The organism is Burkholderia sp. AU15512 (assembly GCF_002223325.1).
In the GTDB taxonomy this organism is placed as follows: Bacteria; Pseudomonadota; Gammaproteobacteria; order Burkholderiales; family Burkholderiaceae; genus Burkholderia.
In genome coordinates, this window is record NZ_NKEX01000003.1 from 113,182 (window position 1) to 226,882 (window position 113,701).

At 67.8% G+C, this 113,701-nt stretch carries 96 protein-coding genes, 1 other RNA gene and 1 pseudogene (2 of these 98 running past the window's edge); 47 read left to right on the plus strand and 51 right to left on the minus strand.

Features of this window, described 5'->3' with window-relative positions:
• The 5 genes from leuS to CFB43_RS03095 form a co-directional block, all read left to right on the plus strand.
• Positions 1-2,189: the 3' portion of a leucine--tRNA ligase gene (leuS, locus tag CFB43_RS03075; protein WP_089494090.1), read on the plus strand. Its footprint begins 406 nt before the window's first position; 2,189 of the gene's 2,595 nt are visible here — the last part of the coding sequence; its start codon lies off the left edge, out of view; the stop codon is at positions 2,187-2,189.
• Between the two features lie 38 nt (positions 2,190-2,227).
• Entirely contained in the window at positions 2,228-2,782 is a 555-nt protein-coding gene (locus CFB43_RS03080) for an LPS-assembly lipoprotein LptE (protein WP_089494091.1), read from the plus strand.
• Positions 2,783-2,800: 18 nt separating this feature from the next.
• A complete protein-coding gene (gene holA, locus CFB43_RS03085) occupies positions 2,801-3,895 on the plus strand; it encodes a DNA polymerase III subunit delta (RefSeq protein WP_089494092.1) in 1,095 nt (364 codons plus the stop codon).
• A gap of 138 nt (positions 3,896-4,033) precedes the next feature.
• Positions 4,034-5,305 carry a glutamate-5-semialdehyde dehydrogenase gene (locus CFB43_RS03090; RefSeq protein WP_089472143.1) on the plus strand — a complete coding sequence of 424 codons (1,272 nt, stop codon included), beginning with the start codon at positions 4,034-4,036 and terminating at the stop codon, positions 5,303-5,305.
• A gap of 19 nt (positions 5,306-5,324) precedes the next feature.
• Positions 5,325-5,747: a CopD family protein gene (locus CFB43_RS03095; RefSeq protein ID WP_011350935.1), complete on the plus strand. Its 423-nt coding sequence runs from the start codon at positions 5,325-5,327 to the stop codon at positions 5,745-5,747.
• 105 nt (positions 5,748-5,852) lie between these two features.
• Here the strand turns inward: CFB43_RS03095 and CFB43_RS03100 are convergent, their stop codons facing one another.
• Positions 5,853-6,701 carry a MurR/RpiR family transcriptional regulator gene (locus CFB43_RS03100; RefSeq protein ID WP_089424485.1) on the minus strand — a complete coding sequence of 283 codons (849 nt, stop codon included), beginning with the start codon at positions 6,699-6,701 and terminating at the stop codon, positions 5,853-5,855.
• Between the two features lie 282 nt (positions 6,702-6,983).
• Here CFB43_RS03100 and edd point away from each other — a divergent pair, with 282 nt between their 5' ends.
• The 4 genes from edd to CFB43_RS03130 all read left to right on the plus strand — a co-directional run bounded on the left by edd (position 6,984) and on the right by CFB43_RS03130 (position 11,584).
• A complete protein-coding gene (gene edd, locus CFB43_RS03110; RefSeq protein ID WP_071333915.1) occupies positions 6,984-8,840 on the plus strand; it encodes a phosphogluconate dehydratase in 1,857 nt (618 codons plus the stop codon).
• A gap of 19 nt (positions 8,841-8,859) precedes the next feature.
• Positions 8,860-9,486: a bifunctional 4-hydroxy-2-oxoglutarate aldolase/2-dehydro-3-deoxy-phosphogluconate aldolase gene (gene eda, locus CFB43_RS03115; protein WP_011350938.1), complete on the plus strand. Its 627-nt coding sequence runs from the start codon at positions 8,860-8,862 to the stop codon at positions 9,484-9,486.
• Between the two features lie 219 nt (positions 9,487-9,705).
• Entirely contained in the window at positions 9,706-11,067 is a 1,362-nt protein-coding gene (locus tag CFB43_RS03125; protein ID WP_089472146.1) for a GntP family permease, read from the plus strand.
• 13 nt (positions 11,068-11,080) lie between these two features.
• On the plus strand, positions 11,081-11,584 hold the full coding sequence (locus CFB43_RS03130) for a gluconokinase (RefSeq protein WP_047851621.1): 504 nt from the start codon (positions 11,081-11,083) through the stop codon (positions 11,582-11,584).
• A gap of 77 nt (positions 11,585-11,661) precedes the next feature.
• Here the strand turns inward: CFB43_RS03130 and CFB43_RS03135 are convergent, their stop codons facing one another.
• Positions 11,662-12,309, minus strand: coding sequence for a TetR/AcrR family transcriptional regulator (locus CFB43_RS03135; protein ID WP_089424490.1), 648 nt, complete (start codon positions 12,307-12,309; stop codon positions 11,662-11,664).
• A 284-nt stretch (positions 12,310-12,593) separates the two neighbouring features.
• On the opposite strand from CFB43_RS03135, the gene CFB43_RS03140 reads away from it, so the two are divergent.
• Complete coding sequence (locus tag CFB43_RS03140; protein WP_089494093.1) at positions 12,594-14,015, plus strand: NAD(P)/FAD-dependent oxidoreductase; 1,422 nt, start codon at positions 12,594-12,596, stop codon at positions 14,013-14,015.
• Positions 14,016-14,091: 76 nt separating this feature from the next.
• Here CFB43_RS03140 and purB read toward each other — a convergent pair whose 3' ends face one another.
• Positions 14,092-15,480, minus strand: a complete 1,389-nt coding sequence (gene purB, locus CFB43_RS03145) for an adenylosuccinate lyase (protein WP_089439230.1) — start codon at positions 15,478-15,480, stop codon at positions 14,092-14,094.
• 231 nt (positions 15,481-15,711) lie between these two features.
• Between purB and CFB43_RS03150 the strand changes: the two genes are divergently transcribed.
• The 6 genes from CFB43_RS03150 to CFB43_RS03175 all read left to right on the plus strand — a co-directional run bounded on the left by CFB43_RS03150 (position 15,712) and on the right by CFB43_RS03175 (position 21,586).
• Entirely contained in the window at positions 15,712-16,665 is a 954-nt protein-coding gene (locus tag CFB43_RS03150; protein ID WP_089424492.1) for a LysR substrate-binding domain-containing protein, read from the plus strand.
• Positions 16,666-16,929: 264 nt separating this feature from the next.
• On the plus strand, positions 16,930-18,216 hold the full coding sequence (locus CFB43_RS03155) for a Glu/Leu/Phe/Val family dehydrogenase (RefSeq protein ID WP_011350945.1): 1,287 nt from the start codon (positions 16,930-16,932) through the stop codon (positions 18,214-18,216).
• Positions 18,217-18,468: 252 nt separating this feature from the next.
• Entirely contained in the window at positions 18,469-19,362 is an 894-nt protein-coding gene (locus CFB43_RS03160) for a glutamate/aspartate ABC transporter substrate-binding protein (protein ID WP_179243611.1), read from the plus strand.
• A gap of 84 nt (positions 19,363-19,446) precedes the next feature.
• Positions 19,447-20,187 carry an amino acid ABC transporter permease gene (locus tag CFB43_RS03165; protein ID WP_089494094.1) on the plus strand — a complete coding sequence of 247 codons (741 nt, stop codon included), beginning with the start codon at positions 19,447-19,449 and terminating at the stop codon, positions 20,185-20,187.
• Positions 20,187-20,864 (plus strand): glutamate/aspartate ABC transporter permease GltK, encoded by a 678-nt coding sequence (gene gltK / locus CFB43_RS03170; protein ID WP_089439233.1) that lies wholly within the window; start codon positions 20,187-20,189, stop codon positions 20,862-20,864. Before CFB43_RS03165 ends, gltK begins: the two co-directional genes overlap by 1 nt.
• Positions 20,861-21,586 carry an amino acid ABC transporter ATP-binding protein gene (locus CFB43_RS03175; RefSeq protein ID WP_011350949.1) on the plus strand — a complete coding sequence of 242 codons (726 nt, stop codon included), beginning with the start codon at positions 20,861-20,863 and terminating at the stop codon, positions 21,584-21,586. Before gltK ends, CFB43_RS03175 begins: the two co-directional genes overlap by 4 nt.
• A 100-nt stretch (positions 21,587-21,686) precedes the next feature.
• On the opposite strand, the gene CFB43_RS03180 is transcribed toward CFB43_RS03175, so the two are convergent.
• A complete protein-coding gene (locus CFB43_RS03180; protein WP_089494095.1) occupies positions 21,687-26,945 on the minus strand; it encodes an autotransporter outer membrane beta-barrel domain-containing protein in 5,259 nt (1,752 codons plus the stop codon).
• A gap of 636 nt (positions 26,946-27,581) precedes the next feature.
• Complete coding sequence (locus CFB43_RS03185; RefSeq protein WP_089494096.1) at positions 27,582-28,493, minus strand: class II glutamine amidotransferase; 912 nt, start codon at positions 28,491-28,493, stop codon at positions 27,582-27,584.
• Positions 28,494-28,698: 205 nt separating this feature from the next.
• Here CFB43_RS03185 and pyrC point away from each other — a divergent pair, with 205 nt between their 5' ends.
• Positions 28,699-29,763 carry a dihydroorotase gene (pyrC, locus tag CFB43_RS03190; protein ID WP_011350953.1) on the plus strand — a complete coding sequence of 355 codons (1,065 nt, stop codon included), beginning with the start codon at positions 28,699-28,701 and terminating at the stop codon, positions 29,761-29,763.
• 68 nt (positions 29,764-29,831) lie between these two features.
• An RNA gene (rnpB, locus tag CFB43_RS03195) (RNase P RNA component class A) lies at positions 29,832-30,243 on the plus strand.
• Positions 30,244-30,313: 70 nt separating this feature from the next.
• On the opposite strand, the gene CFB43_RS03200 is transcribed toward rnpB, so the two are convergent.
• Both CFB43_RS03200 and CFB43_RS03205 read right to left on the minus strand, forming a co-directional pair.
• Positions 30,314-30,778, minus strand: coding sequence for an OsmC family protein (locus CFB43_RS03200; protein WP_172625585.1), 465 nt, complete (start codon positions 30,776-30,778; stop codon positions 30,314-30,316).
• Between the two features lie 419 nt (positions 30,779-31,197).
• Positions 31,198-31,506 carry a DUF1090 family protein gene (locus tag CFB43_RS03205; RefSeq protein WP_089494097.1) on the minus strand — a complete coding sequence of 103 codons (309 nt, stop codon included), beginning with the start codon at positions 31,504-31,506 and terminating at the stop codon, positions 31,198-31,200.
• A 311-nt stretch (positions 31,507-31,817) separates the two neighbouring features.
• On the opposite strand from CFB43_RS03205, the gene rplM reads away from it, so the two are divergent.
• The 4 genes from rplM to erpA are packed head-to-tail and all read left to right on the plus strand — an operon-like array spanning position 31,818 to position 33,240.
• On the plus strand, positions 31,818-32,246 hold the full coding sequence (gene rplM, locus CFB43_RS03210; protein WP_009687896.1) for a 50S ribosomal protein L13: 429 nt from the start codon (positions 31,818-31,820) through the stop codon (positions 32,244-32,246).
• Positions 32,247-32,257: 11 nt separating this feature from the next.
• Positions 32,258-32,650: a 30S ribosomal protein S9 gene (rpsI, locus tag CFB43_RS03215; protein ID WP_011883283.1), complete on the plus strand. Its 393-nt coding sequence runs from the start codon at positions 32,258-32,260 to the stop codon at positions 32,648-32,650.
• Between the two features lie 9 nt (positions 32,651-32,659).
• Positions 32,660-32,848, plus strand: coding sequence for a hypothetical protein (locus tag CFB43_RS38290; protein WP_179254788.1), 189 nt, complete (start codon positions 32,660-32,662; stop codon positions 32,846-32,848).
• 20 nt (positions 32,849-32,868) lie between these two features.
• Positions 32,869-33,240, plus strand: coding sequence for an iron-sulfur cluster insertion protein ErpA (gene erpA / locus CFB43_RS03220; protein ID WP_011350956.1), 372 nt, complete (start codon positions 32,869-32,871; stop codon positions 33,238-33,240).
• A gap of 113 nt (positions 33,241-33,353) precedes the next feature.
• Here erpA and CFB43_RS03225 read toward each other — a convergent pair whose 3' ends face one another.
• Entirely contained in the window at positions 33,354-34,502 is a 1,149-nt protein-coding gene (locus tag CFB43_RS03225; protein WP_089494098.1) for an anhydro-N-acetylmuramic acid kinase, read from the minus strand.
• Positions 34,503-34,644: 142 nt separating this feature from the next.
• Here CFB43_RS03225 and tyrS point away from each other — a divergent pair, with 142 nt between their 5' ends.
• The 3 genes from tyrS to CFB43_RS03240 are packed head-to-tail and all read left to right on the plus strand — an operon-like array spanning position 34,645 to position 37,027.
• Complete coding sequence (gene tyrS, locus CFB43_RS03230; protein ID WP_089439239.1) at positions 34,645-35,886, plus strand: tyrosine--tRNA ligase; 1,242 nt, start codon at positions 34,645-34,647, stop codon at positions 35,884-35,886.
• Positions 35,883-36,341, plus strand: coding sequence for a D-aminoacyl-tRNA deacylase (gene dtd, locus CFB43_RS03235; protein WP_089494099.1), 459 nt, complete (start codon positions 35,883-35,885; stop codon positions 36,339-36,341). Before tyrS ends, dtd begins: the two co-directional genes overlap by 4 nt.
• Before the next feature lie 23 nt (positions 36,342-36,364).
• Positions 36,365-37,027: a histidine phosphatase family protein gene (locus CFB43_RS03240; protein ID WP_089494100.1), complete on the plus strand. Its 663-nt coding sequence runs from the start codon at positions 36,365-36,367 to the stop codon at positions 37,025-37,027.
• 59 nt (positions 37,028-37,086) lie between these two features.
• Here CFB43_RS03240 and CFB43_RS03245 read toward each other — a convergent pair whose 3' ends face one another.
• The 10 genes from CFB43_RS03245 to CFB43_RS03290 all read right to left on the minus strand — a co-directional run bounded on the left by CFB43_RS03245 (position 37,087) and on the right by CFB43_RS03290 (position 47,646).
• A complete protein-coding gene (locus CFB43_RS03245; protein ID WP_373452526.1) occupies positions 37,087-38,223 on the minus strand; it encodes a ParB/Srx family N-terminal domain-containing protein in 1,137 nt (378 codons plus the stop codon).
• Positions 38,224-38,365: 142 nt separating this feature from the next.
• Complete coding sequence (locus CFB43_RS03250) at positions 38,366-39,319, minus strand: oxygenase MpaB family protein (protein WP_089494101.1); 954 nt, start codon at positions 39,317-39,319, stop codon at positions 38,366-38,368.
• A 23-nt stretch (positions 39,320-39,342) separates the two neighbouring features.
• Positions 39,343-40,413: a Holliday junction branch migration DNA helicase RuvB gene (ruvB, locus tag CFB43_RS03255; protein WP_089494102.1), complete on the minus strand. Its 1,071-nt coding sequence runs from the start codon at positions 40,411-40,413 to the stop codon at positions 39,343-39,345.
• Between the two features lie 119 nt (positions 40,414-40,532).
• A complete protein-coding gene (gene ruvA, locus CFB43_RS03260; RefSeq protein ID WP_014898064.1) occupies positions 40,533-41,114 on the minus strand; it encodes a Holliday junction branch migration protein RuvA in 582 nt (193 codons plus the stop codon).
• Positions 41,115-41,306: 192 nt separating this feature from the next.
• Complete coding sequence (gene ruvC, locus CFB43_RS03265; protein WP_039361444.1) at positions 41,307-41,849, minus strand: crossover junction endodeoxyribonuclease RuvC; 543 nt, start codon at positions 41,847-41,849, stop codon at positions 41,307-41,309.
• Positions 41,850-42,000: 151 nt separating this feature from the next.
• Entirely contained in the window at positions 42,001-43,566 is a 1,566-nt protein-coding gene (purH, locus tag CFB43_RS03270) for a bifunctional phosphoribosylaminoimidazolecarboxamide formyltransferase/IMP cyclohydrolase (RefSeq protein WP_089460424.1), read from the minus strand.
• Positions 43,567-43,610: 44 nt separating this feature from the next.
• A complete protein-coding gene (locus tag CFB43_RS03275; protein ID WP_006476892.1) occupies positions 43,611-43,844 on the minus strand; it encodes a Fis family transcriptional regulator in 234 nt (77 codons plus the stop codon).
• Positions 43,841-44,908 (minus strand): tRNA dihydrouridine synthase DusB, encoded by a 1,068-nt coding sequence (gene dusB, locus CFB43_RS03280; protein WP_006497523.1) that lies wholly within the window; start codon positions 44,906-44,908, stop codon positions 43,841-43,843. Before dusB ends, CFB43_RS03275 begins: the two co-directional genes overlap by 4 nt.
• Positions 44,909-45,032: 124 nt before the next feature.
• Entirely contained in the window at positions 45,033-46,220 is a 1,188-nt protein-coding gene (locus CFB43_RS03285; RefSeq protein WP_089494103.1) for a UbiH/UbiF/VisC/COQ6 family ubiquinone biosynthesis hydroxylase, read from the minus strand.
• 40 nt (positions 46,221-46,260) lie between these two features.
• Positions 46,261-47,646: an aminopeptidase P N-terminal domain-containing protein gene (locus CFB43_RS03290; RefSeq protein WP_089494104.1), complete on the minus strand. Its 1,386-nt coding sequence runs from the start codon at positions 47,644-47,646 to the stop codon at positions 46,261-46,263.
• A gap of 184 nt (positions 47,647-47,830) precedes the next feature.
• Between CFB43_RS03290 and CFB43_RS03295 the strand changes: the two genes are divergently transcribed.
• Entirely contained in the window at positions 47,831-48,445 is a 615-nt protein-coding gene (locus CFB43_RS03295; RefSeq protein WP_089455593.1) for a glutathione S-transferase family protein, read from the plus strand.
• A gap of 103 nt (positions 48,446-48,548) precedes the next feature.
• Here the strand turns inward: CFB43_RS03295 and CFB43_RS03300 are convergent, their stop codons facing one another.
• Positions 48,549-50,168 (minus strand): FMN-binding glutamate synthase family protein, encoded by a 1,620-nt coding sequence (locus CFB43_RS03300; protein WP_089494105.1) that lies wholly within the window; start codon positions 50,166-50,168, stop codon positions 48,549-48,551.
• A gap of 190 nt (positions 50,169-50,358) precedes the next feature.
• Positions 50,359-51,129 (minus strand): NAD(P)H-dependent oxidoreductase, encoded by a 771-nt coding sequence (locus CFB43_RS03305; RefSeq protein WP_089494106.1) that lies wholly within the window; start codon positions 51,127-51,129, stop codon positions 50,359-50,361.
• Positions 51,130-51,203: 74 nt separating this feature from the next.
• Here CFB43_RS03305 and CFB43_RS03310 point away from each other — a divergent pair, with 74 nt between their 5' ends.
• Positions 51,204-51,578 carry a winged helix-turn-helix transcriptional regulator gene (locus CFB43_RS03310; RefSeq protein ID WP_089424511.1) on the plus strand — a complete coding sequence of 125 codons (375 nt, stop codon included), beginning with the start codon at positions 51,204-51,206 and terminating at the stop codon, positions 51,576-51,578.
• Positions 51,579-51,632: 54 nt separating this feature from the next.
• Here CFB43_RS03310 and mnmA read toward each other — a convergent pair whose 3' ends face one another.
• Together mnmA and CFB43_RS03320 are read right to left on the minus strand one after the other, a co-directional pair.
• Positions 51,633-52,781 carry a tRNA 2-thiouridine(34) synthase MnmA gene (mnmA, locus tag CFB43_RS03315; protein WP_089494107.1) on the minus strand — a complete coding sequence of 383 codons (1,149 nt, stop codon included), beginning with the start codon at positions 52,779-52,781 and terminating at the stop codon, positions 51,633-51,635.
• Entirely contained in the window at positions 52,778-53,287 is a 510-nt protein-coding gene (locus CFB43_RS03320; RefSeq protein WP_089439248.1) for an NUDIX hydrolase, read from the minus strand. Before CFB43_RS03320 ends, mnmA begins: the two co-directional genes overlap by 4 nt.
• A gap of 106 nt (positions 53,288-53,393) precedes the next feature.
• Here CFB43_RS03320 and CFB43_RS38750 point away from each other — a divergent pair.
• A pseudogene (locus tag CFB43_RS38750) lies at positions 53,394-53,549 on the plus strand (NAD(P)(+) transhydrogenase (Re/Si-specific) subunit beta); the annotation flags it as partial.
• Here the strand turns inward: CFB43_RS38750 and CFB43_RS03330 are convergent.
• Positions 53,540-54,460: a LysR family transcriptional regulator gene (locus tag CFB43_RS03330; RefSeq protein ID WP_089494109.1), complete on the minus strand. Its 921-nt coding sequence runs from the start codon at positions 54,458-54,460 to the stop codon at positions 53,540-53,542. The pseudogene CFB43_RS38750 and the gene CFB43_RS03330 overlap by 10 nt on opposite strands.
• 80 nt (positions 54,461-54,540) lie before the next feature.
• On the opposite strand from CFB43_RS03330, the gene CFB43_RS03335 reads away from it, so the two are divergent.
• Positions 54,541-55,464, plus strand: a complete 924-nt coding sequence (locus CFB43_RS03335) for a carbon-nitrogen hydrolase family protein (protein WP_046544957.1) — start codon at positions 54,541-54,543, stop codon at positions 55,462-55,464.
• Between the two features lie 78 nt (positions 55,465-55,542).
• Here CFB43_RS03335 and CFB43_RS03340 read toward each other — a convergent pair whose 3' ends face one another.
• Both CFB43_RS03340 and CFB43_RS03345 read right to left on the minus strand, forming a co-directional pair.
• A complete protein-coding gene (locus CFB43_RS03340; protein ID WP_089494110.1) occupies positions 55,543-56,229 on the minus strand; it encodes a helix-turn-helix transcriptional regulator in 687 nt (228 codons plus the stop codon).
• A gap of 73 nt (positions 56,230-56,302) precedes the next feature.
• Entirely contained in the window at positions 56,303-56,707 is a 405-nt protein-coding gene (locus tag CFB43_RS03345; protein WP_089494111.1) for a VOC family protein, read from the minus strand.
• Between the two features lie 173 nt (positions 56,708-56,880).
• On the opposite strand from CFB43_RS03345, the gene CFB43_RS03350 reads away from it, so the two are divergent.
• Both CFB43_RS03350 and CFB43_RS03355 read left to right on the plus strand, forming a co-directional pair.
• Positions 56,881-57,213, plus strand: a complete 333-nt coding sequence (locus tag CFB43_RS03350) for an ArsR/SmtB family transcription factor (RefSeq protein ID WP_089424519.1) — start codon at positions 56,881-56,883, stop codon at positions 57,211-57,213.
• Entirely contained in the window at positions 57,206-57,670 is a 465-nt protein-coding gene (locus CFB43_RS03355) for an SRPBCC family protein (protein WP_089494112.1), read from the plus strand. The genes CFB43_RS03350 and CFB43_RS03355 overlap by 8 nt, the downstream gene beginning before the upstream one ends.
• Before the next feature lie 96 nt (positions 57,671-57,766).
• On the opposite strand, the gene CFB43_RS03360 is transcribed toward CFB43_RS03355, so the two are convergent.
• The 6 genes from CFB43_RS03360 to CFB43_RS03385 all read right to left on the minus strand — a co-directional run bounded on the left by CFB43_RS03360 (position 57,767) and on the right by CFB43_RS03385 (position 65,458).
• Positions 57,767-59,068 carry a THUMP domain-containing class I SAM-dependent RNA methyltransferase gene (locus tag CFB43_RS03360; protein WP_089494113.1) on the minus strand — a complete coding sequence of 434 codons (1,302 nt, stop codon included), beginning with the start codon at positions 59,066-59,068 and terminating at the stop codon, positions 57,767-57,769.
• A gap of 165 nt (positions 59,069-59,233) precedes the next feature.
• Positions 59,234-61,357, minus strand: a complete 2,124-nt coding sequence (locus CFB43_RS03365; RefSeq protein WP_089494114.1) for a site-specific recombinase — start codon at positions 61,355-61,357, stop codon at positions 59,234-59,236.
• 472 nt (positions 61,358-61,829) lie between these two features.
• Positions 61,830-62,558 carry a PqiC family protein gene (locus CFB43_RS03370; RefSeq protein WP_089494115.1) on the minus strand — a complete coding sequence of 243 codons (729 nt, stop codon included), beginning with the start codon at positions 62,556-62,558 and terminating at the stop codon, positions 61,830-61,832.
• Positions 62,555-64,174: a PqiB family protein gene (locus CFB43_RS03375; protein ID WP_089455600.1), complete on the minus strand. Its 1,620-nt coding sequence runs from the start codon at positions 64,172-64,174 to the stop codon at positions 62,555-62,557. Before CFB43_RS03375 ends, CFB43_RS03370 begins: the two co-directional genes overlap by 4 nt.
• Positions 64,167-64,796: a paraquat-inducible protein A gene (locus CFB43_RS03380; RefSeq protein WP_089439255.1), complete on the minus strand. Its 630-nt coding sequence runs from the start codon at positions 64,794-64,796 to the stop codon at positions 64,167-64,169. Before CFB43_RS03380 ends, CFB43_RS03375 begins: the two co-directional genes overlap by 8 nt.
• On the minus strand, positions 64,793-65,458 hold the full coding sequence (locus tag CFB43_RS03385) for a paraquat-inducible protein A (protein WP_089494116.1): 666 nt from the start codon (positions 65,456-65,458) through the stop codon (positions 64,793-64,795). The genes CFB43_RS03380 and CFB43_RS03385 overlap by 4 nt, the downstream gene beginning before the upstream one ends.
• A gap of 258 nt (positions 65,459-65,716) precedes the next feature.
• Here CFB43_RS03385 and CFB43_RS03390 point away from each other — a divergent pair, with 258 nt between their 5' ends.
• The 4 genes from CFB43_RS03390 (at position 65,717) to CFB43_RS03405 (ending at position 68,956) form a co-directional block, all read left to right on the plus strand.
• Positions 65,717-66,277, plus strand: coding sequence for a cytochrome b (locus CFB43_RS03390; protein ID WP_089494117.1), 561 nt, complete (start codon positions 65,717-65,719; stop codon positions 66,275-66,277).
• An 8-nt stretch (positions 66,278-66,285) separates the two neighbouring features.
• A complete protein-coding gene (locus CFB43_RS03395; RefSeq protein ID WP_089439258.1) occupies positions 66,286-66,846 on the plus strand; it encodes a YceI family protein in 561 nt (186 codons plus the stop codon).
• Between the two features lie 65 nt (positions 66,847-66,911).
• Complete coding sequence (locus CFB43_RS03400; RefSeq protein ID WP_089439259.1) at positions 66,912-67,493, plus strand: YceI family protein; 582 nt, start codon at positions 66,912-66,914, stop codon at positions 67,491-67,493.
• Between the two features lie 185 nt (positions 67,494-67,678).
• The gene (locus tag CFB43_RS03405) at positions 67,679-68,956 is read left to right on the plus strand and encodes an MFS transporter (protein WP_089424530.1); all 1,278 of its coding nucleotides are present in this window, start codon (positions 67,679-67,681) and stop codon (positions 68,954-68,956) included.
• A gap of 18 nt (positions 68,957-68,974) precedes the next feature.
• Here the strand turns inward: CFB43_RS03405 and CFB43_RS03410 are convergent, their stop codons facing one another.
• The 6 genes from CFB43_RS03410 to queA form a co-directional block, all read right to left on the minus strand.
• Positions 68,975-70,522, minus strand: coding sequence for a S41 family peptidase (locus CFB43_RS03410; RefSeq protein ID WP_179254792.1), 1,548 nt, complete (start codon positions 70,520-70,522; stop codon positions 68,975-68,977).
• Positions 70,523-70,727: 205 nt separating this feature from the next.
• A complete protein-coding gene (gene secF / locus CFB43_RS03415) occupies positions 70,728-71,678 on the minus strand; it encodes a protein translocase subunit SecF (RefSeq protein ID WP_089424532.1) in 951 nt (316 codons plus the stop codon).
• Positions 71,679-71,694: 16 nt separating this feature from the next.
• Entirely contained in the window at positions 71,695-73,716 is a 2,022-nt protein-coding gene (gene secD, locus CFB43_RS03420; protein WP_089494118.1) for a protein translocase subunit SecD, read from the minus strand.
• Positions 73,717-73,822: 106 nt separating this feature from the next.
• Positions 73,823-74,146, minus strand: coding sequence for a preprotein translocase subunit YajC (gene yajC / locus CFB43_RS03425; RefSeq protein WP_006476868.1), 324 nt, complete (start codon positions 74,144-74,146; stop codon positions 73,823-73,825).
• A gap of 256 nt (positions 74,147-74,402) precedes the next feature.
• Positions 74,403-75,602 (minus strand): tRNA guanosine(34) transglycosylase Tgt, encoded by a 1,200-nt coding sequence (tgt, locus tag CFB43_RS03430; protein WP_089494119.1) that lies wholly within the window; start codon positions 75,600-75,602, stop codon positions 74,403-74,405.
• A gap of 204 nt (positions 75,603-75,806) precedes the next feature.
• Positions 75,807-76,874, minus strand: coding sequence for a tRNA preQ1(34) S-adenosylmethionine ribosyltransferase-isomerase QueA (gene queA, locus CFB43_RS03435; protein WP_089494120.1), 1,068 nt, complete (start codon positions 76,872-76,874; stop codon positions 75,807-75,809).
• Between the two features lie 167 nt (positions 76,875-77,041).
• Between queA and recG the strand changes: the two genes are divergently transcribed.
• From recG to ubiA, 6 genes are all read left to right on the plus strand, one after another.
• On the plus strand, positions 77,042-79,372 hold the full coding sequence (recG, locus tag CFB43_RS03440; protein WP_089494121.1) for an ATP-dependent DNA helicase RecG: 2,331 nt from the start codon (positions 77,042-77,044) through the stop codon (positions 79,370-79,372).
• A gap of 125 nt (positions 79,373-79,497) precedes the next feature.
• On the plus strand, positions 79,498-80,457 hold the full coding sequence (locus tag CFB43_RS03445) for a hydrogen peroxide-inducible genes activator (RefSeq protein ID WP_043189592.1): 960 nt from the start codon (positions 79,498-79,500) through the stop codon (positions 80,455-80,457).
• Between the two features lie 622 nt (positions 80,458-81,079).
• On the plus strand, positions 81,080-83,266 hold the full coding sequence (gene katG / locus CFB43_RS03450) for a catalase/peroxidase HPI (RefSeq protein WP_089494122.1): 2,187 nt from the start codon (positions 81,080-81,082) through the stop codon (positions 83,264-83,266).
• Positions 83,267-83,368: 102 nt separating this feature from the next.
• The gene (locus CFB43_RS38295; protein ID WP_174973271.1) at positions 83,369-83,509 is read left to right on the plus strand and encodes a hypothetical protein; all 141 of its coding nucleotides are present in this window, start codon (positions 83,369-83,371) and stop codon (positions 83,507-83,509) included.
• Between the two features lie 105 nt (positions 83,510-83,614).
• The gene (gene dpsA / locus CFB43_RS03455) at positions 83,615-84,103 is read left to right on the plus strand and encodes a non-specific DNA-binding protein DpsA (RefSeq protein WP_089424538.1); all 489 of its coding nucleotides are present in this window, start codon (positions 83,615-83,617) and stop codon (positions 84,101-84,103) included.
• Positions 84,104-84,378: 275 nt separating this feature from the next.
• A complete protein-coding gene (ubiA, locus tag CFB43_RS03460) occupies positions 84,379-85,242 on the plus strand; it encodes a 4-hydroxybenzoate octaprenyltransferase (RefSeq protein WP_089494123.1) in 864 nt (287 codons plus the stop codon).
• A 156-nt stretch (positions 85,243-85,398) separates the two neighbouring features.
• Here the strand turns inward: ubiA and proC are convergent, their stop codons facing one another.
• The 6 genes from proC to CFB43_RS03490 form a co-directional block, all read right to left on the minus strand.
• Entirely contained in the window at positions 85,399-86,211 is an 813-nt protein-coding gene (proC, locus tag CFB43_RS03465) for a pyrroline-5-carboxylate reductase (protein WP_089494124.1), read from the minus strand.
• Between the two features lie 52 nt (positions 86,212-86,263).
• Positions 86,264-86,962: a YggS family pyridoxal phosphate-dependent enzyme gene (locus CFB43_RS03470; RefSeq protein WP_089495234.1), complete on the minus strand. Its 699-nt coding sequence runs from the start codon at positions 86,960-86,962 to the stop codon at positions 86,264-86,266.
• A 143-nt stretch (positions 86,963-87,105) separates the two neighbouring features.
• Positions 87,106-88,332 carry a glycolate oxidase subunit GlcF gene (gene glcF / locus CFB43_RS03475; protein ID WP_089494125.1) on the minus strand — a complete coding sequence of 409 codons (1,227 nt, stop codon included), beginning with the start codon at positions 88,330-88,332 and terminating at the stop codon, positions 87,106-87,108.
• A gap of 7 nt (positions 88,333-88,339) precedes the next feature.
• Positions 88,340-89,428 (minus strand): glycolate oxidase subunit GlcE, encoded by a 1,089-nt coding sequence (gene glcE, locus CFB43_RS03480; RefSeq protein ID WP_089494126.1) that lies wholly within the window; start codon positions 89,426-89,428, stop codon positions 88,340-88,342.
• 185 nt (positions 89,429-89,613) lie between these two features.
• Complete coding sequence (locus CFB43_RS03485; RefSeq protein ID WP_089494127.1) at positions 89,614-91,107, minus strand: FAD-linked oxidase C-terminal domain-containing protein; 1,494 nt, start codon at positions 91,105-91,107, stop codon at positions 89,614-89,616.
• A gap of 41 nt (positions 91,108-91,148) precedes the next feature.
• On the minus strand, positions 91,149-92,558 hold the full coding sequence (locus CFB43_RS03490; RefSeq protein ID WP_089444963.1) for an FAD-binding oxidoreductase: 1,410 nt from the start codon (positions 92,556-92,558) through the stop codon (positions 91,149-91,151).
• A gap of 173 nt (positions 92,559-92,731) precedes the next feature.
• Here CFB43_RS03490 and CFB43_RS03495 point away from each other — a divergent pair, with 173 nt between their 5' ends.
• A complete protein-coding gene (locus CFB43_RS03495) occupies positions 92,732-93,283 on the plus strand; it encodes a cob(I)yrinic acid a,c-diamide adenosyltransferase (protein ID WP_039361370.1) in 552 nt (183 codons plus the stop codon).
• 92 nt (positions 93,284-93,375) lie between these two features.
• Positions 93,376-94,584 (plus strand): NO-inducible flavohemoprotein, encoded by a 1,209-nt coding sequence (hmpA, locus tag CFB43_RS03500; RefSeq protein ID WP_089494128.1) that lies wholly within the window; start codon positions 93,376-93,378, stop codon positions 94,582-94,584.
• A 74-nt stretch (positions 94,585-94,658) separates the two neighbouring features.
• Here hmpA and CFB43_RS03505 read toward each other — a convergent pair whose 3' ends face one another.
• The 6 genes from CFB43_RS03505 to CFB43_RS03535 all read right to left on the minus strand — a co-directional run bounded on the left by CFB43_RS03505 (position 94,659) and on the right by CFB43_RS03535 (position 103,556).
• Positions 94,659-95,048 (minus strand): type II toxin-antitoxin system VapC family toxin, encoded by a 390-nt coding sequence (locus CFB43_RS03505; protein ID WP_089494129.1) that lies wholly within the window; start codon positions 95,046-95,048, stop codon positions 94,659-94,661.
• Positions 95,045-95,314 (minus strand): type II toxin-antitoxin system Phd/YefM family antitoxin, encoded by a 270-nt coding sequence (locus CFB43_RS03510; RefSeq protein WP_089483465.1) that lies wholly within the window; start codon positions 95,312-95,314, stop codon positions 95,045-95,047. The genes CFB43_RS03505 and CFB43_RS03510 overlap by 4 nt, the downstream gene beginning before the upstream one ends.
• A 122-nt stretch (positions 95,315-95,436) precedes the next feature.
• Complete coding sequence (aroG, locus tag CFB43_RS03515; protein ID WP_089424547.1) at positions 95,437-96,510, minus strand: 3-deoxy-7-phosphoheptulonate synthase AroG; 1,074 nt, start codon at positions 96,508-96,510, stop codon at positions 95,437-95,439.
• A 403-nt stretch (positions 96,511-96,913) separates the two neighbouring features.
• On the minus strand, positions 96,914-98,380 hold the full coding sequence (gene tldD, locus CFB43_RS03525) for a metalloprotease TldD (protein WP_039361365.1): 1,467 nt from the start codon (positions 98,378-98,380) through the stop codon (positions 96,914-96,916).
• A gap of 85 nt (positions 98,381-98,465) precedes the next feature.
• Entirely contained in the window at positions 98,466-99,293 is an 828-nt protein-coding gene (locus CFB43_RS03530; RefSeq protein WP_089494130.1) for a carbon-nitrogen hydrolase family protein, read from the minus strand.
• Between the two features lie 63 nt (positions 99,294-99,356).
• Positions 99,357-103,556 carry a YhdP family protein gene (locus tag CFB43_RS03535; RefSeq protein ID WP_089494131.1) on the minus strand — a complete coding sequence of 1,400 codons (4,200 nt, stop codon included), beginning with the start codon at positions 103,554-103,556 and terminating at the stop codon, positions 99,357-99,359.
• Positions 103,557-103,782: 226 nt separating this feature from the next.
• On the opposite strand from CFB43_RS03535, the gene glnE reads away from it, so the two are divergent.
• Positions 103,783-106,572, plus strand: a complete 2,790-nt coding sequence (gene glnE, locus CFB43_RS03540) for a bifunctional [glutamate--ammonia ligase]-adenylyl-L-tyrosine phosphorylase/[glutamate--ammonia-ligase] adenylyltransferase (RefSeq protein WP_089495235.1) — start codon at positions 103,783-103,785, stop codon at positions 106,570-106,572.
• A gap of 137 nt (positions 106,573-106,709) precedes the next feature.
• Positions 106,710-108,953: a carbohydrate-binding protein gene (locus CFB43_RS03545; protein ID WP_256989905.1), complete on the plus strand. Its 2,244-nt coding sequence runs from the start codon at positions 106,710-106,712 to the stop codon at positions 108,951-108,953.
• Positions 108,954-109,151: 198 nt separating this feature from the next.
• On the opposite strand, the gene recN is transcribed toward CFB43_RS03545, so the two are convergent.
• A complete protein-coding gene (gene recN / locus CFB43_RS03550; RefSeq protein WP_089494132.1) occupies positions 109,152-110,801 on the minus strand; it encodes a DNA repair protein RecN in 1,650 nt (549 codons plus the stop codon).
• Positions 110,802-110,820: 19 nt separating this feature from the next.
• Positions 110,821-111,723, minus strand: coding sequence for an NAD kinase (locus tag CFB43_RS03555; RefSeq protein ID WP_039361361.1), 903 nt, complete (start codon positions 111,721-111,723; stop codon positions 110,821-110,823).
• Between the two features lie 131 nt (positions 111,724-111,854).
• Between CFB43_RS03555 and hrcA the strand changes: the two genes are divergently transcribed.
• Positions 111,855-112,877 carry a heat-inducible transcriptional repressor HrcA gene (gene hrcA, locus CFB43_RS03560; RefSeq protein ID WP_031399637.1) on the plus strand — a complete coding sequence of 341 codons (1,023 nt, stop codon included), beginning with the start codon at positions 111,855-111,857 and terminating at the stop codon, positions 112,875-112,877.
• Between the two features lie 147 nt (positions 112,878-113,024).
• Positions 113,025-113,701, plus strand: the 5' portion of a protein-coding gene (gene hemH / locus CFB43_RS03565; protein WP_089494133.1) for a ferrochelatase. Its footprint extends 388 nt past the window's final position; 677 of the gene's 1,065 nt are visible here — the first part of the coding sequence; the start codon lies at positions 113,025-113,027; its stop codon lies off the right edge, out of view.

Sequence of the window (113,701 nt, forward strand, 5' to 3'; positions counted from 1 at the left end):
ACCAGTGGCTGTTCCTGAAGATGCTCGAAAAGGGCATCGCGTACAAGAAGACGGGCACCGTGAACTGGGACCCGGTCGACCAGACCGTGCTCGCGAACGAGCAGGTGATCGACGGCCGCGGCTGGCGCTCGGGCGCGCTCGTCGAGAAGCGCGAGATCCCGATGTACTACCTGCGCATCACGCAGTACGCGGATGAGCTGCTGAACGACCTCGACGGCCTCGGCTGGCCCGAGCGCGTGAAGATCATGCAGCAGAACTGGATCGGCAAGAGCTTCGGCGTGAACTTCGGCTTCCCGTACGAACTCGACGGCGAGAAGAAGCTGCTGCGCGTGTTCACGACGCGCGCCGACACGATCATGGGCGTCACCTTCTGCGCGATCGCGGCCGAGCATCCGCTCGCCACGCGCCTCGCGCAGGACAAGCCCGAACTGCTCGCGTTCATCGACGAATGCAAGCGCGGCGGCGTCGCCGAGGCCGACGTCGCGACGATGGAGAAGAAGGGCGTCGCGACGGGCTTCTCGGTCACGCACCCGCTCACCGGCGAGCCGGTCGAGGTGTGGATCGGCAACTATGTGCTGATGAGCTATGGCGAAGGCGCGGTGATGGGCGTGCCGGGCCACGACGAGCGCGATTTTGCGTTCGCGAAGAAATACGACCTGCCGATCAAGCAGGTGATCTCGGCCGAAGGCCAGCAATACTCGCTCGACGCCTGGCAGGAGTGGTACGGCGACAAGGAAATCGCGGTCTGCGTGAACAGCGGCAAGTACGACGGCCTGCGCTACGCGGAAGCGGTCGACGCGGTCGCGGCCGACCTGAACGCCGGCGGCTTCGGCGACAAGCAGGTCACGTGGCGCCTGCGCGACTGGGGCGTGTCGCGCCAGCGCTACTGGGGCACGCCGATCCCGATCATCCACTGCCCGTCGTGCGGCGACGTGCCGGTGCCCGAGCAGGATCTCCCCGTCGTGCTGCCGGAAGACCTCGTGCCGGACGGCTCGGGCAACCCGCTCGCGAAGTCGGAAGCGTTCCTGAACTGCACGTGCCCGAAGTGCGGCGCGGCGGCCAAGCGCGAAACCGACACGATGGACACCTTCGTCGATTCGTCGTGGTACTTCTCGCGCTACACGGCGCCGGACGCCGAGACGATGGTCGACGCGCGCACCGACTACTGGATGCCGATGGACCAGTACATCGGCGGCATCGAGCACGCGATCCTGCACCTGCTGTACTCGCGCTTCTGGACCAAGGTGATGCGCGACCTCGGCCTCGTGAAGTTCGGCGAGCCGGCGAAGAACCTGCTCACGCAGGGCATGGTGCTGAACGAGACGTACTACCGCGAGGACGCATCGGGCAAGAAGACCTGGTACAACCCGCTCGACGTGACGGTCACGCACGACGACAAGGGCCGCCCGGTCGGCGCGACGCTGAACGCGGACGGCCAGCCGGTCGTGCTCGGCGGCATCGAGAAGATGTCGAAGTCGAAGAACAACGGTGTCGATCCGCAGCTGTTGATCGACCAGTACGGCGCGGATACCGCGCGCCTGTTCACGATGTTCGCCGCGCCGCCCGAGCAGCAGCTCGAGTGGTCGGGTGCGGGCGTCGAAGGCGCGAGCCGCTTCCTGCGCCGCGTGTGGAGCTTCGGTGCGACGAACCGCGAAGCGCTCGCCGCGCGCGCGGGCTTCGATGCGGCCGCGCTCGGCGAAGCCGACAAGGCGCTGCGCCGCGAGATCTACAGCGTGCTGAAGCAGGCCGATTTCGACTACCAGCGCCTGCAGTACAACACGGTCGTGTCGGCCGCGATGAAGATGCTGAACGCGATCGACGGTGCGAAGGGCGCGACGCCCGGCGTGCTGCGTGAAACGTACGGCGTGCTGCTGCGCGTGCTGTACCCGGTCGTGCCGCACGTCACGTTCGAGCTGTGGAAGGCGCTCGGCTACGCGGACGAATTCGGCCCGCTGCTCGACGCACCGTGGCCGAAGGTCGACGAGGCCGCGCTCGAGCAGGCCGAGATCGAACTCGTGCTGCAGGTAAACGGCAAGGTGCGCGGCGCGCTGAAGGTGGCGAAGGACGCGAGCCGCGAGGCGATCGAAGCCGCGGCAGTGGCCGACGACGCGTTCGCGAAGTTCAGCGACGGCAAGCCGGCGAAGAAGATCGTCGTCGTGCCGGGCCGCCTCGTGAACATCGTCGTTTGACGGCCGCCGGCCATCGGACGTACCCAGAAGGAGCGAAGGTGATCCGCAGATCGTTTTTGATGCTCGCTGTCGGCAGCGCGGTTGCGCTGTCGGCATGCGGCTTCCAGTTGCGCGGCCAGCAGGACTACGCGTTCAAGCACCTGCTGATCGCCGGCGCGCCGGCGCCGGTCGAGGCGCGCCTCGTGCGCCTCGTCGAGGCCGGCAGCGACACGAAGATCGTCAAGTCGGCGGACGACGCCGACGCCGTGTTGACCATGTGGGAATCGCGTGGCCAGAACACGCTGACGCTCAACAAGTACGGTTCGGCGCAGGAATACGCGCTCTTCTATACGTTGCGTTATCAGTTGACGAGCAAGGACGGCACCGTGCTGATCCCGCCGAGCGTGATCGCGCTGAACCGTGCGATGACGTACAGCGATCAGTACACGAACGCGAAGGCGCAGGAAGCGGACCTCCTGTACGCCGACATGCAGAGCGACGCGGTCGACCAACTGATGCGCCGTCTCGCGATCGTCCATTCGCTGACGCCGGCACCGGAAGACGTGGTACCGGGCGTCGCACCGCGCGCGCCGCTGCCGCCGCCGCCGCTCTGATCGACGGCGCACGTATCGATGCAACTGCGACTTGATGCGCTGGAGCCGCACCTCGCGAAGGGGGTGGCCGGGCTCTATACCGTCTACGGCGACGAGCCGCTGCTCGCGCAGGAAGCGTGCGACCGCATTCGTGCGGCCGCGCGCGCGGCCGGCTTCACCGAGCGCTCGGTGCATACGGTCGAGCGCGGCTTCGACTGGAGCGTGCTGCTCGGCGCGACCCAGGCGATGTCGCTGTTCGGCGAGCGCCAGCTGATCGAGCTGCGCATTCCGTCGGGCAAGCCCGGCAAGGAAGGCGCCGATGCGCTGAAGACGCTCGCTGCCACGCCGAACCCCGACGCGCTGATGCTCGTCACGCTGCCGCGTCTCGACGCGGCCACGCAGAAATCCGCGTGGTTCACCGCGCTGCAGAACGGCGGCGTCGCGCTGAAGATCGATCCGGTCGACCGCGCGCAGCTGCCGAACTGGATCGGCCAGCGCCTCGCGCTGCAGGGTCAACGCGCCGCGCCCGGCGAGGACGGGCGGCGCGCGCTGCAGTTCATCGCCGAGCGCGTCGAAGGCAACCTGCTCGCCGCGCACCAGGAAATCCAGAAGCTCGGGCTGTTGTATCCGCAGGGTGCGCTGTCGTTCGAGCAGGTGCACGACGCGGTGCTGAACGTTGCGCGTTACGACGTCTTCAAGCTGAACGAAGCCATGCTCGCCGGCGACGCCGCGCGGCTCGCGCGGATGATCGACGGGTTGAAGGGCGAGGGCGAGGCGATCGTGCTCGTGATGTGGGCCGTCGTCGAGGAATTGCGCACGCTGTTGCGGATCAAGCGCGGCACGACGGCCGGCAAGCCGCTGGCAACGCTGCTGCGCGAGAACCGCGTGTGGGGGCCGCGCGAGCGGCTGATCGGTCCCGCGCTGAATCGCGTGTCCGAAGCCGTGCTCGAGAAGGCGCTCGCGTTTGCCGCGAAGCTCGACCGTCAGGTCAAGGGGCTCACGGCCGTCGCGCCGGGCCGTCGTACGCAGGACGAACCGCCTCCCGATCCGTGGGACGGGCTGTTCCAGCTCGCGATGACGGTGGCCGGTGCCCGCGGCGAGCGACCGCCGACCGCGGGGCGCGTGCGACGCTAAGTCCCGTTCGGGCCTTCAGCGCGCGCTGCGCAACCCGCTTACAATGTCTCGATAGCTGGCGCGGCCCTCCGGCCGCCGCCGCTCACGCTTCCCCACGAATTCATGCCGCCCCGCGCGGCGCGCTTCTCGAGTCACACGATGGATATCGATCAGTACATGACCGACCTGGGCCGTCGCGCCCGGCACGCTTCCCGCGCGATGGCGCGCGCCAGCACGGCCGCGAAGAACGCGGCGCTCGACGCCGTGGCGCGCGCGATCGAACGCGACGCACAGGTGCTGAAGGACGCGAATGCCCGCGATGTCGCCCGTGCCCGTGAAAAGGGGCTCGATGCGGCGTTCGTCGATCGCCTGACGCTGTCGGACAAGGCGCTGAAGACGATGGTCGAAGGCTTGCGCCAGGTGGCGTCGCTGGCCGATCCGATCGGCGAGATCAGCAACCTCAAGTACCGCCCGAGCGGCATCCAGGTCGGCCAGATGCGGGTGCCGCTCGGCGTGATCGGCATCATCTACGAATCGCGCCCGAACGTGACGATCGACGCGGCCGCGCTGTGCCTGAAGTCGGGCAACGCGACGATCCTGCGCGGCGGCTCCGAAGCGCTCGAATCGAACGCGGCGCTCGCGAAGCTGATCGGCGAAGGGCTCGAGGCAGCCGGCCTGCCGCAGGACGCGGTACAGGTCGTCGCGACGGCCGATCGCGCGGCGGTCGGCAAGCTGATCACGATGACCGAATACGTCGACGTGATCGTGCCGCGCGGCGGCAAGAGCCTGATCGAGCGCCTGATCAACGAGGCGCGCGTGCCGATGATCAAGCACCTCGACGGCATCTGCCACGTGTACGTCGACGATCGCGCCGATCTCGCCAAGGCGCTGACCGTCTGCGACAACGCGAAGACGCACCGCTACGGCACCTGCAACACGATGGAGACGCTGCTCGTCGCGAGCGGTGTCGCGGCAACGCTGCTGCCGCCGCTCGGCAAGCTGTATCGCGACAAGCAGGTCGAGCTGCGCGTCGATGCGGCCGCGCGCGCGGTGCTCGCCGATGCGGGCGTCGGTCCGCTCGTCGACGCCACCGAGGAAGACTGGCACACCGAGTATCTCGCGCCGGTGCTCGCGATCAAGGTCGTCGACGGCCTCGACGCCGCGATCGAGCACATCAATCACTACGGCTCGCACCACACGGACGCGATCGTCACCGAGGATCACGACCGCGCGATGCGGTTCCTGCGCGAGGTCGATTCGGCGAGCGTGATGGTCAACGCATCGACGCGCTTCGCGGACGGCTTCGAATTCGGCCTCGGCGCGGAAATCGGCATCTCGAACGACAAGCTGCACGCACGCGGCCCCGTCGGCCTGGAAGGCTTGACGTCGCTGAAGTACGTCGTGCTCGGACACGGCGAAGGCCGCCAATAAACAGCGAGGCGCACAATCGATGGCGATGCTCTGGGTCAAGACGTTCCATATCGTTCTGATCGCCGCGTGGTTTGCAGGGTTGTTCTACCTGCCGCGCATCTACGTAAACCTGGCCATGGAAACCGATCCGGCCGCCGTGCGTCGCCTGCTGCTGATGGCGCGCAAGCTGTTCCGCTTCATGACGATGATCGCGGTGCCGGCGCTGGCCTGCGGGCTGTGGCTCTGGCTGTCGATCGGCATCGGGCAGGGGCAGGGCTGGATTCACGCGAAGGTGACGGTCGTGCTGCTGCTGATCGTCTATCACGCGTATTGCGGGCATCTACTGCGAGTGTTCGAGCGCGGCGAGAACCGCCGCACCGACAAGTGGTATCGCGTGTTCAACGAGCTGCCGGTGCTCGGCATGCTCGCGGCGGTCGCGCTGGTCGTGATCAAGCCGTTCTGAGCGGCATGGCCGGCGAGGTTGCCGGCGCTGTCTGACACGCAACGGCGCCCCGCGGGGCGCCGTTTGTCGTTTACGGTTCGTGCGCGCGGTCGGTGCGGCGTCTGCTCAATCCTTCGTGCCGTCGTCGATCCGGCGGCGCGTGATCGCCTCCTTCGCGCGGCCGACCCGTTCCATCAGTGCTGGGCCGCGCGACAGCGCGACGCCGACCGCGAGGATGTCGCCGATCGCGAGATGCGACATCCGCGACGTCATCGGCGAGAACACGTCGGTTTCCTCCGCGACGTTCGACGCGAGACTCACCGTCGCGAGCTTCGCGAGCGGCGAATGGCTCTGCGTGATCGCGACGACCTTCGCGCCGCACGCGAGCGCGGAGCGTGCGGCGTCGACGATGTCGCGCGTGCGGCCGGTGTTCGAGATCGCAACGACGACGTCGTGCGGGCCGAGCAGCGCCGACGACATCGAGAACGTGTGCGGATCCGAATACGCGACGCTCGGCACGCCGAGCCGGAAGAACTTGTGCTGGATGTCCTGCGCGGCGATACCCGAGCCGCCGGCGCCGTAGAACTCGATTCGCGACGCGTTCGACAACAGCCCGATCGCCTCGGCGACGCTGCCGGCGGACAGGCTGTTGCGCACCTCGATCAGTGCGCCGATCGTGCGGTCGAACACCTTGCCGATGATGCCGGGCGCCGGTTCGTCGGGCTCGACGTCGCGATAGACCGACGACACGCCCGGCGCGACGCTCTGCGCGAGCCGGATCTTGAATTCGCGAAAGCCGCTGCAGCCGAGCGCCTGGCAGAAACGGGCGATCGTCGGCTGGCTGACGCCCGCGCGCGTCGACAGCTCGGTCATCGCGAGGTCGAGCACCTCGCGCGGCGCGGCGAGGATGTAGTCGGCGAGCTTGCGCTCGGACGGGCGCAACTCGGCGCGGATCGCTTCAATGCGGGGCAGCATGGGACGGCAGGCAGAAATCGGGTTCGGATGAGCGAGTGTATCGCAATCGAATTGTAGAAAATCTACAAGAAAATACTAGCGCGGATACGGTGCTTTCAGTGAGGTGGATTAGGGTTTTCACTAAGTATCGCCTTGCTGGTAGCGGGAATGGGGGTTGCGGGTCGACGAATCCGCATTGCATGCTTGTAGTTTTTCTACTAGACTGGCTTCGTTCTGTCGACGCATTCGACCGTCCCCACGATTCCAACCGCCGGTGTCGGCCGGCATACAGGAGCGCCCAGCATGACGTCGCTGCACCCCACTCTGGCGAAGGTCACCGAACGCGTGATCGCCCGCAGCCAATCGACCCGTTCCGCCTATCTGCAGCGCATCGACGGCGCGCAGGGCAAGTTCCCGGCACGCGGCGCGCTATCGTGCGCGAACCTCGCGCACGGCTTCGCCGGCCTCGAGGGTAACGACAAGTTCTCGATCAAGGCGATCCGCGAGCCGAACATCGGCATCGTGTCCTCGTACAACGAGATGCTGTCCGCGCACGCGCCGTACAAGGATTTCCCCGAGATCATCAAGGCGGCCGCGCGCGAGAACGGCGGGGTCGCGCAGTTCGCGGGCGGCGTGCCGGCGATGTGCGACGGCGTCACGCAGGGCAACCCGGGGATGGAGCTGTCGCTGTTCTCGCGCGAGGCGATCGCGATGGGCACGGCGATCGCGCTCACGCACAACATGTTCGACGCCGCGCTCTGCCTCGGCATCTGCGACAAGATCGTGCCGGGCCTGCTGATCGGCGCGCTGCAGTTCGGCCACCTGCCGACGATCTTCGTGCCGGCCGGCCCGATGACGAGCGGCCTGTCGAACGACGACAAGGCGAAGATCCGCCAGCAGTTCGCGACCGGCCAGGTCGGCCGCGACGCGCTGCTCGAAGCCGAATCCGCCGCCTATCACGGCCACGGCACCTGCACGTTCTACGGCACCGCGAACAGCAACCAGATGCTGATGGAGCTGATGGGGCTGCACCTGCCGGGCTCGGCATTCGTCCACCCGCACACGCCGCTGCGCACCGCGCTCACCGCCGAGGCTGCGCGCCGCGTGCTCGACCTGACCGTCGAGCGGGGCCACTACACGCCGATCGGCCACGTGATCGACGAGAAGGCGATCGTCAACGGGATCGTCGCGCTGCTCGCGACGGGCGGCTCGACCAACCACACGCTGCACCTCGTCGCGATCGCGCGCGCGGCCGGCATCCTGATCGACTGGAACGATTTCGACGAACTGTCGGCCGTCGTGCCGCTGCTCGCGAAGATCTACCCGAACGGCAAGGCCGACGTGAACCATTTCCACGCGGCGGGCGGCGTGGCCTTCCTGGTCCGCAACCTGCTCGAAGGCGGGCTGCTGCACGAGGACGTGACGACGGTCGCCGGCAAGGGTCTCGCGCACTACACGAAGGAGCCGAAGCTGATCGACGGCAAGCTGACGTGGGTCGACGGCGCGGCCGAGAGCCACGACACGAAGGTGCTGCGCGGCATCCGCGACCCGTTCCAGCCGGACGGCGGCCTGCGCCTGATGCAGGGCCGCCTCGGCCGCGGCGTGATCAAGATTTCGGCGGTCGCGCCCGAGCACCGCAAGGTGACCGCGCCCGCGATCGTGTTCGATTCGCAGGAAGCCGTGCAGGAAGCATTCGATCGCGGCGAGCTGAAGCGCGATTTCGTCGCGGTGGTGCGCTTCCAGGGCGCGCGCGCGAACGGGATGCCCGAGCTGCACCGTTTGACGCCGCTGCTCGGCGTGCTGCAGGATCAGGGCTTCCACGTCGCGCTGGTCACCGACGGCCGCATGTCGGGCGCGTCGGGCAAGGTGCCGGCCGTGATCCACGTGTCGCCGGAAGCGCTGCTGGCTGGCCCGCTCGGCAAGGTGAAGACGGGCGATACGCTCGTGATCGACGCGGAAGCCGGTGTGCTCGACATCGAGGTCGACGCCGCCGAGTGGCAGGCGCGCCCGGTCGCGCAGCCGCTGCACCAGGCCGAGAACGAGGTCGGTTTCGGGCGTGAACTGTTCGGCGTGTTCCGTGCGGCCGCCGCGCCGGCCGAGCAGGGCGCATCGGTTTTCGGCGCGCTGGTCGGCGAAACGGCCGCCCACGTCGCCGCATGAATTTCAAGGAGCCAATTCAATGAAGACGATTGCTGAAATCGTGAAGCTGGGCCCGGTCATCCCGGTGCTCGCATTCGACTCGGTCGAGCAGGGCGAACACGTGTCGCGTGCACTGCACGCAGGCGGCGTGAAGGTGCTCGAGATCACACTGCGCACGCCGGCCGGCCTGGAGGCGATCCAGCGCGCCAGCCAGCTCGCGGACGACATCGTCGTCGGCGTCGGCACGATCACGAAGCCCGAGCATTGCGAGCAGGCCAAGCGCGCGGGGGCGAAGTTCGGCGTGTCGCCGGGCCTGACGAAGGAGCTGCACCTCGCGTCGCTCGACGCGGGCCTGCCGCTGCTGCCCGGCGTGATGACGCCGAGCGACATCATCCAGGCGCTCGAATTCGGCTACGAGATCGTGAAGTTCTTCCCCGCGCAGCAAGCGGGCGGCGTGCCGATGCTGCAGGCGTTCCACGGCCCGTTCCCGGCGCTGAAGTTCTGCCCGACCGGCGGCATCACCGTCGAAACCGCGCCGAATTTCCTGAAACTGCCGAACGTCGTGTGCGTCGGCGGCTCGTGGCTCACGCCGAAAGCCGCGCTCGCCGCGCAGGACTGGGCCGAAGTCACGCGCCTCGCGCAAGCCGCGAGCCAGCTTCCCCGATAAGACTTGTACGAGATGACGGTTCAGCCCTCGGAAAGCGAGCCTTAGTGCTTGTTTTACCGAGGGTTTTTGCTGATGGAACCGGTTCTATCCGTGGACCGTAAAGATAAGTAAAATTCAGCGTCCTGACGGGGTGGGTACCCCCCGTGTTTCGGAGACCTGCATAGCCGGGCATACTCGCAACAACTCGCCCGGTTCGAACAATTCTAGGAGGAGTGCCACATGGGGGCTGTCCAAGGCAGCATGCTGCTCGTATTCACGCTGATCGCGATTGCCGCGCTGATCCTGATGATCGCGCGCTACAAGATCTACCCGTTCCTGGTGCTGATCATCGTTTCGCTCGGCCTCGGCCTGGTCGTCGGCATGCCGATGGACAAGATCGTCAAGTCGTTCGAGACAGGCACCGGCGGTACGCTCGGCCACATCGCGATCGTCGTCGGCCTCGGCACGATGCTCGGCAAGATGATGGCCGAATCGGGCGGCGCCGAACGGATCGCGACCACGCTGATCGACTGGTTCGGTGAAAAGAACATCCACTGGGCGATGATGTTCGTCGCGATCATCGTCGGCCTGCCGGTGTTCTTCGAAGTCGGCTTCGTGCTGCTGATCCCGATCGCGTTCAACGTCGCGAAGCGCACCGGCAAGTCGCTGCTCGTCGTCGGCCTGCCGATGGTGGCCGGCCTGTCCGTCGTGCACGGCCTGATCCCGCCGCACCCGGCCGCGCTGCTGGCCGTTCAGCAATACGGCGCCGATATCGGCAAGACGATCGCGTTCGGCCTGATCGTCGGCGTGCCGACCGCGATCATCGCGGGCCCGCTGTTCGCGCTGACGATCTCGAAGTTCGTGAAGCTGCCTGAGAACAACCCGCTCGCCGCGCAGTTCGTCGACTCGCGCGCGAACGGTGAAAAGCGCGAACTGCCGAGCTTCGGCATCACGCTGTTCACGATCCTGCTGCCCGTCGTGCTGATGCTCGTCGGCAGCTGGGCCGACCTGGTGTTCACGCCGAAGTCGCTGCCGAACAACCTGCTGCGCTTTGCCGGCAACTCGGACGTCGCGCTGCTGATCGCCGTGCTCGTGAGCTTCTTCACGTTCGGCAAGCTGCAGGGCTTCAACCGCGACCAGATCCAGAAGTTCTGCGGCGAGTGCCTGGCACCGATCGCGGGCATCACGCTGATCGTCGGCGCGGGCGGCGGCTTCGGCGGCGTCCTGCGCGACAGCGGAATTTCGCAGCAGATCGTCGAGACCGCGAAGCACGCGCACCTGTCGCCGCTGCTGCTCGGCTGGTTCGTCGCCGCGCTGATGCGTCTCGCGACGGGTTCGGCGACGGTCGCGATGACGACGGCCTGCGGCATCGTCGCGCCGATCGCGGCGGCATCCGGCGCGGCGGTCAGCCCGGAACTGCTGGTGCTCGCCACCGGCTCGGGCTCGCTGATCTTCTCGCACGTGAACGACGGCGGCTTCTGGCTGATCAAGGAATACTTCGGGATGACGGTCGGTCAGACGTTCAAGACCTGGTCGTTGCTCGAAACGATCATCTCGGTGCTCGGCCTCGGCTTTACACTGCTGCTGAGCATGGTTCTGTAACAAGGGGTAGTCAATGATTCTGATCGCAATGGGCGTGTCGGGCGCCGGCAAGTCGCTGATCGGCGAAATGCTGGCGGAACGCCTGTCGTGCAGCTATACCGATGGCGACGCGTTTCACAGCGCGGCGAACAAGGAGAAGATGCACAACGGCATTCCGCTGACCGACGACGACCGCTGGCCGTGGCTGCGCACGATCCGCGCGGCCATCGAGGAAAAGCAGCGGGCCGGTGAGACGGCCGTGTTCACGTGCTCGTCGCTGAAGCGGTCGTACCGCGACGTGCTGCGCGGCACCGACACCGACGTGCGGTTCGTGTATCTGAAGGGTTCGTTCGAGGTGTTGCACGAGCGCCTGAAGAGCCGCACCGGCCATTTCTTCGATCCGTCGCTGCTGAAGAGCCAGCTCGACACGCTCGAGGAGCCGGGCCCGGACGAAGCGATCGAGGTCAGCATCGAGCTGACGCCCGAGCAGATCGTCGATCAGGTCATGCTGAAGATCGGTATCGCGCAGCAGCACTGAGCGCGGTTCGCGGCAATCGTCATGAAAAAGGCGCCTTCGGGCGCCTTTTTCGTTGGCGGCGCGTCGTCGCGGGCCGGTCAGGCCGCGGGCGCCTGCTTCGCGATGCCGTCGAGCAGCACGTCGAGCATCGTGTCGTGCACGGCTGCCGGATCGAGCTGCGCATAGAGCGGGGCGGCCGCCTTGACGAGCGGATGCGCGGCGTCGGACAGCGCTGCCATTTCCGCGAGCTCGACATCGTTCGCGGCGCGCGTGAGGCCGCCGGCTTCGGCCGCGGCCAGCCCGATCACGCTCGCATACCAGCCGACGCACACCGACGGCAGCGCCGCGCGCGGGATGCCGGCGTCGGCCAGCGCGCGATGCACGGCCTCGATGTGCGCGAGATCGGCCGGCCCGGTGCTCATGTGCCGCTGCAGCAGCGCGAACGCCGCCGGGTAGCGCAGCGCGAGCGCGCGGTACTGGCGTGCGAGGTCGCGCAGCCGTTCGCGCCACGGCAGCGCGGCGTCGACCGGCACGAGCGAGCGCGACAGCGCGTTCGCGATCGCGCGGCTCAGGCCTTCCTTCGACTTGAAGTGGTACAGCACGCTCATCGGGTCGCAGCCGACCGACTGCGCGAGCTTGCGCACGCTGAACGCGGCTTCGCCGACGTCTTCGAGCAGCGCGAGCGCGGCCGCGACGATCGCATCCTTGTCGAGGCCGCGCGGGCCCTGGGCGGGTTTGTCTTTCATCGATGCGGGCTGGCGGGCCGATATGGCACCGGCTGTAAACTTGACGAAAGCTTATTCTACACTGTAGAATTATTTCTGCGGTGTAGAAATTGGGTGTCCCGGCACCTTTCAATACGTGCTTTCGCACAGTCCGGGATCCAGGCGGCACGAGCGTGCTGCCGTCAACACGGGCCATCACGCCCCTTTATCTCGTTGACACCCATGTGGAACCGGCTGCCCCACCCGCGAAGCCTCGAAGCAACGAGGCCCTTCGACAGGCGGCCCAAGACCATGCAAGTGCAATCATGACTTCCAGCAACACCCCCCTGATCCAGGGCGAAGCGCGTTTCGAGCAAACGCAACTGAACATCGAAAAAGACAACTGGAACTGGTGCGACCCGGCCCGCTACGACGGCGAGCGCCCGGCGAACTGGTATGAAGCGTCGCTGTCGCGCCATGCGAACAGCGCGCCGCTCGCGCACGATGCCGTCTGCGACGTGCTCGTGATCGGCGCGGGCCTGCTCGGCGCATCGGCCGCGCTGCATCTCGCGGAAGCGGGCGTCGACACGATCCTCGTCGACAAGCATCACGTCGGCTCGGCCGCGTCGGGCCGCAACGGCGGGCAACTGACGCCCGGCCTCGCGCGCTGGGAAGCCGCCGACATGATCGACTACCTGTCGCACGACGACGCGAAGCGGCTGTGGCGCTTCGCATCGGCCGAATCGATGGACCTGATCGATGCGATCGGCGCACGTTACGCGCTCGAGCTCGACCGCAAGCGCGGCCACATCACCGCGGCGGTCCACCCGGGCCACATGAGCGCGCTGCTGGACGGCGCGGATGCGCGCCGTCACCTCGGCGACGCGGGCGTGACGCTCGTCGGCCGCCATCAGTTGCATGACGACTACGTGCGCTCGGGGCTGTATCACGGCGCGGCGATCGACGCGATAGGCGGGCAGATTCATCCGCTCGCGCTGGTGCGCGGCCTCGTGCACGGCTTCCGGCTGAACGGCGGCGCGCTGTTCGAGGGCACCGAGGTGCTCGAGCTCGACGAGACGCCGGAGGGCGTCGTCGCGACGACGCCGGGCGGCACGATCACCGCGCGCCGCGGCGTCGTGCTCGCGCTGCACAACACGACGTTCCGGCTGCTCGACGACGGCGCGGCGACCACGGTGCCGTTCTTTACGTACGTGAGCGTGACGGCGCCGCTCGAGGTCGACGTCGCGACGCTGATGCCGGCCGGCATGCCCGTGTACGACACGCAGTTCCAGATCGACTATTACCGGCCGGTCCGCGGCAACCGCCTGCTGTTCGGCGGGCAGGGCACCGGCAGTTGCTGGGCGCAGCCGGACGTGAACGCGTACCTGCTGACGCGGTTGAACACGGTGTTCCCGCAGCATGACGGCGGGTTCGCGCTCGACTACTGCTGGAGCGGTGTCAGCGACTTCACGCTGAACGGCGCGACCGACAGTCGCAAGACCGACGGCCGTGTGCCGATGTACATGGTGCAGGGCTGGAGCGGCCACGGCGTCGCGCAGACGGTGCGGATCGGCAAGGCGATCTGCGACGATTTCGTCGGACGCAACGACGATTTCTCGATGCTGACCGGCATCGACCATCGCGCGATTCCGCTCGGCCGCCAGTTGTCGCCGATCGCGATTCCCGCCGCGAAGGCCGCGATGAGCGTGATGAGCGCGCTCAACCCGGGGCGAATGATCTCGTTCTGATACTGCCGCGCAGGCAACGAAAAAGCCCGATGCGATTGCTCGCATCGGGCTTTTTTACGTGCGCAGACGGCGGCGCTTACGCGATCCGCTTCGCGAGTTCGACGGCCTTGCCGATATACGACGCCGGCGTCATCGCGAGCAGGAGATCCTTCGCCTCTTGCGGGATCGCGAGCGTGCCGACGAACTCCTGCAGCGCTTCGCGCGTGATGCCCTTGCCGCGCGTCAGTTCCTTCAGCTGCTCGTACGGGTTCTCGATGCCGTAGCGGCGCATCACCGTCTGCACCGGCTCGGCGAGCACTTCCCAGCAGTTGTCGAGGTCTTCGTTCAGGCGCTGCGGGTTCACTTCGAGCTTGTCGAGGCCGCGGATCAGAGAGTCGTACGCGAGCAGCGAGTAGCCGAGCGCGACGCCCATGTTGCGCAGCACCGTCGAGTCGGTCAGGTCGCGCTGCCAGCGCGACACCGGCAGCTTGTCGGCGAGGTGGCGCAGCGTCGCGTTCGCGAGGCCGAGGTTGCCTTCCGAGTTCTCGAAGTCGATCGGGTTGACCTTGTGCGGCATCGTCGACGAGCCGATTTCACCGGCCTTCGTCTTCTGCTTGAAGTAGCCGACCGAGATATAGCCCCACACGTCGCGGTCGAGGTCGAGCAGGATCGTGTTCGCGCGCGCCACGGCGTCGAACAGCTCGGCCATGTAGTCGTGCGGCTCGATCTGGATCGTGTACGGGTTGAACGTGAGCTTCAGGCGGTTCTCGATCACGTCGCGCGAGAACGCTTCCCAGTCGAATTCCGGATACGCCGACAGGTGCGCGTTGAAGTTGCCGACCGCGCCGTTCATCTTGCCGAGGATCTCGACCTTCTCGATGCGCGTGATCGCACGGGCGAGGCGGGCCGCGACGTTCGCGAGTTCCTTGCCGAGCGTCGTCGGGCTGGCCGGCTGGCCGTGCGTGCGCGACAGCATCGGCTGCTCGGCGTGCGCGTGCGCGAGTGCGACGAGGCGCTGGTAGACCGTGCGCAGCGCCGGCAGGATCACGTGTTCGCGCGCGCCGGCGAGCATCATGCCGTGCGACGTGTTGTTGATGTCTTCCGACGTGCACGCGAAGTGGATGAATTCGCTGGCCTTTTCGAGTTCTTCCTGGCCCTTCACCGATTCCTTCAGCCAGTATTCGACGGCCTTCACGTCGTGGTTCGTCACGCGCTCGATGTCCTTGATGCGGGCGGCGTCGTGCGCGGTGAAGCGCTCGGCGAGCTGCAGCAGGAACTGTTCGGACGCATCGGAGAAGCGCGGGACTTCCGCGAAGCCGGCGCGCGACAGCGCGATCAGCCAGTGCACCTCGACGGTGACGCGGTGGCGCATGAAGGCGGCTTCGGAGAGCCAGTCGCGCAGCGCTTCGGTCTTGCTGGCGTAGCGGCCGTCGATGGGCGAAAGCGCGGTGAGGGCAAAAAGCGTATCGGGACGAGTGTCGGACATGATCGGGCGGGCCTTGGGGCCGGGTCGAGCGAGGGGAGGGAGAATCCGGCATTTTACCATCGGCGCGGCACGATCCCGGCCGCGCGCGGCCGGCGGGCGCTGCCGCGTGCCGATACCGCGCCGGCGCCCGTGCGCGGCGGGGCGCCGGGCCGCTCGCCGCACCGCCGGCCGGGGCCGCCCGCCGGTAGAATGCAGGCTTCTTCCCGACCGCCGCCCGCCGCGCCCGCCTGCATGGAACTGAAATGGCTCGAAGACTTCGTCTCGCTCGCGGAAACGCGCAGCTTTAGCCGGTCCGCCGAGCTGCGGCACGTGTCGCAGCCGGCGTTTTCGCGGCGCATCCAGGCGCTCGAGGCATGGCTCGCGACCGAACTGATCGATCGTTCGGTCTATCCGACGCGGCTCACGCAGGCCGGGCAGATCTTCTACGAGCAGGCGCTGACGATGTTGTCGCAGGCGCACGAGGCGCGCACGCTGCTGCGCGGCCACGTCGGCGCGCCGGTGCCGACGATCGAGTTCGCGGTGCCGCATACGCTGTCGCTCACGTATTTCCCGCGCTGGCTGCAGCGGATCGAGGCGAAGATGGGCCAGGTCCACACGCGGCTGCGCGCGCTGAACGTGCACGACGCGGTGTTGTCGCTCGTCGAGGGCGGCTGCGATCTCGTGATGGGCTACCACCATCCGAGCCATCCGGTCGCGCTCGACCCGGCGCGCTACGACATGCTGATCCTCGGCAGCGAGCCGATCAGCCCGTTCTCGGCGCCGGGCCGCGCGGGGCGGCCGCGCTATACGCTGCCCGGCACCGCCGACGCGCGCGTGCCGTACCTGTCCTATACGCCGAACGCGTATCTCGGCCGGATGACGGAAGTCATCGTCGCGAATGCGACGACACCGCTGTTCCTCGATCGCGTTTACGAGACCGACATGGCCGAAGGGCTGAAGGCGATGGCGCTCGCGGGCCACGGGGTCGCGTTCCTGCCGCACAGTGCGGTCGAGGATGCGGTCGCGGGCGGCCGCCTGATCCGGCTCGACCGGTCGGTGCGCGGCGGCGCGCACCCGTTCACGCTGACGATGGAGATCCGGCTGTACTGCGACAAGCTCGCGCTGCAGGGCGACGATCCCCGCCAGAAGCTCGTGCGTGCGCTGTGGGACGTCGTGCGCGACGAATTGCGCGAAACCGCGGGTTAACCGTGGGCGGTTAACCGCCAGCCTGCTGTCGTCGAGCTTGCGAAGCCTGTCGGACGGCTGTCCGGCGGCCGTCCCGCCACCAGGAAACACGATTTTTCACGCACGCGATGCACGATCGATCGCGTGCGTTCTTGCGCAAATCGACCGCAGATTTGCGAATAATCGCGATCATGCAAGAAACGCATAATCGAATAAGCAAACGGCATTGGATAAAAAAAACGGGTTTTTCGACAATGTGCGCACCTGTTGACCGTTGGAGCATCCATGTCTTCGCAATTGCAGTCCATCCCGTCCTACCTGCACGCCGACGATCTCGGCCCGTGGGGCAACTATCTTCAGCAAGTCGATCGCGTCGCGCCGTACCTCGGCTCGCTGTCGCGCTGGCTCGAAACGCTGAAGCGCCCGAAGCGCATCCTGATCGTCGACTGCCCGATCGAGCTCGATAACGGTACCGTCGCGCACTTCGAAGGCTATCGCGTGCAGCACAACGTGTCGCGCGGCCCGGGCAAGGGCGGCGTGCGTTACCACCAGGACGTGACGCTGTCGGAAGTGATGGCACTGTCCGCATGGATGTCGGTCAAGAACGCGGCCGTGAACGTGCCGTACGGCGGCGCGAAGGGCGGTATCCGCGTCGACCCGCGCAAGCTGTCGCGTGGTGAGCTCGAGCGCGTGACGCGCCGCTACACCAGCGAAATCGGCATCATCATCGGCCCGAACACCGATATTCCGGCGCCGGACGTCAACACCAACGAACAGGTGATGGCGTGGATGATGGACACGTACTCGATGAACCAGGGCCAGACGTCGACCGGCGTCGTGACCGGCAAGCCGATCGCACTCGGCGGTTCGCTCGGCCGCAAGGAAGCAACGGGCCGCGGCGTGTTCGTCGTCGGCAGCGAAGCGGCGAAGAAGAAGGGCCTCGAGATCGAAGGCGCACGCATCGCGGTGCAGGGCTTCGGCAACGTCGGCGGCATCGCGGCGAAGCTGTTCCAGGAAGCCGGTGCGAAGGTGATCGCGGTGCAGGATCACACGGGCACGATCTACCAGCCGGCCGGTCTGGATTCGAACAAGCTGCTCGACCACGTCGCACGCACGGGCGGCGTCGCGGGCTTCGAAGGCGCCGAGCCGATGCCGAATGACGAGTTCTGGACCGTCGAAACCGACATCCTGATCCCGGCGGCACTGGAAAACCAGATCACCGAGAAGAACGCAGGGAAGATCCGCACGAAGATCATCGTCGAAGGCGCGAACGGCCCGACGACGACGGCGGCGGACGACATCCTGACCGCGAACGGCGTGCTGGTGATCCCGGACGTGATCGCGAACGCGGGTGGCGTGACCGTGTCGTACTTCGAATGGGTGCAGGATTTCTCGAGCTTCTTCTGGACGGAAGACGAGATCAACCACCGTCTCGAACGCGTGATGCGCGAAGCGTTCTCCGGCGTGTGGGCGGTCGCGGAAGAGCACAAGGTGTCGGTGCGTACCGCGGCGTTCATCGTTGCGTGCAAGCGCATCCTGATGGCGCGCGAAATGCGCGGCCTCTACCCCTGATCGGCGGTTGCCGATTTCAGATCGGTTGACTACGATCAATCCATGACGCAATCCATCCGGTTGCGTGCATGAACCCTCGCGGGCGGTGCCGAATCCGGCATCGCCCGCGCGCGCATTCGGGCGCCGGAAGGGGCGCGCGAAGCCGGGAGGAAGGCTTCGCGCGGCGCGATGCGCAGTGCGGTAAACAACCAGTACTTTCAAAAATATTACTTTGATACACTGGCGCGGGTTTTAGCCAAGGAGATGACCAAAATGAAATACCAAAAGGCAGTCCTGATGTTCGCGGCGCTTTGCGCGTTCGCAAGCGGCGCGCATGCTCAGGAGACGGGCACGCTGAAGAAGATCAAGGACACGGGCGTGATCGCGCTGGGGCACCGCGAATCGTCGATTCCGTTCTCCTACTACGACCAGAACCAGCAGGTGGTCGGCTATTCGCGCGAATTCCAGCTGAAGGTGGTCGATGCGGTGAAGAAGAAGCTGAACCTGCCGAACCTGCAGGTGAAGAACATTCCGGTCACGTCGCAGAACCGCATCCCGCTCGTGCAGAACGGCACGGTCGACATCGAGTGCGGCTCGACCACCAACAACGTCGAGCGCCAGCAACAGGCTGCGTTCTCCGACACGATCTTCGTGATCGGCACGCGCCTGATGACGAAGAAGGATTCGGGCGTCAAGGATTTCGCCGACCTGAAGGGCAAGACGGTCGTGACCACCGCCGGCACGACGTCGGAGCGCCTGCTGCGCAAGATGAACAACGACAAGCAGCTCGGCATGAACATCATCAGCGCGAAGGATCACGGCGATTCGTTCAATACGCTGGAATCGGGCCGCGCGGTCGCGTTCATGATGGATGACGCGCTGCTCGCGGGCGAACGCGCGAAGGCGAAGCAGCCGGGCGAGTGGGTGATCGTCGGCACGCCGCAATCGGAAGAGGCGTACGGCTGCATGATGCGCAAGGGCGATGCGGACTTCAAGAAGGTCGTCGACGACGCGATCTCGCAAGTCGAGAAGTCGGGCGAAGCCGCGAAGATCTACGCGAAGTGGTTCGAGAACCCGATCCCGCCGAAGGGGCTGAACCTGAACTTCCCGCTGTCCGATTCGATGAAGAAGCTGTACGCGAACCCGAACGACAAGGCGCTCGACTGACCGCACGGCCGTTGATGCAGAAATGACGCTAATGAGACGGAAGAGGCCCCGCTTCTTCCGTCTCTTTTTGCTGGAGTCTTGCCCATGTCTTACCACTGGAACTGGGGCATCTTCCTGAGCCCCGTATCGACCGGCGAGCCGACGACTTATTTCGGATGGCTGATGTCCGGCTTCTGGGTGACCATCGAAGTGTCGCTCGTCGCCTGGGTCATCGCGCTGATCGTCGGTTCGCTGTTCGGCGTGCTGCGCACCGTGCCGAACAAATGGCTGTCCGCGATCGGCACCCTGTACGTGTCGATCTTCCGGAACATTCCGCTGATCGTGCAGTTCTTCGTCTGGTATCTCGTGATACCGGAGCTGCTGCCCGCGTCGATCGGCACCTGGATCAAGCAGTTGCCGCCCGCCACGCAGTTCTTTACCGCGTCGATCATCTGTCTCGGCCTGTTCACGGGCGCGCGCGTGTGCGAACAGGTGCGCTCGGGGATCAACGCGCTGCCGAAGGGCCAGCGCGCCGCCGGTCTTGCGATGGGTTTCACGCAATGGCAGACGTACCGCTACGTGCTGCTGCCCGTTGCGTACCGGATCATCGTGCCGCCGCTCACGTCGGAATTCCTGAACATCTTCAAGAACTCCGCCGTCGCGTCGACGATCGGCCTGCTCGACCTGTCCGCGCAGGCGCGCCAGCTCGTCGACTACACCGCGCAGACGTATGAGTCGTTCATCGCGGTGACGCTCGCCTACGTGATCATCAACCTCGTCGTGATGGCGTTCATGCGCTGGATCGAAGGCCGTACGCGGCTGCCCGGCTATATCGGAGGCAAGTGATGCATCAGTTCGACTGGAGTAGTATTCCCGGCGCGCTGCCGACGCTGTGGACGGGGGCGGTCGTCACGTTCCAGATTACGCTGATCGCGATCGTGGTCGGGATCGTCTGGGGCACGCTGCTCGCGCTGATGCGGCTGTCGGGCGTGACGCCGCTCGCGTGGTTCGCGAAAGCGTACGTGACGGTGTTCCGCTCGATCCCGCTCGTGATGGTGCTGCTGTGGTTCTTCCTGATCGTGCCGCAGCTGCTGCAGGGCGTGCTCGGGTTGTCGCCGACGATCGACATCCGTCTCGCGTCGGCGATGGTCGCGTTCTCGCTGTTCGAAGCCGCGTATTATTCCGAGATCATCCGCGCCGGCATCCAGGCGGTGCCGCGCGGGCAGGTGAACGCCGCGTTCGCGCTCGGCATGAACTACGCGCAGGCGATGCGCCTCGTGATCCTGCCGCAGGCGTTCCGCGCGATGGTGCCGCTGCTGCTCACGCAGGCGATCGTCCTGTTCCAGGATACGTCGCTCGTGTACGTGATCAGTCTCGCGGACTTCTTCCGCACGGCGGCCAACATCGGCGATCGCGACGGCACGACCGTCGAGATGGTCCTGTTCGCCGGTGCATGCTATTTCGTGATTTGCTCGTTGGCGTCTGCTCTCGTCAAGGGTCTCCAGAAAAAGGTCACAAGATGATTTCCATCAAGAACGTTTCGAAGTGGTACGGCCAGTTTCAGGTCCTCACCGACTGCACGACCGAGGTCAAGAAGGGTGAAGTGGTTGTCGTGTGCGGCCCGTCGGGCTCGGGCAAGTCGACGCTGATCAAGACCGTCAACGGCCTGGAGCCGTTCCAGCAGGGCGAGATCCTCGTGAACGGCCAGTCGGTCGGCGACAAGAAAACCAACCTGTCGAAGCTGCGCTCGAAGGTCGGGATGGTGTTCCAGCATTTCGAGCTGTTCCCGCACCTGTCGATCACCGAGAACCTGACGCTCGCGCAGGTCAAGGTGCTTGGCCGCGGCAAGGACGAAGCGAACGAGAAGGGCATGAAGCTGCTCGACCGCGTCGGTCTGAAGGCGCACGCGCACAAGTTCCCGGGCCAGCTGTCGGGCGGCCAGCAGCAGCGTGTCGCGATCGCGCGTGCGTTGTCGATGGACCCGATCGCAATGCTGTTCGACGAGCCGACGTCCGCGCTCGATCCCGAGATGATCAACGAAGTGCTCGACGTGATGGTCGAACTCGCGCAGGAAGGGATGACGATGATGGTCGTCACGCACGAGATGGGCTTCGCGAAGAAGGTCGCGCATCGCGTGATCTTCATGGACAAGGGCGCAATCGTGGAAGACGACCGCAAGGACGATTTCTTCTCGAATCCGAAATCGGAGCGCGCGAAGGACTTCCTCGCGAAGATCCTGCACTGAGCGTTCGCGCGCGTCGGCGCTGCCGATGCGCCGATACGAAAACCGCCCGGCCGAGCGCCGGGCGGTTTTTTTTCGTCCGCCGTTGCGCGGGTGAGCGCCGTTACCAGCTGTAGCGGTAGCCGACCTGCCCGACGATGCCGCGCCGGTAGTCGCCGCCGATGTTGCGCGCGATCTTCGCGTTCGCGTACAGCTCGCCCGACTTGCCGAAGCCCGCGGTCACGCCGACGCCGAGTTCGTACCACGTGCGGCCGAGATGCGTCGCGAACGGCGTGCCGCCGACGACGGTCTGGCCCGGCGACACGAAGTCGTGCAGCACGTCGGCCGTGAAGTACGGCGTGGCGGCGCCGCCGCCCGAATCCGACTGGAGGTTCGGCCGGAAGATGCGCACGCCGATGCGGCCGCGCAGCGCGTTCGTCGTCGTACCCGATACCGCCGAGACGTTGTCGTTGAACCCGTTCAGCTTCAGGTACTGGTACATCAACTGCGCCTGCGGCTCGACCGCGACCGGCAGCGCGCCGATCGCGAACGGCTTGCCGACTTCCTGCGACAGTGCGATGCCGAAGCCGTTCTGCGACGCCTCGTTGCCATAGCTGTCGCGGTAGCGGTTGCCGTAGTGCGTGACCTGCCCGACGCTGTCGAAGTACGTGCCGTCGGACAGGTACCGGGTCCAGTAGCCGCCGATGCTCTGCGCGTGCATCTCGACCGAGCCCGTCGACGTCGACAGGTTGGCCGTATCGGCGCGCGCCATGTCGCTGAAGCTCGCGTTCGACACGCCGATGCTGGCCGTCACGCCCGCATGCGTGCTGCCGCCGTTCGGCGCCTGGTCGAGCGTCCAGTCCTTGCCGAACTGCGCGAAGAACGTACGCTCGTCGGCCGCGAAGCGCCCCGCGTTCGCGTCGAGGCTCTGGCCGCCGATGCGCCCCCACACGCCGTCGCGATTTCCCGGCTGCTGCTTTTCGAGGGTGTAGATGTCGCCGACGCGCTCGTGCAGCTTGCCGAGCGTGGAGAAGCCGTAGTCGGCGTTGAGCAGCGGCGTGAGGGCATAGCCCGACACGCCAGGGCGATACGCGAGCGTGCCACCGTTGCCATTCCCGTTGTTGCTGCCGTCACCGCCGCCGGACGGGTGGATCGGGTCGCCGGGGTCCGACGGATCGAGTTGCGACCGCAGGTACCAGCCGTTCGCGTCACCTTGGCCGCCGCGATAGAGCCGGTATTCGTACGCGCCCGCCTGCACGGGGCCCGCGAGCTGGAACGCCGACGCGGTGGTCGTACCGCCGTTGGCCGTGACGACCACCGGAATCCCGTCGCCCTTCGTCTGCGCGCCGGTGCCGGCCGTGTTGGCGATCTTCAGGCCCGTCGTGCCGCTCGCGGCGCCGCCGTTCACGATCACCCGATCGGTCGGCGAGGCGTCGGCGCCGAGGAACGTATTGAGCGCGATCGTGCCGCCGTTGCCGACGTAGCTGCCGGTCGTCAGCGTCTTGTAGCTGCCCGCGAGCGTCGGCGAACCGGTCGGTGCGGCGAATGCGACGAGGCCCGCGTTGTTCAGGCTGCTCAGCACCGAGCTGCCCGTCATGCGCCACGTGCTGGTGTTGTCGACGGTCAGTGCGACCGGATCGATCTTGCCGGTCAGCGTCGTGCCGTTCGCGAGGAACACGTTGCCGGTGCTCGACGTGTCGGAGACGATGTCGCCGGCCAGATTCACGGCCGATGCGGTGAAGGTGGCGTGGCTGCCGTTCGACAGGTCGAGCAGCGTGCCGTTGCCGGCCGTCACGACCGTGCCGTTGCGCACGGCGATGTCGGCCGTGCCGCCGCGCACGGCGAAGGCCGGCCCGGTGGCGGACGTGACGCTGCCGCCATCGACGAGCACCGAGCTCGTCGCGCCGTTTGCGAGCGTATCGGACGTCAGCACGCCGGCCGTCGCGCCTTTGAGCTTCGTGCCGGTCAACGCGAGCACGCCGCCGCTGTCGGCGGTGGCGCCGGTGCCGGCGGCGCTGGCGATCGTCGAGCCCGTATCGCCGATGCGGCCGCCGTTTTGCGCGACGAGGCCGTCGGACGTCGCGCCCGACGTGGTGATCTTCGCGCCCGACAGCAGCGCGGTCGCGCCGCCGGTCGTCACGATCGCGGCCGAACCCGCGCCGGTCGTCGCGACGGTCGTACCGTTGGCCGCCAGCGTCGAATCCGCCCCCGACACGAAGAAGCCACGCGCGTTGTCGCCGGTGGTCCGGACGACGGTCGCCGCATCGGTCGCGATGTGCGCGCCGGCCCCCGTCGACGACAGGCCGTCGGCGCCACTGCCGGTCGTGCCGATCTGCGTGCCGGCCAGCGCGACCGTCGCGTTCGTCCCCTGGTTGTCGATCCCCTTGCCCGAGCCGCCGACCGCGATCGATGTCGCGCCGGCCGCGAGCCCGCCGCCCGTGACGGTCGAGTCGATCAGCACGCCGTCGGCGCTGCCGTTCGAGATCACGGTGCCGGCGCCCGACAGCGCGACCGATGCGCCGGTGCCCGTCAGGTGGACGCCCGCGATGCCGTCGTCGGCTTCGATCGAACCGGCGTTGGCGAGCGTCGCCGATGCACCCTGCACGAGCGCGCCGGTGCCGTTGGATACGCGGATCGTCGACGCGTTGTTCACCGTGCCGAGCGCGCCGATCACGACGCCGGTCGAGCCGGCGCCCGTCAGCAGCACCGTGTCGCGGTTCTCGAGCGTGCCGAGGTTCTGCGCGACGAAGCCGGTCACGCCGGCCGTCGATGACGTGACGGCGGCGTGGTTGGTGAGCGTCGTCGCGACCGGTGCGCCGGCATTGGCGCCGGCGAGATCGTGTGCCTGGCCGTCGACGACGCCGGCGACCGCACCCGCCGCGTTCAGGTTGATCGTCGCGCCCGCGTCGATCGTGCCTTGCGCGCCGCCTTCGACCGCGATCGCGATGCCGTTCGCACCGTTGACGTTGTAGATCGCGTTGCCGGTCGACAGCACGGTGCCGGCGTCGGTCGCGAGCACGCCGTGCGCACGCTGGCCGTTGACGTCGGTCGTCAGCGCGCCGGCCGTCGACGTGCCCGTGTAGGCTGCGCCGCCCGCGACGCGGAACAGCGTCGAATCGTCGGTGTCGACGCTGAGGTGCTGCGCGGCGACGTTGATCTTCGAGCCCGCGCCATACGCGTAGAAGCCGATCTGGCTGGTGCCCGACATGAAGGCCGGCACGGCGTTTGCGCCGACGTTGATCGTCGCGCCCGAGCGTGCATGCACGCCGATCGCGCCGGCGCCCGTCAGGTTGAGCGCGCCGTTGAGCGTGGCCGTGGCGCTCGGCCCTTCGGCCCACACGCCGTAGTTGCGCGTGCCGGAGGCCGGATCGAGGCCGCCCGCGACGTCGATTGTGCCGCTCGACAGCGCGGACGTTGCCTGCGCACCGGTGCCGACCACCATGATGCCGATGCCGTTGACGCCGTTCAGCGTGATGGTGCCGGTGTTGGTCACGGTCGCCGCCGTGTCGGCCGCGAGCATGCCGACGTTGGCGAGCGGCGTGCCGGACGCCGCGCCGTTGACGACGATCGCGCCCGCGTTGGTCAGCGTGCCGGACGCCGAGCCGATGCTCGCCAGCGCGGCGCCGTTCTGCGTCTGCGAGCCGATCACGATCGTGCCGAGGTTGCTCGCGGTGCCGGAATTGCCGAGCAGGATGCCGTAAGCGTGCGCGGCGAGTGCGACGTCGCTTGCCGTTCCGCCGGGCGTGTACTGCGCCGAGCGGCCGAGGGTGATCGTGCCGCCCGCTTCGTTCGTGAAGCTGCCGCCATCGACGAGGCCGCCGATCACCTGGCTGTCGAGCGTCGTCGCATTGACGCCGACGTTGATCGTGCCGGCGTTCGATGCCGTCGCACCGCCTGTTACGGCGACCGCGTAGTTCTGCAGGTCCGGCCGGTTGCCGTCGAGCGTCCACGCGCCGACGTTCATCACGCCGTGGTTGACGAACGACGTGCCCGTGCCGTTCGCAAATACGCCGTTGCCTTCGGTGTACGCGTGGTAGTTGAAGTTGTTCGGCGGCGTGCTGCCGCTCGTGTCGAAGTCGTCGCCGGACGCGTACCCGGACGAGATCACGCCGTTGTTGACGCCGCTTGCGCCGCTCAGCAGGCGCACCAGCGTGAAGTCGCCCGACAGGCGCCCGTCGTTGATGAAGTGCGCGCCGTTTTCCGCGAGGACGGCCGAGCTCGAGTCGATCGTGTTGACGCCGCGGAAGTCGATCTGGCCGTCCTTGCCGATCTGCAGTGTCGCGTTCGCGCCCGTACCGTGCATCGCCGACAGGAAACCGATCGGCAGCGTGTTCTTGTCGCCCGGGGACACGTTGTTCTGATACTGGAAGGATTGCTGCGAGAACGTGACGGCCTGGCTGAACGCGCTGTCGTAGGCGGCCTGCGAACCGAGCGCGCCGCTTTGCACCGAGCGCACGAGAAAGTCGTTGTACGCGGCGAGCGATGTGGCGTCGGTGACCTTCCAGGTGCTGCCGTCGAATGCGGTGAAGGTGCCCGCGTAGGCCGGCACGTCGAGCTGGCGGCTGCCGATGGCGCCGCCGTCCGCCAGGTAGTCGCCGGTGGTGAACCGGATCTGGTTGCGTGAGTTCCAGGTGACGGTGCTTTTCGCGGCGCCCGTGCCGTCCGCGAAAGTCAGGTCGGTCTGCTTCGCGGCCATCTCGATCGCGTTGCCGGCTGCATCGGGCGCGTTCGCCGCATTGCCGATCGACACGTTGAGCGTGCCGCCGGTGGCGGCGACGGTGCCGATGCGCGTGTTCACGTACTGATCGCCGTTCACGTCGTGGTAGACGGGTACCGCGGTCGTGCCGGCCGTCGACGCGGCGACCGCGGACGAGTCGTAGGTCGCGACCGACGTGTGGGTGCCGGTGATCGAGTCGGGTGTGCTGACGCTGCGCGTCTTGCCGCCGAGCGACAGCAGCGGCTGGTTCGGGTTGCCCGACACGATGGTCGTGCTGCCGATCGGCGTAAGCGTGTAGCCCGGGTCGCCGCCGGCGCCGGTCCATGCGCCCGACACGCCGACGGTGTCGCCGCCCGAGACGGTGGCGGAGCCTGCCAGGTTGTCGTTGACGATCGGGCTGAAACTGCCGGGCGCGCAGGTGCCGCCGCTCGCGACGGCCGCACCGCTGCCGCACGTCGATGCATACGCGGAGCCGGCCGACAGCGCGGCCAGCGCGGCGCCGACTGCCGCGATGCGAAGCGATGCCCGGTGCGTCGCCGCGGGCGCGGCGCGGCGGCTCGTGCCGGATGCGCCGCCCGAACGCTTGCCGCGCGCCCGTGCGGTTTCCGCGGCCGCAATCCAGCAGCCGGTGGCCTCGTTCCATATCGATCGAAATGAATGATTCACGACAAGCCCCTATCTCTTGTTTTGATGTGGTTTTCACCATGGCGCAGTGAAATCGCAATCCGCGGTGGAGAATGGCGTGTAATGGGGGCGGCGGCCGTGGCCGTTTCTCCGCGAATCGCAATTCGTTACACCGAGGATGGGGCGGAGTCTATTGGCCGTGCGGGCGATGGATTGTCGGGAAGCTAACAAATGCGGCAATCATGTCGATTTCATCCGGTATTTCAGGATTGTGTGATGAATCGAACTGAAAGCCTTATCGGGTAAGGGGCGGGCGGATTCTGGCGATGTGAGTCAGCGATTGCCGGCTCGGTAAGGTAGCGCACGTTTTACGTCAGACCGGTGCGTTAAAATGCCTCCGCCCGGATTATATGCTTGCCCGAAGTATATTAGTTCTCGCCTTTTAATTTCTTTCGTTTGAAAATAAATTAAATCAAACGAATATGGTATGGCAGTGTTTCGATATGCCGGACTTTAGTCCCGATGAAGGGAGATCGATGCGGGGAGGGCCATTTACGCCGATAGCGAACGTCGCCGAATCGCCTGCGTACCAAGTCACCGCCGCGATCCGACGCGGCGCGCCGCCGACTTGCCGCACAGCGGCGAAAACGTGAAGGGAAGAGGGCGCGGGCGCCGGGCTCAGAAGTCGATCGCGTCGTCGGAATCGACTTCGGCGGCGGCGGCGAGCACCTCGCGCGTGTCGCGCGGCGCCGATGCCGACGCGTCGAGCGACGGATTGCGCAACTTCTCGAGCACGCGTTCCGGCACCGGGATCCGCATCCGCGCGGCGACGTCGCCGCACTGGAACATGATCAGCTCGCCCGGCTCGAACGCGGTCCAGACTTCGTTGTCGGTGAGCGGCTGCGTCGCGATCACCGCGACGCGATCCTCGGGCGTCGTGTATTTCGCGAAGTCGATCGACAGATCTTCGTCGACGAGGTGCGCGGTCGAGAACGGCCAGCGCCGTACGAGGTAGTGCAGCCGCGTCGAGCAATGCGCGAACAGCGCCTGGCCGTTCGACATCAGGAAGTTGAACACGCCGTGATCGGTGATGCCGCGCGTCAGCTCGCCGACGCGCTCGAACAGTTCGGGCAACGGCGGCTGCGCGCCGGGGAACGCTTCACGCAGCCCCTGCATCAGCACGCAGAACGCCTGTTCGCTGTCGGTCGTGCCGACCGGATGGTAGACGCTGCCGTCCATGTCCGGTGCGTAGTCCTGCAGGTCGCCGTTGTGCGCGAAGATCCAGTGCCGGCCCCACAGCTCGCGCATGAACGGATGGCTGTTCTCGAGCAGGATGTGGCCTTGCGTCGCCTTGCGGATGTGCGCGATCGTGTTCTTGGACTTGATCGGGTAGCGCTTCACCATTTCGGCGATCGGCGACGTGGCGGATGCCTGGTGATCGATGAACAGGCGGCAGGCCTTATCTTCGAAGAACGCGATGCCCCAGCCGTCGGCATGGTGATCGGTGAGCCCGCCCCGGGCCGCGAAACCTGTGAAGGAGAATGTGACGTCCGTCGGCGCGGCGCAGTTCATTCCTAAGAGTTGGCACATTTTACTTGGGGCGGCAGGCTGAGGCGGGGGGTAACGAACCGGGCGAACCCCGGTACAATGCGGCTTCTAGCATATCACCGAGCCCTGAGCGGTAAAAAGCGGATTCCGCCGGCCGAAGGCCCCGTGTTGCGGTTTGCCGTCAGTCGGCCCGCGCACGCGCGTTCCGGCCCCGCCGATGGCCAGCCCGTTCCTCACGACGCCTCCTATGACTGCCTCGAACGCTTCCTCCCCGGCGACGCTCTCGCTCGCCCGTCCCGACGACTGGCACCTTCACCTGCGCGACGGCGACATGCTGGCCGCCGTGCTGCCGCACACCGCGCGTCAGTTCGGCCGCGCGATCGTCATGCCGAACCTGAAGCCGCCGGTGACGACCACCGCACAGGCGCAGGCCTATCGCGAGCGCATCCTGGCCGCGCTGCCGGCCGGAATGACGTTCGAACCGCTGATGACGCTGTACCTGACCGACAACACGCCGCCCGACGAGATCCGCCGCGCACGCGAAAGCGGCTTCGTGCACGGCGTGAAGCTGTATCCGGCGGGCGCGACGACGAATTCCGACCACGGCGTCACCGATCTCGCGAAATGCGCGAAGACGCTCGAGGCGATGCAGGAAACCGGCATGCCGCTGCTCGTGCACGGCGAGGTGACCGATGCGTCGATCGACCTGTTCGACCGCGAGAAGGTCTTCATCGACCGCGTGATGACGCCGCTGCGCCGCGATTTCCCGGGCCTGAAGGTCGTGTTCGAGCACATCACGACGAAGGACGCGGCCGACTACGTGCGCGACGCCGACGCGGCGCCCGGCCTGCTCGGCGCGACGATCACCGCGCATCACCTGCTGTACAACCGCAACGCGCTGTTCGTCGGCGGGATTCGCCCGCATTACTACTGCCTGCCGGTGCTGAAACGCGAGACGCATCGCGTCGCGCTGGTCGAGGCCGCGACGTCGGGCAACCCGCGCTTCTTCCTGGGCACCGACAGCGCACCGCACGCGCGCGACGCGAAGGAAACCGCGTGCGGCTGCGCGGGCTGCTACACGGCGCTGCACGCGCTCGAACTGTATGCGGAAGCGTTCGACACCGCCGGCGCGCTCGACAAGCTAGAAGGCTTCGCGAGCTTCTTCGGCGCCGATTTCTACGGGCTGCCGCGCAGCGCCGAGACGGTCACGCTGCGTCGCGAGGCATGGGAACTGCCGCGCGAGATCTTCGCGGGCGATACGCCCGTCGTGCCGCTGCGCGGCGGCGAGACGATCGGCTGGAAGCTGGCGTAAGCTACCGCGCCGTCGCGCGAACCCGGCCCCATGCGCCCCGCGGCGCGCAGTGCTAGAATGCGCGTCGCAAAGCAGGCCAGGCAGTCGCGGCCTCGCCGCCTTCGGGCGCGCGGGGGCGAGGAAAGTCCGGACTCCACAGGGCAGGGTGATGGCTAACGGCCATCCGTGGCGACACGCGGAACAGGGCAACAGAAAGCAAACCGCCGATGGCCCGGCGCAAGTCGGGATCAGGTAAGGGTGAAACGGTGCGGTAAGAGCGCACCGCGGCGACGGCGACGTTCGCCGGCACGGTAACCTCCACCCGGAGCAATTCCAAGTAGGCAGGCGCGCATTTTCGGATGCAGGACGGGGCCCCCGTCTCGTCTGCGGGTAGGAAGCTTGAGCGCGTCAGCAATGGCGCGCCTAGAGGAATGGCTGCCACGCGTTGCGTGCTTCGGCGCGCAGCGTGCACAGAATCCGGCTTATCGGCCTGCTTTGCGGTTCGAATGCGAAAGGGCCGGCGTCTCCCCGCGGAGCGCCGGCCCTTTTTTCATGCGCGCTCGCCGTGCGTTCAGCCGGCGACGATGTCGAACGAATGCGTGAGTTCGGCCGTCTTCGCGATCATGATCGACGCGGAGCAATACTTGTCGTGCGACAGGTTGATCGCGCGTTCGACCGTGGACGGGTTCAGGTTGCGCCCGGTGACGGTGAAGTGGAAGTGCACCTTCGTGAACACCTTCGGATCTTCGCTCGCGCGCTCGGCCTTCAGCGTGACCGAGCAGCCGCTCACTTCCTGGCGGCTCTTCTTCAAGATCAGCACGACGTCATAGGCCGTGCAGCCGCCGGTGCCGAGCAGCACCATTTCCATCGGGCGCGGCGCGAGGTTGTGGCCGCCGCCTTCGGGCGCGCCATCCATCGTGACGAGGTGGCCGCTGCCGGTCTCTGCGGAAAACGCCATGCCGTCCTGGCCCATCCAGCTTACTTTGCATTCCATGCTTGCACTCCAGCGTTGCCTGATTCGGATTCGATCCGGCATTGTAGCCCGCTGCGCAACGGACGGCTGATGCGCTGCACGACGCGCAATGCCGGCGCCACGCGAGCGGCCCGCCCGACGGCCACTTCCCGCTCGGATTTAGGGGTTTCGCTCTAGAAGCGGGGCGTTTTCGAGCCTGCCAGACGGGATCAGGTGATTGATTTCAAAGGGGAAAATGGAATTTTCAAACGCGACATGAAATATTCCGCATTATGGTGTTTGATTTCGCAATGCAAATTTTCTTGTGAAGTCGGCGACGCGTTCGTATAATGAGCCTCATTGGTTGTCGCGCTGCGGCAACCTCCGAATGTCTCCTCCACCCTCCTCCTATGGTGGATTAAGCCCGAACCAGCCGTTCGGGCTTTTTTTCGTCCCATGCAAACATCGGCGCGCGGCTTGCGCGCCCCGGCATCCCGGCATCGTTACGCAGGCTGCTTTGCGTCCGACTGTGACGTCGCGCCGCCGGACGGCGTGCCGGGTGAGCGTGCATCAGGTGCCGGCACGTGGACGGCCGACGCGTGGCCGTGCCCGCGTGCGCAGAAGTGGCGGACGCGTTCGCGCACCGCGCGCAGGCGGGCGACGCGATCCTCGGCATGGGCGGCGCGGGCTTCGGTAATGCGGGTATCGAGTGCGTCGAGCTTGGCTTCGCAGTCGGTGCGGGCGGCGACGGCAGGCGCCGCGGCGGCCAGCAGTGCGGCCGCAAGGAAGGGCGTAAGTCGTTGATTCATCATGCTTGTTTGTTGTTTTCCAGATTCGGCCGGTCTGGCGCGGGAGGGTCATGTGCCGCGCGTCGATGGGTGCCTCCCCGGGCGCTCGGTTCGCCTGGCTTGTCGGGGCACGAACGGATTTTGGCCCATTTCGGCCGCCGTGGACACGGGGAGTGGATTCCCTTTGACCGCGTTGCCGTATTTCCTTTATAATTCAGGGCTTTTCCGCATTCATGCCCACGGAAAAAGAACAGGGAGAGCCTGCACCGCGCCTCGAAGCGCACACAGACAAGCAGGAAGAACACATCGGGCAAAGCAATTTTTTTGGATCGATCATGAAGACGTTTTCCGCAAAAGCCCATGAGGTGACGCGCGAATGGTACGTGATTGACGCGACGGATAAGGTTCTCGGCCGTGTTGCCAGCGAAGTGGCACGCCGTCTGCGCGGCAAGCACAAGCCTGAGTTCACCCCGCACGTCGACACTGGTGATTTCATCATCATCATCAACGCGAGCAAGTTGAAGGTCACGGGCAACAAGACTCTGGACAAGAAGTACTACCGTCACTCGGGCTACCCGGGCGGTATCTATGAAACGACGTTCGGCAAGATGCAAGAACGCTTCCCGGGCCGCGCGCTCGAGAAAGCGGTCAAGGGCATGCTGCCGAAGGGCCCGCTCGGCTACGCGATGATCAAGAAGCTGAAGGTCTACGCTGAAGCTACGCATCCGCATTCGGCGCAACAGCCGAAGGCGCTCGAGATCTAAGGGGAGCCCACATGATCGGTAACTGGAACTACGGTACGGGCCGCCGCAAGAGCGCAGTCGCACGTGTCTTCATCAAGGCTGGCAAGGGCGACATCATCGTCAACGGCAAGCCCATCGCTGACTACTTCTCGCGCGAAACGTCGCTGATGATCGTGCGTCAACCGCTGGAACTCACGAACCACGGCCAGACGTTCGACATCAAGGTCAACGTCAACGGCGGCGGCGAAACGGGTCAGGCAGGTGCAGTGCGCCACGGCATCACCCGTGCACTGATCGACTACGATGCGACGCTGAAGCCGTCGCTGTCGAACGCAGGCTTCGTCACGCGCGATGCACGTGAAGTCGAGCGTAAGAAGGTTGGTCTGCGCAAGGCACGTCGCGCAAAGCAGTTCTCGAAGCGTTAATTCCGCTTCATGGCCTCGCCGCTCCCGGGCGGCGTCCGCCGGAAAAACCGCCAGCGTTCGCGCTGGCGGTTTTTTTATGTCCGCTTCCAGGCGCGTGCTGCCGCGGCCCGCGCGGGCGAGTTTGATGAAATCGACAAGAACCTATTGATTTCATGGACTTCAGCACGATCTTCTGATCGGCCCTACAATAGCGGCTAAAGCTTTTTGGAGAGTTCGCAATGAACGCTGTTACCGAATCCGCAGCAACGACGGCCGAAATGCCGGTTCCGTTCGTCTTCACCGACGCCGCAGCCGACAAGGTCAAGCAACTGATCGACGAAGAGGGCAATCCCGACCTGAAGCTGCGCGTGTTCGTGCAGGGCGGCGGCTGCTCCGGCTTCCAGTATGGCTTCACGTTCGACGAGGAAGTCAACGAGGACGACACCGTGATGAACAAGAACGGCGTCCAGCTCCTGATCGACTCGATGAGCTACCAGTACCTGGTCGGCGCCGAGATCGACTACAAGGACGACCTCAACGGCGCCCAGTTCGTGATCAAGAACCCGAACGCGAGCACCACCTGCGGGTGCGGCTCGTCGTTCTCGGTCTGAGCACACGGCAGATCCGATCCGGTTCGCCAGAATGAAAAACGGGGCTTCATGCCCCGTTTTTTAATGCCCGTGCGCCTTGACGATGCGGCGCCCGCCGTGCGGCAGGCGCAGCGTCAGCGCGGATAGAGCGCGCCCAGCACGCGATTGCCGGCTGCGCCCGTGACCGTCGCGAGATTGCCGGGCTGGCGCGCGGTGAAGCGGTACGCGAGCCACGCGAAGGCGAGCGCCTCGACCTGCTGCGGCGGCACGCCGAGCGCGGCCGTCGTATCGACCGTGGCCGGCACGCCGGCCTCGCGGAGTGCATTCCGGAGCGCGTCGAGCAGCACCGGATTGCGTGCGCCGCCGCCGCAGACGAACACGGCCTTGCAGCCCGCTGCGTGCTGCGCGATCTCGCGCGCGACCGACACGGCCGTGAGCGCGGTAAGGGTCGCCTGCACGTCCTCCGGCGTGACCTGCGCGAACGCGGCGAGCTTCGCGTCGAGCCATGCGGGATTGAACAGGTCGCGCCCGGTGCTTTTCGGCGGCGGTGCGGCGAAATACGGCTCGTCGAGCAGCGCATCGAGCAGCGGCGCGTGGACGGTGCCGCGCGCGGCGAACTTGCCGCCGTCGTCGTACGGCTTGCCGAGATGGCGGGTCGCCCATTCGTCGAGCAGCGCGTTCGCGGGGCCGCAGTCGAAGCCGCGCACGTCGCCGCCTTCGCCGGGCAGGATCGTGATGTTGCTGATCCCGCCGAGATTGCAGACGACGCGCGTTTCACCCGGCGCGCCGAACACCGTCGCATGGAAGGCCGGCGCGAGCGGCGCGCCATGGCCGCCCGCGGCGACGTCGCGGCTGCGGAAATCGGCGATCACGTCGAGCTGGGTCAGCTCGGCGAGCAGTGCCGGGTTGTTGATCTGCCGCGTATAGCCGCGCTCGGGGCGATGGCGCACGGTCTGGCCATGCACGCCGATCGCACGGATCTCGTCGCGCGACAGCCCGGCCGTGCGCTGCAACTCGTGGCAGCACACCGCATAGCGCGCGACCAGCGCGTTCGCGGCGACCGATTCGCGGTCGATCTCGTCGTCGCCGGGCTGCTGCAGCGCGAACAGCGCGTCGCGCAGCGATTGCGCGAAGCCGACGAACGCTTCCGCGAGCACGACCGGCGCACGGCCGGCCTCGAAACGCACGGCGACGCCATCGACGCCGTCCATGCTGGTTCCCGACATCAGCCCGAAGTAGATGCCGTCGGCCGGATGGGCATGTTGCGGCTGTCGTTGCGGCACGTTGGGTTCTCCTGGATCGTGCGGCGCGGGCCGGTGCCGCGCGCCTTGCGCCCGATTATCCGCGCAACGTGACGTGCCGTTAAGCGATGGGCGCGCAAGTTATGGGAAAATCCCTGTTTTTGCGACATTCTTCCTGGCACCGATGAGCACCGAACCCAGTTCCAAGCCTGTTTTCCCGATCACCGACGAAGTCCGGCATGCGCTCGCCGTCACGAAGCGCGGCGTCGACGAGCTGCTGGTCGAGGAAGAGTTCGCGCAGAAGCTCGCACGCAGCGCGGCGACGGGCACGCCGCTTCGCATCAAGCTCGGCCTCGACCCGACCGCGCCCGACATCCACATCGGCCATACGGTCGTGCTGAACAAGATGCGCCAGCTGCAGGACCTCGGCCACACGGTCATCTTCCTGATCGGCGATTTCACGTCGCTGATCGGCGATCCGTCGGGCCGCAACGCGACGCGCCCGCCGCTCACGCGCGAACAGATCGAGTCGAACGCGAAGACCTACTTCGAGCAGGCCGCGCTCGTGCTCGACCGCGACAAGACCGAAATCCGCTACAACAGCGAATGGTCGATGCCGCTCGGCGCGGACGGGATGATCAAGCTCGCGTCGCGCTACACGGTCGCGCGGATCCTCGAGCGCGAGGATTTCACGAAGCGCTTCCAGGGCGGCGTGCCGATCTCGATCCACGAATTCCTGTACCCGTTGATGCAGGGCTACGACTCGGTCGCGCTGAACGCCGACCTCGAGCTCGGCGGCACCGACCAGAAATTCAACCTGCTGGTCGGCCGCGAACTGCAGAAGCAGTATGGCCAGGAACAGCAGTGCATTCTCACGATGCCGCTGCTCGAAGGCCTCGACGGCGTCGAGAAGATGTCGAAGTCGAAGGGCAACTACGTCGGCATCAGCGAGCAGCCGAACGACATGTTCGGCAAGCTGATGAGCATCTCGGACACGCTGATGTGGCGTTACTTCGAGCTGCTGTCGTTCCGTCCGATGGACGAGATCGACGGCTTCAAGCGCGAGATCGAAGGCGGCCGCAACCCGCGCGACTTCAAGGTGCTGCTCGCGCAGGAAATCGTCGCGCGCTTCCACTCGCAGGCCGACGCCGAGCGTGCGCTCGAGGACTTCAACCACCGCGCGAAGGGCGGCGTGCCGGACGACATTCCGTCGGTCACGCTCGCGGGCGCGCCGCTCGCGATCGGCCAGCTGCTGAAGCAGGCCGGCCTCGTGCCGTCGACGAGCGAGGCGCTGCGCAACATCGAGCAGGGCGGCGTGAAGATCGATGGCGCGACCGTGTCGGACAAGGGCCTGAAGGTCGAAGCCGGCGAGTTCGTCGTGCAGGTCGGCAAGCGCCGCTTCGCACGCGTCACGCTGACCGCATGATCGCGCTGATCCAGCGCGTGAAGCGCGCCGACGTGCGCGTCGGCGATCGCACGACGGGCGAAATCGGCGCGGGCCTGCTCGCGCTGGTCTGCGCGGAGCGCGGCGACACCGACGCAGCGGCCGACAAGCTGCTCGCGAAGATGCTCGGCTACCGCGTGTTCAGCGACGCCGCCGGCAAGATGAACCTGCCGGTGTCGAATATCGACGGTGAGGGCCGTGCGGGCGGCCTGCTGCTCGTGTCGCAGTTCACGCTGGCGGCCGATACCAACAGCGGGCTGCGTCCGAGCTTCACGCCGGCCGCGCCGCCCGACGAAGGCGCGCGGCTGTTCAACTATTTCGTGGCGGCCGCGCGGGTGCGCCATCCGGTCGTCGAGACGGGCGAGTTCGGCGCCGACATGCAGGTGTCGCTCGTCAACGACGGCCCCGTGACCTTCTGGCTGCAAGTGCGGCCCTGATTCTTCCCCGGAGACACGCCGCGATGGCCACCACGCAGATTCTTTTCATCCGCCATGGCGAGACGGCCTGGAATCGCATCAAGCGCATCCAGGGTCATATCGACATCCCGCTGGCCGAAACGGGCCTCGAGCAGGCACAAAAGCTGGCCGCACGGCTCGCGCGCGACGCGCGTGACGGTGCACGGCTCGACGCGATCTATTCGAGCGACCTGATGCGTGCGCGGCAGACCGCGCAGCCGTTCGCCGACGCGCTCGGGCTTGCGCCGCGGCTGCGGGAAGGGCTGCGCGAACGCTCGTACGGCCAGTTTCAGGGGCACGACAGCGCCGAGATCGAGACGCTGTTCCCCGACGCGTACGCGGCCTGGCAGACGCGCGACCCCGGCTTCGCGCCGGAGGGCGGCGAGTCGCAGCGCGAGTTCTATCATCGCGTGCTGCATGCGCTCGAACCGATCGTCGCCGAGCATCCGGGTGGCCGGATCGCGTGCGTCGCGCATGGCGGCGTGCTCGACTGCGTCTATCGTTTCGCGAACGGCATCGAGCTGTCGGCGCCGCGCAATTATCAGTTGCTCAACACGAGCATCAACGTCGTCGATTACGTCGATGGCCGCGCGCAGGTCGTGCAGTGGGCCGACGTGTCGCACCTGGACGCCACGAGCGACGACGACGGGTACCGCAAGGTGCTCTGAGCCAGCAGGCCCACCCGGCATCGCCGGCCGGGACTTCCTTCCTGCGTGGTGCCGGCTGCTTACTGCGGCAGCGCGTGGCGCGTCTTGTAGTCGAGCGCGTACGCGATCTTGCCGGGCTTGTCCGCCGTGATCGGCTGGCGCAGCTTGTCGAATTCCCCCTTGTTGTATTTCTTCCCGCCGTTGATCGTGTCCGCGCGCCCGAGGTCGGCGCCCGTCTTGCCGTCGATCACCGGGTCCGTGGCCGCGACCATGCGCGTCGACGCATTCCAGACCGCGTTCAGATAGCCGGTGTCGGCCTTTGCCGGATCCGGGTCGGTCGTGCCGGCGCGCGTCAGGTCATAGCCGGCGAGCGCGAACGTGCCCGGTTGCGCGCGCAGCCAGTCGGCCCAGTAGAACTCGAGATAGTCGGTGGCTTGTGCGGGCTTGCTGTAGCCGATGTCGCGCGTGAAATAGACGAGCGAGCGGTAGCGGTCGTTCGTCATCCCGAGTTTCAGGCCGAGCCCGGTCGGCAGTTGCGCGGTCGTGATCGCCTTGCCTTCTCCGTTCTTGAGGCGCAGATAGCCGCGGCTCTGCATCTGCTGCCAGAACGCGTCGCCCGAGTAGTCGCTGAGGTTGTCCTTGACGACGACGTGCACGTGCAGCGCCGGGCCACCGTCGGGCGTCTCGTAGTAGGCCGACAGGCCGTGGTGGCCGTCGGTCAGGTACAGCGCATCGCCGTTCGGGCCGATCACGACCGGGTTCAGCACCGAGCGGTCGCGGGCGTTCGCGTCGGTCGTCGTGCATGTGTAGCTCGCGGGTTCGCGCAGCGTCGACGTGGCCGTGTAGCCGCTCGACGCGACGCCGCCGAGGCCTTCGTCCGCGCAGAAGTCGTCGAATTTCTTGTCGGGCTGCAGTTCGTAGCGGCCCAGCTTGTAATAGATCTGGTCGTAGCCGATCGCGCCTTGCGTCGGATGGAGGTCGCCGAGCGTCACGTCGATCAGGTCGCCCGCGCGCGCGGCCTTCCACTTGCCCGGTCGCGGCGTGACGGTGGCGGGCGGCGTGGGGGCAGGCGTGGTCGGGGTGCCTCCGGACGGCGTTTGCGCGTCCGAACGAGCGATGGCAGTGACATCGTCGCCCCCGCAGGCGGTGAGGGCGAAGACGGTGGACAGGCTGGCGGCAAGGGCGAAACGGATCGGCAGGCGTGGCATCGCGGGCATCGGGTGTCGGTCGGGTGGGCGGGACACCGCGCGGGTCACGGCAAGCGGGACGTACGGCACGTGCGACCGTGCGCGGGTGCAAGCCCGTCAGCTTGTCACAGATATTTGACAGTAAATTGAAATGATAAGAAGAAGCGAATCGTCAGGCAGGCGGGGTGCCGTCGGGCGGCGTCGCTGTGGCGCGGCGGCGCGCACGTTTTGATGCGCCGTTCACGAGCGCCCAGCGCAGCACGGGCGCGACGACCCGGATACCCGGCCGGACCAGCGCACGGCGCAGCGGCGCGAACGCCGACACGCCGAGCATGCGTTGCGCCCACGGCGGCAGCAGGTCGATGCCTGCATGCATCACCAGCGACGCGGCCGGCCGCAGCGCGGGCTTCGCGACCGGCACGTTCAGCAGGATGGACATCACGTCGAACGTGCGCGGCCCGGCCTCGAGCTCGGGCTGCATGCGCGCGAGATAGGCGGCCACCTCGGCACGCGAACGGGGCACCTCGTGTGCGCCGAGCAGCTCGGCGACCAATGCCGTTTCGGCGTAGTAGCGGTCCTGCAACGCGCCCGGCAGCGCGGGATTCACATAGCGCAGGTGCGCGGCGAGGAAACTCGACACTTCCGCGACATGCACCCAGGTCAGCAACGCCGGATCGTCGGCGCGGTATGGGCGGCCGTCCGGCGCGGTGCCCGAGATGTGCGCGTGGATCGATTTCACGCGTTCGATCAGCGCAAGTGCGTCCGCGCGACTGCCGAACGTCGTACCGGTGATGAACGTGGCGGTGCGTCGCAAGCGGCCGAGGATGTCGGTGCGGAACGACGAGTGATCCCAGACGCCTGCGAGCGCGAGCGGGTGGAGCGCCTGCAGCAGCAGCGCCGCGATGCCGCCCGTCATCATCGACGTGAAGTCGGCATGCACACGCCAGCAGACGGCCTCGGGACCGAACAGCCCCGGGTCTCCCGGCGGTGAAGAGAGGTCGAGTGACGGGCCGCCGCCGCCCACGGTCAGGTGCGTGACGCCGGCCACGAGCCGCTTGCGGATCGGCTCGGCCCAGCGCGGGCCCGGTGCGGGTGCGGCGGGGCGGGAGCTGGGTGGCGTCGTCATGGCGGGGCGGCTCGGGCGACGGGTTACTTCCCGTCGGGGATATCCCACTCGCCGCGTTCGGTGCGGCCGGTGTCGGGCACGGAAAGCCCGAAGTGGCGATACGTGAGCAGCGTCGCGACGCGCCCGCGCGGCGTGCGCTGCAGGAAGCCCTGCTGGATCAGGTACGGCTCGAGTACGTCCTCGATCGTGTCGCGCTCTTCGCCGATCGCCGCCGCGAGGTTGTCGATGCCGACCGGGCCGCCGTCGAACTTGTACAGGATCGCCTCGAGCAGCTTGCGGTCCATCAGGTCGAAGCCGACCGGATCGACGTCGAGCATCGCGAGCGCGGCATCGGCGACGGCCGCGGTGATCTGGCCGTCGGCCTTCACTTCCGCGAAGTCACGCACGCGGCGCAGGAGCCGGTTCGCGATCCGCGGCGTGCCGCGCGAACGCTTCGCGATTTCGAGCGCGCCGTTCGGATCGATCTGCGCGTTCAGCAGCGATGCCGAACGCCGCACGATGCGCGACAGTTGATCGGCATCGTAGAACTCGAGGCGTGCGACGATCCCGAAACGATCGCGCAGCGGGTTGGTCAGCATCCCGGCGCGGGTGGTGGCGCCGACCAGCGTGAACGGCTGCAGGTCGAGCTTCACGCTGCGCGCGGCCGGGCCTTCGCCGATCATGATGTCGATCTGGTAATCCTCGAGTGCCGGATACAGGATTTCCTCGACGACCGGCGACAGCCGGTGGATCTCGTCGATGAACAGCACGTCGTTCGCTTCGAGGTTCGTCAGCAGCGCGGCGAGATCGCCCGCGCGCTCGAGCACGGGGCCCGACGTCTGGCGCAGGTTCACGCCCATCTCCCGCGCGATGATGTGCGCGAGCGTCGTCTTGCCGAGGCCCGGCGGCCCGAACAGCAGCACGTGGTCGAGCGGCTCGGAGCGGCGCTTGGCGGCTTCGATGAAGATCTCGAGCTGGCCGCGCACCTTTTCCTGGCCGACGTAGTCGTCGAGCTGGCGCGGCCGCAGCGCACGTTCGAACACCTCCTCGTGCGACGAGGCGGGCGTGGCGGCGATGATCCGCTGCTCGGTGGCGAGTTTGTCGGTTTCAATCATGCGGCCATTGTACCGCGCGCCGCGGTCCCGCCCACCTGGCCGAACGGCCGACTGGCGAGCGTCGCGCGGCTGCGCGACACTGGCTTCAACGCACCGCTCGGCAGCGCGTCACGCGGGCGTTAGACCTTCGACAGCGCCTTCAACGCGAGCTTGATGCCTTCGGATACGCCGGTGCCGGCCGGCACGTTCTTGATCGCGGCGAGGCCTTCCTTTTCGGAATAGCCGAGCGCGAGCAGCGCGTTGAGGATGTCGGTCGCGTGGTCGGACGGCGACGCAGCGCCGGCGAGCGCGCCGAGATCGGCACCGAGCTTGCCCTTCAGTTCGAGCAGCAGGCGTTCGGCCGTCTTCTTGCCGATGCCGGGCAGGCGCGTGAGGCGCGCGGCGTCCTGCATCGTCACGGCCTGCGCGAGCTCCTGCACGCTCATGCCGGACAGCACGGCGAGCGCCATGCGCGCGCCGATGCCGGTGATCTTCAGCAGCTCGCGGAAGGTCGTGCGCTCCTGCGGCGTCAGGAAGCCGTACAGCAGGTGCGCGTCCTCGCGGACGATCTGCTGCGTGAGCAGCACGACGCGCTCGCCCGTTTGCGGCAGGTTGTAGAAGGTGCTCATCGGCACGTCGATCTCGTAGCCGACGCCGTTGCAGTCGACGAGCAGGTGGGGCGGGTTCTTTTCGAGCAGGATGCCGGCGATGCGACCGATCATGGATGGCTTGATGCGAGGAAGAAAGCGCGAGTGTAGCGCACGTGCGGCGCGATGCCGACGGGATCGGCCATCAGGCCGGGGCGGCGCGTGTCGCGGGCGCGTCGGGCGCGGGTAAAGCGATCAAGGTGGTCAGCGCAGCCAAGGTGGCCAACGCAGTCGAGCCGACGTGCCGGGCCGCGATGCGCGCCGCCGTCAGCCGACCAGCCGCCCGCGCCGCACGCGCAGCCCTTTCTTCGCGAGTGCCGGCGCGAGGCCGCCGAGCGTGCTGAGCGTATCGCCGCCGTGCGCGTGGCAGATCGCCATGCCGAGCGCGTCGGCCGCGTCGGAGCCCGGTTGGCCGGAGAGGTTGAGCAGCCGCGTGACCATTTCCTGCATCTGCGTCTTGGTCGCGCGGCCGTAGCCGACCACGGCCTGCTTGAGCTGCAGCGCCGTGTATTCGGCGACGGGCAGGCCGCCCGCGACGAGGCCGCAGATCGCGGCGCCGCGCGCCTGGCCGAGCAGCAGCGTCGACTGCGGGTTCACGTTGACGAACACCTTTTCGATCGCGGCCTGGTCGGGGGCGTGCTCGCGCACGATGGTCGAGACGCCCTGGAAGATCGTGCCGAGCCGGGTGGCCAGGTCGGCCGTCGGCGTGCGGATCACGCCGCTCGTGACATAGGCGAGCCGGTGGCCGCTGACGTCGATGACGCCGAAGCCGGTGACGCGCAGGCCGGGGTCGATGCCGAGAATTCGCATGAGTGAGGAGAGTGGCGTGATGCAGCGATACTACAACGATTGGTGCGGCAAGCCGGTCGCCAGGTCGTGCGCGAGGGCGCCGTGCAATAAAAAACCCGGCGGGTGCGATGCCGCCGGGTCGTCGTGCTGCGGCCGCGCGGGCCGCATGCGATCAGTGACGGAAGTGGCGCACGCCCGTCAGGACCATCGCGATGCCGTGCTCGTCGGCCGCCGCGATCACTTCGTCGTCGCGCATCGAGCCGCCCGGCTGGATCACGCAGGTCGCGCCGGCTGCCACGACGACGTCGAGGCCGTCGCGGAACGGGAAGAACGCATCCGATGCGACTGCCGAACCCGCCAGCGTCAGGCCGGCGTTCTGCGCCTTGATGCTCGCGATGCGCGCCGAGTCGACGCGGCTCATCTGGCCTGCGCCGACGCCGAGCGTCATGCCGTTGCCGCAGAACACGATCGCGTTCGACTTCACGTACTTCGCGACGCGCCATGCGAACAGCAGGTCGTCCATTTCCTTGGCGGTGGGCTGGCGCTTCGTGACGACACGCAGCTCGCTCGGTTGCACGTTGCGCGAATCGAGCGACTGCACGAGCAGGCCGCCGCCCACGCGTTTCAGGTCGAATGCGTTATGGCCGTCGCCGAGCGCGATCTCGAGCAGGCGCACGTTCTGCTTCGCGGCGAACACCTGCTTCGCGGCGTCGGAGAACGACGGGGCGATCAGCACTTCGACGAACTGCTTCGCGACGGCCTGGGCAGCCGCTTCGTCGACTTCGCGGTTGAACGCGATGATGCCGCCGAATGCCGACGTCGGGTCGGTCTGGAATGCCTTCGCGTATGCGTCGGCCGAATCGTTGCCGACTGCGACGCCGCACGGGTTCGCGTGCTTGATGATCACGCAGGCCGGTGCGTCGAACGTCTTCACGCATTCCCACGCTGCGTCGGAATCGGCGATGTTGTTGTACGACAGTTCCTTGCCCTGCAGCTGGCGGTAGTTCGCCAGCGCGCCGGCCGGCGTCGCGAGGTCGCGGTAGAACGCGGCGCTCTGGTGCGGGTTCTCGCCGTAGCGCAGGTCCTGCACCTTGTCGAACGCCAGGTTCAGCGTGGCCGGGTACGCGTTGCGCGACGCGTGCTTCAGCTCGTCGGTCAGGCTCGTCAGGTAGTTCGTGATCGCGCCGTCGTATTGCGCGGTGTGCGCGAACACCTTCGTCGCGAGGCGGAAGTTGGTCGCGTAGCCGACCGCATTGCCGTTCGCCTTCATTTCATCGAGCACGACCGCGTAGTCGGCCGGATCGACGACGACCGTCACGTCGCGGTGGTTCTTCGCGGCCGAGCGCAGCATCGTCGGGCCGCCGATGTCGATGTTCTCGATCGCGTCGGCGAGCGTGCAGTCGTCCTTCGCGATCGTCGCGACGAACGGGTACAGGTTCACGACGAGCAGGTCGATCGTCGGGATGCCGTGCTGCTCCAGCGCCTGCATGTGCTCGGGCAGGTCGCGGCGGGCGAGGATGCCGCCGTGCACCTTCGGGTGGAGCGTCTTCACGCGCCCATCGAGCATTTCCGGGAAGCCCGTGTAATCGGCCACTTCGGTCACGGGCAGGCCGGCGTCGGCGAGGAGTTTCGCGGTGCCGCCCGTCGACAGCAGCTTGACGCCGAGGTCGGACAGCGACTTCGCGAAGTCGACGATGCCGGTCTTGTCGGAAACGGAAATGAGCGCTTGCTTGATCATGATGGAACCACCAATAGCCAGGGAAACGGGGACGGGACGGCCGCCTACAGCAGGCCGTGCTGCTGCAGCTTCTTGCGCAGCGTATTGCGATTGATGCCGAGGTACTCCGCGGCGAGCGACTGGTTGCCGCCGGCCTGTACGAGCACGACCTCGAGCATCGGCTTTTCGACGCAGGACATCACCATTTCATAGACGTCGTGCGGATTGGAGCCGTCTAGATCCCGGAAATACACGTCCAGGCTCTCGCGGACACATTGTTCGATGTTGTGCTTGCTCATGCTGCTAACTGGTTATGGTCGTCCGACTCGCCCTGGCCGTTTTCCTCTTCGTCATCGACGTAGACGAGGTGGTCCGACAGCGCCTTTTGCGCCTCGAAGAAGGCATTGACGGCGGCGAGCTGCTCGCGGGTGGAATCGAGCGTGTTCATCCTGTGCCGGAACCCGTTGGCACCGGAAAGGCCGCGAGTGTACCAGCCGATGTGCTTGCGCGCAGTACGGACTCCCGTGAATTCACCATAGAAAGCGTAGTGGTCTTCCAGGTGTTCGTTCATCACGTGCTGGATCTCGTCGATCCGCGGCGGGGGCAGCAGCTCGCCGGTTTGCAGGAAATGATCGATTTCGCGGAACAGCCACGGCCGACCTTGCGCGGCACGACCGATCATCAGCGCGTCGGCGCCGGTGGCGTCGAGCACGGCCTTTGCCTTCGCGGGCGACGTGATGTCGCCGTTCGCGACCACCGGAATCCGCACCGCCGCCTTCACGGCGGCGATGGTGTCGTATTCGGCGTCGCCGCGGTACAGGTCGGCGCGCGTGCGGCCGTGCACGGTGAGCATCGAGATGCCGGCGGCTTCGGCCAGACGCGCAACCGTGATCGCGTTCTTGTGCTCGCGATCCCAGCCGGTGCGGATCTTCAGCGTGACGGGCACCGCATCGGGCCCCGTGCCGACCGCCGCGACGACGGCCTCGACGATGCGCTGCACGAGCGGCTCGTTCTGCAGCAGCGCGGAGCCGGCCGCGACGTTGCAGACCTTCTTCGCCGGGCAGCCCATGTTGATGTCGATGATCTGTGCGCCGTTGTCGACGTTGTAGCGGGCCGCTTCGGCCATCATCGCCGGATCGGCGCCGGCGATCTGGACCGCAATCGGTTCCACCTCGCCTTCGTGGTTCGCGCGCCGCATCGTCTTCGCGCTTTTCCACAGCTGCGCGTTGGACGCGACCATCTCGGACACGGCGTAACCGGCGCCCAGCCGCTTGCAGAGCTGGCGGAACGGACGATCCGTCACGCCGGCCATCGGGGCGACGAACAGGTTGTTACGCAATACGTGAGGGCCGATAACGGGCATCGCAATGGCACCGCCCGCGGCGGGCGCGGGCAGGGAAAGGGCAGACGGAAACGCGCATTTTACCGTATTCCCATGCCCCGCCGATTTGACCCGGTTTGAGCGGCGCGACTGTGCGCGCCGCGGGTCAGTTGCGCTGGCCGAACATCATCTGTCGCGCGATCACCTTCTTGAGCGGCGGTACGAACTCGAGCGCGGTGAGCGCCGCACCGCGCAGCAGCGGGAGCGGGCCCGAGTCGATCGTGAACAGGCGTGCCAGCGTGTCGGTCGCGCCGATCGTGAAGCGCCGGTCGAGTGCGCGGCGCGCGTTGAAGGTGGCGAGCGCGGTGGCTTCGAAGCCTTGCGCGGACAGCGTATCGACGAGCGTATGCGCATCGCGCAGCCCAAGGTTGAGCCCCTGGCCCGCGACGGGGTGCAGGGTCTGCGCGGCATTGCCGACGATCGCGACGCGGCCGTTGACGAGTGTCTGCGCGGCGGTCAGGCCGAGCGGGAACGAGGCGCGGCCCGCGATCGCGACGAAGGCGCCCATGCGTTCGCCGAATGCGCGGCCGAGCTCGCGCAGGAACGCATCGTCGGGCAGCGCGGCGCGGCGCGCCGCTTCGTCGGGCGTGCAGCACCAGACGAGCGCGTACTCGGCCTGGCGCGGCCCGCCGAGCGGCAGCAGCGCGAGCGGGCCTTCGTGCGTGAAGCGTTCCCACGCTACGTTCGGGCGCGGCGCCGATACCGTGACCGTGCCGACGAGCGCGGTCTGCCCGTAGTCGCGGCGATGTTTGCCGGCGTCGGCCTGCTGTTCATGGAACAGCCCGCCTTCCGCATTGATGACGACGCGTGCGCGCAGCGTGCGCTCGCCCTGCGGGCCGTCGAGCGTCAGCGTGACGCCGTCGGCATCCTGCTGCGGCGCGCGCGCGGTGGTCGACGTGAGCCAGTCGACGCGCGTGCCGCGCACGGCGCCCGCGAGCGCCTGCACGAGCGAGCCGTAACGCACGACGTAGCCGAGCGCGGCGACGTCGTGTTCGTCGCGGTCGATCAGCGTGCGGCCGAAATGGCCGCGCTGCGACACGTGGATATGTTCGATCGGCGTCGCGTCGGCGGGCCACGCGAGCGTGTCGAGCAGCACGCGACTGCCGTGCGACACGGCGATCGCGCGCGGATCGTTCGCGCTGGCGGCCGGTTCGCGTGCATCGATCAGTGCGATCGATGCGTGCTGCGTGGCGCTGCGGCGCGCGAGCCAGCCGGCGAGCGCGAGCCCGACTGGGCCCGCGCCGACGATGGCGAGATCGTAGTCCGGCGTGGCCGGGGAGGAGGCGGTCGTCATCTTGATTCGTGAAACGGAGGTAACGGTCGGCGGCAGCCGGTCATGCGCCCGCGCGCATCAGCGCTTCGATTTCGTCCGCCGCGACGGGCACGCCGCGCGTGATCAGCTCGCAGCCGTGCTCGCGCACGATCGCGTCGTCCTCGATGCGGATGCCGATGTTCCAGTACTCGGGCGGCACGTCGTCGGCGGCGCGCACGTACAGGCCGGGCTCGATCGTCAGCGTCATGCCGGCTTTCAGCGTGCGCCACGGCAGCGCGCCGTTGCCGTCACGCTCGGCGAGCCGCTCGCGGTAGTCGCCGCAATCGTGCACGTCCATGCCGATCCAGTGGCCGGTGCGATGCATGTAGAAGCGTGCGTAGGCGCGCTCGGCGATCACGTCGTCGAGGTTCGAGAAGCGCGATTTCGGGATGATGCCGGTGTCGAGCAGCCCCTGCGCGAGCACGCGCACGGCGGCGTCGTGCGGCGCCTCGAACGGCACGCCGGCGCGCGTCGCGTCGATCGCGGCCTGCTGCGCGGCGAGCACGATGTCGTACAGCGTGCGTTGCGCGGGCGAGAAGCGCCCGTTGGCCGGGAACGTGCGCGTGATGTCCGACGCGTAGCCGTCGAGTTCGCACGCGGCGTCGATCAGGATCAGGTCGCCATCTTGCGCGGCCGCGTTGCCGGCCGGGTAGTGCAGCACGCACGCGTTCGCGCCGGCCGCGACGATCGAGCCGTACGCGGGCGACTGCGCGCCGTGCTTGCGGAACACATACAACAATTCGGCCTCGAGTTCGTATTCGCGGATACCGGGGCGGCACGCCTGCATCGCGCGGCGGTGCGCAAGGGCGGAGATGTGCGCGGCGCGCATCATGATCGCGAGCTCGTGCTCGTCCTTCACGAGCCGCATGTCGTCGAGCAGCGGCGTGAGGTCGAGCAGCGCGTCCGGCGCGGCGACGCCCGTGCGCGCCAGCGCGCGCACCGCGTCGAGCCAGCCCGCGAGCCGGCGCTCGAAGTCGGCCGATGCGCCGAACCGGTAGTGCACGGTGCCCGCGTCGGCGAGCAGGCGCGGCATCTCGGTATCGATCACGTCGACCGCGAACGCCGCGTCGAAGCCGAACGCATCGCGCGCGGCTTCGGGCCCGTAATGGAAGCCTTCCCAGATCTCGCGGTCGGCGTTCTTGGCGCGGCAGAACAGGATCGACTCCGGCCCGCCGTGCGGCGCGGCCGCGTTCAGCACGAGCACGGCATCCGGCTCGCTGAAGCCCGTCAGGTAGTGGAAGTAGCTGTCGAACCGGTACGGATAGTCCGTATCGCGATTGCGCGGCACTTCGGGCGCGGTGGGGACGATGGCGACGCCGCCGCCGGCGGCACGCAGTGCGGCAAGCACGCGTTCACGGCGCTGGCGGTAGACGTCGACGGCGATGGCGGTATCGAGGGGCGCGTTCATTCGTGCGATTGTAGCGCCGCGGGACGCCGTGCGTGAGAGAGGGGGCGGGAAGCCGCCCTGGAAGGCCCGCGCGGCGGTTGTTGCAAACCATCCACAGGCCGTCCGGGCGATTTTCTGTCGCGCGACGCTGGCCGGTTATGATCGGCGACAACGTATACTCTCGGCGGTTCCCTTAAAAAGGCAGATGATGAAATTAATCGGTTCGCTCAGCAGCCCGTACGTCCGCAAGGCGCGGATCGTGCTGGCTGAAAAGAAGATCGACTACAAGCTGGAGCTCGAGAACGTGTGGGCGCCGGAGACGGATATTCATGCCTCGAATCCGCTCGGCAAGGTCCCGTGCCTCGTGATGGAGGATGGTGCCGCGGTGTTCGATTCCCGCGTGATCTGCGAATACGTCGATACGCTTTCGCCGGTCGGCAAGCTGATTCCGCCGTCGGGCCGCGAGCGCCTCGAGGTGCGGTGCTGGGAAGCGCTGGGCGACGGCGTGATCGACGCGGCGGTTACGATTCGCGTCGAACATACGATGCGCGACGAGGCGCAGCGCAGCGCGAGCTGGATCGCGCGCCAGCAACGCAAGATCGACGACGGCCTCGTCGCGATGTCGCAGGGTCTCGGCGGCAAGACGTGGTGCGTCGGTAATCATTACACGCTCGCCGACATCGCACTCGGCTGCGCGCTCGGCTATCTCGACTTCCGGATGCCCGAGCTCAACTGGCGCGATCGCCACCCGAACCTCGACAAGCACTTCGCGAAGCTGCTGCAGCGGCCGTCGTTCGCCGACACGCTGCCGCAGAACTGAGCCGCACGCGACGCATTCACGCGTTTCACGCATTCGGCAGACAAAAGAAAAGCGCCCCGCGGGGCGCTTTTCTTTTTGCCGCGCCGCCCCGCGGCGGCCCGCGTCATTCGATCGACGCGTACACGGCTTCGCCGAGCGTGAATGAATCGCTGCGCGCAATCGGCCACCACTTGTCGTACAGCGTAAAGCCGCAGGTGTTGCCGTCGAGCAGCGCGCCGGGCTTCAGGTACTTCAGCAACTGCGACATCAGCCGCACTTCATGCGGCGCGACCCGCTGCACGATGTGATGGGCGCGCAGCTCGGACGGGTGCGCGAGGCCGGCCGCCTGCACGAGTTCCTGCAACGCATGCAGCGTGTTGCGGTGGAAGTTGTACACGCGCTCGGCCTTGTCGGGCACGACGAGCGCGCGCTGGCGCACCGGGTCCTGGGTCGCGACGCCGGTCGGGCAGCGATCGGTGTGGCAGTGCTGCGCCTGGATACAGCCGACCGCGAACATGAAGCCGCGCGCCGAGTTCACCCAGTCCGCGCCGATCGCGAGCGTACGCGCGATGTCGAACGCGGTGATGATCTTGCCGCTCGCGCCGAGCTTCACGCGATCGCGCACGCCGATCCCGACGAGCGTGTTGTGCACGAGCAGCAGCCCTTCCTGCAGCGGTACGCCGACGTGGTCGGTGAATTCGAGCGGCGCCGCGCCCGTGCCGCCTTCCGCGCCGTCGACGACGATGAAGTCCGGCACGATGCCGGTTTCAAGCATCGCCTTCGCGATTCCGAAGAATTCCCACGGATGGCCGATGCACAGCTTGAAGCCGGTCGGCTTGCCGCCCGACAGCGTGCGCAGCCGTTCGACGAATTCGAGCAGCCCGCGCGGCGTCGAGAACTCCGAATGCGTCGCGGGCGAGATGCAGTCCTTGCCCATCGGCACGCCGCGCGTCTCGGCGATTTCCGGCGTGATCTTCGCGGCCGGCAGCACGCCGCCGTGGCCGGGCTTCGCGCCCTGCGACAGCTTCACCTCGATCATCTTGACCTGCGGATCGGCGGCCTGCTTCGCGAACTTGTCGGGGTTGAAGGTGCCGTCGTCGTTACGGCAGCCGAAGTAGCCGGACGCGATTTCCCAGATGATGTCGCCGCCGTTTTCGCGGTGGTACTTCGACAGCGAGCCTTCGCCGGTGTCGTGCGCGAATCCGCCTTTCTTCGCGCCGAGGTTCAGCGAGCGGATCGCGTTCGCGGACAGCGAGCCGAAGCTCATCGCCGAGATGTTGAAGATCGAAATGTCGTACGGTTGCGCGCGGTTCGCGCCGACGCGGATGCGGAAATCGTGGTTCGGCAGCTTCGTCGGCGCGAGCGAGTGGCTGATCCATTCGTGCGCGACGGCCTTCACGTTGAGCTCGGTGCCGTACGGGCGGTTGTCGGCGACGTTCTTCGCGCGCTGGTAGACGAGGCTGCGCTGCGCGCGCGAGAACGGCTTCTCGTCGGTGTCGTCCTCGACGAAATACTGGCGGATTTCAGGTCTGATGAATTCGAACAGGAAGCGGAAGTGGCCCCAGAGCGGGTAGTTGCGCAGGATCGCGTGGCGGTCCTGCTTCAGGTCGTACAGGCCGAGTGCGACGAGCGCGGCCGGGATCACGAGCCACAGCCACGCGATCGTGTGCCGGGCGGCGAGCGCCGCGACGGCCACGAACAGCAGGACCGCGCACCACATCGCGATATAGCGTCGGGAAAACATGGGGACTCCATCGTAATTGTCTGGATGGCCGTCACGTCGCCTGGATCGCGCGGCGGCCGGCAGGTCGGCGCCCGAGGCATCGCGCAGGCCCGGCGGGCATGCTGCCCGTGCCGTACCCGCCGCCGCCGGTGCCCACGATGGTCGAGAGTCTACTACGGGTGTCGTGAAGCTCGCGTTGCCGAGCCGGCGGCTACCGGCCGGCCTCGGCCGGGCGGATGAACGGGCTGTACGCCGGGGTGCCGGGCTTTAGCCTGGCGTCGTCGTCGAAGTCCTCGTCGCGGTTGAACGGCACGCGCGGCCACGCGGGCCAGTCGCGCAGCCGCGCGCGGTAGTCGGCGAGGCAGCGTGCGAGGCGCGCGTCCTGCCGCTGCGCGGCATCGGCCGCCAGGCCGCCGCGGACGTCGTGGATCAGGTGCGGTTCGAGCACGTCGAAGCCGACGTAGCGCAGCGCGTACATGATCGGCCACAGCAGCAGGCGGGTATCGCCTTCACGGCCATCGGGCGCGCAGGCGGTGGCCGACGAGCCGGTCGTGACGCTCAGCAACGCGCGCCGCCCTTGCAGCACGCCGCGATCGTGGCGCTGCCGGCTGCTGTAAAGGCCGCCGTAGACGAATACGCGATCCATCCAGCCCTTCAGGATCGCGGGCGCGCCGAACCACCACAGCGGGAACTGCAGGATCAGCGCATCGGCTTGCTTCAGCAGGCCGACGTGATGCGCGATCTCGGGCGCGAGCGTGCCGCGTTCCCAGTGATGGCGCTGCTCGCGCTGCGTGTCGAAGCGGGCGGTGTCGAGCCGGTCTGCGTAATGGTGCGGCGCTTCGCACGGGTCGAACGCGTCTGCGTACAGGTTCGCGACCGTCGCGGCGTGGCCGCCGGCGCGCCAGGCGTCGGCCGCCGCGCCGGCGAGGGTGGCGTTGAACGACTGCGGTTCGGGATGGGCAACGACGATCAGCGCATGCATGACGGGCTCCGGGAGTGTGCGACGATGATGGCCGGCGGCGGTGGGGCCGCGCAATCACGCACCCGGAGGTAACCATGGCATTTCCCGGCGACGTCTACGCGGCGGACTGCTCGGCGCGCGATGCGCTCGCGCTGGTCGCCGGCAAGTGGTCGCTGCTGATCCTGCCGGCGCTGGCCGAACGGCCGCTGCGCAATGGCGAGCTGCTCAAGCGTATCGGCGGGATTTCCCAGAAGGTGTTGACGCAGACGCTGCGCGAGCTGGAGCGCAACGGGCTGATCGAACGCATCGCGGTGGCCGCGCGGCGCGCACACGTCGAGTACCGGTTGACGGCGGTGGCGGGGTCGCTCGTGGAGACGCTCGTGGCGCTCGACCGCTGGGCCGAGCGCCATTTTCCCGAGCTGGACGCGGCGCGCGAGCGCTACGACGCGTCGGTGCGGAACATGCGGTGAACGGCGCGGCCGCGTCCGGTCGGCCCCCGCTTGCGCGGCGCCGGCGGCAGCGCGTCAGCGGGCGAGTGCGAGGGCCGGTGCTTCGTTCGCCTGCGTGTTGCCGGACAGCGCGGATTCGATGATTCCGCCGCCGAGGCAGATCTCGCCGTCGTACAGCACGGCCGACTGGCCGGGCGTGACGGCCCACTGCGCGTCGTCGAACGCAAGCGAGAAGCGCGCCTCGCCAGCCGGGCCGGGCGTGGCGGCACCGAATGCGCACGCCGCGTCGGCCTGCCGGTAGCGCGTCTTCGCACCGCACGCGAAACCTTCGGCCGGCGGTTCGCCGGCGACCCAGCTCACGTTGCCCGCGACCAGCTCGCGCGCCAGCAGCCATGGATGATCGTGGCCCTGCACGACGTACAGCGTGTTCGACGCGATGTCCTTCGCGGCGACGAACCACGGATCGCCGTTGCCGGTCTTGCTGCCGCCGAGGCCGATGCCCTTGCGCTGGCCGAACGTATAGAACGCGAGGCCGATATGCTCGCCGACGACCTTGCCGTCCGGCGTCTTCATCGGGCCCGGTTTGGTCGGCAGATAGCGGTTCAGGAAATCGCGGAACGGCCGTTCGCCGATGAAGCAGATGCCGGTCGAATCCTTCTTCTTCGCGTTCGGCAGCCCGATCTGCGCGGCGATCTCGCGCACCTTCGTCTTCGGGATCTCGCCGAGCGGGAACATCGTCTTCGACAGCTGCGCCTGGTTCAGCCGGTGCAGGAAGTACGACTGGTCTTTCGTATGATCGAAGGCCTTCAGCAGTTCGAAACGCCCGTCACGCTCGCGCACGCGCGCATAGTGGCCGGTCGCGATCATTTCCGCGTCGAGCGACATCGCGTGATCGAGGAACGCCTTGAACTTGATCTCGGCGTTGCACAGCACGTCGGGGTTCGGCGTGCGGCCGGCCGAGTATTCGCGCAGGAACTCGGCGAACACGCGGTCCTTGTATTCGGCCGCGAAGTTGACGGCTTCCACGTCGATGCCGATCAGGTCGGCCACCGACACGACGTCGATCCAGTCCTGGCGCGTCGAGCAGTATTCGCCGTCGTCGTCGTCTTCCCAGTTCTTCATGAACAGGCCGACCACGTCGTAACCCTGTTCCTTCAGCAGCCACGCGGTCACCGACGAATCGACGCCGCCCGACATGCCCACCACTACACGGCGCTTGCTCATTTGTTGACCGCCTGACGTTCGAATGCTTCGGGGCGCGGCGCGACCGAATGCGTGTGCACGAAATCGAGCGGAATGCGCCGCCCGGCGAGGTAATCGTCGACACAGCGCATCACCGCGGGCGAGCGATGGCGCTCGCCGCACGCGCGCAGTTCGTCGGCGGTCATCCACAGCGTGCGGACGATGCCGTCGTCGAGCACGTGGCCTGCGATCGGCTCGCTGGCCGTGCCGCAGAACGTGAAGCGCAGGTAGGTCGCGCCGGCGGTGCCGGGGCGGTCGTAGTGCGCGAGATAGACGCCGACGAGCGCGTCGGGCGTGAACGGGTGCGCGGTTTCCTCGAGCGTTTCTCGGATCACGGCGTCGGCCAGCGTTTCGCCGGCTTCGAGATGGCCTGCCGGCTGGTTGATGCGCAGGCCCGACGAGGTTTCTTCCTCGATCATGAGAAAGCGGCCGGCGTGCTCGACGAGCGCGGCGACCGTCACATGCGGGGTCCAGATTTCGGGTTTCATGGTTCGGCATTTTACCGGTTGCGCCCGAACGCTGCCGGTCGCTGCGCTAAACGAATCAGACCCTTTCAATTCGTCTGGGTTGCCGATACGCGGCGACACCGGACGGGCCGGCATCGGCCTCTCGCTGAACAACGCGACGCCGATCATCGCAGGCCCCGTCGTCGGTTCGTCGGGCGCGATCCTGTCGTCCATCGTGTGCCACGCGATGCACCGCTCGCTCTACAACGTGATCCTCGGCGGCTTCGGCGGCGATCATGGCGCGACGAGATGGGCGACGCACGCGGCGATCGTGTCGCGTACGCGCACGATCGCTGGGTCGCGCTGCGTGCTCGTGCGCCAGCCGATTTCGACCGGGTAGTGCGGCAAGTCGACCGGGCAGGCGAGCGCGCGCAGCGGGGTGGATTGCGCGATCGCGCGCGCCGCGTGCGCGGGAATCGTCGCGACGGCGTCGGAACCGGCGAGCAGGTACGGCAACGCGGCGAAATGCGTGGTCGACGCCGCGACGCGCCGCTTGTGGCCGAGCGTGGCCAGTGCCTCGTCGACGATCCCGATCACGCCGCCCGACGATACGAGCAGGTGGTCGCGCCGCAGGAAATCGGCGAGCGTCAGCGTGCGCGGTGGCCGCTCACGGGCGGCCGGATCGATCAGGCACGCATAGCCGCCCGTCGCGATCGCGCGCCGGCTGAGCCCGTTCGCCGAGAAGCCGCCCGACGTGATCGCAAGGTCGACGCCGTGTCGCAGCAGCGCGTCGCCGGCGATGCCGCTGTGCGTCTGCCGGAAGATCAGCCGGATGCCGGCGGCTTCCCGTGCGACGGCGTCGATCAGCGCGCGGCCGAGCGCGATCTCGAAGTCGTCCGACAGCCCGATCGAGATCGTGCGGCCGATGCGGTCGCCGCCGTCGGCCGCGATCGCGAGGCTTTCGCGGCAACGGTCGAGCGCGTCGGACAGGATCGGCTTCAGCTCGTCCGCGCGTGGCGTCGGTGCGAGCCCGCGGCCGGTGCGCACGAACAGCGGATCGGCATAGATCACGCGCAGCCGCGCGAGCGCCGCGCTCACCGCCGACTGCGTGAGGCCGAGCCGCAGCGCCGCGCGGCTCGCGCCGCCTTCCTCGTACAGCGCCTCGAACACTTTCAGCAGGTTCAGGTCGAGGCCGGCGATATCATCTGCATTCATGACACTTATCGTTCTATCGATTTGATCGATGACATCATATCGATAAAGATGGCGTTACCCCATTCACCGGAGACGCCTTCATGTCCACGTCAGTCATCGCCGCGCTGCAGATCGGCGCATCGCCCGCCGGCACGCGCGCCACGCTCGACACGATCCTCGGCTACGAAACCGCGATCCGCGACAGCGGCGCGTCGCTCGTCGTGCTGCCCGAGGCCGTGCTCGGCGGCTATCCGAAAGGCGAGATCTTCGGCACGCGGCTCGGCTACCGGCTGCCCGAAGGCCGCGACGCGTATGCGCGCTACGCCGCGCAGGCGATCGACGTGCCGGGGCCGGAAACCGACGAGCTGGCCGCGCTGTCGCAGCGCACGGGCGCGAGCCTCGTGGTCGGCGTGATCGAGCGCGGCGGCAGCACGCTGTACTGCACGGCGCTGTTCTTCGATCCGCGCGACGGGCTCGTCGCGAAGCACCGCAAGCTGATGCCGACCGGCACCGAGCGGCTGATCTGGGGGCAGGGCGACGGCTCGACGCTGCCCGTCGTCGACACGGCCGCGGGCCGCGCGGGCGCCGCGATCTGCTGGGAGAACCACATGCCGCTGCTGCGCTGCGCGATGTACGCGAAGGGCGTGCAGATCTGGTGCGCGCCGACCGTCGACGAGCGCGACGTCTGGCAGAGCTCGATGCGGCATATCGCGCACGAAGGGCGCTGCTTCGTCGTCAGCGCATGCCAGGTGCAGCCGTCGCCTCGCGCGCTCGGCATCGACGTGCCGGGCTGGGATCCGGAGCGGCCGCTGATTCGCGGCGGCAGCGTGATCGTCGGGCCGCTCGGCGACCTGCTGACGGAGCCGCTGATCGGCGAAGCCGGGCTCGTGACCGCGCGCATCGATACGGATGAACTCGTGCGGGCGCGCTACGACTTCGACGTGGTCGGGCATTACGCGCGCCCCGACGTGTTCTCGCTGCACGTCGACGAGCGGCCGAAGCGGACGGTGGTGTTCGGCGGGTAGGGCGGGGCGGCCGGGCGCTGCACGGTGGCCCGGAAGATGAACGGCGGCGGCGCGCATCGCACCCGCCGTCGTGCCGCGTCAGCGCATCGGCGCTTCCGCGATCCGCATGTAGTCGGCGATCCGCCGCCCTTCCATGTCCGGAAACTGCTCGTGCACGGTGATGTCGCCCATCCGCGCGATGTCGAAGGTGCGGAAATCGTCGCGCAGCTCGCACCACGCGCCGATCGTCCAGCGCCCGCCCCAGTAGACGAGCCCGAGCGGCCACACGCGGCGTTGCGAATGCGCGCCGAGCCGGTCGCGGTAGTCGAAGCTGACGACGTGGCGCGTGTCGATGGCCTGGTGGATCGCGTCGACTTTCGCGCAAAACGTCTCGTCGATGTGGAACGACGGCGCGAACACCGGCAGGCGGTCGAGCGCCGTGCGCTTGTCGGCCGGCATCGCCGACGCGATCTTCGCGAGCGCCGAGCGCGCGCCGCTCGCGAAGCGCGCACCGCCCCAGGTTTCGAGCATGCGTGCGCCGGTGGCGAGCGCCGCCAGCTCCTCGGCCGTGAACGTGAGCGGCGGCAGGCTGGCGTTGCGGTTCAGCCGGTAGCCAATGCCGGCTTCGCCTTCGATCGGCACCCCTGACAGTTGCAGGTCGCGCACGTCGCGATAGACGGTGCGCGGCGACACCGACAGCCAGTCGGCCAGTTGCTGCGCGGTCGTGAGACGACGGCCGCGCAGCAGCTCGGCGATCTGGAACAGGCGGTCGGCACGGCGCGTCATGACGGCACCTCGAATCCAGCGGCAGTGGGGACTTCGCGATGATAGCGCCGCGCGGGCCCGACGGCCGCTGCGCTCAGTGGCATTTCGGCGCGTGCAGGCCGACGCGGTTGCCTTCGGTGTCGATCAGGTAGCCGACGTAGCCGTAGTTGTTCGGCAGCTCGACGACCGAGCCCTGCACGACGCCGCCCGCGCGCTTCGCGCGGTCGAGCGCCGCGACGACCGATTCGCCCGCGTTCAGGTAGACGAGCACGCCGTTCGCGCTCGGCTTCATTTGCTGCGGATCGAACACGATGCTGCCGCCCGTGCTCGATGCGTCGCGGTCGAACGTGGCCATCGGCACGCCGCCGATGACTGCGCGCTGCAGCGTCGTCTGCAGCACGGTTTCGTAGAAGCGGATCGCCCGGTCGAAATCGAGGGACGGAATGTCGAACCACGCGATCGCGCGTTCCACGGTGGCGGTGGCAGTTGCGGACGTCATGACGAGCTCCTTGTTGCGTTGTTTGTTGTTCGGGTTCGGTGCGGAAACCAGCGTTGCATTGCGCCGGGATTGCAGTGTGATCGCGGCCTGCTGACACCGTATTGTCAGTAGAGTTGTCACCCTTGACATGCAACTGATTGGTTGCATAATAAGGCCATTGACCCGGGAGTGGCATGGATCTCGTTTTCAAGGCGCTGGCCGACGCCACGCGCCGCCAGTTGCTCGATTTGCTGCACGCGAAAAGCGGGCAGACCCTGTCCGAGCTGTGCGACGGGCTCGCGATGAGCCGGCAGGCGGTGAGCAAGCATCTCGCGCTGCTCGAGGCCGCGAATCTCGTCGCGACGACGTGGCGCGGCCGGGAGAAGCTGCATTACCTGAATCCGGTGCCGATCCACGACATCGCGGAACGCTGGATCGGCAAGTTCGAGCGTCAGCGGCTGCAGGCGCTGGCGGACCTCAAGCGCGGGCTGGAAGCGGCCGGCGAATCTGGAGACAACGATGAGTAATCCCGCCTTTGTGTACGTGACGTTCATTGCATCGACGCCCGAGCGTGTGTTCGATGCGCTCACCAACGCCGAGCTGACGAAGGACTACTGGGTGCGGCACCGCAACGCGTCGCCCGACTGGCGGCCGGGCTCGCGCTGGGAACATCAGGACTACGACGATCCGTCGCGGGTCGACATCGTCGGCGAAGTGGTCGAAAACGATCCGCCGCATCGGCTGGTCGTCACGTGGCGCACGCCGTCAGGCGAGGGGGAGGTGTCGCGCGTGACCTATCTCGTCGAGCCGCACGAGGGCGTCGTAAAGCTGACGGTCACGCACGACGGGCTGGTGCCGGGTTCGGAGATGGATCGCGGGATTCGCGGCGGATGGCCGGTCGTGCTGTCGAGCCTCAAGACGCTGCTCGAGACGGGGCAGGCACTGCCGTTCACGATGGGGCGCTGGGCGTGCTCGAAGCACTGAAACGAAACGCCGCCGCTGCCGCGGGTGCGGTAACGGCGGCGTTCCGGTTGCCGTAGCGGGGCCGCACCGGCGGCCCCTTGGCGGTCATGATGCAGGTTACGCGTCGCCTTCCGGCGTGGCCGGGCGCGCCTTCACGCTGCCGGCGATCAGGTCGAAGCGGAACAGCCGGCATTCGAGCGCGCCGTTGAACAGCGGCGTCTTCGCCGATTCGCGCAGCCGCAGCTGGCCCGGCAGCGAACGGTCGGACGTCAGCAGGAACGCCTGCCAGCCCGTGAAGCGCTGCTTCAGCGCATCGCCGAGCGCGTTGAAGAACTCGCTGTCGGGGGCGTCGGTGTGGGTGCGGCGGAAGGCGTCGTCGTTGCCGCGGTTGCGGCCCGTCTCGCGCACCTCGCCGCGCGCGCTGCGGCCGCGCACCTCGATCCGCTCGCCGTACGGCGGGTTCGCGAGGATGATGCCCGGGCCGTCGCACGGCGGCGTCATCCCGCGCGCGTCGACCTGCTTGAGCCATACCGACGGCACGCCCGCACGCTCGAGGTTCGCGCGCGCCTTCTCGAGCATGTCGCCGGAGATGTCGCTGCCGTACACGCCGAGCGCTTCGCCGCGTTTGCCGCGCGCCGCGCGCTTCGCGTCCAGCGCCGGGACCTTCAGCCCCTGCCATGCGGTGATGTCGTACTGCTTGAGCTTCTCGAAGCCGAACCGGCGCTCGACGCCCGGCGCCACGTCGAGTGCGATCTGCGCGGCTTCCGCGAGGAACGTGCCGCTGCCGCACATCGGGTCGTACAGCGCCGTGCCGGGCGTCCAGCCCGTCAGGCGCAGGATGCCGGCCGCGAGGTTCTCGCGCAGCGGCGCCGCGCCCTTGTCGAGACGCCAGCCGCGCTTGAACAGCGGCTCGCCCGACGTATCGAGATACAGCGTGCACTCGCCCGCCGTCAGGAAGGCGAACACGCGCACGTCCGGCGCACCGGTGTCGATGCTCGGGCGCGCGCCGGTCTTGTCGCGCATCCGGTCGCAGATCGCGTCCTTCACGCGCAACGTCGCGAATTCGAGGCTCTTCAGCGGGGACTTGATCGCGGTGATGTCGACGCGCAGCGTCTGCGTCGCCGCGAACCAGCGCTCCCACGGCTGCTCGAGCGCGAGCGCGTAGACGTCCTGCTCGTTGCGGTACGCGCGGTGCGCGATCTTCAGCAGGACCCGGCTCGCGATCCGCGAATGGAGGTTCGCGGCCATGCCGGCGGCCCAGCCGCCGCTGAAGTGGACGCCGCCCGGCACCTGCGCGCCCGCGGTGAACGGCGCGCCGTTCAGGTGGCGGCCGGCGATTTCGGCCAGCTCGGCGGCAAGCGCCGCTTCGAGGCCGCGCGGGCAGGGGGCGAAGAATTCGTACAGGGTGGGCGAGGACATAAGGCGGGTGAGGACGTGCAAAAGTCCACTATTGTACGCGGCGCGGGCGGCCGGGGCCGCCGTTGCGTCGCCTTTCGGTGCCGCGGCGCGGGCCGGGGCGCCGTGCAGGCGGGCCGGCAGGCCGCGCGGCGGCGCCCGGACGGGCACCGCCATGCCGCCGCAGGCTCAGTGCGAGCCCGGCTGGCCGGCGCGCGCGGCTGGGCCGCTGCCCGGCCAGAACAGCGCGAGCGGATTCGACAGCACGGTGCGGACGATCGCGCCGACGAGCGCGCGCACCTTGGTCCGGCGCAGGCTGCGCGAGCGCACGGCCATCGTGAACGCCAGCGCGAAGCTCACGAGCACGTTCAGGATCGCCATGCTGAGCACGCCGGCGCCGGCCCACCACAGCTCGGGCGTGCCGAGCGCATCCTTGCCCAGCACGCCGAGCGCGATGCCGATCGAGCCGGCCGACAGCGTCACGTGGCGCACCTCGAACGGGAACATGAACACGGTGACGATCGCCGGAACGAGGCCGAGCATCAGGCCGAGCCCGACGTTCGCGACCACGCCGGCCACGTTCGACCGGCAGAAGTGCGCGAGCTTCGCGGCACCGGCCTGACCGAGCGTGAGGCGCAGCCGGCGGTTGTACGTGAGCGCGTCGCCGACCCGGTGCAGCACGAACCAGTTGTCGGCCCAGCCCGCGAGCAGGCTCGACGCCCACAGCAGCACGCCGGTCAGCGCCGCGTAGAGCGGCGTCGGGCCGAGCAGCGAGAACGAGTGGAGGGTCGTGTGCGCCTTCTCCGGCGAGATCAGGTTCGCGTGCATCACGTTGCTCGCGAACAGCTGCACCAGCAGGCACACGGGCAGCACGACGAGTACGTTGCCGGAAATCGCGGCGGCCTGCGTGCGGATCAGTGCGATCACCGACGCGACGAACGCCTTCACGCCTTCCTCGTGGCCGGTGTCGTCGAGCTCGCGCGCGAGGGTCGGCGCGGTCATCGCGGGCTGCTTGGTCGCGAGCGTGAAGTGCAGGAAGTGCATCAGCATGAAGCTGGCCGCGTAGTTGACGCCCGCGAGCAGCCCTTCGAGCATCGACTGCAGGTGCGCGCCCGTGATCGCGAACTTCACGCACACGGTCACGACCGTGACGAGCCCGCCGCCCGCGGCCATCCGCAGCATCTTCAGGTACTCGGCGCGGCCGCGCGAGATGTAGTGCTCGCCGGTGTCCGCGTTGGTCTCGACGAGCTTGCGCGCGAACAGCGAGAAGTTGCTGCGCACGAGGTGCGACACGCTCTGGCTGTTGTGGTTCGCGTCGACGAGCTCGGCCGTCAGGTGCGCCATGCCGTGCAGGTCGTCGCGCGCCATCCACGCGTTCAGCAGCATCTCGGCGCGCACGATGCGCATGCGCATCCGTTCGACCTGGAACACGATGTCGACCGATACGCCGTTGCGGTAAAGGTGCGAGAACACGTCGTCGACGGCGATCCGGCATTCGTCGAGCAGCACGCGCAGGTAGTTCACCTCGTGCAGCAATTTGCTCGGGTCGCCGCCGTCCTCGACGGCCGCGTGCGCGGTCTCGACCGCGAGCATCGCGCGCGTGAGGCGGTAGAACGGCTGCGTTTCGAGCGGCTTGCGCGCATCGTCGTCGGAGAGCCGGCTGCGCACCGTCTGCGACAGGCCGGTCGAGCTGATCTGGCAGGTCAGGTTGTGCAGCGCGGCCAGCAGGTCGCGCGAGAACGAGCCCGGCTCGTGGCGCTCTTCGTCGGTGACGTCGAACGAGATCAGCTCGGCGAGGCGCGTGAGGAGATCGTCGGGCAGCGCGTCGATCCATTGCGCGTCTTCCGGCGTCGGGAACATCAGCGTGAACAGCGCGGACAGCTCGCGGCGGTTCGGCGCGGGCGGGATCAGCGACGAGTCGATCCGCTCGAACAGCGCGCCGAAGAAGCCCGAGTGCACGGGCATGCCGGCGTCGCACAGGAGCGAGATGCCGTCGCACTCGCGCAGGATGCCGCGCAGGATGCGCGCGGCGTGGGTTTTCCACGCGGGATTGCGATCGAGTACGTGGAACAGGTAGCGCAGCCGCGCATGGGCCGGATACGCGCGCGCATCGGCGTCGCGATCGGCCGGCGCGTCCTGCGCGGCCTGCATCGTGCCGGTGCGGCGCAGCCAGTGCGCGAGCTCGATCAACCATTCGCTGCGCTCGGCGTACGACGCATCGGCGTCGGCGTGCGCGAGCAGCGCATCGAGCTGGTGACCGGCATTGCGCGACGCGCGCCACTTCTTGATCAGGGTCGTCAGGGAACGAAGCATAAACGGAATAACGAAAGCCCTCGGCGGGCGGGTTCGGATTGCCGGCCGGGGAAACGGCGCGGCGCCGGGGAGAACGGGTGAGACGGGGCCGGTTGCCGGACGAGGCGCGGCGACCCGCGATGCGGCTGCCCCGCTGCGGTGCACGCCGATCGCGTGCAGGCGCCGGGAGGCACGGCGGTCGGGCCGAACGCGGCCCGGCGCCGCTGGCTGGCGCGCACGACGAACGGCGCGAGCCGGAAAGTGCGTAGGATCGTCAATCGGGCCGGAAAACGCAAGCCGACCGTGTGGCATGGCGCCGGTTCCGGCCGACTTTGACAAACAGTGCAAATTGGCCGTTTGGCCGATGAGCGTGACGGGAGGCGGGCGGCGCCGCAACGCCGACGGCGGCCAGCGCCGCGTCGAAGATCCCGATCCCGCCGCTCGAAACCGCGCAGGCGAGACGCCATTCAGCGCTCGCCTGCGCGCCGCCTGCTTACGCGCCGGACTTGCCCGTCGCGCCGGCGTCGCCGCCGGAGGTCGGGTTGGCCGGGCACGGCACGACCGGCGCGGCGGCCGTCTTGCTGCCGGCAGCGGGCGCCGCGGCAGTCGCCGTGCCGCGGCGCGCGGCCATCGCGCGCACGCCGGCCGCGGCTTGCGTGGCGATCACGTCGAGCGCGCGCCGGTGGCCGGCGACGAGCGCGTCGTAGCCGTCGGCGACCGGTTGCGCGACGCTCGTGCGGCAGGTCATCACGGCCTGCGTGGCGAGCGAGCGCACGCTCCACACGGCGTCGACCGCCGCGCGTTTGCCGGGCCACGACTCGAAGCGCTGCACGTTCACGCTGATCCGGTACACGGGAACGCCGGGCGGAGTCGCGGAATTCGCGACGTCGATCGTGCCGAGCTGCGCGGCGAGATCGTCCGACAGCGCGCGGCGGATCTCGTCGGCGGGCGGCGACGCCCAGCGTTCCTGCTCGAGCACGTCGACCTGCGCGGCGTTCTTCTGCACGACCAGCTGGTTCTTCGCGACCTGCTCGGGCACGCCCACGGCCGGCACCTCGATCAGGAACGCCGGGTTGGCCGGCGCGGTGCGCAGCGGCGCCGCGGCATCGGCCGGGCTGAGCGTGTAGAACCGCGCGGGCGGCGAGCTGCACGCGGCGAGCGCGAGGGCGGCGACAGCCGCCGCTGCGCCGCTCGCGAAACCGTTCACGCGTGTGGTCGTCATTGTTTATCTCCTGGCTTGCCCTTGAGCAGCGATTCGGGGTGGCGCTCCAGATAGTCGGCGAGCGCGTTCAGCGATTGCAGCGTGCGCGTGAGCTCCTTCAGCGCGCCGCGCACGTCGGACTGCAGCGGCGAATCCTGCTGCAGCGTCGCTTCGGCGGTCGAGAAGGTCTGCTTCGCGGCCGACAGCGTGTCGCGCGCTTCCGGCGCGACCTGCGTGTCGAGCTGCTTGAACAGCTTGTCGGCGTTCGACAGCGCGCTGTTCAGGTTCGCGCCGATCTGGTCGAACGGCACCTTGTCGAGCTTCTTCGCGATGTCGGCGACCTGCAGCTGCAGCTCGTCGAGCGTGTTCGGCACGGTCGGCAGCTCGAGCGGTTGGCGCGTCGTGTCGATCTTCACGGCCGGCGCCTTCGGGAAGAAGTCGAGCGCGACGTACAGCTGACTCGTCAGCAGGTTGCCGGTGCGCAGCTGGCCGCGCAGCCCATGCTGGACGAGCCGCTCGACGATCTCGCGGCGGGCCGGTTCGCCCTTGCTCTCGATCGTTTCGCGGAAGCGGCGGCCGAGGCGTTCCGGATACACGTTGATCGTCACCGGCATCAGGAAATTCTTCGTCTTCGGATCGAAGTCGATGCCGATGTTCGTCACTTCGCCGAGCACGATGCCGCGGAAGTCGACCGTCGCGCCGACCGCGAGCCCGCGCAGCGACTGGTTGAAGTTCATCACGACCTGCAGCGGCTGGCCGTCCGGGTCGCGCATCGCGTCGCCCTCGTCGGACGCGAGGCGGAACGTCGTGTTGTTCGGCGCCGTCGCGCCGGAGCCCTGGTTCGGCGGCGTCTGGAACGCGATGCCGCCGAGGATCACCGTCGCGAGCGACTGCGTGTTCAGCTTCAGGCCGCTCGAGTCGAGCCGCAGGTCCACGCCGCTTGCCTGCCACCAGCGCGAATTCACGCCGACGTACTGGTCGTACGGCGCATTGACGAACACGTTGAACGTGACGCCGGTGCCGTCCTTGTCGAGCGAGAAGCCGACCACCTGGCCGACCTGCACGCGGCGGTAGTAGACCGGCGAGCCGATGTCGACCGAGCCGAGCGAATCGCCGCGCAGCACGTACTGCGTGCCTTTCTGGTCGCCCGTGACGGCGGGCGGTGACTCGAGGCCGGTGAAGTCGGTCAGCGTATCCTCCGAGCGCCCGGCGTCCACGCCGATGTACGCACCCGACAGCAGCGTGCCGAGCCCCGACACGCCGGTCGCGCCGACGCGCGGCCGCACGATCCAGAAGCGCGAGCCCTTGACCGCGAAATCCTCCGCTTCCTTCTTGAGCTGTACCTGGACGAGCACGCGCGACAGGTCCTTCGACAGCTTGATCGTCTTGACCATGCCGATCTCGACGTCCTTGTACTTGACCTGGGTCTTGCCGGGCTCGAGCCCTTCGGCGCTGTGGAAGCTGATCGTGATTTCCGGGCCGCGTTCGCGCACGGACTTGATCACGAGGCCGATGCCGATCAGCGCGGCGATCAGCGGCACGAGCCAGACGAGCGACGGCAGCCAGCCGCTTTTCGTCGAGATCGTCGGATCGGGCGGCCGGGGCGCGTCGTGCTGCGGGCCTTGTGGACTATTCATGGTGATTCCCTGAGGTTTCGACTGGATCCCAGATCAGGCGGGGATCGAACTGCATCGATGCGAGCATCGTCAGGATCACGACGGAGCCGAACGCGAGCGCGCCGGGGCCGGCCGTGATGATGGCGAGCGAACGAAAATGGACGAGCGCGACGGTCAGCGTCACGACGAAGATGTCGAGCATCGACCAGCGGCCGATGCGTTCGACGATCCGGAACAGGCGCGTGCGCTGCAGCGGCCGCCAGGCGGCGCGGCGCTGCGCGCTGATCACGAGGATCAGCAGCACGCCGAGCTTGAGCATCGGCACGAGGATGCTCGCGACGAACACGACGACGGCAAGCGGCCAGTCGCCCGAGACCCAGAAATAGATCACGCCGCTCATGATCGTGTCTTCCTGCGAGCCGACGATCGACGCGGTGCGCATGATCGGCAGCAGGTTCGCGGGAATGTAGAGGATCGCGGCGGCGAGCAGCAGCGCCCACGTGCGCATCACGCTGTTCGGCGTGCGGAAATGCAGCGCGCTGCCGCAGCGCGCGCAGTGTGCGTGCGGATGGTCGAGCGTCTGCACGAGGCCGCATGCGTGGCAGCTGGCATAGCCCTCGCGGGCGGCGGTCGGGATCGTCATCGGCGGGCGGCTTCCGGCAGCGGGGCGGCATCGTCGGGCTGTCCGGGCGAGCGGCCGGCGCGCAGGTCGTCGGCGATGTCCCACAGCGTGCGCGGATCGAACATCAGCACGACGGCGATCATCAGCGTGAGCGCGGCGAACGCGAACAGCGCGGCCTCGGGAACGACTCTTGCAAGACTCACCATCTTCACGATCGTGACGAGGATGCCGAGCATGAACACCTCGATCATGCCCCACGGCCGCACGAGCTCGATCGCGCGCAGCACCAGGTTGAAGCCGGGCGGTACGACGCCGCGCCGGATCGGCAGCAGCAGGTACAGCAGCGCGGCCATCTCGACGAGCGGGAACAGCACGGTCGAGCAGAACACCATCACGCCGACGATCGCCATGTCCTGGTGCCACAGCGAATCGATCGCGCCGATCAGCGTGGTCTGCACGCGGTTGCCGTTCACGTCCATTTCGAGGATCGGGAACGCCTGCGCGATCGAGAACGTGATCAGCGCCGCGAGCGCGAGCGCGCAGATCCGCTCGATCTGCGCGGTGCTGTTGCGATAGAGCAGCGCATCGCAGCGCGGGCAGCGCGCGATTTCACGTCCGCTCAGGCGCGGTTTGTGCAACAGTGCGTCGCACTCGTGGCAGGCAATCAGGTCGTTTCGTTGCATGGAAAAGGCAGTGGTGCGACGGCTGGGGAGACGCGTCGACGGGGCCGGAACCCGCGCCAATCTTACCAAAAGGCCTTTTTCGGCGTGTCGACGATCGCGGGTTCGGTGACCGATCGGTAACATGACAGGAAGCTGTCAGCCGGCTGGCGGGCCTGTCTTCAGAGTCCGCGCGCGTCAAAAGGTTGCGGTAGCATGGCGCCCTTGACAAGCGTCGGACGAATTTCCGACGCGGCCGTTCGCTGAACTGAGGAATCCAAGATGGCATCGAAATCGCTGCCGGCCACGCCGGTACGCTATACGCAGACGGCGATCGCGCTGCACTGGCTGATCGCGCTGCTGATCGTCTGCGCGTTCGCGCTGGGCTGGGTGATGACCGACATCCCCGGCTTCACGCCGACCAAGCTGAAGTACTTCTCGTGGCACAAGTGGATGGGCGTGACGATATTCGCGCTGGTCGTCGTCCGCGTGCTGTGGCGGGCGACCCACGTGCCGCCGGCGCTGCCGGGCGGCACGCCCGCGTGGCAGCGTGCGGCGTCGCACGGCGTGCACATCCTGCTGTACCTGCTGATGATCGTGATACCGGTGACGGGCTACCTGTACAGCTCGGCGGCGAACATCCCGGTCGTCTACCTCGGCATCGTGCCGCTGCCGCGGCTGATCGACCCCGATCCGGTGCTGAAGGAAACCTTCAAGACGCTTCACGTGTCATTGAATTACATTCTGCTTGCGCTCGTTTCGCTGCACGTGGTCGCGGCGCTCAAGCACCAGTTGTTGGACCGCGACGGCCTGCTGTCGCGGATGCTCCCCTTTGCCAAATGAAGGATCCCATGAAAGTGTCTTTCTCCCGCTCCATGCTGACCGCGTTCGCCGCGGTGTCACTTGTCGCGTCGGGCGCGGCGCTCGCCGATGTCGATCTCGCGAAGAGCAAGGTGTCCGCCGTGTCGAAGCAGATGAACGTGCCGACCGAAGGCACGTTCAAGAAGTTTTCCGCGCAGGTGAAGTTCGACCCGGCGAAAGCCGCGCAGGGCAGCGCCCAGATGACGATCGACGTCGCCAGCTATGACCTCGGCGACAAGATGTACAACGACCAGGTCGCCGGCAAGGACTGGTTCGACGCGAAGGCGTATCCGCAGGCCACGTTCGTGTCGTCGGCGATCGCGCCGGCGGGCGGCAACAAGTACAACGTCACCGGCAAGCTGACGATCAAGGGCAAGTCCGAGAACGTCACGGTGCCCGTCACGGTCACGCAGAGCGGCGCGACGCAGACCTTCGACGGCGTGCTGCCGATCAAGCGCTCGGCGTTCAACGTCGGCACCGGCGAGTGGAAGGACACGTCGGTCGTCGCGGACGAAGTGCAGATCAAGTTCCATCTCGTCGCCACCAAGTAAGCGGCGGACTGTCGCCTCACCCGAATGCCGCGCGAGGGCGCGGCGCCGTTCCAAGGAGAAAAGGTTTGAAAAAGCAACTGATCATCGCCGCAGGCGCGCTGGCAGCGTCGCTGTCGTTCTCGGCATTCGCCGAAAGCGTCACGTACCAGTTCGACCCGAGCCACACGTACCCGAGCTTCGAGGCTGACCACATGGGCGGCCTGTCGGTCTGGCGCGGCAAGTTCGACAAGTCGAGCGGCACCGTGACGCTCGACCGCGCGGCGAAGACCGGTACGGTCGACGTGACGACCGACATCGCGTCGATCCACACTGGCAGCACGAAGCTCGACGAGCATCTGCAGACGGCCGAGTTCTTCGACGTCGCCAAGTTCCCGCAGGCGAACTACAAGGGCGCGATCAAGTTCGACGGCGACAAGCCGGTATCGGTGGTCGGCAACCTGACGCTGCATGGCGTCACGAAGCCGGTGACGCTGAAGATCGACTCGTTCAAGTGCATGCCGCACCCGATGCTCAAGCGTGAAGTGTGCGGCGTCGACGCGGTCGGCGAATTCGACCGCAGCGATTTCGGCCTCGACTACGGCAAGCAGTACGGCTTCAAGATGAAGACGAAGCTGCTGATCACGGCCGAAGCGCTCAAGCAGCAGTAAGCCCGCCGCTCGGGCCGGCCTTCGCGCCGGCCCGTCGCGAGCCCGCCGCCGCGTTCCCGTCAGGGGGCGCGGCGGTTTTTATTTGCGCGCCTATAATCGCCCGAGCGCCGTACCCGGCGCCGGGCAGGCCGACGGCGCGCGAGCGGCCGCCTCGAACAGAACGTACAACGACAAGGAGATCGCCGATGCATGCCGTCACGCAGTCCCGTTCCATTGCCTCGTCGCCGCGCGTGTGGCGCGCGGTGGTCGCCGCGTCGATCGGCAATGCGCTCGAGTGGTTCGATCTCGTCGTCTACGGCTTCTTCGCGGTGACGATCTCGAAGCTGTTCTTCCCGGCCGGCAACGACACCGTGTCGCTGCTGCTCACGCTCGGCACGTTCGGCGTGTCGTTCTTCATGCGCCCGCTCGGCGCGATCGTGCTCGGCGCGTATGCCGACCGCGCGGGCCGCAAGGCCGCGCTCACGCTGTCGATCCTGCTGATGATGGGCGGCACGCTGATCATCGCGGTGCTGCCGACCTACGAGACGATCGGCGTCGCGGCGCCGGTGATCCTCGTCGCCGCGCGGCTGATGCAGGGTTTCTCCGCCGGCGGCGAGTTCGGCAGCGCGACCGCGTTCCTCGCCGAGCACGTGCCGGGCCGGCGCGGCTTCTTCGCGAGCTGGCAGGTCGCGAGCCAGGGGCTCACGACGCTGCTCGCCGCCGGCTTCGGCACCGTGCTGAACGCGCAGCTCACGGCCGCGCAGATGGCGTCGTGGGGCTGGCGCGTGCCGTTCTTCTTCGGCCTGCTGCTCGGGCCGGTTGCGTACTACATCCGCACGAAGGTCGACGAGACCCCCGAATTCCTCGCGGCGGAAGGCACCGCGAACCCGCTGCGCGACACGTTCGCGTCGCACAAGGCGCGCCTCGTCGCCGCGATGGGCGTGGTCGTGCTCGGCACGGTCGCGACCTATCTCGTGCTGTTCATGCCGACCTACGGCGTGAAGCAGCTCGGCCTCGCGCCGTCGGCCGCGTTCGCGGCGATCCTGGTGGTCGGCGTGATCCAGATGGCGTTCGCGCCGCTCGTCGGCCACTGGTCGGACACCTACGGCCGCGTGCGCGTGATGATTGCGCCGGCCATCGGCATCCTCGTGCTGATCTATCCGGCGTTCGCGTACCTGGTCGCGCATCCGGGCTTCGGCACGCTGATCGCGCTGCAGGTGCTGCTCGCGTTCCTGATGACGGGCTACTTCGCGGCGCTGCCGGGTTTGCTGTCCGAAGTGTTTCCGGTGCAGACGCGCACGACCGGGATGTCGCTCGCGTATAACGTCGCGGTGACGATCTTCGGCGGCTTCGGGCCGTTCATCATCGCGTGGCTGATCAAGGCGACCGGAATGAAGACCGCGCCGAGCTTCTACCTGATGTTCGCGGCCGTGCTGAGCCTCGTGGCGCTGGTCGTGCTGCGCAAGCGGTTCGGGTTCCGGTAACGGGACGGGCGGCGCGCGTCAGTTGCCGGCGCGCTCGCACACGGGTTGGGCGGGCATCAACTGCGGCCTGGCTTCGACGGTTCGCACCGGGCGCCCGGCGAGCGCCGCCAGCGCCTGACCGAGCTGCCAGTCGGTGGCCGTGCCGAACTCGCGCTGCGGCAGCGCCGCGCTCTTCGCGGTATCGATCTTCGCGAGCGCTCGCTGCTCGCGCCGCTTCTGCCGTTCCTTGCGCACCTTCGCGAACGGATCGGGCGCCAGCCGGTCCGCATACGGCGCGCGGGCGAGATCGGCTTCCCGGTACCACAGCAGCACGCCGTCGACGTCCGAGTCGCGGCGCGGCGGCACGAGCCAGTCCGGCACGACGCCATAGCCGTCCATCGGGCAGCCGTTCGGCCGCAGGTTGCGCGCGTACGTGAAATTCAGGCGCGTGCCGTCGATCAGGTCGACGCCCGTCTGCGCAAGCCCCTTCCCGTAGGTCGGCATGCCGAGCAGCTTCGCGCGGCCGAGATCCTTCAGCGCCGCCGCGGTCGCTTCGGCGGCCGACGCGCTCTGTCCGTCGACGAGCACGACGAGCGGCACGGTGCGCCACCAGTCGTCCGCCTGCAACGGCGCGAGCGGATCCTGGCCGTGCATGACCGGTAATGCGTAATCGGGCCAGTTGGTCGTGTAGCGGCGGCGGTTGGCGTCGCCGCGCTCGACCGTCACCATCGCGGTGCGGTCGCGGCCCGCGAACAGCGCGGTGATGCCGATCGCCGCATTGAGCGCGCCGCCGCCGTTGATGCGCAGGTCGAGGATCACGCCTTTCACCGCCGGCCCCGTGCGGCGCGCGGCCTGCACCGCGTCGATGTAGTCGCCGATCGCCGGTTCGGGGAAGCTCGACAGCCGCGTGTACAGGATGTCGCCGTCGAGGCGCTTCGCGGTCGCCGGGTGGGGCTTGAGGATCGTCCGAACGGGCGCGAAGCTGAGCACCGCGTGCGACGGGCCACGCTGGACCGTGAGCTTCAGCGGCACGCCCGCATCGCCCTTGGCGAGTCTGGTCAGGTCGGCGGGGTCGATGCCGACGACGCTCGTATCGTTCATCGCGACGACGAGATCGTCGGGGCGCACGCCGGCCTTTTCCGCGGGCGCGTCGGGAATCACGTCGACGATGTGCAGCCCGTCGGGCCGCGTCTCGAACACGATACCGATGCCGGGCGTGCCGTCGCGCGCGCGCCGTTCGTCGTCGCGCCGCTCCTGCTCCTCCTTCGCGTCGAAGAAACGTGCGTACGGCAGCGTCTTGATTCCCGCGTGGGTCGTTGCGTCGAGCAGTGCGCCGATGTCGACGTCGGTCAGGTGCTGCCGCTTCAGGATTTCCACCGCTGCCTTGAGCTCGCAGATCTGCGGCTCCCAGTCGGGCGGGCAGGGCGAGGGCGGCTGGGCGGCGGCGGGCGAAGCGGCAGAAGCGGCAGAAGCGAGCGGGGTGGACGCCGGCTGTTGCGCACCGACGGATGACGCGCACGGCAGGAGCGCGGCCGTGACGGCGGCGCAAACGGCAAGGCGAAGCACGACACGCGTGGGAGGCATCATCGGGACCGCACGTTTGAACGGAGGGCGAAGGCGCTGTCCCGCTGACGCACGGCCGGCGGGTGGGCGCGACGGGACGGTCACGATTGTAGCCGACGTGCGTGACCGGGCAGGGCGAGCGGGCGGCGCGATGCGCGGCGGTGGCGCGGGCATGAAAAAGCCGGCCCAACCGGGCCGGCTTTTCGTCTGTGCCGAAGCAGCGTGGCGCTTAAACCTGCGCGCCTGCGTTCGGATCGTCCGGATCGTGCGCGGACTTCTTTTCCTTGATCAGGTCTTCACGCTTGATGCCGAGCCACATCGCGAGCGAGCCCGCGACGAACACCGACGAGTAGATGCCGAACATGATGCCGACCGTCAGCGCGAGTGCGAAGTAGTGCAGCGTCGGGCCGCCGAAGAAGAACATCGACAGCACCATCATTTCGGTCGACGTGTGCGTGATGATCGTGCGCGACATCGTGGTCGTGATCGCGTGGTTGATCACTTCCTGCACGCTCATCTTGCGTTCGCGGCGGAACGTTTCGCGGATCCGGTCGAAGATGACGACCGACTCGTTGACCGAGTAGCCGAGCACCGCGAGGATCGCCGCGAGCACCGCCAGCGAGAACTCCCACTGGAAGAACGCGAAGAAGCCGAGAATGATCACGATATCGTGCAGGTTGGCGATGATGCCGGCCACCGCGTACTTCCACTCGAAGCGGAACGACAGGTAGATCACGATGCCGATCACGACGCACGCGAGCGCGAGCAGGCCGTCGGTCGCGAGTTCCCGGCCGACCTGCGGGCCGACGAACTCGACGCGCTGCAGCGTGACGTCCGGGTTCTGCGCCTTCAGCGCGCCCATCACCTGGTCGCTCTGCTGCGCGGACGTGAGGCCTTCCTTCAGCTGCAGGCGGATCAGCACGTTGCGCGACGTGCCGAAGTTCTGCACCTGCGCGTCGGCGTAGCCGAGCTTGCCGAGCGTCGCGCGCACCGGTTCGAGTTCAGCGGCCTGCTGGTACTGCACCTCGATCACCGTCCCGCCGGTGAATTCGACGGACAGGTGCAGCCCGCGGTGGAACAGGAAGAACACGGCGGCGAGGAACGTGACCAGCGAGATCACGTTGAACACCAGCGCGTGCCGCATGAACGGAATGTCTTTACGGATGCGGAAAAATTCCATGGTCTTCTCCGGGGCCTTATTGGGTCGAGCCCGGTTTCTTCGGCGACACGCCTTGCTGCGCGCGGTTGCGCAGCTGCGGCTTGCCGGCGCGCGGCGCGTTGCCCTTCGCGGGGGCGGCGAGCTTCGCGGCGCGTGCGGTGTCGGTCGATTCGTCGGCGTCGGTGAACGACGCGGCGGCAGCGGCGCCTTCCGGCTTCCACACCTGGCCGATCGCGAGCGACTTCAGCTTCTTGCGGCCGCCGTACCAGAGGTTGACGATCCCGCGCGAGAAGAACACCGCGGAGAACATCGACGTCAGGATACCGAGGCAGTGCACGATCGCGAACGCGCGAACCGGGCCCGAGCCGAACGCGAGCAGCGCGAGGCCGGCGATCAGCGTCGTGACGTTCGAGTCGAGAATCGTCGCCCACGCATGCGCGTAGCCGGCCTGGATGGCGGTCTGCGGCGGCTGGCCGGCGCGCAGTTCTTCACGCACGCGCTCGTTGATCAGCACGTTCGCGTCGATCGCCATACCGAGCGCGAGCGCGATGGCGGCGATGCCGGGCAGCGTCAGCGTCGCCTGCATCAGCGACAGCACGGCGACGAGCAGCAGCAGGTTCACCGACAGGCCGATCACCGAGATCACGCCGAACAGCATGTAGTACGCGATCATGAACACGGCGATCGCGCAGAAGCCCCAGATCACCGAGTGGATGCCCATCTTGATGTTGTCGGCGCCGAGGCTCGGGCCGATCGTGCGTTCCTCGATGATGTCCATCGGCGCGGCGAGCGAACCGGCGCGCAGCAGCAGCGCGAGGTCGGCCGCGGCCTGCGGCGTCGGCTGGCCCGTGATCTGGAAGCGGTCGCCGAGTTCCGACTGGATCGTCGCGACCGTCAGCACTTCGCCCTTGCCCTTCTCGAACAGCACCATCGCCATCGGCTTGCCGATGTTCTCGCGCGAGACCGCGCGCACCGAGCGGCCACCCGCCGAATCGAGGCGGATGTTGACCGACGGACGCTGGTGATCGTCGAAGCCGGCCGAGGCATCGATGATGCGGTCGCCCGTGAAGATCACGTCCTTCTTCAGCAGCACCGGCGCCTGGTTGCCCTGCGTGAACAGCTCTTCACCCGGCGGCACCGGGTCGTTCGGGTTCGGGTGCGTGTTGATCGGATCGGCGAGGCGCGCTTCGAGCGTCGCGGTGCGGCCGATGATGTCCTTCGCCTTCGCGGTGTCCTGCACGCCCGGCAGCTCGACGACGATGCGGTCGCTACCTTGCTGCTGCAGGATCGGCTCGGACACGCCGAGTTCGTTCACTCGGTTGTGGAGCGTCGTCAGGTTCTGCTTGAGCGCGGCGTCCTCGACGGACTTCTGCACGGCCGGCGTGAACGTGCCGACGACCTGCGTGCCGCCGCCGCCGGGCTGGGTCGCCCATTGCAGTTCGGTGATCGACAGCGCGAGCAGCTTGCGGGCGTCTTCCGCCGTCTGTGCATCGCTGAAGTTGACGACCACGGACTGGTCGACGCGGCTCACGCCGCCGTCGCGGATGTTCTTGTCGCGCAGCAGCGTGCGCGCGTCGGACGCGTCGGAATCGAGCTTCTTCGTCAGCGCGCCCGTCATGTCGACCTGGAGCAGGAAGTGGACGCCGCCACGCAGGTCGAGGCCGAGATACATCGGCAGCGCGTGCAGGGAGGTCAGCCAGCGCGGCGACGCGCTCTGCAGGTTCAGGGCGACGACGTACTGCGGATCGTTCGGGTCGGCGTTCAGCGATTTCTGCAGCAGGTCCTTGACGCGCAGCTGCGTATCGGTGTCCTTCAGGCGCACGCGGATGTTCGCGTTGGTCGCCGTGTTCTCGAAGGTGACGTCGTCCGGCGTGATCTGCGCGGAGGCGAGCGCCGATTCGACCTGGGTCAGCGTGGTCGAGTCGAGCTTGACCGTGGCCTTGCCGCTCGACACCTGCACCGCCGGCGATTCGCCGAAGAAGTTGGGCAATGTGTACAGAAGGCCGATGGCGAGCGCCACGACCATCACGACATATTTCCAGAGTGGATAACGATTCATGAGGGAGCCGAACGGGTGGTTGGCGTGAAAGCGTCGCGTCCGGCGCCGCGGCGGCCCGCTCTCTCAGGCGGGCACGGCGCGGGGAGCCGGACGCTCGGTGAAGGGCTTACAGCGACTTGATCGTGCCCTTCGGCAGAATGGTCGTGACCGCGGCCTTCTGCACGGTGATTTCGGTGCCTTCGGCGATTTCGACGCCGATGTAGCCTTCGGTGACCTTCGTCACCTTGCCCACGAGGCCGCCGCTCGTGACGACTTCGTCGCCCTTGGCCATGGCCGCGAGCATGTTGCGGTGCTCCTTCTGACGCTTCATCTGCGGACGGATCATGATGAAGTAGAGCACGGCAAACATCAGGATGAGCGGCAGGAAGCTCATCAGGCTCGATTCGGCGCCACCGGCACCTTGGGCGAACGCGTTGGAAATGAACGGCACGTTGGTCTCTCCGTAGGGGAAGATCGAAAAATAAGCCGGTTATTCTACCACCGGCCCCATGCGCAAACGGCTCGGCAAATGCGCTTTCGGATCAAGCTGTTAAAGCGTGAACCGGTACCGTTGCGACTTGAATGGAAAGGCGATTGTAATGTTTGTCGGTTCCGAGCGGCAGTTGGGACGCGCTTGTTTAGGACGAGTCCCAAAAGATTTTCGATCCGTTTAGTGTTTGTCTTATCAAGGGCGGCTCGACCGCCCGTCAGTCGACCCCTCTGGCGCGATCCTCCGCGAAGCGCTGGCGGAACGCGTCGAACGTGTGGGTCTCGATCGCTTCGCGGATCTCGCTCATCAGCTGCAGGTAGTAGTGCAGGTTGTGGATCGTGTTGAGCTGGGCGCCGAGGATCTCGCCCACGCGGTGCAGGTGATGCAGGTAGCCGCGCGAGAAGTTCTGGCACGTGTAGCACGTGCAGCTCGCGTCGAGCGGCTTCAGCGAGTTCTTGTGCGTTGCGTTGCGGATCTTCACGTCGCCGAAGCGCGTGAACAGCCAGCCGTTGCGCGCGTTGCGGGTCGGCATCACGCAGTCGAACATGTCGACGCCGTTGGCGACGCCCTCGACCAGGTCCTCCGGCGTGCCCACGCCCATCAGGTAGTGCGGCTTGTTGGCCGGCAGCTTCGGGCCGACGTGGCGCAGCACGCGCATCATGTCTTCCTTCGGCTCGCCGACCGACAGCCCGCCGATCGCGAGGCCGTGGAAGCCGAGTTCCGCGAGGCCCGCGAGCGATTCGTCGCGCAGATCCTCGAACATCCCGCCCTGGACGATCCCGAACAGCGCGTTCGGGTTGCCGAGCCGGTTGAACTCGTCGAGCGAGCGCTTCGCCCAGCGCAGCGACATGCGCATCGAGTCGGCCGCTTCCTGGTGCGTGGTCGGCACGCCGTTGGTCGCGTACGGCGTGCACTCGTCGAACTGCATCACGACGTCGGAGTTCAGCACCTTCTGGATCTGCATCGACACTTCCGGCGACAGGAACAGCTTGTCGCCGTTGATCGGCGACGCGAACGTCACGCCGTCCTCGGTGATCTTGCGCAGGTCGCCGAGCGAGAACACCTGGAAGCCGCCCGAGTCGGTCAGGATCGGCTTGTTCCAGCCCATGAAGGCGTGCAGGCCGCCGTGCGCGTCGATCGTGTCGAGGCCCGGGCGCAGCCACAGGTGGAACGTGTTGCCGAGGATGATCTGGGCCTTGATCTCGTGCAGCTCGCGCGGCTGGATCGCCTTCACGGTGCCGTACGTGCCGACCGGCATGAAGATCGGCGTCTCGACCACGCCGTGGTTGAGCTTCACGCGGCCGCGGCGCGCATGGCCGTCGGTCGTCAGCAGTTCGAATTCGAGCCCGTTCGCCGGGCGGTCCTGCACGGGGGCGTGCGTATCAGCGTGCGTATCGTGGGATGAACCTTCGGTCATCGCGTCATTCTCCTCGCTACCGGGCTGCTCTGCATGGGACCAGAGTAACCGCTAAAGCGCTAACTCTGGATCGCAAGTCCGGCGCATGTTGGAAACGCCGCCGGGAATCCGGCGGCGGGGAAAGCGGGTGCGTGCGAGCATCGCACGCACAACGTGAAAGCGGAACCTGGCCGTTCGGTACGGCGGCCGGCCTCCGTGCCGCGCTTACGCGCCCGGTGCCTCCGGCGCGTCGCGCCGCGTGAGCAGCATCGCATCGCCGTAGCTGAAGAAGCGGTAGCGCTCGTCGATCGCGTGCCGGTACGCGGCGCGGATCGTCTCCACGCCCGCGAACGCGGACACCAGCATCAGCAGCGTCGACTTCGGCAGGTGGAAGTTCGTGACGAGCCGGTCGACCACGCGGAAACGATAGCCGGGCGTGATGAAGATGTCGGTCTCGGCCTGCGTGGCCGCGAGCGGGCGGCCCGCTTCGTCGGCCGCGCGCGCCGCGGCTTCGAGCGCGCGCATCGACGTCGTGCCGACCGCGATCACGTTGCCGCCGCGCGCACGGGTCGCGGCGATCTTGTCGACGAGCGACTGCGGCAGGTCGTACCACTCGCTGTGCATCTTGTGCTCGGCGATGTTGTCGACGCGCACCGGCTGGAACGTGCCGGCGCCGACGTGCAGCGTCAGCGTCGCGCGCTCGACGCCCATCGCGTCGAGCCGGTCGAGCATCGGCTGGTCGAAGTGCAGCCCGGCCGTCGGCGCGGCGACCGCGCCCGGGTTGCTCGCGTAGACGGTCTGGTAGCGCGTCTCGTCGGTCGCATCCGGATCGTGCTCGATATAGGGCGGCAGCGGCAGGCGGCCGTACTGCTCGATCAGGTCGAGGCACGGCGCGGGGAAGTTCAGCGTGAAAAACGGATCGACGCGCTCGCCCACCGTCACGTCGAACGCATCGGCGAGCCGCAGCGTCGTGCCGGCGCCCGGCGACTTGCTCGCGCGGATCTGCGCGAGCGCCGTGTGCGTGCCGGTCACGCGCTCGATCAGCACCTCGATCTTGCCGCCGCTGGCCTTCTGGCCGAAGAAACGCGCCTTCAGCACCTTGGTATCGTTGAAGACGAGCAGATCGCCGGCCGCGATGCACGATGGCAGCGCGGTGAAATGGCGGTCGACCAGGCGGGCGGGCGCGACGGTGCCGTCGACCTCGAGCAGGCGGCTCGCGGTGCGATCGGGCAGCGCGGTTTGTGCAATCAGCTCGGGAGGCAGATTGAAATCGAAATCGGAAAGCGTGAACATGCGGGCTGGTTCGAAGCGGCCGGCGGGCGTCGCCGGCGGGGCGGAAACGCGTAAATCGGGCGCGCGAGCCGCTATGATGGCGGGATGCGCGGCCTGGCCGGCGTCGTTCGTTCGGACGACGTGAAAGCCGCTATTGTACTTGCCTTGCGAAGCACCCAGACGATCCGATGCCTGTGTCACCACGCCGTTCCCCCGCTGCCGTTGCCGATTCCGCCGATCCGTTCGACGCGGAAGATGTCGCGCCGCCCGCGCAACGCGCGGGCGAGCGTGATTCCGCGGAACGCGCCGCGCCGCGCCGCGCCGGCCCGAAGCGCGGCGCCGACGGCAGGCTCGCGCAGCCGGCCGCCGCCGCGCCCGATGCCGATGGCGCGGCTGACAGCGACCCGGCAGGCGCGGCCGGCGCGAAGCGCAAGAGGAAGCCCGCCGCCGATAAACCCGTGAAGACCGTCGACAAGCTCGCGAAGCTCGGTCTCACGCGCTCGATCGATCTCGTGCTGCATCTGCCGATGCGCTACGAGGACGAAACCACGCTCACGCCGATCGGCGAGCTGCTGCCGGGCGGCATCGCGCAGACCGAAGGCGTCGTGTTCGACAACGAGGTCGCGTACCGGCCGCGCCGCCAACTGGTCGTGAAGATCCAGGACGACGACGGCGAGCATCTCGTGCTGCGCTTCCTGAATTTCTACGGCTCGCAGGTCAAGCAGATGGCCGTCGGCCAGCGGCTGCGCGTGCGCGGCGACGTGCGTGGCGGCTTCTTCGGGATGGAGATGGTGCATCCGGCGGTACGCGTGGTCGAACCGGATGCGCCGCTGCCGCAAGTGCTCACGCCCGTCTATCCGAGCACGGCCGGCGTGTCGCAGGCCTACCTGCGCAAGGCGATCGAGAACGCGGTCGAGCGCACGCCGCTGCCCGAACTGCTGCCGCCCGAGATCCAGCGCGACTATCTGAAGCCGCTCGACGTGCCGACGCTCGAGCAGGCGGTGCGCATCCTGCATCACCCGCGCGTCGATTCCGACGAAGCCGCGCTGATGGACGGCTCGCATCCGGCGTGGACGCGTATCAAGTTCGAGGAGTTGCTCGCGCAGCAGTTGTCGCTCAAGCGCGCGCACGAGGAGCGCCGCACGCGTGCGGCGCCCGCGATGCCGCGCCGCGCCGCGAGCGATGCCGATGCGTTGACGACCCGGCTCTACGCCGCGCTGCCGTTCACGCTGACGGGCGCGCAGGCGCGCGTCGTGGATGAAATCGCGAACGATCTTACCCTTGCGCACCCGATGCAGCGCCTGCTGCAGGGCGACGTCGGCAGCGGCAAGACGGTCGTCGCGGCGCTGGCCGCCACGCAGGCGATCGACGCCGGCTACCAGGCCGCGCTGATGGCGCCCACCGAAATCCTCGCGGAACAGCACGCGCGCAAGCTACGCGCGTGGCTCGAGCCGCTGGGCGTCACGGTCGCGTGGCTCGCGGGCAGCCTGAAGGCGAAGGAGAAGCGCGCGGCGATCGAGGCGGCGGCGCTCGGCACCGCGCAGCTCGTGATCGGCACGCACGCGATCATCCAGGACACGGTCGAATTCGCGCGGCTCGGCCTCGTGATCGTCGACGAACAGCACCGCTTCGGCGTCGAGCAACGGCTCGCGCTGCGTGCGAAGGCCGCGAACGCGGCCAACGGCGCGCGCGACTTCCAGCCGCACCAGCTGATGATGTCGGCCACGCCGATTCCGCGCACGCTTGCGATGACGTATTACGCCGATCTCGAAGTCTCGACGATCGACGAGCTGCCGCCGGGCCGCACGCCCGTGCTGACGCGCCTCGTCGGCGATGCGCGGCGCGAGGAGGTGATCGCCCGCGTGCGCGAGGCCGCGCTGACCGGGCGCCAGGTGTACTGGGTGTGCCCGCTGATCGAGGAGAGCGAGACGCTGCAGTTGCAGACAGCCGTCGAGACATACGAGACGCTGGCCGCCGCGCTCCCGGAACTGAAGGTCGGGCTCGTGCACGGCCGGCTGTCGCCGGCCGACAAGGCGGCCGTGATGGAAGCGTTCACGCGCAACGACGTGCAGCTGCTCGTCGCGACGACCGTGATCGAGGTCGGCGTCGACGTGCCGAACGCGTCGCTGATGGTGATCGAGCACGCCGAGCGCTTCGGCCTTGCGCAGCTGCACCAGCTGCGCGGCCGGGTCGGGCGGGGCACCGCGGCGTCGGTGTGCGTGCTGCTGTACACGGGGCCGCTGTCGCTCACGGGCCGCGAGCGGCTGAAGACGATGCGCGAGACGACCGACGGCTTCGAGATTGCGCGGCGCGACCTCGAGATCCGCGGCCCCGGCGAATTCCTCGGTGCACGCCAGTCGGGCGCGGCGATGCTGCGCTTCGCGAACCTCGAGACCGACGGCTGGCTGATCGAGCCGGCCCGCGAAGCCGCGTCGCGGCTGATTGCCGCGTATCCGGAGGTCGTCACGCAGCATCTCGCGCGCTGGCTCGGTGCGCGGGAGCAGTATCTGAAGGCCTGATCCGCGGGCCGGGGCCGGATTTAAAACCGCCGTTTGACGCATTCCGATGCAGAGAAACTTGGCGAACCGGTGTCACAGGGTGTATAAATTAAACCTATCGCTTGTATATCTCTGATTGACCCACAATGACGCTGACTGAATTGAAATACATCGTCGCGGTCGCGCGCGAACGGCATTTCGGCCGCGCGGCCGAAGCATGCTTCGTGAGCCAGCCGACGCTGTCGGTGGCGATCAAGAAGCTCGAAGACGAGCTCAACGTGCAGATTTTCGAACGCGGCGCGAGCGAAGTGAGCGTCACGCCGATCGGTGACCAGATCGTCACGCAGGCGCAGCGCGTGCTCGAGCAGACCTTCGCGATCAAGGAGATCGCGAAGCAGGGCAAGGATCCGTTGGTCGGCCCGTTCCGCCTCGGGGTGATCTACACGATCGGGCCCTATCTGCTGCCGACGCTCGTCAAGCAGATGATCCAGCGGGTCCCGCAGATGCCGCTGATGCTGCAGGAAAACTACACGCTGAAGCTGCTCGAACTGCTCAAGCAGGGCGAGATCGACGCCGCGATCATGGCGCTGCCGTTTCCGGAAACCGGCCTGATGGTGCGACCGCTGTACGACGAACCGTTCGTCGTTGCGCTGCCCGCCGGCCATCCGTGGGAGAAGCGCGAGGAAATCGACGCCGAGGATCTCAAGCAGGAAACCATGCTGCTGCTCGGCAACGGCCACTGCTTCCGCGATCACGTGCTCGGCGTGTGCCCGGAGCTGATGCGCTTCTCGCAGACGGCCGACGGCATCCAGAAGACCTTCGAGGGCTCGTCGCTCGAGACGATCCGCCACATGGTAGCAAGCGGTGTCGGCATCACCGTGCTGCCGCGGATGTCGGTCGCCGAGGTCGGCCCGCGCGCGAACGGCCCCGATGCCGAACTGCTGTCATACGTGCCGTTCAACGAGCCGGTGCCCGACCGCCGCGTGGTGCTCGTGTGGCGCAAGAGCTTCACGCGGATGCCCGCGATCGACGCAATCAGCGACGCGATTTCCGCGTGCGAGCTGCCGGGTGTCGCGAAGCTCGACATGCCGGCGACGATGAACTGAGCACGCCGCCGCATGCGCGTGTGGCAGCATGATGAACGGGGTCTTGCGACCCCGTTTATTTTTCTCTATCGAATAGATGAAATTTATCAAATTCAATCAATCGATAGATGAATATAGAATCTTCTCCATGGATCGGCGTGAGGTCGGCGACCGATCGGCACGTTGAATGCAAGCGTCAAAGGAGGATGTCATGATGCGGTCGGTATTGCAGCACGCGCAGCGGAACATCCCGTCGCGCGACGCGGTCGTACATCGCGCCAGGGCGGCGGTTCGCAGCCTGCGTCCGATTGCGTTCGCGTACCTGGCGGACCGTGTGTATGGCGGATGAGTGCCGCTGCACGCCGGTCCTGTGTTCCCCCGACTAACTGCCGCCGAGCCATGAGGGAGCATTGCATGTCCGATACCCGAAAAGCCGCCCGCCGCGCCGGCACGACGACTGCCGGCAGCCGCGTTCCCGAACGCGCCGCCTGCGGCGCGTCGCAGCGGGGACGCGGGTCGCAGGCCGCGCACGACGTCCCGTAGTACGACAGGAGGAACCGCCTGTTCCGTTTCATCCCCCCGCAATGCTCCACGAACCGCGCCTGGCACGTGGGGGCCTATGAGCAAGACAAGGAGAAAAAGCATGTCGAACGAAACGAAGTGCCCGTTCAACCACACCGCTGGTGGCGGCACGACGAACAAGGACTGGTGGCCGAATCAGCTGAACCTGAACGTCCTGCATCGGCATTCGGCGCTGTCCGATCCGATGGACCCGGATTTCGACTACGCCGCAGCGTTCAAGAAGCTTGACCTCGAGGCGGTGAAGAAGGACCTGCACGCGTTGATGACGGCGTCGCAGGACTGGTGGCCGGCCGACTTCGGCCACTATGGCGGCCTGTTCGTCCGCATGGCCTGGCACAGCGCAGGCACGTACCGCACGGCCGACGGCCGCGGCGGCGCGGGCGGCGGGCAGCAACGCTTCGCGCCGCTCAACAGCTGGCCGGACAACGTCAGCCTCGACAAGGCGCGCCGCCTGCTGTGGCCGATCAAGCAGAAGTACGGCCGCAACATCTCGTGGGCCGACCTGCTGATCCTGACCGGCAACGTCGCGCTCGAATCGATGGGCTTCAAGACCTTCGGCTACGCCGGCGGCCGCGTCGATACGTGGGAACCGGACGACGTGTACTGGGGTTCGGAAAAGATCTGGCTGGAACTGAGCGGCGGCCCGAACAGCCGCTACTCGGGCAAGCGCGAGCTCGAAAGCCCGCTCGCCGCGGTGCAGATGGGCCTGATCTACGTGAACCCGGAAGGCCCGGACGGCAACCCCGACCCGGTCGCCGCCGCGCATGACATCCGCGAGACGTTCGCGCGCATGGCGATGAACGACGAAGAGACGGTCGCGCTGATCGCGGGCGGCCATACGTTCGGCAAGACGCACGGCGCCGGTCCGGCCTCGAACGTCGGCCCCGAGCCGGAAGCCGCGGGCCTCGAGGAGCAGGGGCTCGGCTGGAAGAGCACGTTCGGCACGGGCAAGGGCAAGGATGCCATCACGAGCGGCCTCGAAGTCACGTGGACGTCGACGCCGACGCAGTGGAGCAACGACTTCTTCAAGCACCTGTTCAGCTACGAGTGGGAGCTCACGAAGAGCCCGGCCGGCGCGCACCAGTGGGTCGCGAAGGACGCAGGCGAGGTGATTCCGGATGCATTCGACGCGTCGAAGAAGCATCGCCCGACGATGCTGACGACCGACCTGTCGCTGCGTTTCGATCCGGCCTACGAGAAGATTTCGCGCCGTTTCTACGAGAACCCGGCCGAGTTCGCCGACGCATTCGCACGCGCGTGGTTCAAGCTCACGCACCGTGACATGGGCCCGCGTTCCCGCTATCTCGGCCCGGACGTGCCGGCGGAACACCTGCTGTGGCAGGACCCGATCCCGGCCGTCGATCACCCGCTGATCGACGCCGCCGACGTCGCCGAGCTGAAGGCGAAGGTGCTGGCTACGGGCCTGTCGGTGTCGCAGCTCGTGTCGACCGCCTGGGCGTCGGCTGCGACGTTCCGCGGGTCGGACAAGCGCGGCGGCGCGAACGGTGCGCGTATCCGCCTGGCGCCGCAGAAGGACTGGGAAGTGAACCGTCCGGCTGAACTCGCGAAGGTGCTCGAGACGCTCGAGGGCGTGCAGAAAGCGTTCAATGATGCGCAGACGGGCGGCAAGAAGGTGTCGCTGGCCGACCTGATCGTGCTGGCCGGTGCGGCCGGCGTCGAGCAGGCCGCGAAGAATGCGGGTATCGCCGTGACGGTGCCGTTCGCACCGGGCCGTGCGGATGCGTCGCAGGAAGAGACCGATGTCGAAGCGATGGCCGTGCTCGAGCCGGTGGCGGACGGGTTCCGCAACTACCTGAAGAGCGCATACAAGACGCCTGCCGAGGCGCTGCTGGTCGACAAGGCGCAACTGCTGACGCTGACCGCGCCCGAGATGACGGTGCTCGTCGGTGGCCTGCGCGTGCTGGGTGCGAACGCCGGCGATGCGAAGCGGGGCGTGTTTACCGACCGTCCGGAGGCGCTGACGAACGACTTCTTCGTGAACCTGCTCGACATGGGCACGGAATGGAAGCCGGTGTCGGCCGCGAACGACGTGTTCGAAGGGCGCGATCGGGCGACGGGCCAGGTCAAGTGGACGGGCTCGCGCGTCGACCTGATCTTCGGCTCGCATGCGCAACTGCGTGCGCTAGCCGAGGTGTACGGCAGCGCGGATGCGAAGGAGAAGTTCGCGCACGACTTCGTCGCGGCCTGGAACAAGGTGATGAACCTGGACCGCTTCGACCTCGCGTAAGCGTCGCCGCGCGGTAGTGCGGCGAGGCAGTAACGGGAAACGGCCGGTCGTCCAACCGGCCGTTTCTTCCTGCCCCTGAGTGTTGTTGAAGGAGTGACGATCATGACGCAAATGATGTTGAAAACGCGCGCTGTACTGGCGTCGCCGGCAGAGGTCGCGCGATACGTGGTCGGATCCGCCATCGTCATCGGCGGGGCGGCCGAACTGGTGTCGCAGGCGCTGCACGCGATCGCGGCCGCCTGAGCGAGGCGTTTCGCTCGCCACGCGCGGGCGGCAGGTGTGGTATCAATAGGCAGGTAGTCCGATTCACTTTCATTGCTCTGTTTCATTGAATAAGGAGTACGGAACATGGCCAGGAAAACTCAAGCTGCCCAGATCAACATCGGCATCAGCGACAAGGACCGCAAGAAGATCGCGGAAGGCCTGTCGCGCCTGCTTGCCGATACGTTCACGCTGTACCTGAAGACCCACAATTTCCACTGGAACGTCACGGGCCCGATGTTCAACACGCTGCACCTGATGTTCGAGGAGCAGTACAACGAACTGTGGCTCGCGGTCGATTCGGTTGCCGAACGCATTCGCACGCTCGGCGTCGTCGCGCCGGGCACCTTCGGCGATTTCGCGAAACTGTCGTCGGTGCCGGAAGCGAACGGTGTGCCCGCTGCCGAAGACATGATCCGCCAGCTCGTCGAAGGGCACGAGGCCGTCGTGCGTACCGCACGTGCGATTTTTCCGCTTGCCGATGCGGCGAGCGACGAGCCGACCGCCGACCTGCTGACGCAGCGCCTGCAGATTCATGAAAAAACCGCGTGGATGCTGCGGTCGTTGCTCGCGTAGGCGTGCAACGCGCGGCAGGCTGGCCGAAGCCTGCGCATCGTGACTCCGGCCCTGATTGATCCGCCCTAGTCGGGCCGAACCCAGTCGGGCGCTTTGCGCGGATCCGTGCGTGCGCTGGCTCTGTCCCTTGATTGATGCGCGTTGCAGCTCGGCCACGTGCGGCGGGCGCGGGCAGCGCGCCGGCGTCCGGCCGCGATTGCCCGCGGGCCTTGCCGACATGACGCGAAGCACCGCTCGGCTCTAAAATGCCGGGGTTATCTTCCCGGTGCTTCGCCATGCTTGCCCGCTTTCCCCTGTATCTGCGGCTCGTCCGGATGGACAAGCCGATCGGCAGCCTGCTGCTGCTGTGGCCGACGCTCAACGCGCTGTGGATCGCGTCCGACGGCCATCCGCGCTGGCCGCTGCTCGTGATCTTCTCGCTCGGCACGCTGCTGATGCGTTCGGCCGGCTGCGCGATGAACGATTACGCCGACCGCGACTTCGACCGCCACGTGAAGCGCACGGCCGACCGGCCGCTGACGTCGGGCAAGATCCGCGCATGGGAAGCCATCGCGATCGCGGTCGGGCTCGCCTTCATCTCGTTCCTGCTGATCCTGCCGCTCAACACGCTGACGAAGCAGTTGTCCGTCGTCGCGCTGTTCGTCGCGGGCTCGTATCCGTTCATGAAGCGCTTCTTCGCGATTCCGCAGGCCTATCTGGGCATCGCGTTCGGCTTCGGCATCCCGATGGCGTTCGCGGCCGTGCAGGACACGGTGCCGACGATCGCGTGGGTGATGCTGATCGCGAACATTTTCTGGTCGGTCGCGTACGACACCGAATACGCGATGGTCGATCGCGACGACGACATCAAGATCGGCATCCGCACGTCCGCGCTGACGTTCGGCCGCTTCGACGTCGCGGCCGTGATGCTGTGCTACGCGGTGACGCTCGGCATCTACGTGTGGATCGGCGTGACGCTCGGCTTCGGCCTCGCATACTGGGCCGGCTGGGCGTCGGCGGCCGGCTGCGCGCTATATCACTACACGCTGATCAAGGACCGCGAGCGGATGCCGTGCTTTGCGGCGTTCCGGCACAACAACTGGCTCGGCGGCGTGCTGTTCGCCGGGATCGCCGTGCACTACCTGCTGGCGGGGAGCTGAATGTCGCGATCTCACCGCAGGCGGTAGGCGATGCGGGGCGCGGTACCAACAAAAAAAGGCGGCCTGGGCCGCTTTTTTGTTGGTCGTGCACGTCAGCATGACGGGGCGGGGCGTCCAACGCATACAGCGAGCGCCGGGCCGGCACCGCCGGCGCGCTTACGCGCGGCCGAGCTCGTCGCCCATTTCCTTCGCGCGCGCTTCGGCCGCGAGTGCACCGCGCACGATCGCATCCTTCACGCCTTGCGCGTCGAACGACGCGAGCGCGGCGGCCGTCGTGCCGCCCTTCGACGTCACGCGCTCGCGCAGCACGCTCGCCGGCTCGCCCGATTGCGCGGCCAGTTGCGCGGCACCCGTGAACGTCGCGACCGCGAGCGCACGGCCTTGTTCGTCGTTCATGCCGAGCTGGCGCGCGGCTTCCTGCAGCGCTTCGATGAAATAGAACACGTACGCGGGGCCGCTGCCCGAGATCGCGGTGACGGCGTCGAGCTTCGACTCGTCATCGAACCAGACGATTTCACCGACTGCACCCAGCACGTTCGACGCGAGTTCGCGGCCCGCCGCGTCGACGCCCGGCAGCGCCGCGAGGCCCGTCACGCCCATGCCGACGAGCGCCGGCGTGTTCGGCATTGTGCGCACGACGCGCGCGTAGTCGCCGAGCCAGCGTGCGAGATCGCTGCCGCGGATCCCGGCCGCGATGCTGATCACGAGTTGCGTCTTCAGGTGCGGTGCGAGTGCCTGCGCGACGTCCTTCAGCACCTGCGGCTTCACCGCGAGCACGACCGCGTCGTAGTCGGCGAGCGCCGCGTCGATGGCCGCGCCGGTGCGCACGCCGAACTGCTGGGCGGCGCGCGCGCGCACCTCTTCGTTGACGTCGATGGCATACAGGCCGTCAGCGGCGACGCCGCGCTTGATCAGGCCGCCGATCAGGGCCGCGGCCATGTTGCCGCCGCCGATGAATGCGATTTTCATGATGTCGGATTGAGCGAGTGAGTGAACGGAAAGGCGTAAAAGGGCGTGGCGTTCAGTGCGAGTAATCGCGCGCGCCGAAGATCGCGGTGCCGACGCGCACGATCGTCGCGCCTTCGAGCACGGCCGCGTCGAGATCGGCGGACATGCCCATCGACAACGTGTCGAGCGGCAGGCCGTCGGCACGCAACGTGTCGAACAGCGCACGCAGCGCTCGATGCGGCGCGCGTTGCGCGTCGGTGTCGCCGGCCGGTTCGGGAATCGCCATCAGCCCGCGCAGCCGCACCGACGGCAGCGCGGCGACCGCGCGCGCAACCTCGGCCACGTCGGCCGGCGCAACGCCGCTCTTCGACGCCTCGCCGCTGATGTTCACCTGCACGCAGATGTTGAGCGGCGGCAGGTGCGCGGGGCGCTGTTCCGACAGGCGCTGCGCGATCTTCAGCCGGTCGACCGAATGGACCCAGTCGAAGCGTTCGGCAACCGGGCGCGTCTTGTTCGATTGCAGCGGCCCGATGAAATGCCATTCGAGGTCCGCACGCAGGTCGGCGAGCGCGTCGATCTTGTCGATCGATTCCTGCACGTAGTTTTCGCCGAAGGCACGCTGCCCGGCCGCATGCGCGGCGCGCACGTCGTCGGCGGGAAAGGTTTTGGACACGGCGAGCAGCGACACGGTGGCGGGATCGCGGCCGGCCGCGCGGGCGGCGTCGGCGATGCGGCGATGAACGGAGGCGAGACGGGCGGCGAGATCGGACATGACGGGCACGAAAGCAGGCACGGAAGCAGGCACGGAAGCGGGCATGGTGCGGATGCGCCGCGGCACGCGACGCATCGATTCGCCCATTATACGGACGCCGTGCGCGAGGCCCAGCGTCCACCCGTCATTCGAATGAGCACGCGCTAGCCGTACAGCAGATGCTCGACGAGCTGGATCCAGTGGGTGACCGGAATCTGCGTGCCGCTTTGCAGGTGCGCGATGCAGCCGATGTTGCCGGAGACGATCATCTGCGGTTCGAGCGCCTGCAGCTTCAGCAGCTTCTGCTTGCGCAACCGGTACGACAGCGACGGCTGCGTCAGCGAATAGGTGCCGGCCGACCCGCAGCACAGATGGCTGTCGGCCGGCAGCCGCACGTCGATGCCGAGCGTCTCGAGCAGGCGTTCGACCTTGCCGCGCGACTGCTGGCCGTGCTGCAGCGTGCACGGCGGGTGGTACGCGACCGTATGGATCGCGCGGCGCCGCGCGAGCGTCGCGAGCTCGGCCTCGAACGCGAGCAGCACGTCGGAGATGTCGCGCGTGAGCGACACGATGCGCTGCGCTTTCTCCGCATAGGCCGGGTCGTCGCGCAGCAGGTGCGCGTATTCGAGCACCGTCGCGCCGCAGCCCGACGCATTCATCACGATCGCCTCGACACCCTGTTCGACATGGGGCCACCACGCGTCGATGTTGCGGCGCGCGTCGTCGAGCGCTTCGTCGTGATAGTTCAGGTGCAGGCGGATCGCGCCGCAGCAGCCTGCGTCGGGCGAGACGACCGTCTCGATGCCGAGCGCGTCCAGCACGCGCGCGGTCGCGATGTTGATGTTCGGCAGCATCGACGGCTGCACGCAGCCGCCGAGCATCAGCATCTTGCGCGTATGCGTGAGGTGCGGCCATTCGAGCAGCCGCGTGCGCGGCGGCACCTTGTCGCGCAGCCGCTTCGGCAGCAGCGGCCGCACGTGCTGACCGAGCCGCATCACCGGCGAGAACAGCGCCTCGTTCGGCACCAGGCTCGCGAGCAGGCGGCGCACGAGACGCTGCTGCACCGGGCGCTGCACCTGCGCCTCGACGTGCTTGCGGCCGATCTCGACGAGACGGCCGTACTGGACGCCGGACGGGCAGGTCGTCTCGCAGCTGCGGCACGTGAGGCAGCGGTCGAGGTGCTGCTGCGTGCTGCGCGTGACGGGTGCGCCTTCGACCATCTGCTTGATCAGGTAGATCCGGCCGCGCGGGCCGTCGAGTTCGTCGCCGAGCAACTGGTAGGTCGGGCAGGTTGCGGTACAGAACCCGCAATGCACGCACTTGCGCAATATCGCGTCGGCTTCGTCGCCGTCGGGCGTATTGCGGATGAAATCGGCGAGGTTCGTTTGCATCGAGCCTTCAGAGATCGGGGTAGAGCCGGCCGCGGTTGAAGATGCGCGCGGGATCGAACGCGGCCTTCAGCCCGCGGTGGATTTTCATCATCGGGGCGGGGAGCGGCGTGAACACGCCCGCGCTGCGATCGTACGCGTCGCCCGCACGGAACAGCGTCGCGTGGCCGCCGGCCTGCTTCGCGCTCATCCGCACGGTCTGCGCGTCGGCGTCGGTGATCCACCAGCGCTGCGCGCCACCCCATTCCATCAGCTGGGTGCCGGGCAGGTGCATCGGTTCGGTGATCGACGGCAGCGCGAGGCGCCACAGCGCGTAGCCGGGCGGGATGCCGTTGAAGAACGGGTCGGTATGCTCGCGCAGGCCGGCCCAGAAGCGCTCGGCTTCGACCGCGTCGACGACTTCGCCGCCGAGCAGCGTCTTCGCGGATTTCACGGCCGCTTCGGCGCCCGACAGGCGCAGCACGAGCGTGCCGTTGCGCCAGCCGCTCGCGCTGACGGGCAGCGGATGGCCGCCCCATTCGTTGAGCTTGCGCACCGCGTCGGTCGCGGTCATCTCGAACTTCAGCGTGACTTCTGCGACGGGCATCGGCAGCACCTTGATCGACAGGTCGAGCATCAGCCCGAGGGTGCCGAGCGCGCCGGCCATCAGCCGCGACACGTCGTAGCCGGCGACGTTCTTCACGACCTGACCGCCGAAACGCAGCATTTCGCCGCGGCCGTTCATCAGCGTGACGCCGAGCACGAAATCGCGCGGCGCGCCGCAGGTGGCGCGCCGTGGGCCCGCCAGGCCGGCCGCGACACAGCCGCCGACGGTGGCCGAGCGGCCGAAGTGCGGCGGCTCGAACGGCAGCATCTGGCCGCACTCGGCGAGGACGGTTTCAAGCTGCGCGAGCGGCGTGCCCGCGCGGACCGTGACGACGAGCTCGGCCGGGTCGTACGACACCACGCCCTGAAACGCGCGCGTGTCGAGTATTTCGCCCTCGAGCGCCTGGCCGTACCAGTCCTTGGTGCCGCCGCCGCGAATCCGCAGCGGCCGGCCGTCGGCACTGGCGGCGCGGATACGCTCGGCCCATCCGGCGACGATGTCGTCCTCTTCCATGTTCTGTTGCTGCCTCGACTTGTTGTTCGGTCGATTGTACCGGGGTGGCGCGAATCCACATCGCGACTATCCCTAAGCCCCGTATTGCAGGCCGCAAGCTTGCGCCGTCGCGCGAACGGGCCGCGCGGGCGCGACCCGCCGCCGCGATCCGCCCGCCGGCACCGGCCGCGTACCGAGGGTGAGGCTCAGAAGCGCGGCAGGTCGGGGTGCGGCAGCAGCCCGCCGCGCACGTGCTGGCGACCGTACTCGGCACAGCGCGCCCGGGTCGGGATGCCCTTGTCCGGGTTCAGCAGCCCCGCCGGATCGAACGCGCGCTTGACCGCGAAGAACGCATCGCGCTCCTGCGGCGAGAACTGTACGCACATCGAATTGAGCTTCTCGATGCCGACGCCGTGCTCGCCCGTCACGCTGCCGCCGAATTCCACGCAGCATTCGAGGATTTCCGCGCCGAACTGCTCGGCACGGTGCAGTTCGTCCGGATCGTTCGCGTTGTACAGGATCAGCGGATGCATGTTGCCGTCGCCCGCATGGAACACGTTGATGCAGCGCAGCCCGTAGCGCGTTTCGAGCAGCTCGATGCGCGCGAGCAGCGGACCGATCGCGCGGCGCGGCACGGTGCCGTCCATGCAGTAATAGTCGGGCGAAATACGGCCGGCGGCCGGGAACGCGTTCTTGCGGCCCGACCAGTAGCGCAGCCGCTCGCTCTCGTTGCGCGACACCTGGATGCGCGTCGCGCCATGCTCGCGCAGCACGGCCGTCATCCGCACGATCTCTTCGGCGACTTCTTCCGGCGTGCCGTCCGATTCGCACAGCAGGATCGCCTTCGCGTCGAGGTCGTAGCCGGCATGCGTAAAGGACTCGACGGCCTGCGTGGCCGGCTTGTCCATCATTTCGAGCCCGGCCGGAATGATGCCCGACGCGATGATCGCCGCGACGGCCTCGCCGCCCTTGACGACGTCGTCGAAGCTCGCCATCACGAGCTGGGCCGTTTGCGGCTTCGGGATCAGTTTCACCGTGACCTCGGTGACGATCGCGAACATCCCTTCGCTGCCGATCATCACGGCGAGCAGGTCGAGGCCCGGCATGTCGAGCGCGAGCGAGCCGAATTCGACGATCTCGCCGTCGATCGTCACCGCACGCACGCGCATCACGTTGTGCACCGTCAGCCCGTATTTCAGGCAGTGGACGCCGCCGGAATTCTCCGCGACGTTGCCGCCGATCGTGCACGCGATCTGCGACGACGGATCAGGCGCGTAATACAGGCCGTACGGCGCGGCGGCTTCCGAGATCGCGAGGTTGCGCACGCCGGGCTGCACGGTTGCCGTGCGGGCGTAAGGATCGACTTCGACGATGCGCGTGAAGCGCGCCAGCGACAGCACGACGCCGAGCGCCATCGGCAGCGCGCCGCCCGACAGGCTCGTGCCCGCGCCGCGCGGCACGATCGGCACTTCCATGCGGCGGCAGATCTGCACGATCCGCTGCACCTGCGATTCCGTTTCGGGCAGCGCGACCGCGAGCGGCAGGCGGCGGTACGCGGACAGGCCGTCGCATTCGTACGGCGCCGTGTCTTCGTCGCGGTACAGCAGGCAGTGCGTCGGCAGCACGGCCATCAGCGCCTGCACGACTTCACGCTGGCGCTGCGCGCGAGCCGCGCTCGACAGTTCGACGGGAGCGTTCATGGGGTCTCCTGCAGCAGGCGGCGCGGTGTCGCGCCACCGTGTCAGCACGTGAAAATCTTGCCCGGATTCATCAGGTTGCGCGGATCGAGCGCGAGCTTGATCGCCCGCATCGTGTCGATCGCGTTGTCGCCGTGCTCCTTCGGCAGGAAGCGCATCTTGTGCAGCCCGACGCCGTGCTCGCCCGTGCAGGTGCCGCCGAGGCGCAGCGCGCGCTCGACGATCCGGTCGTTGATGTGCTCGGCCTCGGCGATTTCTTCCGGCTTGTCGGGGTCGATCAGGATCGCGACGTGGAAATTGCCGTCGCCGACGTGGCCGACGATCGGGCAGGGCAGCGACGACGCGCGCAGGTCGACCTCGGTTTCCTCGACGCACGCGGCGAGCTGCGAGATCGGCACGCACACGTCGGTCGTCACCGCGCGGCAGCCGGGTTTCAACTGCAGCATCGCGAAATACGCGTTGTGGCGGGCGGCCCAGAGCCGGCTGCGATCCTCGGGACGGGTCGCCCATTCGAAGCCCTGGCCGTTGTTCTGGCCGGCGAGCGCCTGCACGAGCTCGGCCTGTTCCTTCACGCCGGCCTCGGTGCCGTGGAATTCGAAGAACAGCGTCGGCGCTTCGGTGAGCGTCAGGTTCGAATGGCGGTTGATCGAGCGCACGGCGAGCGCATCGACGAATTCGACGCGCGCGATCGGCACGCCGATCTGGATCGTCTCGATCACGGTGCGCACCGCGTCGCCCATCGACGGGAACGTGCAGATCGCGGCCGATACGGCTTCGGGCAGCGGATGCAGGCGCAGCGTGATCTCGGTGATCACGCCGAGCGTGCCTTCGGAGCCGACGAACAGGCGCGTGAGGTCGTAGCCGGCCGACGACTTGCGGGCGCGCGAGCCGGTTTTCACCACGCGGCCGTCGGCGAGCACGGCGGTCAGGCCGAGCACGTTCTCGCGCATCGTGCCGTAGCGCACGGCGTTGGTGCCCGACGCGCGGGTTGCGGTCATCCCGCCGATGCTCGCGTCGGCGCCCGGGTCGATCGGGAAGAACAGGCCGGTGTCGCGCAGTGCTTCGTTGAGCGCCTTGCGCGTGATGCCCGGCTCGACCGTCACGGTCAGGTCTTCGGCGTTGATCGACAGCACGCGGTTCATTTCCGACAGGTCGAGCGAGACGCCGCCGCGCACCGCGAGCAAATGGCCCTCGAGCGACGAGCCGGCGCCGTACGGGATCAGCGGGACGCTGTACAGCGAACACAGCGACACGACTTCGCGCACGTCGTCCGCGCTGTGCGCGAACACGACGGCGTCGGGCAGTTGCGGGTCGAACGGCGATTCGTCGCGGCCGTGGTGGGCGCGGACGGCGTCAGCGGTCGACACGCGCTCGCCGAAGGCGGCGCGCAGCGCATCGAGCATGGCAGGGGGAAGGGGGCGGCGCGTGGCGGCCGGCTGGGCAGGGTGATTCACGTACGTCTCCTTGTCGATCCGGGTGAGCGCGTTGGCGCCAGCCCGGCTCCCGTGCTGCAGGGTTTCGGCCCATTCTACGCTGTAACGCCCGCTGCGCCCGCTCCCGCGGGCTGCGATAATCGCGTTCGAACGCAACCGGGCCGCGTCGCGGCCACGCACGAGAGGACATTCGCATGGGCAACCGCTTGAGCAAGATCGCCACGCGCACGGGCGACGATGGCACCACCGGGCTCGGCGACGGCCGGCGCATCGGCAAGGACGACACGCGGATCGCCGCGATCGGCGACGTCGACGAACTGAACTCGAACCTCGGCGTGCTGCTCGCCGAAACGCTGCCGGACGAGATCCGCACGGCGCTCGTGACGATCCAGCACGACCTGTTCGATCTCGGCGGCGAACTGTGCATACCCGGCCATACCGTGCTCGACGACACGCATCTCGCGCGTCTCGACCGCTGGCTCGCCGACTACAACGCGACGCTGCCGCCGCTGAAGGAATTCATCCTGCCGGCCGGCTCGCGCGCGGCGTCGCTCGCGCACGTGTGCCGAACCGTATGCCGCCGCGCGGAGCGCTCGATCGTCGCGCTCGGGCGCACCGAGACGCTCAACGACGCGCCGCGGCGCTACGTGAACCGGCTGTCGGACCTGCTGTTCGTGCTGGCGCGCGTGCTGAACCGCACCGACGGCGGATCGGACGTGCTGTGGGAGCGCGGTCGCGTCCGCTGACGGTTTGCCCCTTTGACGCACTGCGACAATTTGCCCGAGGGGCGTCCATTTTTAAAGATGTATTGTGTGTGCATGTTTAACGGAGAACGAACATGACCCACATCACCGCTGACCAGATGGCTCGCGTGAAGGCCACTGCCCCTGTCCTCGCCGTGCACGGCGCGACGATCACGAAGCACTTCTACCAGCGCATGTTCGCGCGCCATCCGGAACTGAAGAACCTGTTCAACCAGACGCACCAGAAGACGGGCAGCCAGCCGGAAACGCTCGCGAAGGCCGTCTACGCGTATGCGGCGAACATCGACAACCTCGGCGCGCTGGGCGGCGCCGTGACCAGGATCGCGCACAAGCACGCGAGCCTGAACATCCGCCCCGAGCATTACCCGATCGTCGGCGAGAACCTGCTCGCGTCGATCGTCGAAGTGCTGGGCGACGCGGTCGATGCCGAGACGCTCGAGGCATGGCGCGTCGCGTACGGCCAACTCGCGCAGATCCTGATCGGCGTCGAGGCCGACCTGTACGCGGGCGCCGCGTGGAGCGGGTTCCGCCCGTTCAAGGTCGAGCGCAAGGTGCGCGAAAGCGACGAGATCACGTCGTTCTACCTGACGCCGGCCGACGGCGGCGCGGCGCCGACGTTCGCGCCCGGCCAGTACCTCACCGTGAAGCGCTTCGTCGGCGACCTCGGCGTCGACCAGCCGCGCCAGTACAGCCTGTCCGACGCGCCGCACGGCAAGTGGCTGCGCATCTCGGTGAAGCGTGAAGCCGGCAAGCCGGAAGTCATTCCGGCCGGCAAGGTATCGACGCTGATGCACGACGGCGTGGAAGAGGGCGCGATCGTCGAAGTGACCGCGCCGATGGGCGAATTCTCGCTGAAGCGTGGCGTCGAGACGCCGGTGGTGCTGATTTCCGGCGGCGTTGGCATCACGCCGATGATGTCGATGGCGTCGACGCTGATCGGCGAGGGCAGCCGGCGCGAAGTGCGGTTCGTCCATGCCTGCCGCTCGGGCGCGGTGCACGCGTTCCGCGACTGGCTGAACGATACGGTGCGCGACCATGCGAACGTCAAGCGCACGGTGGTGTACGAGCTGGTTGGCCCGAACGATCGCGCCGGCATCGATCACGACCAGGAAGGGCGCCTCACGCCGGAACGCGTGCAGCAATACGCGCTGGTGCCGGACGCCGACTACTACATCTGCGGCCCGATCGGGTTCATGAAGGCGCAGCGTGACGCGCTCGTCGCGCTGGGCGTCGCGCCGGAACGCGTGAATACCGAGATCTTCGGCTCGGGCGCGCTCGAGTGATGCACGGGCGGTGGGGTTCCGGCCAATGAAGAAGCCCGGCGCGAGCCGGGCATTTTTGTTGCGCGCATAGGGCGTCAGGCGCGCAGCATCAGCGTCGCGTGATAGCGCCACACTTTCGGATCGGCACTGACGAGCGGTATGCCTTCATGGAGCGCCTGCGCGACCATCACGCGGTCGAACGGATCGGCGTGATCTGGAAAATCGGGCAACGCGGCGACACCTTCAACGTGATCGCTGCTGATCGGTAACTCCGCAAAACCGGCGAGCCGGAATGCCGAGCGTGCATCACGTGGGTGAACGGGCAGATTGCCTTTGCGGTATTTGATCGCGATTTCCCAAATGGACGCGGCGCTGACGTACAGCGTGTTCTCGGGATGCTCGATCAACGCGGCTGCGGTCGCCGAAAGTTGAGGTGCGCCTTCAGCCGCCCATAGTGCGATGTGCGTATCGAGCAGCAGCTTCACGGCGCGAGCCCTTGTTCCGAACTGGCATCGAAGTCGGCCGCGATCGATTCGTCACCGGCATTGAATGCCTCGACGGTTGTCGGGATGTTGAGCCCGGCAAGCAATTGACGAGCGGCGCCGATTCGCTTCGGCGCCGCGTAAGGAACGATCCGCGCAACCGGATGACCATTGCGGGCGATCACGACTTCGGACTCGCGCCCCAATTCAAGCGCTTCGACGAGGCTTGAGAGCCGCGACTTGGCATCGTGCATGTTGACGGTCGGCATCGTCGCTCCCCTGGTTAGCTAGATAACGTTAGCTAGTCTAGCAGAGCGAAACGACGACCGCACGCTGGCCGCATGGCCAACCCGCCACAGGCGGGGTCATGCGGCCAGCCTGTTTGCGTCCGTCAGTTCCCGCTGCCGCGCGTGACGCGGCGCGCCTTCACCGATTCCGCGAGGCCTTCGAGCACCTTCACGCTGTCGTCCCATGCGATGCACGCGTCGGTGATGCTCTGGCCGTAGGTCAGCTCGCAGCCTTCCTTCAGGTCCTGGCGCCCCTCGACGAGATGCGACTCGATCATCACGCCGACGATGCGGGCGTCGCCGGCCGCGATCTGGCGGCCGATGTCGGCACAGACGGGGATCTGGTTCTCGTGCTTCTTCGAGCTGTTCGCGTGGCTCGCGTCGATCATCAGGCGCGCGGCGAGCCCGGCCTTGCCGATGTCCGCGCACGCGGCGTTCACGCTGTCCGCGTCGTAGTTCGGCGCCTTGCCGCCGCGCAGGATCACGTGGCAGTCCTCGTTGCCCGCCGTCGACACGATCGCCGAATGGCCGCCCTTCGTCACCGACAGGAAATGGTGCGGCTGCGACGCGGCCTTGATCGCATCGACCGCGATCTTCACGTTGCCGTCGGTGCCGTTCTTGAAGCCGACCGGGCACGACAGCCCCGACGCGAGCTCGCGGTGCACCTGCGATTCCGTCGTGCGCGCGCCGATCGCGCCCCACGAGATCAGGTCGGCGATGTACTGCGGGCTGATCATGTCGAGGTATTCGGTCGCGGCCGGCAGCCCCATTTCGTTGATCTGCAGCAGCAGCTCGCGCGCGGTGCGCAGCCCTTCGTTGATCTTGAAGCTGTTGTCGAGGTGCGGATCGTTGATGAGGCCCTTCCAGCCGACCGTCGTGCGCGGCTTCTCGAAGTACACGCGCATCACGATTTCCAGTTCCCCCTTGAAGCGCTCGCGCTCCTTCACCAGCCGGCCCGCGTATTCGATCGCCGCCTTCGTATCATGGATCGAGCACGGCCCGATCACGACGATCAGCCGGTCGTCCATCCCGTGCAGGATGCGGTGCATCGACTGGCGCGAGTTGTAGATCAGCTCCGACGCGGCTTCGGAGCACGCGAATTCGCGGATCAGGTGGGCGGGCGGCGTCAGTTCCTTGAGTTCGCGAATGCGGACGTCGTCGGTGTTGTGCGGGGGCATGCTGTTTCTCCTTGGTTCCGGGCGCGGTTCGGTCAGTGCGAATGCGCGTGCGGCAGATTCATCAATTCAAGCGATTCAGTGGTTTCGGTCGGGGCCGCGGGACCGCTGCGGCGGCGACCGGGTGGCGAAGGGCGAAAAAAAACCGCCGGGTTCGCCGGCGGTTTTTTCGGGAATTTCGGTTGCGCTTTACGCGCCATCAACCCTCTCGATCCGCCAGCGGTCTGAGATACCAAAAAAAGTAAAAGTAAAACTTGGCGGACATGACGGAGATTTGGTTCGTCAAAAAAAGTTGATTCAGAATTTATACCCCGTCGCCGGACGACTGGCAACCGGGAGACGTCGAAAATGCGGACATTCCGCGCGTTTTCTCCAAAATGCGCGGAATGTCTGCGCCGCGATGCGGTTATGCCGTACCGCCGACCGTCATCCTGTCGATCCGCAGGGTCGGCTGACCGACGCCGACCGGCACGCTCTGGCCTTCCTTGCCGCACACGCCGACACCCGAGTCGAGCGACATGTCGTTGCCGATCATGCTCACGTCCTTCAGCGATTCGGGGCCGCTGCCGATCAGCGTCGCGCCCTTCACCGGGTAGGTGATCTTGCCGTTCTCGATCATGTACGCCTCGGACGCCGAGAACACGAACTTGCCGTTCGTGATGTCGACCTGGCCGCCGCCGAAGTTCACCGCGTACAGGCCATTCTTCACCGATGCGATGATTTCCTGCGGATCCTTGTCGCCGTTCAGCATGTACGTGTTGGTCATGCGCGGCATCGGCAGCGCCGCGTACGACTCGCGGCGCGCGTTGCCGGTAACCGGCATCTTCATCAGGCGTGCGTTCAGCGTGTCCTGGATGTAGCCCTTCAGGATGCCGTCCTCGATCAGCGTCGTGCACTGCGTCGGGTTGCCTTCGTCGTCGATGTTCAGCGAGCCGCGGCGGTTCGGCAGCGTGCCGTCGTCGACGACGGTCACGCCCTTCGCGGCGACGCGCTCGCCGATCCGGCCCGCGAATGCCGACGAACCCTTGCGGTTGAAGTCGCCCTCGAGGCCGTGGCCGATCGCCTCGTGCAGCAGCACGCCCGGCCAGCCCGGCCCGAGCACGACCGTCATCGCGCCGGCCGGCGCGGGGCGGGCGTCGAGGTTCACGAGCGCCGCATGCACGGCGTCGTCGACGTAGCGCGACAGCACGTCGTCGGTGAAGTAGCCGTAGTCGAAGCGGCCGCCGCCGCCGCCGGAGCCGATCTCGCGGCGGCCGTTCTGCTCGGCGATCACCGTGACCGACACGCGCACGAGCGGGCGGATGTCGGCCGCGAGCGCGCCGTCGCTGCGGGCGACCAGCACGACGTCGTATTCGCCGGCGAGGCCTGCCATCACCTGCGTGATGCGCGGGTCGCGGCCGCGTGCCATCTGCTCGATGCGCTCGAGCAGCTTGACCTTGGCCGTCGCGTCGAGCGATGCGAGCGGATCGGACGGCAGGTACAGGTCGCGGCCCGAGATGCCCTTCAGCGACGATGCCGCCTTGATCTTCTGGCGGCCGCCGCCGGCCGCCGCGATTGCCTTGGTGGCCGCCGCGGCTTGCGCGATCGCTTCCGGCGACAGGTCGTCGGAATACGCGAACGCGGTGCGGTCGCCCGCGACCGCGCGCACGCCGACGCCCTGGTCGATGCTGAAGCTGCCCGATTTGACGATGCCTTCCTCGAGGCTCCACGCTTCGCTGCGGGTCGCCTGGAAGTACAGGTCCGCGTAGTCGACGCGATGCGTGAAGATGTCGGCGATCGTGCGCGTGAGCAGGCTTTCGTCGAGGCCGTACGGCGTGAGCAGGATGTCCTTCGCCAGCGCGAGGTTGCGGATGCCGGGTTCGATGATGTTCATGCGGATATCGGGGTTTCTCAAAAAGTTGTCGGGTGCTGCTGGGCAGATGGGTTGGCCGCGCGGCGTTTCAAGCGGCGCGGCGGATTCAGGTCAGCACGCGGTGCCGCCACGCGGGCAGGCTCTGGCGCACGTCGGCGATGCGCCGCGGATCGATCGCGCCGAGCACGACGCTGGCGCCCACGTCGCGGACCGCGACGATCTCGCCCCACGGGTCGATCAGCATGCTGTGGCCCCAGGTGCGCCGGCCGTTCTCGTGCTTGCCGCCTTGCGCGGCCGCGAGCACGTAGCACTGGTTCTCGACGGCCCGCGCGCGCAGCAGCGTTTCCCAGTGCGCGCGGCCCGTCGTATACGTAAACGCCGACGGGACGACGATCAGCGTGCAGTCGCCCATCCTGCGATACAGCTCCGGAAAGCGGAGATCGTAACAGACCGACAGGCCGACCCGCCCGAACGGCGCGTCGAACGCGACGACCGTATCGCCCGCGCGAATCGTGCGCGCCTCGTCGAACGACTCGTCGCCTTTCTCGAAGTTGAACAGGTGGATCTTGTCGTAGCGCGCGGCTTCGTTGCCCGACGGATCGAACACGAGCGTCGTGTTGAGCACGCGATCGGGTTCCGGCGCCTTCAGCGGCAGCGTGCCGCCGATCACCCAGACGCCGTGGCGACGCGCGGCGTCTGCGAGGAAGCGCTGGATCGGGCCGTCCTGGTACGGTTCGGCGAGCGCGAGCTTGTCGGTGTCGCGGTGGCCCATGAAGCAGAAATACTCGGGCAGCAGCACGAGCTGCGCGCCTTCGCCGGCGGCTTCCGCGATCAGGCGGCGGGCTTCGGCGAGATTGCGCGCGACGTCCGGCGTGCTCACCATCTGCAGCGCGGCGACCTGGAAGGGCGTGGCGGAACGGGTGTGGTCGGTCATCGCAGGATCGGTTGCGTCATAAATGGGGTGCGGCCCGGCACCGTGCGCGATTCGGCGCGCGGCTCAATGATTCGCCGCATCGGCCGGACCGTGATTCATCTTACCCTGATCGCCCCGCACCCGCTCGATGTGCGGGTGCGCCCACGAGCCGGTGATCGCGTAGTCGAGCGCGAACGCGCGCGACAGCGTTTCTGACAGCGCGTAGTTGGCGGCCAGCACGCCGACGCCGAGCAGCGGGTTGATGATGGCCGCCCCGATCGCGGCGGCGCCCGCGCTGATCTTCGGTGCGACGTGCGCATGCAGGTCCTGCGTCTCGGCGCCGAGATCGACCGCGCCGCGCACGGAGACGTTCGCGGGCCCCGTCATCATCGAGAAGTCGTCGGTGCGGGCGATCCCGTTCGAGATCTGGCCGGTGCCGGTGATCTTGTCGAACGGCAGCCCCTTGCCGATCACGTCGCGGAAATTCAGCGTCAGGAAGCGCGCGAGGCTCTGCAGGCTCAGCACGCCGAGCAGCTTCGCCGCGCCCGGGTCGACCTTCAGGATCTGGCCGTGTTCGAGATCGATCGCGATCTGGCCGCCGAGCGACGGGAAGTCGAGCCCGGTCGGGCCGCCGCGCCAGCCGACCTTGCCCGTGACCGAGCCGTGGCCGGCCGCCAGCGTGCGCGGCAGGCCGACGCGGTCGAGCAGCGCACCCGCGTTGCCGATGTCGAGCTTGAAGTCGAACACGGTGCGGCGCGGTGCGTCGCTCTCGTCGGCGCCGCGGGCGAGCGCGCGGCGCGACGTGCGCCAGTTGCCGGTCGCCGTCAGCTTCGCGTCCGGGTTCGACAGCTCCAGCTTGTCGAGCTGCCAGACCGGCGTGCCGGCTTCGTCGATGTTGCGCGCGTTGACGACGAGGCGGCCGATGTCGTGGTTGCGCGCGACGACCTGGTCGACGATCAGGTCGATGGACGGCATCGGGCGGTCGGTCGGCGTCGGCAGGTTCATCGCGCGGCCGACGAGATCGTGCTGTGCGCTGTCCGGGATCACGAGCTTCGCGAGCCGCGCGTTCAACACGCCCGCGCCGTTGTGGCCGCCGCCCGGCGCCCACGACAGGTAGCCCGACACCTGGTTCGACGCGATGTTCGCCTGCCACAGCTCGTCGACGTGAGACGCGCCGATGATCACGTTTTCCCAGTTGCGCTTAAGCAGCTTCAGCGTGCCGAAGTGGAGCGCGAAACGCTTCGGCGCGAAGCTTGCGAAATCGACGCGCGGCGCGGCCTGCGGCTCCGGCGCGCGCGGCGTGTCGGACTTCAGCGTATGGGCCAGCGCGAGCCACGCATCGGCGTCCAGTTCGTTGACGTCGACGGCCGCGCTCACGCCGTCCTGCGGCATGTCGGGCATCCGGTGGATGCCCATCGCGCCGCGCACCGCGCGCAGCGGCTGGCCGCGCGTCGCGTCGAGCAGGTAGGTCGCGGACACGGGGCCGAGCGTCAGGTCGGCGTGCTCGAGGCGCTTGCCGTCCGCCTGCGGCGCCGGCTGCAGCGTGAAGCTGAACGGCATCGGCGTGCCGGCCGCCTTGGCGAACGGCGCGGGGAAATTCAGCGCGACGCCGGTCAGGTCGGAATGCGCGCTGATGTCGGGCAGGCGGCCCGGCGCGCCGCGCACGGCGACCTTGTACGGTGCGTCGCCGACCACGTGCTCGAGCAGCGCGGCGGCCGGGCCGTGCAGGTTCAGGCCGCGCGCGGCGTCGAGTGCGAGCCGGCCGTCGACGTCCACCGTGTAGGGCCCGTGCGACTGGAAGTTGCCGTTCGCGCGCACCGGGCCGCCGAGGAAGCGCCCCGACAGGTCGTGCAGCGACGCGCCGGCCTCGGTGAACCGGACACTGCCGCGCAGTGCGGACAGCGGCGGCACGCCGCTGGTCGTCAGCGTGTTGCCGCCGAATGCGAGCGCGCCTTCGACGTGCGTGTGCGGATGCGCGACGTGCTGCGGAATCGTGATCTTGAGCCCGAGCGACGCGGGCCCCTGCGCATCGATCCGCTGGCCGATGTGCCCGCTCATCGTGCCGAGCGAGCTGTTGTCCGCGTAGTCGATCAGGTCGGCGAGCGGGCCCTGCGCGTGGCCGTCGATGATGAGCGGCGAGTGGGTCGGATTGCCGAGATCGTCGATGCGGCCGGCGACCTTCGTCAGCGCGACGCGCTTGTAGTGTGCGCGGTGGATGTCGAAGCGCAGCTTGTTCTGCGCGAGTTCGAATACGCCGTCGATCCCGTCGAGCGCCGGCCAGACGCTCGGCGTGCCGTTCGCGAGCTTGCGCGGCGGGTACGGCGTCGGCTCGAAGCGGCCGCCGGTGAACGGCGCGACGATGTGGAACACGCCGGCGTCCGGCTCATGTTCGAACGGAAATTTCTCGAGCGGGCCACGGGCGACGATCGACGCGCCCTTGGTCACCTGGCCGTCCTGCAGCGCGTGGCCGAGATAGTCGCGCAGGTGTTCGGACATCCCGGTCGGCAGGTAGCGCGGGATGCGCGCCACCGACGCGCGGGCGAAATCGGCGCGCAGGTCGAGCGAGCCGCGGCCGTGGCCGGGGTTCGTGTACGAGCCCGACACCGCGATTTCGGCATCGGGATTCGACACGAGCAGGTCGGGCAGCGATACGTCGACGCGCGCGTGCTTGTCGCCGGGCTCGGGCGTGATCGTCCATTTCACATTGCCGCGCAGCCGGTCGAACGTCAGGCGCGGCTCGTCGAATTCGCCGGGCACCGTGACGGCCGCGTTGACCGTGTCGAAATGCGCGGAGCCGCCCGTCTCGTTCGCGTCGACGCGGCCCCACAGGTTCTCGACACCCGGCCAGCCGGCGCGCGGGTGACCGCGCGGCGAGAGCCCGGGCGGCGGTTCCTGCGCGGCGAAGCTGATGCCCTGGAGATCGCCGAGGAAGCGATAGCGCACGATCGGCGCGGCGCCCATGCGCCGCTCCTCGTCGGCGAGGTCCGCGTGCGCGGGTTTCGCGCGCTCGACCTCGATGTGATAGTTCGACACCATTCCGCGCGGGTCGATCTTGATCAGCTCGTTGCGCAGGCGGGCCGGCAGCGGCAGCCCGCGGATGAACTCGCTGAGGATGCCGAGATCGACGCGGTCGCCGACGACGCTCAACAACTGCCCCTGGTTCGCGGTCGGCACGCGGTAGCGGGCCGTCAGCGTCGACAGCGCGAGCGAGCGGGCGAGCGGCGTGCCGTCCGGCAGCGGCGGCTGGCCGAGCTCCGCGTTGAAGCGCGTCAGGTGCAGCGTGTAATCGTGGCCGGCGTCGAGCTGCATGTCCCAGCCGAAGCCGACCGTCGGCACGTCGAGCCGCGGTTGCGTCGGGCGCACGCGCAGCGCGACGTCCGCGCCTTGCAGATCGCCGCCCGCCGAATGCAGGTGGCCGTCACCGAAGGTGGCCCAGATCGCGTTGTCGATCCGGCCCGCGTGGATCGTGAGCGGCATGTCGAGGTAGCGCGCCAGCGTCTGCAGGTCGACCGGGCCCGTCGATAGGTACGCGTCGCCCGTCCAGTTCGACGGCTTGCCGACCGGCGCGAGCGGCTTGTGCTTGAAGCGTGCGCGGAAGTCGAGCGGGCCGAGCAGCAGCGTGCCGTTCGCGGGCGCCTGCAGCGCGGCCTTGTGCACGCGGCCGGCATTGAGCACCGCGAGCCGGATGCCCGACAGCACGAGCTCCGGCGCGTCATGCTGCGCGTCGCGCCAGCGCAGCGTGCCGCCGCGCAGCACGATCGCCTCCTGTTTCAGCAGCCACGTGCCGAACGTGTCGTTGCCGCCGTGGGTGGTCGCCACGCCGACGCCCGCGATGCTCAGCGAGCCGTCGGCCGCACGCGCGACGACCAGGTCGGGCTGGTCGACGATCAGGCTCGACAGCGCGGGCGACAGCCGCAGCAGCGACATCCACGACAGCGCGGCCGTCGCATGCGGCACCGACAGCGCGACCTTGCCGTCATGGCCGCGGATCGTCAGGTTCGTGAGTTCGACGCCCGGCTGCATGCCGGACCAGTTCGGGGAAAGCTTGCCGATTGAAAGCTGCGCGTGGAGCTTGTCGGACACCGCGCGCTCGATACGCGGGCGGAATTCGTCGATGCGGGGCAGCAGGACGTAGCGCAGCCCGAGGAAGGCGCCGGACGCGACGAAGTAGGTGCCGATCCCGACTGCCAGCGTCACCCTGAACACGCGACGCAAGACCGGATGATCGTGCTTCGGAGGTCCCGCTTCGGGCGCAGCTACGGCGGATTCCTGACGGTCGGACATGCGGCGGACGGGCGGCGATATGGTAGTTTTGCAGACTGACGTTGAAATGTATCACACGGGTTCGTGCCGGCGGCCGTTGCGGCAGCGCGGCACGGGCTTTCCGGCGCGCGGTTTCGCGACGGGCACACCCGCCCCGCGACGCCGCGCCGAGTCCATGGAGCCGGTCGGGAGCGGGGCGCGCATGCGTTCCCGTGCCGGCCGGCCGTTCCGCCAGGCCCGCTTCTCGATGACCGACGCTTCCGCCCTGATCAGCACGTCCTATTCCCGTTACCTGGCCCGCGCGGCCGCCGCGCGACCCGCGCTCGCCGACCAGGTCGCCGCGTGGGCGGCCGCGCCGCTCGGTCGCGCACAGCTCGACGCGCGCCTCACCGACCTGCTGGCAACGCCGGCCGGCGTTGCCGCGCCGACCGAGGAACACCTGAAGCGCGCGCTGCGGCAACTGCGTGCCGAGGCATTCGGCGCGGTGGCGGAGCGCGACCTGCGCGGGCTGGCGGACGTCGCCGAGGTGACCGGCGCGATGACCGATCTCGCGGAAGTGGCCGTGCAGCGCTCGCTCGCGCTGCTGTCGGCCGAGCTCGAGGCGCTGTACGGCGAGCCGCGCGGCGCCGACGGCCAGCGCGTCGTGCTCGGCGTGGTCGGGATGGGCAAGCTTGGCGGCCGCGAGCTGAACGTATCGTCGGACATCGACCTGATCTTCGTCTACGAGGACGACGGTGAGACGACCGGCGGCGCGCGTTCGCCGCTGTCCACCCAGGAATATTTCACGCGGCTCGGCCGGCGGCTGATCGGCGTGTTGTCGGAAGTCACGGCCGACGGCTACGTGTTTCGCGTCGACATGCGGCTGCGTCCGAACGGCGATTCGGGGCCGCTCGTCTGCAGCCTCGGCATGCTCGAGGAGTATTTCTACGTGCAGGGGCGCGAGTGGGAGCGCTATGCGTGGATCAAGGGGCGGCTCGTGTCGGAAGGCGACAGCGACGCGGCGCAACGGCTGGCGTCGCAACTCGAGTCGCTCGTCAAGCCGTTCGTGTACCGCCGCTACCTCGACTTCGGCGTGATCGGCGCGATCCGCTCGCTGCACCAGCAGATCCGGCAGGAAGCCGCGCGCCGCGCGTCGATGCGGCCCGACAAGGCCGACGACATCAAGCTCGGGCGCGGCGGGATCCGCGAGATCGAATTCAGTGCCCAGGTGTTCCAGCTGATCCGCGGCGGCCAGGATGCGGAATTCCGCGTGCGGCCGACGCTTGCGGTGCTGCGCCATGCGCAGGCGCGCGGGCTGATCGGCGAGGATGTGCGTGCGCGCCTGACCGAGGCCTACAACTTCCTGCGCACGCTCGAGCACCGTCTGCAGTACCGCAACGACGCGCAGACGCACGCGATGCCGGTGGAGCCGGACGAGCGCGCGGCGCTGGCCGCGTCGCTGGGCTTCGCCGACTATGCGGCGCTGATGACGGTGCTGGACGGCCACCGCACGTTCGTCGAAGCGCAGTTCGACCAGATTTTTGCCGACAAGGCGAGCGGTGCGCCTTGCGCGGCTGGCGACGACACGGCCGCCGCGTGGATCTGGAGCGGCGCGCTGGCCGACGACGGCGAGGACGACGCGCTCGTCGCGCGTCTCGACGGCCTCGGTTTTACCGATCCGGCCACCGTGCTCGCCCGGCTGCGCGCGATCTGGCAGTCGTCGCGCTACACGGGCCTGCCGGAAAAGAGCCGGCAGCGCTTCGACAGCGTCGCGCAGCGGGCGCTCGACGCCGCGCCGAACATCGACGCGGCGCGCCGCGACGATACCATCGTGCGCCTGTTCGACCTGCTCGAGACGGTCAGCCGGCGCGGTGTCTATCTCGCGCTGCTGACCGAATATCCGGCCGCGCTCGACCGCGTGCTGTCGGTGCTCGGGGCGACGCGCTGGGGCGGCGGCTACCTGATTCGCCATCCGCAGCTGCTCGACGAACTGCTCGATGACGAGGCGATCGCGAGCCCGTTCGACTGGCCCGCGTTCAAGGACGCACTGCGCGCACGCCTCGCCGCGGCCGACGGCCCCGAGCAACAGATGGACCTGCTGCGGCACGCGCAGCACGCGGAGGTGTTCCGGATCCTGCTGATCGATCTGGCCGGGCAACTGTCGGTCGAGCACGTGAGCGACCGGCTGTCCGAGCTGGCCGACGCGGTGCTCGACGTGACGATCGAAGTCGTCTGGTCGCAGCTCGCGAAGCGCCATCGCGACGTGCCGAAGTTCGCGGTGATCGCGTACGGCAAGCTGGGCGGCAAGGAGCTCGGTTACGCGTCGGATCTCGACCTGATCTTCCTGTACGACGACGCCGACGAGCGCTCGGCGGACGTCTACACGACCTTCACGCGGCGCCTGATCACGTGGCTTACCACCGCGACCGGGGCGGGCGCGCTGTTCGACATCGACCTGCGGCTACGGCCGAACGGCGAGGCCGGGCTGCTCGTCACCGATCTCGACGCGTTCCGCCGCTACCAGCTGCGCGAGGGCGACGCCGCGAATACCGCGTGGGTCTGGGAGCATCAGGCGCTAACGCGGGCCCGCTACAGCGCGGGCGACGCGCAGATCGGCGCGGACTTCGAGGCGATCCGCCAGCAGGTGCTGACGACGCCACGCGACGGCGGCGTGCTCGCGAAGGAAATCGTCGACATGCGCGGCAAGGTGTTCGCCGGCCACCCGAACCAGACCGAGCTGTTCGACCTGAAGCACGATCGCGGCGGGATGGTCGACATCGAGTTCATCGTCCAGTACTGGGTGCTGCTGCACGCGTCGAGCGATGCCGAGCTGATCCGCAACACGGGCAACATCGCGCTGCTGCGCGAGGTCGCGCGCTTCGGGTTGATGGGCGAGGACGAGGCCGAGCGCGTCGGCGCGGCGTACCGGAAGTACCGGAAGCTGCAGCACAAGCTGCGGCTCGACGGGATGGAGAAGGCGCGGGTCGATCCGGCCGTGGTGGCCGACGAGCGGGCGGCCGTGACGGCGCTGTGGGAGCGCGTGTTCGGCGGAATCTGACCGCGGCACGCCGCGCGCGCCGCGGCGGCCGGCATTGAGATTCGATTGAGATTGTTTGAGCGCAAGGGCGGGTATCGGAAGAATCCGGCTTTCCGTTCAACCGGTGCCATGTGCGCCATAAGCGATCTCGACTCATCTTGAAACCTATCCGCTACTCTCTTGCCACGACGGCGCTGTCCGCGGCCGTCGCTGGACTGTTCTCCGTTTCCGCTGGTGCAGCGGAAACGGCTTCCACCCCGCTGAAGAACCTGTCGCGTGGCGATGGCCAGTGCCTGGCCTGGCAGCCGGCCGACAACGCGGCCGTGTTCGCGGCATGCGACGGCAGCGCCGCGCAGGACTGGACCTTCGAGCCGCGCGACGGCTTCCAGCGCATCATCAACGCCGGCGCGAGCGCGGCGCGCGGCACGAAGATGTGCCTGCATTCGGCCACCGGCGACAACGGCATGGGGCGCGTGTCGGTCGGCGTCTGCAGCGAGGGCGACCAGACGATGCGCGACTGGCGAGCAGACATCGGCATCGACGGCCGCGTGTCGTTCGGCAACCGGTACCGGGTCAACACCGGCCGATCCAACGAAGTGCTGGCGCCGCGGGAAGGGAGCGCCGGCGTCGCGATGCAGAACCTGCGCAGCCAGCCGGCGTCGGTCTGGCGGTCGTCCGCATCGATTGCGCCGTCGCAGCGCCCGCTGCTCGGCGACAAATCGGCGTTGCTGATGGTGACGCACTTCAACGACTCCCAACCGGCCGATAGCGAAGTGGTGCGCAAGGCGGTGTTCGGCGACGGCGACGACTATTCGTCGCTGCGGCGTTATGTCGAGGTCGCGTCGCACGGCAAGCTGACGTTGCACGGTCAGACGCTCGACAGCGTCAACCTTGGCGACCGTCCGGCCAGTTGCGATTCCGGCGCGATTCGCGCGGCGGCGCGCAGCGCGGCGTTCGCCCGCGGTGTGAACCCGGACAAGTTCGACTACCTGTTCGTCGAACTGCCGAAAATGAGCAGCTGCAACTGGGCTGGCCTGGCGGCGATGCCCGGCAACTGGATCCTGTCGAACGCGAGCGGCCATGGTTACTGGATGTGGTCCCACGAGTTCGGTCACGGCCTCGGCGCGCGGCATCCGGGCTCGCTCGTCAACTGCCCGACGCCGGGCGGCACGGTCGAGGTAGGCAGCGCGTGTCGCGCGGGTGGAGTCGACGATCCGTCCGACACGATGGGCGGCGGTGGCCGGCGTTTGTATCCGGCGAGCTACCAGTTGTTCAGAGGCTGGCTGACCGAAGCCGACGTGCCCGAGATCAAGGGCGAGGGCACATACCAACTCGCGCCGCTGTGGGGCAAAGCGTCGGGTGCGAAGGCGTACCGTCTGGCGCGCGCCGACGGCTCGACGCTGTGGCTCGAGTTTCGCCAGCCGCAGCCCGGCTTCGACAACTGGAAGTCCGACGACCCGTTCGTCAATGGCGTGATCGTGCGAACCGTCGCACACGCCGGCAATGTGCTGACCAATACGCTGGTCGATGCGACGCCGGGCAGTGCGCAGGGCATGAAGGACGCGCCGCTGATGCCGGGTCATGCGTTGCACGACACGCTGTCGGGCAAGATCGTCACCGTCAAGTCGGTCGGGCCGAACGGCGCGGTGGTCGAGGTGAAGAACGACGGGGTGCTGCTGCCGCAGGCGGCCGTCATCGGCCCGCAACAGGCGAACGCGGGCGCGACGGTCGTGTTGTCGGGCGCGTCGTCGGTCGGCGAGCAGTTGCGCCATGCGTGGACGGCCCCGGCCGGCATCGATGCGAAACCGAGCGGCGCGGAACTGAAGTTCGTTGCCCCCGCGCTTGGACAGGACCGCGATTACGCCTTCGATCTGACCGTGACCAACGACAAGGGCTACACGGCGCAGGCGTCGCATGTCGTCAAGGTGAAGGCGCAGGAAATCGTCCCGCCACCGCGGGCCGCGATCAGCGGGCCGGCGACGGTCGACGGTGGCGCGACCGTTGCGTTGTCCGGCGCGGCGTCGACCGGCAAGGGGCTGAAGTATGCGTGGACCGCGCCGGCAGGACTCGCGATCGTCCAGCAGGGTGCGAATGCGTCGTTCGTTGCGCCGAAGGCGACGCAGGCGCAGCGCTACGACGTGAAGCTGACCGTGACGGATGCGCAGAACCGCAGTGCGGTGGCGACGCATGGGGTGACGGTGCGCGCCGACGTGGCCACGGGCGCGCCGGCCTGGGACAAGAAGAAGACCTACGCGACGCCGTGCCACGAGGTCAGCCACGCCGGCAAGACCTGGCTCAACGGCTGGTGGGTGCTCGGCGATGTGCCGGGGACGGGCGGCGAGTGGGCCGCATGGCGCGAGAAGGGCGTCGCGAACATGCATGCGACGTGCAAGGGCAAGTAGGCACGGCGAGGTGCTGGCGCGGGCGACCGCACTGGCGCGTGCCGCGCGCCGTTCGATCTGGTGCCACCTGCTAAGTTCGTCGTGCCGCGAAGGGCGTCGGATACGTCGGAACCCATCAAAAGGCCGCTCCGGTATTACCCGGAACGGCCTTTTTACGTTTTCACGTTGGCTGAGCGTGCATTCCCGCGTATCCGTGCCTTATGCGGCGAGCATTTCCTTCGCGTGCTTACGCGTGGTCGCCGTGATCTCGAGGCCGCCGAGCATCCGCGCGACTTCCTCGATCCGGTTGGCGCGGTCGAGCGCGACGACGGTCGACACCGTGCCGCCACGGTCGTCGGCGCCTTTTGCGACCTGGTAGTGATGATCACCGCGCGCGGCGACCTGCGGCAGGTGCGTCACGCACAGCACCTGGCGATCGCGTCCGAGCTGGTGCAGCAGGCGGCCGACCACTTCGGCGACGCCGCCGCCGATCCCCGTATCGACCTCGTCGAAGATCAGCGTCGGCGTCGGGCTTGCCGCGCTGGCGATCACCGCGAGCGCGAGGCTGATCCGCGCGAGCTCGCCGCCCGACGCCACCTTCGCGAGCGGCCGCAGCGGCACGCCGGGGTGCCCGGCGACCCGGAATTCGACCTGCTCGAGCCCGTGCGGGCCGCCGTCGGCGAGCGGCACGAGCGCGACTTCGAAGCTCCCGCCCGCCATCGACAGTTCCTGCATGCCGGCCGTGACTGCCGTGCCGAGCGCCTTGGCGGCCTGTGCGCGTGCCTTGGACAGGTGTTTGGCGTCGGCGAGATAGGCTTCCCGCGCCTTGGCCTGCGCCGCCACGAGCGCGCCGAGATCGGCCGCCGCATCGAGTGCGGCGAGCTGCGCGCGGCGTGCGGCGTGTTCTTCGTGCAGCGTGTCGGGCGGCAAGCGGAACTTGCGGGCGGTCGAGTGCAGCGCATCGAGACGCGTTTCGACCTGCGCGAGCCGTTCGGGATCGAGATCGACGCGCTGCGCATAGTGCGACAGCGAATAGACGGCTTCCTGCAACTGGATCTCGGCCGGTTCGAGCGACGCGAGCGCGTCGCCGAGCGAGGTGTCGTAGTCGGCGAGGCTGCGCAGCTTCGACACGATCGCGCCGAGCTGCGCGAGCATCGCGTCGTCGGACTCGGACAGCGCGTTGAGCGCACCGCGCACGCCTTCGATCAGGTTCGCCGAATGCGACAGGCGCTTGTGCTCGTTGCTGACTTCGTCCCATTCGCCGGGCTGCGGCGCGAGCTTGTCGAGTTCGGCGAGCTGCCAGGCGAGCTTTTCGCGTTCGAGCTGCAGCTCGCGCTCGTGCGCTTTTGCAGCGTCGATCGCCTGCGTCGCGTCGCGCCAGACGCGCCATGCGCGCGCGACGTTCGCGGCATCGGCGACGAGCCCCGCGTGCGTATCGAACAGCTCGCGCTGCGCGTCCGGTCGCATCAGCAGCTGGTGCGCATGCTGGCCGTGGATGTCGACGAGCATTTCGCCGAGCTCGCGCAGCTGCGCGAGCGTCGCGCTGGTGCCGTTGATGAACGCGCGCGACCGGCCGTTCGCGTCGATCACGCGGCGCAGCATCACGGTGTCCTCGGTGTCGAACGCGTGTTCGTCGAGCCAGCGCGCGACGCGGTCGTGCGGCGTGAATTCGGCGGTGATGTCGGCGCGGCTGCAGCCGGTGCGCACGACGCTCGCGTCGGCACGTTCGCCGAGCGCGAGGGCGAGGGCGTCGATCAGGATCGATTTCCCGGCGCCGGTTTCACCGGAAAAGACGGAAAAGCCGCTGTCGAATTCGAGATCGAGCGCGGCGACGATGACGAAGTCGCGGATCGAGAGGTGGCGGAGCATGGTGTCGGGCAGAGCGGCGTCAGGACGCCTTGTCGTCTTCGTTCGAGGCGTGTTCGTTCCAGTGCAGCTTCTTGCGCAGCGTCGCGTAGTAGCTGTAGCCGATCGGGTGCAGGAACGGCACCGTGTGCTTCGAGCGGCGCACCTCGATCGTGTCGTTCAGTTCGAGCGCGGTGAACGACTGCATGTCGAAGTTCACGTTGACGTCGCGCCCGCCGACGATCTGGATCGCGATTTTCGAATCGTCGGGCAGCACGATCGGCCGGTTCGACAGCGCGTGCGGCGCGATCGGCACGAGCACGATGCCCGCCAGCTGCGGATGGAGGATCGGGCCGGCCGACGACAGTGCGTAAGCGGTCGAGCCGGTCGGCGTGGCGACGATCAGGCCGTCCGAACGCTGGTTGTACATGTACCGGCCGTCGACCGATGCGCGCAGCTCGACCATCCCGGAGAAGCCGCTGCGGTTCACGACGACGTCGTTGAAGGCGAGTGCGTGGTAGATCGGTTCGCCGTCGCGCATGATCCGGGCCTCGAGCAGCGCGCGCTCCTCGCGTTCGAACTTGCCCGACAGGATCACCGGGACGAGCGCCTGCATGTCGGCCGCCGCGATATCGGTGATGAAGCCGAGCCGGCCGTGGTTGATCCCGATCAGCGGTGTCCTGTACGGCGCGAGCTGACGGCCGATGCCGAGCATCGTCCCGTCGCCGCCCAGCACGACCGCCACATCGGCACGCGCGCCGATTTCGGCCGGCGTCAGCGCCGGGTAGCCGGTGATGCCGATCTCGCGCGCGGTCTCGGCTTCGAAGACGACCTCGAAGCCCCGCTTGGCGACGCAGGCGGCCAGCGTGGCGAGCGGCTCGGCGATGTTCGGCGTGTTGCTCCGGCCGACGAGCGCGACAGTGTTGAACTGATTACCGGTTTTCATGCCGGCATTACACCATAGCTCGTTGACGAAAAGAACCGGCTGTGCGCGGTCGGGGCCGGATCGGGCCGGCCCGCGCAACGGCAGCCGACGCCACTCGCCGCGGTCGCGCGGTTGCGCTAAAATTTTCCACCATGCTAGATCCTCGCGCACGAACCCTCCTGAAAACCCTGATCGAACGGTATATCGCCGACGGTCAGCCAGTCGGATCGCGCACGTTGTCCCGTTACTCCGGGCTCGAGCTGAGCCCGGCAACGATCCGCAACGTGATGTCCGACCTGGAGGAGCTCGGCCTCGTGTCGAGCCCGCACACGTCGGCCGGCCGCGTGCCGACGCCGCGCGGCTACCGGCTGTTCGTCGACACCATGCTGACGGTCGAGGCGCCGATCGACGCCGAAGCCGTCGCGCGGCAGGTGCAGAACACGCTGCAGGCCGGCGAGCCGCAGCAGCGGGTCGTGGCGGCCGCCGCGAGCGTGCTGTCGAACCTGTCGCAGTTCGCGGGCGTGGTGCTGACGCCGCGCCGCAGCCACGTCTTCAAGCAGATCGAGTTCATGCGCCTGTCGGACAAGCGCATCCTGCTGATCATCGTCACGCCCGAGGGCGACGTGCAGAACCGGATGCTCGCGACGCCGCGCGATTACTCGCCGTCGCAACTGACCGAGGCGTCCAACTACATCAACGCGCACTTCGCCGGCCTGTCGTTCGACGAGGTGCGCCGCCGCCTGCGCGACGAGATCGACCAGTTGCGCGGCGACATGACCGCGCTGATGCACGCCGCCGTGACGGCCAGCACCGAGGTGCCCGACACCGAGGACACCGTGCTGATTTCCGGCGAGCGCAACCTGCTCGAAGTGGCGGATCTCTCGTCCGACATGGCGCGGCTGCGCAAGCTGTTCGACGTATTCGACCAAAAGACGGGCCTCCTGCAACTGCTCGACGTGTCGAGCCACGCCCAGGGCGTGCAGATCTTCATTGGCGGCGAATCGACGCTCGTGCCGATCGAGGAAATGAGCGTCGTCACCGCGCCTTACGAGGTGAACGGGCAGATCGTCGGCACGCTCGGCGTGATCGGCCCGACCCGCATGGCGTACAACCGCGTGATACCGATCGTCGACATCACCGCGCGCCTGCTGTCGCTCACGCTGAGCCAGCAGTAGCCTGCGGTCGCCAGCCCGATCCCGCCCCGTCATCGTGCCGCGGCGCCGCGCGTGCCGGCAGTCGGCCGAACGGCCAGCCGACCGGCGCGGAGCGGCCCGCTATAATTGAGAGCCGTCCGGTCCCGTGCCCCGAGCACGTCATTGCCCATGCGTTTCGATCTTGAGCCGCCTTCGAGCACCGCGGCTGCCCATCGCATCGGTGTGCTGCTGATCAATCTCGGCACGCCCGACGCCCCGACACCGCGCGCGGTGCGGCGCTACCTGGCCGAATTCCTGTCGGATCCGCGGGTCGTCGAGATTCCGCAGGCCGTCTGGCAGGTGCTGCTGCGCGCGGTGATCCTGCCGCTGCGCGGCCGTGCGTCCGCGAAGAAGTACGCGGCGGTCTGGATGCCCGAGGGCTCGCCGCTGCGCGTGTACACCGAGCGCCAGACCGACAGCGTGCGGCACCTGCTCGTGTCGAACGGCTATCACGTGCAGGTCGACTACGCGATGCGCTACGGCAGCCCGAACATCTCGCACGCGCTCGCGCAGTTCAAGCGGGCGGGCGTCGAGCGCGTGCTGCTGATGCCGATGTATCCGCAATACTCGGCGTCGACCACGGCCACGGCGTTCGATGCCGCCTTCGACGCGCTCGCGCGCATGCGCAACCAGCCCGAGGTGCGCACGGTGCGGCACTACGCCGACCATCCGGCCTATATCCATGCGCTGGCCGAGCAGGTGCGCCAGTATTGGGCGCAGCACGGTCGGCCCGATTTCGCGGCCGGCGACAAGCTCGTGCTGAGCTTTCACGGCGTGCCGAAGCGCACGCTCGACCTCGGCGACCC

What these genes read in the sequence shown, in the direction of transcription:
- glcF (WP_089494125.1), bottom strand. Translation starts at nt 88,332, where the DNA reads ATGCAAACGAACCTCGCCGATTTCATCCGCAATACGCCCGACGGCGAC.
- CFB43_RS03185 (WP_089494096.1), bottom strand. Translation starts at nt 28,493, where the DNA reads ATGTGCCAACTCTTAGGAATGAACTGCGCCGCGCCGACGGACGTCACA.
- rplM (WP_009687896.1), top strand. Translation starts at nt 31,818, where the DNA reads ATGAAGACGTTTTCCGCAAAAGCCCATGAGGTGACGCGCGAATGGTAC.
- CFB43_RS03365 (WP_089494114.1), bottom strand. Translation starts at nt 61,357, where the DNA reads ATGCTTCGTTCCCTGACGACCCTGATCAAGAAGTGGCGCGCGTCGCGC.
- CFB43_RS03290 (WP_089494104.1), bottom strand. Translation starts at nt 47,646, where the DNA reads ATGAACGCGCCCCTCGATACCGCCATCGCCGTCGACGTCTACCGCCAG.
- ruvA (WP_014898064.1), bottom strand. Translation starts at nt 41,114, where the DNA reads ATGATCGGTCGCATCGCCGGCATCCTGCTCGAAAAGAACCCGCCCCAC.
- CFB43_RS03300 (WP_089494105.1), bottom strand. Translation starts at nt 50,168, where the DNA reads ATGTTTTCCCGACGCTATATCGCGATGTGGTGCGCGGTCCTGCTGTTC.
- secD (WP_089494118.1), bottom strand. Translation starts at nt 73,716, where the DNA reads ATGAATCGTTATCCACTCTGGAAATATGTCGTGATGGTCGTGGCGCTC.
- CFB43_RS03495 (WP_039361370.1), top strand. Translation starts at nt 92,732, where the DNA reads ATGGGCAACCGCTTGAGCAAGATCGCCACGCGCACGGGCGACGATGGC.
- tgt (WP_089494119.1), bottom strand. Translation starts at nt 75,602, where the DNA reads ATGACCGAAGGTTCATCCCACGATACGCACGCTGATACGCACGCCCCC.
- CFB43_RS03370 (WP_089494115.1), bottom strand. Translation starts at nt 62,558, where the DNA reads ATGACGACCACACGCGTGAACGGTTTCGCGAGCGGCGCAGCGGCGGCT.
- mnmA (WP_089494107.1), bottom strand. Translation starts at nt 52,781, where the DNA reads ATGAGCAAGCGCCGTGTAGTGGTGGGCATGTCGGGCGGCGTCGATTCG.
- edd (WP_071333915.1), top strand. Translation starts at nt 6,984, where the DNA reads ATGACGTCGCTGCACCCCACTCTGGCGAAGGTCACCGAACGCGTGATC.
- CFB43_RS03150 (WP_089424492.1), top strand. Translation starts at nt 15,712, where the DNA reads ATGGAACTGAAATGGCTCGAAGACTTCGTCTCGCTCGCGGAAACGCGC.
- dusB (WP_006497523.1), bottom strand. Translation starts at nt 44,908, where the DNA reads ATGCCCGTTATCGGCCCTCACGTATTGCGTAACAACCTGTTCGTCGCC.
- rpsI (WP_011883283.1), top strand. Translation starts at nt 32,258, where the DNA reads ATGATCGGTAACTGGAACTACGGTACGGGCCGCCGCAAGAGCGCAGTC.
- tldD (WP_039361365.1), bottom strand. Translation starts at nt 98,380, where the DNA reads ATGAACATCATCGAACCCGGCATCCGCAACCTCGCGCTGGCGAAGGAC.
- CFB43_RS03245 (WP_373452526.1), bottom strand. Translation starts at nt 38,223, where the DNA reads ATGCCCGCGATGCCACGCCTGCCGATCCGTTTCGCCCTTGCCGCCAGC.
- CFB43_RS03200 (WP_172625585.1), bottom strand. Translation starts at nt 30,778, where the DNA reads ATGCCGGATCGAATCCGAATCAGGCAACGCTGGAGTGCAAGCATGGAA.
- glnE (WP_089495235.1), top strand. Translation starts at nt 103,783, where the DNA reads ATGACCGACGCTTCCGCCCTGATCAGCACGTCCTATTCCCGTTACCTG.
- dtd (WP_089494099.1), top strand. Translation starts at nt 35,883, where the DNA reads ATGATCGCGCTGATCCAGCGCGTGAAGCGCGCCGACGTGCGCGTCGGC.
- hmpA (WP_089494128.1), top strand. Translation starts at nt 93,376, where the DNA reads ATGACCCACATCACCGCTGACCAGATGGCTCGCGTGAAGGCCACTGCC.
- CFB43_RS03165 (WP_089494094.1), top strand. Translation starts at nt 19,447, where the DNA reads ATGTCTTACCACTGGAACTGGGGCATCTTCCTGAGCCCCGTATCGACC.
- CFB43_RS03095 (WP_011350935.1), top strand. Translation starts at nt 5,325, where the DNA reads ATGGCGATGCTCTGGGTCAAGACGTTCCATATCGTTCTGATCGCCGCG.
- CFB43_RS03295 (WP_089455593.1), top strand. Translation starts at nt 47,831, where the DNA reads ATGATGAAATTAATCGGTTCGCTCAGCAGCCCGTACGTCCGCAAGGCG.
- CFB43_RS03405 (WP_089424530.1), top strand. Translation starts at nt 67,679, where the DNA reads ATGCATGCCGTCACGCAGTCCCGTTCCATTGCCTCGTCGCCGCGCGTG.
- CFB43_RS03555 (WP_039361361.1), bottom strand. Translation starts at nt 111,723, where the DNA reads ATGAAAACCGGTAATCAGTTCAACACTGTCGCGCTCGTCGGCCGGAGC.
- CFB43_RS03330 (WP_089494109.1), bottom strand. Translation starts at nt 54,460, where the DNA reads ATGAATGCAGATGATATCGCCGGCCTCGACCTGAACCTGCTGAAAGTG.
- gltK (WP_089439233.1), top strand. Translation starts at nt 20,187, where the DNA reads ATGCATCAGTTCGACTGGAGTAGTATTCCCGGCGCGCTGCCGACGCTG.
- CFB43_RS03380 (WP_089439255.1), bottom strand. Translation starts at nt 64,796, where the DNA reads ATGACGATCCCGACCGCCGCCCGCGAGGGCTATGCCAGCTGCCACGCA.
- CFB43_RS03410 (WP_179254792.1), bottom strand. Translation starts at nt 70,522, where the DNA reads ATGATGCCTCCCACGCGTGTCGTGCTTCGCCTTGCCGTTTGCGCCGCC.
- CFB43_RS03375 (WP_089455600.1), bottom strand. Translation starts at nt 64,174, where the DNA reads ATGAATAGTCCACAAGGCCCGCAGCACGACGCGCCCCGGCCGCCCGAT.
- erpA (WP_011350956.1), top strand. Translation starts at nt 32,869, where the DNA reads ATGAACGCTGTTACCGAATCCGCAGCAACGACGGCCGAAATGCCGGTT.
- hrcA (WP_031399637.1), top strand. Translation starts at nt 111,855, where the DNA reads ATGCTAGATCCTCGCGCACGAACCCTCCTGAAAACCCTGATCGAACGG.
- CFB43_RS38290 (WP_179254788.1), top strand. Translation starts at nt 32,660, where the DNA reads ATGGCCTCGCCGCTCCCGGGCGGCGTCCGCCGGAAAAACCGCCAGCGT.
- CFB43_RS03355 (WP_089494112.1), top strand. Translation starts at nt 57,206, where the DNA reads ATGAGTAATCCCGCCTTTGTGTACGTGACGTTCATTGCATCGACGCCC.
- ruvC (WP_039361444.1), bottom strand. Translation starts at nt 41,849, where the DNA reads ATGCGAATTCTCGGCATCGACCCCGGCCTGCGCGTCACCGGCTTCGGC.
- CFB43_RS03100 (WP_089424485.1), bottom strand. Translation starts at nt 6,701, where the DNA reads ATGCTGCCCCGCATTGAAGCGATCCGCGCCGAGTTGCGCCCGTCCGAG.
- tyrS (WP_089439239.1), top strand. Translation starts at nt 34,645, where the DNA reads ATGAGCACCGAACCCAGTTCCAAGCCTGTTTTCCCGATCACCGACGAA.
- proC (WP_089494124.1), bottom strand. Translation starts at nt 86,211, where the DNA reads ATGAAAATCGCATTCATCGGCGGCGGCAACATGGCCGCGGCCCTGATC.
- CFB43_RS03285 (WP_089494103.1), bottom strand. Translation starts at nt 46,220, where the DNA reads ATGACGACCGCCTCCTCCCCGGCCACGCCGGACTACGATCTCGCCATC.
- ubiA (WP_089494123.1), top strand. Translation starts at nt 84,379, where the DNA reads ATGCTTGCCCGCTTTCCCCTGTATCTGCGGCTCGTCCGGATGGACAAG.
- CFB43_RS03530 (WP_089494130.1), bottom strand. Translation starts at nt 99,293, where the DNA reads ATGACCGACCACACCCGTTCCGCCACGCCCTTCCAGGTCGCCGCGCTG.
- CFB43_RS38295 (WP_174973271.1), top strand. Translation starts at nt 83,369, where the DNA reads ATGACGCAAATGATGTTGAAAACGCGCGCTGTACTGGCGTCGCCGGCA.
- CFB43_RS03130 (WP_047851621.1), top strand. Translation starts at nt 11,081, where the DNA reads ATGATTCTGATCGCAATGGGCGTGTCGGGCGCCGGCAAGTCGCTGATC.
- CFB43_RS03090 (WP_089472143.1), top strand. Translation starts at nt 4,034, where the DNA reads ATGGATATCGATCAGTACATGACCGACCTGGGCCGTCGCGCCCGGCAC.
- purH (WP_089460424.1), bottom strand. Translation starts at nt 43,566, where the DNA reads ATGATCAAGCAAGCGCTCATTTCCGTTTCCGACAAGACCGGCATCGTC.
- ruvB (WP_089494102.1), bottom strand. Translation starts at nt 40,413, where the DNA reads ATGATTGAAACCGACAAACTCGCCACCGAGCAGCGGATCATCGCCGCC.
- recN (WP_089494132.1), bottom strand. Translation starts at nt 110,801, where the DNA reads ATGCTCCGCCACCTCTCGATCCGCGACTTCGTCATCGTCGCCGCGCTC.
- aroG (WP_089424547.1), bottom strand. Translation starts at nt 96,510, where the DNA reads ATGCCCCCGCACAACACCGACGACGTCCGCATTCGCGAACTCAAGGAA.
- CFB43_RS03535 (WP_089494131.1), bottom strand. Translation starts at nt 103,556, where the DNA reads ATGTCCGACCGTCAGGAATCCGCCGTAGCTGCGCCCGAAGCGGGACCT.
- CFB43_RS03385 (WP_089494116.1), bottom strand. Translation starts at nt 65,458, where the DNA reads ATGCAACGAAACGACCTGATTGCCTGCCACGAGTGCGACGCACTGTTG.
- CFB43_RS03510 (WP_089483465.1), bottom strand. Translation starts at nt 95,314, where the DNA reads ATGCCGACCGTCAACATGCACGATGCCAAGTCGCGGCTCTCAAGCCTC.
- dpsA (WP_089424538.1), top strand. Translation starts at nt 83,615, where the DNA reads ATGGCCAGGAAAACTCAAGCTGCCCAGATCAACATCGGCATCAGCGAC.
- CFB43_RS03360 (WP_089494113.1), bottom strand. Translation starts at nt 59,068, where the DNA reads ATGTCCTCGCCCACCCTGTACGAATTCTTCGCCCCCTGCCCGCGCGGC.
- CFB43_RS03320 (WP_089439248.1), bottom strand. Translation starts at nt 53,287, where the DNA reads ATGAAACCCGAAATCTGGACCCCGCATGTGACGGTCGCCGCGCTCGTC.
- recG (WP_089494121.1), top strand. Translation starts at nt 77,042, where the DNA reads ATGCCTGTGTCACCACGCCGTTCCCCCGCTGCCGTTGCCGATTCCGCC.
- CFB43_RS03155 (WP_011350945.1), top strand. Translation starts at nt 16,930, where the DNA reads ATGTCTTCGCAATTGCAGTCCATCCCGTCCTACCTGCACGCCGACGAT.
- CFB43_RS03125 (WP_089472146.1), top strand. Translation starts at nt 9,706, where the DNA reads ATGGGGGCTGTCCAAGGCAGCATGCTGCTCGTATTCACGCTGATCGCG.
- CFB43_RS03140 (WP_089494093.1), top strand. Translation starts at nt 12,594, where the DNA reads ATGACTTCCAGCAACACCCCCCTGATCCAGGGCGAAGCGCGTTTCGAG.
- katG (WP_089494122.1), top strand. Translation starts at nt 81,080, where the DNA reads ATGTCGAACGAAACGAAGTGCCCGTTCAACCACACCGCTGGTGGCGGC.
- holA (WP_089494092.1), top strand. Translation starts at nt 2,801, where the DNA reads ATGCAACTGCGACTTGATGCGCTGGAGCCGCACCTCGCGAAGGGGGTG.
- secF (WP_089424532.1), bottom strand. Translation starts at nt 71,678, where the DNA reads ATGGAATTTTTCCGCATCCGTAAAGACATTCCGTTCATGCGGCACGCG.
- CFB43_RS03345 (WP_089494111.1), bottom strand. Translation starts at nt 56,707, where the DNA reads ATGACGTCCGCAACTGCCACCGCCACCGTGGAACGCGCGATCGCGTGG.
- queA (WP_089494120.1), bottom strand. Translation starts at nt 76,874, where the DNA reads ATGTTCACGCTTTCCGATTTCGATTTCAATCTGCCTCCCGAGCTGATT.
- CFB43_RS03335 (WP_046544957.1), top strand. Translation starts at nt 54,541, where the DNA reads ATGTCCACGTCAGTCATCGCCGCGCTGCAGATCGGCGCATCGCCCGCC.
- CFB43_RS03470 (WP_089495234.1), bottom strand. Translation starts at nt 86,962, where the DNA reads ATGTCCGATCTCGCCGCCCGTCTCGCCTCCGTTCATCGCCGCATCGCC.
- CFB43_RS03160 (WP_179243611.1), top strand. Translation starts at nt 18,469, where the DNA reads ATGAAATACCAAAAGGCAGTCCTGATGTTCGCGGCGCTTTGCGCGTTC.
- CFB43_RS03175 (WP_011350949.1), top strand. Translation starts at nt 20,861, where the DNA reads ATGATTTCCATCAAGAACGTTTCGAAGTGGTACGGCCAGTTTCAGGTC.
- glcE (WP_089494126.1), bottom strand. Translation starts at nt 89,428, where the DNA reads ATGGAAGAGGACGACATCGTCGCCGGATGGGCCGAGCGTATCCGCGCC.
- CFB43_RS03135 (WP_089424490.1), bottom strand. Translation starts at nt 12,309, where the DNA reads ATGAAAGACAAACCCGCCCAGGGCCCGCGCGGCCTCGACAAGGATGCG.
- CFB43_RS03395 (WP_089439258.1), top strand. Translation starts at nt 66,286, where the DNA reads ATGAAAGTGTCTTTCTCCCGCTCCATGCTGACCGCGTTCGCCGCGGTG.
- CFB43_RS03240 (WP_089494100.1), top strand. Translation starts at nt 36,365, where the DNA reads ATGGCCACCACGCAGATTCTTTTCATCCGCCATGGCGAGACGGCCTGG.
- CFB43_RS03485 (WP_089494127.1), bottom strand. Translation starts at nt 91,107, where the DNA reads ATGAACGCTCCCGTCGAACTGTCGAGCGCGGCTCGCGCGCAGCGCCAG.
- CFB43_RS03205 (WP_089494097.1), bottom strand. Translation starts at nt 31,506, where the DNA reads ATGATGAATCAACGACTTACGCCCTTCCTTGCGGCCGCACTGCTGGCC.
- CFB43_RS03350 (WP_089424519.1), top strand. Translation starts at nt 56,881, where the DNA reads ATGGATCTCGTTTTCAAGGCGCTGGCCGACGCCACGCGCCGCCAGTTG.
- pyrC (WP_011350953.1), top strand. Translation starts at nt 28,699, where the DNA reads ATGACTGCCTCGAACGCTTCCTCCCCGGCGACGCTCTCGCTCGCCCGT.
- CFB43_RS03310 (WP_089424511.1), top strand. Translation starts at nt 51,204, where the DNA reads ATGGCATTTCCCGGCGACGTCTACGCGGCGGACTGCTCGGCGCGCGAT.
- CFB43_RS03340 (WP_089494110.1), bottom strand. Translation starts at nt 56,229, where the DNA reads ATGACGCGCCGTGCCGACCGCCTGTTCCAGATCGCCGAGCTGCTGCGC.
- CFB43_RS03275 (WP_006476892.1), bottom strand. Translation starts at nt 43,844, where the DNA reads ATGAGCAAGCACAACATCGAACAATGTGTCCGCGAGAGCCTGGACGTG.
- eda (WP_011350938.1), top strand. Translation starts at nt 8,860, where the DNA reads ATGAAGACGATTGCTGAAATCGTGAAGCTGGGCCCGGTCATCCCGGTG.
- CFB43_RS03305 (WP_089494106.1), bottom strand. Translation starts at nt 51,129, where the DNA reads ATGCATGCGCTGATCGTCGTTGCCCATCCCGAACCGCAGTCGTTCAAC.
- CFB43_RS03445 (WP_043189592.1), top strand. Translation starts at nt 79,498, where the DNA reads ATGACGCTGACTGAATTGAAATACATCGTCGCGGTCGCGCGCGAACGG.
- purB (WP_089439230.1), bottom strand. Translation starts at nt 15,480, where the DNA reads ATGTCCGACACTCGTCCCGATACGCTTTTTGCCCTCACCGCGCTTTCG.
- CFB43_RS03250 (WP_089494101.1), bottom strand. Translation starts at nt 39,319, where the DNA reads ATGACGACGCCACCCAGCTCCCGCCCCGCCGCACCCGCACCGGGCCCG.
- CFB43_RS03390 (WP_089494117.1), top strand. Translation starts at nt 65,717, where the DNA reads ATGGCATCGAAATCGCTGCCGGCCACGCCGGTACGCTATACGCAGACG.